Annotated in this window: 111 protein-coding genes and 1 tRNA gene (2 of these 112 cut by a window edge); 48 read left to right on the top strand and 64 right to left on the bottom strand. The window is 67.8% G+C overall.

Translation table 11 applies throughout. The features are described from left to right. Positions 1–822, top strand: the 3' portion of a protein-coding gene (locus EYE40_RS13165) for an MFS transporter (RefSeq protein WP_130982375.1). It extends 471 nt beyond the left edge of the window; the window shows 822 of its 1293 coding nt (coding positions 472–1293); its start codon lies off the left edge, out of view; the stop codon is at positions 820–822. Positions 823–964: 142 nt separating this feature from the next. On the opposite strand, the gene EYE40_RS13160 is transcribed toward EYE40_RS13165, so the two are convergent. The 10 genes from EYE40_RS13160 to EYE40_RS13115 all read right to left on the bottom strand — a co-directional run bounded on the left by EYE40_RS13160 (position 965) and on the right by EYE40_RS13115 (position 17647). Then, positions 965–1810, bottom strand: a complete 846-nt coding sequence (locus EYE40_RS13160; RefSeq protein WP_130982374.1) for a transglutaminase family protein — start codon at positions 1808–1810, stop codon at positions 965–967. Next, positions 1807–2736: an alpha-E domain-containing protein gene (locus EYE40_RS13155; protein WP_130982373.1), complete on the bottom strand. Its 930-nt coding sequence runs from the start codon at positions 2734–2736 to the stop codon at positions 1807–1809. Before EYE40_RS13155 ends, EYE40_RS13160 begins: the two co-directional genes overlap by 4 nt. Then, a complete protein-coding gene (locus tag EYE40_RS13150; protein ID WP_130982372.1) occupies positions 2730–4430 on the bottom strand; it encodes a circularly permuted type 2 ATP-grasp protein in 1701 nt (566 codons plus the stop codon). Before EYE40_RS13150 ends, EYE40_RS13155 begins: the two co-directional genes overlap by 7 nt. A 63-nt stretch (positions 4431–4493) precedes the next feature. Next, the gene (locus EYE40_RS13145) at positions 4494–5141 is read right to left on the bottom strand and encodes a hypothetical protein (RefSeq protein WP_130982371.1); all 648 of its coding nucleotides are present in this window, start codon (positions 5139–5141) and stop codon (positions 4494–4496) included. A gap of 49 nt (positions 5142–5190) precedes the next feature. Then, the gene (locus EYE40_RS13140; RefSeq protein WP_130982370.1) at positions 5191–11784 is read right to left on the bottom strand and encodes a family 78 glycoside hydrolase catalytic domain; all 6594 of its coding nucleotides are present in this window, start codon (positions 11782–11784) and stop codon (positions 5191–5193) included. A gap of 96 nt (positions 11785–11880) precedes the next feature. Continuing rightward, the gene (locus tag EYE40_RS13135; protein WP_130982369.1) at positions 11881–12873 is read right to left on the bottom strand and encodes a substrate-binding domain-containing protein; all 993 of its coding nucleotides are present in this window, start codon (positions 12871–12873) and stop codon (positions 11881–11883) included. Positions 12874–12940: 67 nt separating this feature from the next. Beyond that, positions 12941–14005 (bottom strand): ABC transporter permease, encoded by a 1065-nt coding sequence (locus EYE40_RS13130; RefSeq protein WP_130982368.1) that lies wholly within the window; start codon positions 14003–14005, stop codon positions 12941–12943. Then, positions 13992–14987: an ABC transporter permease gene (locus tag EYE40_RS13125; protein ID WP_130982367.1), complete on the bottom strand. Its 996-nt coding sequence runs from the start codon at positions 14985–14987 to the stop codon at positions 13992–13994. The genes EYE40_RS13130 and EYE40_RS13125 overlap by 14 nt, the downstream gene beginning before the upstream one ends. After that, complete coding sequence (locus tag EYE40_RS13120) at positions 14984–16504, bottom strand: sugar ABC transporter ATP-binding protein (RefSeq protein WP_130982366.1); 1521 nt, start codon at positions 16502–16504, stop codon at positions 14984–14986. The genes EYE40_RS13125 and EYE40_RS13120 overlap by 4 nt, the downstream gene beginning before the upstream one ends. Before the next feature lie 120 nt (positions 16505–16624). Further along, positions 16625–17647 carry a LacI family DNA-binding transcriptional regulator gene (locus EYE40_RS13115; protein WP_130982365.1) on the bottom strand — a complete coding sequence of 341 codons (1023 nt, stop codon included), beginning with the start codon at positions 17645–17647 and terminating at the stop codon, positions 16625–16627. Between the two features lie 165 nt (positions 17648–17812). Between EYE40_RS13115 and rhaI the strand changes: the two genes are divergently transcribed. The 6 genes from rhaI (at position 17813) to EYE40_RS13085 (ending at position 25834) form a co-directional block, all read left to right on the top strand. Then, complete coding sequence (rhaI, locus tag EYE40_RS13110; protein ID WP_130982364.1) at positions 17813–18979, top strand: L-rhamnose isomerase; 1167 nt, start codon at positions 17813–17815, stop codon at positions 18977–18979. After that, positions 18979–20409 (top strand): L-fucose/L-arabinose isomerase family protein, encoded by a 1431-nt coding sequence (locus EYE40_RS13105; protein WP_130982924.1) that lies wholly within the window; start codon positions 18979–18981, stop codon positions 20407–20409. Before rhaI ends, EYE40_RS13105 begins: the two co-directional genes overlap by 1 nt. 29 nt (positions 20410–20438) lie before the next feature. Continuing rightward, positions 20439–22469, top strand: coding sequence for a bifunctional aldolase/short-chain dehydrogenase (locus tag EYE40_RS13100; protein ID WP_130982363.1), 2031 nt, complete (start codon positions 20439–20441; stop codon positions 22467–22469). Beyond that, positions 22469–23866, top strand: coding sequence for a rhamnulokinase (locus EYE40_RS13095; RefSeq protein WP_130982362.1), 1398 nt, complete (start codon positions 22469–22471; stop codon positions 23864–23866). The genes EYE40_RS13100 and EYE40_RS13095 overlap by 1 nt, the downstream gene beginning before the upstream one ends. Before the next feature lie 75 nt (positions 23867–23941). After that, the gene (locus EYE40_RS13090) at positions 23942–24577 is read left to right on the top strand and encodes a GntR family transcriptional regulator (protein ID WP_130982361.1); all 636 of its coding nucleotides are present in this window, start codon (positions 23942–23944) and stop codon (positions 24575–24577) included. 18 nt (positions 24578–24595) lie between these two features. Further along, positions 24596–25834: an alpha-hydroxy acid oxidase gene (locus EYE40_RS13085; protein WP_130982360.1), complete on the top strand. Its 1239-nt coding sequence runs from the start codon at positions 24596–24598 to the stop codon at positions 25832–25834. Here EYE40_RS13085 and EYE40_RS13080 read toward each other — a convergent pair. From EYE40_RS13080 to EYE40_RS13070, 3 genes are read right to left on the bottom strand one after another with little or no spacing between them, the layout of a single operon-like run. Beyond that, on the bottom strand, positions 25831–26535 hold the full coding sequence (locus EYE40_RS13080; protein ID WP_130982359.1) for a head GIN domain-containing protein: 705 nt from the start codon (positions 26533–26535) through the stop codon (positions 25831–25833). The genes EYE40_RS13085 and EYE40_RS13080 overlap by 4 nt on opposite strands. A gap of 25 nt (positions 26536–26560) precedes the next feature. Then, positions 26561–27490: a M56 family metallopeptidase gene (locus tag EYE40_RS13075; RefSeq protein WP_130982358.1), complete on the bottom strand. Its 930-nt coding sequence runs from the start codon at positions 27488–27490 to the stop codon at positions 26561–26563. After that, positions 27487–27831, bottom strand: coding sequence for a BlaI/MecI/CopY family transcriptional regulator (locus EYE40_RS13070; RefSeq protein ID WP_130982357.1), 345 nt, complete (start codon positions 27829–27831; stop codon positions 27487–27489). The genes EYE40_RS13075 and EYE40_RS13070 overlap by 4 nt, the downstream gene beginning before the upstream one ends. A 171-nt stretch (positions 27832–28002) precedes the next feature. Here EYE40_RS13070 and EYE40_RS13065 point away from each other — a divergent pair, with 171 nt between their 5' ends. The 4 genes from EYE40_RS13065 to EYE40_RS13050 are packed head-to-tail and all read left to right on the top strand — an operon-like array spanning position 28003 to position 34374. Beyond that, the gene (locus tag EYE40_RS13065) at positions 28003–29553 is read left to right on the top strand and encodes a cytochrome ubiquinol oxidase subunit I (RefSeq protein ID WP_130982356.1); all 1551 of its coding nucleotides are present in this window, start codon (positions 28003–28005) and stop codon (positions 29551–29553) included. 11 nt (positions 29554–29564) lie between these two features. After that, the gene (cydB, locus tag EYE40_RS13060) at positions 29565–30602 is read left to right on the top strand and encodes a cytochrome d ubiquinol oxidase subunit II (protein WP_130982355.1); all 1038 of its coding nucleotides are present in this window, start codon (positions 29565–29567) and stop codon (positions 30600–30602) included. Then, positions 30599–33856, top strand: a complete 3258-nt coding sequence (gene cydC / locus EYE40_RS13055) for a thiol reductant ABC exporter subunit CydC (protein WP_130982354.1) — start codon at positions 30599–30601, stop codon at positions 33854–33856. The genes cydB and cydC overlap by 4 nt, the downstream gene beginning before the upstream one ends. A gap of 14 nt (positions 33857–33870) precedes the next feature. After that, complete coding sequence (locus EYE40_RS13050) at positions 33871–34374, top strand: hypothetical protein (protein ID WP_130982353.1); 504 nt, start codon at positions 33871–33873, stop codon at positions 34372–34374. A gap of 1 nt (position 34375) precedes the next feature. On the opposite strand, the gene EYE40_RS13045 is transcribed toward EYE40_RS13050, so the two are convergent. Continuing rightward, on the bottom strand, positions 34376–35464 hold the full coding sequence (locus tag EYE40_RS13045) for an acyl-CoA dehydrogenase family protein (RefSeq protein WP_130982352.1): 1089 nt from the start codon (positions 35462–35464) through the stop codon (positions 34376–34378). Positions 35465–35622: 158 nt separating this feature from the next. Here EYE40_RS13045 and EYE40_RS13040 point away from each other — a divergent pair, with 158 nt between their 5' ends. Then, positions 35623–38496, top strand: a complete 2874-nt coding sequence (locus EYE40_RS13040; protein WP_161972395.1) for an invasin domain 3-containing protein — start codon at positions 35623–35625, stop codon at positions 38494–38496. A 15-nt stretch (positions 38497–38511) separates the two neighbouring features. On the opposite strand, the gene EYE40_RS13035 is transcribed toward EYE40_RS13040, so the two are convergent. From EYE40_RS13035 to EYE40_RS13020, 4 genes are read right to left on the bottom strand one after another with little or no spacing between them, the layout of a single operon-like run. Continuing rightward, positions 38512–39675: a glycoside hydrolase family 1 protein gene (locus EYE40_RS13035; protein WP_130982350.1), complete on the bottom strand. Its 1164-nt coding sequence runs from the start codon at positions 39673–39675 to the stop codon at positions 38512–38514. A 9-nt stretch (positions 39676–39684) separates the two neighbouring features. Continuing rightward, on the bottom strand, positions 39685–40548 hold the full coding sequence (locus tag EYE40_RS13030; RefSeq protein ID WP_130982349.1) for a carbohydrate ABC transporter permease: 864 nt from the start codon (positions 40546–40548) through the stop codon (positions 39685–39687). 2 nt (positions 40549–40550) lie between these two features. Continuing rightward, a complete protein-coding gene (locus EYE40_RS13025) occupies positions 40551–41471 on the bottom strand; it encodes a carbohydrate ABC transporter permease (protein ID WP_420810056.1) in 921 nt (306 codons plus the stop codon). 2 nt (positions 41472–41473) lie between these two features. Then, positions 41474–42745 carry a sugar ABC transporter substrate-binding protein gene (locus EYE40_RS13020; RefSeq protein WP_130982348.1) on the bottom strand — a complete coding sequence of 424 codons (1272 nt, stop codon included), beginning with the start codon at positions 42743–42745 and terminating at the stop codon, positions 41474–41476. Between the two features lie 96 nt (positions 42746–42841). Here EYE40_RS13020 and EYE40_RS13015 point away from each other — a divergent pair, with 96 nt between their 5' ends. Continuing rightward, on the top strand, positions 42842–43450 hold the full coding sequence (locus EYE40_RS13015) for a TetR/AcrR family transcriptional regulator (protein WP_130982347.1): 609 nt from the start codon (positions 42842–42844) through the stop codon (positions 43448–43450). A 9-nt stretch (positions 43451–43459) separates the two neighbouring features. Further along, on the top strand, positions 43460–43852 hold the full coding sequence (locus tag EYE40_RS13010) for a PPOX class F420-dependent oxidoreductase (protein WP_130982346.1): 393 nt from the start codon (positions 43460–43462) through the stop codon (positions 43850–43852). On the opposite strand, the gene EYE40_RS13005 is transcribed toward EYE40_RS13010, so the two are convergent. Then, the gene (locus tag EYE40_RS13005) at positions 43849–45021 is read right to left on the bottom strand and encodes a kynureninase (RefSeq protein WP_240034814.1); all 1173 of its coding nucleotides are present in this window, start codon (positions 45019–45021) and stop codon (positions 43849–43851) included. The genes EYE40_RS13010 and EYE40_RS13005 overlap by 4 nt on opposite strands. Before the next feature lie 53 nt (positions 45022–45074). On the opposite strand from EYE40_RS13005, the gene EYE40_RS13000 reads away from it, so the two are divergent. Next, on the top strand, positions 45075–45932 hold the full coding sequence (locus EYE40_RS13000) for a TerC family protein (protein WP_130982344.1): 858 nt from the start codon (positions 45075–45077) through the stop codon (positions 45930–45932). A 58-nt stretch (positions 45933–45990) separates the two neighbouring features. Here the strand turns inward: EYE40_RS13000 and rocD are convergent, their stop codons facing one another. Together rocD and ddaH are read right to left on the bottom strand one after the other, a co-directional pair. Next, positions 45991–47205, bottom strand: a complete 1215-nt coding sequence (gene rocD, locus EYE40_RS12995) for an ornithine--oxo-acid transaminase (RefSeq protein ID WP_130982343.1) — start codon at positions 47203–47205, stop codon at positions 45991–45993. Beyond that, a complete protein-coding gene (gene ddaH, locus EYE40_RS12990) occupies positions 47202–48035 on the bottom strand; it encodes a dimethylargininase (RefSeq protein ID WP_130982342.1) in 834 nt (277 codons plus the stop codon). The genes rocD and ddaH overlap by 4 nt, the downstream gene beginning before the upstream one ends. Before the next feature lie 103 nt (positions 48036–48138). Here ddaH and EYE40_RS12985 point away from each other — a divergent pair, with 103 nt between their 5' ends. After that, complete coding sequence (locus EYE40_RS12985; protein ID WP_130982341.1) at positions 48139–48576, top strand: Lrp/AsnC family transcriptional regulator; 438 nt, start codon at positions 48139–48141, stop codon at positions 48574–48576. Positions 48577–48742: 166 nt separating this feature from the next. Here EYE40_RS12985 and aceB read toward each other — a convergent pair whose 3' ends face one another. Both aceB and aceA read right to left on the bottom strand, forming a co-directional pair. Next, the gene (gene aceB / locus EYE40_RS12980) at positions 48743–50362 is read right to left on the bottom strand and encodes a malate synthase A (RefSeq protein WP_130982340.1); all 1620 of its coding nucleotides are present in this window, start codon (positions 50360–50362) and stop codon (positions 48743–48745) included. Positions 50363–50383: 21 nt separating this feature from the next. Continuing rightward, on the bottom strand, positions 50384–51670 hold the full coding sequence (gene aceA / locus EYE40_RS12975; protein ID WP_130982339.1) for an isocitrate lyase: 1287 nt from the start codon (positions 51668–51670) through the stop codon (positions 50384–50386). A 125-nt stretch (positions 51671–51795) separates the two neighbouring features. Between aceA and EYE40_RS12970 the strand changes: the two genes are divergently transcribed. From EYE40_RS12970 to EYE40_RS12960, 3 genes are read left to right on the top strand one after another with little or no spacing between them, the layout of a single operon-like run. Next, on the top strand, positions 51796–53259 hold the full coding sequence (locus EYE40_RS12970) for a helix-turn-helix transcriptional regulator (protein ID WP_130982338.1): 1464 nt from the start codon (positions 51796–51798) through the stop codon (positions 53257–53259). Between the two features lie 55 nt (positions 53260–53314). Then, complete coding sequence (locus EYE40_RS12965) at positions 53315–54280, top strand: hypothetical protein (protein ID WP_130982337.1); 966 nt, start codon at positions 53315–53317, stop codon at positions 54278–54280. Further along, positions 54280–54633: a GntR family transcriptional regulator gene (locus EYE40_RS12960; RefSeq protein WP_130982336.1), complete on the top strand. Its 354-nt coding sequence runs from the start codon at positions 54280–54282 to the stop codon at positions 54631–54633. The genes EYE40_RS12965 and EYE40_RS12960 overlap by 1 nt, the downstream gene beginning before the upstream one ends. Before the next feature lie 110 nt (positions 54634–54743). Here EYE40_RS12960 and EYE40_RS12955 read toward each other — a convergent pair whose 3' ends face one another. Next, positions 54744–55565, bottom strand: coding sequence for an aldo/keto reductase (locus EYE40_RS12955; protein ID WP_130982335.1), 822 nt, complete (start codon positions 55563–55565; stop codon positions 54744–54746). 89 nt (positions 55566–55654) lie between these two features. Between EYE40_RS12955 and EYE40_RS12950 the strand changes: the two genes are divergently transcribed. The 3 genes from EYE40_RS12950 to EYE40_RS12940 are packed head-to-tail and all read left to right on the top strand — an operon-like array spanning position 55655 to position 57916. Continuing rightward, a complete protein-coding gene (locus tag EYE40_RS12950) occupies positions 55655–56488 on the top strand; it encodes an amino acid ABC transporter substrate-binding protein (protein WP_130982334.1) in 834 nt (277 codons plus the stop codon). Positions 56489–56493: 5 nt separating this feature from the next. Further along, entirely contained in the window at positions 56494–57159 is a 666-nt protein-coding gene (locus EYE40_RS12945) for an amino acid ABC transporter permease (protein ID WP_130982333.1), read from the top strand. Beyond that, the gene (locus EYE40_RS12940) at positions 57146–57916 is read left to right on the top strand and encodes an amino acid ABC transporter ATP-binding protein (protein WP_130982332.1); all 771 of its coding nucleotides are present in this window, start codon (positions 57146–57148) and stop codon (positions 57914–57916) included. The genes EYE40_RS12945 and EYE40_RS12940 overlap by 14 nt, the downstream gene beginning before the upstream one ends. Here the strand turns inward: EYE40_RS12940 and EYE40_RS12935 are convergent. After that, positions 57913–58080: a helix-hairpin-helix domain-containing protein gene (locus tag EYE40_RS12935; RefSeq protein ID WP_130982331.1), complete on the bottom strand. Its 168-nt coding sequence runs from the start codon at positions 58078–58080 to the stop codon at positions 57913–57915. The two genes, EYE40_RS12940 and EYE40_RS12935, sit on opposite strands and share 4 nt — an antisense overlap. A 272-nt stretch (positions 58081–58352) precedes the next feature. Further along, positions 58353–61829, bottom strand: a complete 3477-nt coding sequence (locus EYE40_RS12930) for a proline dehydrogenase family protein (RefSeq protein ID WP_130982330.1) — start codon at positions 61827–61829, stop codon at positions 58353–58355. Positions 61830–61952: 123 nt separating this feature from the next. Here EYE40_RS12930 and EYE40_RS12925 point away from each other — a divergent pair, with 123 nt between their 5' ends. From EYE40_RS12925 to EYE40_RS12905, 5 genes are read left to right on the top strand one after another with little or no spacing between them, the layout of a single operon-like run. Beyond that, entirely contained in the window at positions 61953–62828 is an 876-nt protein-coding gene (locus EYE40_RS12925; RefSeq protein ID WP_130982329.1) for a LysR family transcriptional regulator, read from the top strand. A 55-nt stretch (positions 62829–62883) separates the two neighbouring features. Further along, the gene (locus EYE40_RS12920) at positions 62884–63537 is read left to right on the top strand and encodes a TetR/AcrR family transcriptional regulator (protein WP_161972394.1); all 654 of its coding nucleotides are present in this window, start codon (positions 62884–62886) and stop codon (positions 63535–63537) included. 41 nt (positions 63538–63578) lie between these two features. Continuing rightward, complete coding sequence (locus EYE40_RS12915; protein ID WP_130982327.1) at positions 63579–64052, top strand: MarR family winged helix-turn-helix transcriptional regulator; 474 nt, start codon at positions 63579–63581, stop codon at positions 64050–64052. After that, positions 64049–65620, top strand: coding sequence for a phytoene desaturase family protein (locus EYE40_RS12910; protein WP_130982326.1), 1572 nt, complete (start codon positions 64049–64051; stop codon positions 65618–65620). Before EYE40_RS12915 ends, EYE40_RS12910 begins: the two co-directional genes overlap by 4 nt. A gap of 39 nt (positions 65621–65659) precedes the next feature. Next, positions 65660–67012, top strand: a complete 1353-nt coding sequence (locus tag EYE40_RS12905) for an FAD-binding oxidoreductase (RefSeq protein WP_130982325.1) — start codon at positions 65660–65662, stop codon at positions 67010–67012. Here the strand turns inward: EYE40_RS12905 and EYE40_RS12900 are convergent. Then, positions 67009–67551 carry an acyl-CoA thioesterase gene (locus EYE40_RS12900; RefSeq protein WP_130982324.1) on the bottom strand — a complete coding sequence of 181 codons (543 nt, stop codon included), beginning with the start codon at positions 67549–67551 and terminating at the stop codon, positions 67009–67011. The genes EYE40_RS12905 and EYE40_RS12900 overlap by 4 nt on opposite strands. Positions 67552–67651: 100 nt before the next feature. Between EYE40_RS12900 and EYE40_RS12895 the strand changes: the two genes are divergently transcribed. Continuing rightward, the gene (locus EYE40_RS12895) at positions 67652–68062 is read left to right on the top strand and encodes a hypothetical protein (protein WP_130982323.1); all 411 of its coding nucleotides are present in this window, start codon (positions 67652–67654) and stop codon (positions 68060–68062) included. Here EYE40_RS12895 and EYE40_RS12890 read toward each other — a convergent pair. Next, a complete protein-coding gene (locus EYE40_RS12890) occupies positions 68059–68994 on the bottom strand; it encodes a DNA-3-methyladenine glycosylase family protein (RefSeq protein ID WP_130982322.1) in 936 nt (311 codons plus the stop codon). The genes EYE40_RS12895 and EYE40_RS12890 overlap by 4 nt on opposite strands. A gap of 40 nt (positions 68995–69034) precedes the next feature. On the opposite strand from EYE40_RS12890, the gene EYE40_RS12885 reads away from it, so the two are divergent. The 3 genes from EYE40_RS12885 to EYE40_RS12875 are packed head-to-tail and all read left to right on the top strand — an operon-like array spanning position 69035 to position 71829. Continuing rightward, the gene (locus tag EYE40_RS12885; RefSeq protein WP_130982321.1) at positions 69035–69880 is read left to right on the top strand and encodes an endo alpha-1,4 polygalactosaminidase; all 846 of its coding nucleotides are present in this window, start codon (positions 69035–69037) and stop codon (positions 69878–69880) included. Next, the gene (gene trhO, locus EYE40_RS12880; protein ID WP_130982320.1) at positions 69880–70764 is read left to right on the top strand and encodes an oxygen-dependent tRNA uridine(34) hydroxylase TrhO; all 885 of its coding nucleotides are present in this window, start codon (positions 69880–69882) and stop codon (positions 70762–70764) included. Before EYE40_RS12885 ends, trhO begins: the two co-directional genes overlap by 1 nt. Positions 70765–70800: 36 nt before the next feature. Then, positions 70801–71829 (top strand): 6-phosphofructokinase, encoded by a 1029-nt coding sequence (locus EYE40_RS12875; RefSeq protein ID WP_130982319.1) that lies wholly within the window; start codon positions 70801–70803, stop codon positions 71827–71829. Positions 71830–71870: 41 nt separating this feature from the next. Here the strand turns inward: EYE40_RS12875 and EYE40_RS12870 are convergent, their stop codons facing one another. Next, positions 71871–73106, bottom strand: a complete 1236-nt coding sequence (locus EYE40_RS12870; protein ID WP_130982318.1) for an RNA polymerase sigma factor — start codon at positions 73104–73106, stop codon at positions 71871–71873. 61 nt (positions 73107–73167) lie between these two features. Next, positions 73168–73584, bottom strand: coding sequence for a YciI family protein (locus EYE40_RS12865; RefSeq protein WP_130982317.1), 417 nt, complete (start codon positions 73582–73584; stop codon positions 73168–73170). Between the two features lie 128 nt (positions 73585–73712). Here EYE40_RS12865 and EYE40_RS12860 point away from each other — a divergent pair, with 128 nt between their 5' ends. Continuing rightward, a complete protein-coding gene (locus EYE40_RS12860; protein ID WP_130982316.1) occupies positions 73713–74723 on the top strand; it encodes an MDR family oxidoreductase in 1011 nt (336 codons plus the stop codon). Between the two features lie 31 nt (positions 74724–74754). Beyond that, positions 74755–75144 carry a DUF1304 domain-containing protein gene (locus tag EYE40_RS12855; RefSeq protein WP_130982922.1) on the top strand — a complete coding sequence of 130 codons (390 nt, stop codon included), beginning with the start codon at positions 74755–74757 and terminating at the stop codon, positions 75142–75144. Here EYE40_RS12855 and EYE40_RS12850 read toward each other — a convergent pair whose 3' ends face one another. The 12 genes from EYE40_RS12850 to EYE40_RS12795 form a co-directional block, all read right to left on the bottom strand. After that, on the bottom strand, positions 75145–75921 hold the full coding sequence (locus EYE40_RS12850) for a uroporphyrinogen-III synthase (protein ID WP_130982315.1): 777 nt from the start codon (positions 75919–75921) through the stop codon (positions 75145–75147). It lies immediately after the preceding gene. Between the two features lie 129 nt (positions 75922–76050). After that, a complete protein-coding gene (hemL, locus tag EYE40_RS12845; protein ID WP_130982314.1) occupies positions 76051–77364 on the bottom strand; it encodes a glutamate-1-semialdehyde 2,1-aminomutase in 1314 nt (437 codons plus the stop codon). Then, positions 77361–78326, bottom strand: coding sequence for a porphobilinogen synthase (gene hemB / locus EYE40_RS12840; RefSeq protein ID WP_130982313.1), 966 nt, complete (start codon positions 78324–78326; stop codon positions 77361–77363). The genes hemL and hemB overlap by 4 nt, the downstream gene beginning before the upstream one ends. Next, on the bottom strand, positions 78326–79252 hold the full coding sequence (gene hemC / locus EYE40_RS12835) for a hydroxymethylbilane synthase (protein WP_130982312.1): 927 nt from the start codon (positions 79250–79252) through the stop codon (positions 78326–78328). The genes hemB and hemC overlap by 1 nt, the downstream gene beginning before the upstream one ends. After that, the gene (locus EYE40_RS12830; protein ID WP_130982311.1) at positions 79249–80385 is read right to left on the bottom strand and encodes a ferrochelatase; all 1137 of its coding nucleotides are present in this window, start codon (positions 80383–80385) and stop codon (positions 79249–79251) included. The genes hemC and EYE40_RS12830 overlap by 4 nt, the downstream gene beginning before the upstream one ends. Beyond that, the gene (hemQ, locus tag EYE40_RS12825) at positions 80382–81059 is read right to left on the bottom strand and encodes a hydrogen peroxide-dependent heme synthase (RefSeq protein ID WP_130982310.1); all 678 of its coding nucleotides are present in this window, start codon (positions 81057–81059) and stop codon (positions 80382–80384) included. Before hemQ ends, EYE40_RS12830 begins: the two co-directional genes overlap by 4 nt. 110 nt (positions 81060–81169) lie before the next feature. Beyond that, positions 81170–81340 (bottom strand): CsbD family protein, encoded by a 171-nt coding sequence (locus EYE40_RS12820; RefSeq protein ID WP_130982309.1) that lies wholly within the window; start codon positions 81338–81340, stop codon positions 81170–81172. A gap of 27 nt (positions 81341–81367) precedes the next feature. After that, a complete protein-coding gene (locus EYE40_RS12815; protein ID WP_130982308.1) occupies positions 81368–81907 on the bottom strand; it encodes a hypothetical protein in 540 nt (179 codons plus the stop codon). Next, positions 81904–82473: a hypothetical protein gene (locus EYE40_RS12810; protein ID WP_130982307.1), complete on the bottom strand. Its 570-nt coding sequence runs from the start codon at positions 82471–82473 to the stop codon at positions 81904–81906. The genes EYE40_RS12815 and EYE40_RS12810 overlap by 4 nt, the downstream gene beginning before the upstream one ends. After that, positions 82470–82802, bottom strand: coding sequence for a hypothetical protein (locus EYE40_RS12805; RefSeq protein WP_130982306.1), 333 nt, complete (start codon positions 82800–82802; stop codon positions 82470–82472). The genes EYE40_RS12810 and EYE40_RS12805 overlap by 4 nt, the downstream gene beginning before the upstream one ends. Continuing rightward, positions 82802–82990 (bottom strand): DUF2273 domain-containing protein, encoded by a 189-nt coding sequence (locus EYE40_RS12800; RefSeq protein ID WP_130982305.1) that lies wholly within the window; start codon positions 82988–82990, stop codon positions 82802–82804. The genes EYE40_RS12805 and EYE40_RS12800 overlap by 1 nt, the downstream gene beginning before the upstream one ends. Continuing rightward, positions 82987–83427 (bottom strand): Asp23/Gls24 family envelope stress response protein, encoded by a 441-nt coding sequence (locus tag EYE40_RS12795; RefSeq protein WP_130982304.1) that lies wholly within the window; start codon positions 83425–83427, stop codon positions 82987–82989. Before EYE40_RS12795 ends, EYE40_RS12800 begins: the two co-directional genes overlap by 4 nt. A 161-nt stretch (positions 83428–83588) precedes the next feature. On the opposite strand from EYE40_RS12795, the gene EYE40_RS12790 reads away from it, so the two are divergent. Genes EYE40_RS12790 through EYE40_RS12780 form a run of 3 tightly spaced genes read left to right on the top strand, consistent with a single transcriptional unit; the run spans position 83589 to position 84972 of the window. Further along, positions 83589–84134: an RNA polymerase sigma factor gene (locus EYE40_RS12790; protein WP_130982303.1), complete on the top strand. Its 546-nt coding sequence runs from the start codon at positions 83589–83591 to the stop codon at positions 84132–84134. Next, entirely contained in the window at positions 84131–84700 is a 570-nt protein-coding gene (locus EYE40_RS12785) for an Asp23/Gls24 family envelope stress response protein (RefSeq protein WP_130982302.1), read from the top strand. The genes EYE40_RS12790 and EYE40_RS12785 overlap by 4 nt, the downstream gene beginning before the upstream one ends. After that, positions 84697–84972, top strand: a complete 276-nt coding sequence (locus tag EYE40_RS12780) for a hypothetical protein (protein WP_130982301.1) — start codon at positions 84697–84699, stop codon at positions 84970–84972. Before EYE40_RS12785 ends, EYE40_RS12780 begins: the two co-directional genes overlap by 4 nt. An 11-nt stretch (positions 84973–84983) precedes the next feature. On the opposite strand, the gene EYE40_RS12775 is transcribed toward EYE40_RS12780, so the two are convergent. Both EYE40_RS12775 and hemE read right to left on the bottom strand, forming a co-directional pair. Continuing rightward, complete coding sequence (locus tag EYE40_RS12775) at positions 84984–86234, bottom strand: protoporphyrinogen/coproporphyrinogen oxidase (protein ID WP_130982300.1); 1251 nt, start codon at positions 86232–86234, stop codon at positions 84984–84986. Continuing rightward, positions 86231–87286 (bottom strand): uroporphyrinogen decarboxylase, encoded by a 1056-nt coding sequence (gene hemE, locus EYE40_RS12770; protein WP_130982299.1) that lies wholly within the window; start codon positions 87284–87286, stop codon positions 86231–86233. The genes EYE40_RS12775 and hemE overlap by 4 nt, the downstream gene beginning before the upstream one ends. 17 nt (positions 87287–87303) lie before the next feature. Here hemE and EYE40_RS12765 point away from each other — a divergent pair, with 17 nt between their 5' ends. Beyond that, positions 87304–88557, top strand: coding sequence for a glutamyl-tRNA reductase (locus EYE40_RS12765; RefSeq protein ID WP_130982298.1), 1254 nt, complete (start codon positions 87304–87306; stop codon positions 88555–88557). Here the strand turns inward: EYE40_RS12765 and EYE40_RS12760 are convergent. The 7 genes from EYE40_RS12760 to EYE40_RS12730 all read right to left on the bottom strand — a co-directional run bounded on the left by EYE40_RS12760 (position 88554) and on the right by EYE40_RS12730 (position 95078). Then, the gene (locus EYE40_RS12760) at positions 88554–89762 is read right to left on the bottom strand and encodes a GAF domain-containing protein (RefSeq protein WP_130982297.1); all 1209 of its coding nucleotides are present in this window, start codon (positions 89760–89762) and stop codon (positions 88554–88556) included. The two genes, EYE40_RS12765 and EYE40_RS12760, sit on opposite strands and share 4 nt — an antisense overlap. Before the next feature lie 57 nt (positions 89763–89819). Then, positions 89820–90044, bottom strand: coding sequence for a DUF3618 domain-containing protein (locus EYE40_RS12755; RefSeq protein ID WP_130982296.1), 225 nt, complete (start codon positions 90042–90044; stop codon positions 89820–89822). 2 nt (positions 90045–90046) lie between these two features. Then, entirely contained in the window at positions 90047–90451 is a 405-nt protein-coding gene (locus EYE40_RS12750) for a phage holin family protein (RefSeq protein ID WP_240034812.1), read from the bottom strand. A 6-nt stretch (positions 90452–90457) separates the two neighbouring features. Further along, positions 90458–90757, bottom strand: coding sequence for a YtxH domain-containing protein (locus tag EYE40_RS12745; protein WP_130982294.1), 300 nt, complete (start codon positions 90755–90757; stop codon positions 90458–90460). 308 nt (positions 90758–91065) lie between these two features. After that, the gene (locus tag EYE40_RS12740) at positions 91066–91974 is read right to left on the bottom strand and encodes a serine hydrolase (protein WP_130982293.1); all 909 of its coding nucleotides are present in this window, start codon (positions 91972–91974) and stop codon (positions 91066–91068) included. 33 nt (positions 91975–92007) lie between these two features. Next, positions 92008–93969, bottom strand: a complete 1962-nt coding sequence (locus tag EYE40_RS12735) for a M13 family metallopeptidase (protein ID WP_130982292.1) — start codon at positions 93967–93969, stop codon at positions 92008–92010. Between the two features lie 44 nt (positions 93970–94013). Beyond that, positions 94014–95078, bottom strand: coding sequence for a LacI family DNA-binding transcriptional regulator (locus tag EYE40_RS12730; protein WP_130982291.1), 1065 nt, complete (start codon positions 95076–95078; stop codon positions 94014–94016). A 71-nt stretch (positions 95079–95149) separates the two neighbouring features. On the opposite strand from EYE40_RS12730, the gene EYE40_RS12725 reads away from it, so the two are divergent. Both EYE40_RS12725 and nucS read left to right on the top strand, forming a co-directional pair. Beyond that, complete coding sequence (locus EYE40_RS12725) at positions 95150–96391, top strand: MFS transporter (RefSeq protein WP_130982290.1); 1242 nt, start codon at positions 95150–95152, stop codon at positions 96389–96391. A gap of 9 nt (positions 96392–96400) precedes the next feature. Further along, complete coding sequence (gene nucS / locus EYE40_RS12720) at positions 96401–97096, top strand: endonuclease NucS (protein ID WP_130982289.1); 696 nt, start codon at positions 96401–96403, stop codon at positions 97094–97096. Here nucS and EYE40_RS12715 read toward each other — a convergent pair whose 3' ends face one another. Beyond that, entirely contained in the window at positions 97097–97462 is a 366-nt protein-coding gene (locus tag EYE40_RS12715; protein ID WP_130982288.1) for a DoxX family protein, read from the bottom strand. It lies immediately after the preceding gene. Positions 97463–97565: 103 nt separating this feature from the next. Here EYE40_RS12715 and EYE40_RS12710 point away from each other — a divergent pair, with 103 nt between their 5' ends. From EYE40_RS12710 to EYE40_RS12700, 3 genes are read left to right on the top strand one after another with little or no spacing between them, the layout of a single operon-like run. Further along, positions 97566–97949: a winged helix-turn-helix transcriptional regulator gene (locus EYE40_RS12710; RefSeq protein WP_130982287.1), complete on the top strand. Its 384-nt coding sequence runs from the start codon at positions 97566–97568 to the stop codon at positions 97947–97949. 28 nt (positions 97950–97977) lie between these two features. Next, complete coding sequence (locus EYE40_RS12705) at positions 97978–98634, top strand: HAD hydrolase-like protein (protein WP_130982286.1); 657 nt, start codon at positions 97978–97980, stop codon at positions 98632–98634. Positions 98635–98651: 17 nt separating this feature from the next. Beyond that, the gene (locus tag EYE40_RS12700; protein WP_130982285.1) at positions 98652–99341 is read left to right on the top strand and encodes a phospholipase D-like domain-containing protein; all 690 of its coding nucleotides are present in this window, start codon (positions 98652–98654) and stop codon (positions 99339–99341) included. Between the two features lies 1 nt (position 99342). On the opposite strand, the gene EYE40_RS12695 is transcribed toward EYE40_RS12700, so the two are convergent. After that, positions 99343–99543, bottom strand: a complete 201-nt coding sequence (locus EYE40_RS12695) for a hypothetical protein (RefSeq protein WP_130982284.1) — start codon at positions 99541–99543, stop codon at positions 99343–99345. Positions 99544–99588: 45 nt separating this feature from the next. Here EYE40_RS12695 and EYE40_RS12690 point away from each other — a divergent pair, with 45 nt between their 5' ends. Then, entirely contained in the window at positions 99589–100023 is a 435-nt protein-coding gene (locus EYE40_RS12690) for a MarR family winged helix-turn-helix transcriptional regulator (RefSeq protein ID WP_130982283.1), read from the top strand. 32 nt (positions 100024–100055) lie between these two features. Next, positions 100056–100934 (top strand): bile acid:sodium symporter family protein, encoded by an 879-nt coding sequence (locus tag EYE40_RS12685; RefSeq protein ID WP_130982282.1) that lies wholly within the window; start codon positions 100056–100058, stop codon positions 100932–100934. Positions 100935–100965: 31 nt separating this feature from the next. Here EYE40_RS12685 and EYE40_RS12680 read toward each other — a convergent pair whose 3' ends face one another. Genes EYE40_RS12680 through EYE40_RS12650 form a run of 7 tightly spaced genes read right to left on the bottom strand, consistent with a single transcriptional unit; the run spans position 100966 to position 106208 of the window. After that, complete coding sequence (locus tag EYE40_RS12680) at positions 100966–102030, bottom strand: NAD(P)/FAD-dependent oxidoreductase (protein WP_130982281.1); 1065 nt, start codon at positions 102028–102030, stop codon at positions 100966–100968. Continuing rightward, on the bottom strand, positions 102027–102551 hold the full coding sequence (locus EYE40_RS12675) for an isoprenylcysteine carboxyl methyltransferase family protein (protein ID WP_130982280.1): 525 nt from the start codon (positions 102549–102551) through the stop codon (positions 102027–102029). Before EYE40_RS12675 ends, EYE40_RS12680 begins: the two co-directional genes overlap by 4 nt. After that, entirely contained in the window at positions 102548–103603 is a 1056-nt protein-coding gene (locus EYE40_RS12670) for a type III polyketide synthase (protein WP_130982279.1), read from the bottom strand. Before EYE40_RS12670 ends, EYE40_RS12675 begins: the two co-directional genes overlap by 4 nt. A gap of 53 nt (positions 103604–103656) precedes the next feature. Next, entirely contained in the window at positions 103657–104448 is a 792-nt protein-coding gene (locus EYE40_RS12665; RefSeq protein ID WP_130982278.1) for a chitosanase, read from the bottom strand. A gap of 29 nt (positions 104449–104477) precedes the next feature. Next, positions 104478–105119, bottom strand: coding sequence for a histidine phosphatase family protein (locus EYE40_RS12660; protein ID WP_130982277.1), 642 nt, complete (start codon positions 105117–105119; stop codon positions 104478–104480). 55 nt (positions 105120–105174) lie between these two features. Further along, a complete protein-coding gene (locus EYE40_RS12655; RefSeq protein ID WP_130982276.1) occupies positions 105175–105582 on the bottom strand; it encodes a nitroreductase/quinone reductase family protein in 408 nt (135 codons plus the stop codon). Next, the gene (locus tag EYE40_RS12650) at positions 105579–106208 is read right to left on the bottom strand and encodes a TetR/AcrR family transcriptional regulator (RefSeq protein WP_130982275.1); all 630 of its coding nucleotides are present in this window, start codon (positions 106206–106208) and stop codon (positions 105579–105581) included. Before EYE40_RS12650 ends, EYE40_RS12655 begins: the two co-directional genes overlap by 4 nt. A gap of 102 nt (positions 106209–106310) precedes the next feature. Here EYE40_RS12650 and EYE40_RS12645 point away from each other — a divergent pair, with 102 nt between their 5' ends. Together EYE40_RS12645 and EYE40_RS12640 are read left to right on the top strand one after the other, a co-directional pair. Next, positions 106311–107114, top strand: a complete 804-nt coding sequence (locus tag EYE40_RS12645; RefSeq protein WP_130982274.1) for a sugar phosphate isomerase/epimerase family protein — start codon at positions 106311–106313, stop codon at positions 107112–107114. Further along, positions 107114–108250, top strand: coding sequence for a Gfo/Idh/MocA family protein (locus EYE40_RS12640; RefSeq protein ID WP_130982273.1), 1137 nt, complete (start codon positions 107114–107116; stop codon positions 108248–108250). The genes EYE40_RS12645 and EYE40_RS12640 overlap by 1 nt, the downstream gene beginning before the upstream one ends. Before the next feature lie 7 nt (positions 108251–108257). Here EYE40_RS12640 and EYE40_RS12635 read toward each other — a convergent pair whose 3' ends face one another. From EYE40_RS12635 to EYE40_RS12620, 4 genes are all read right to left on the bottom strand, one after another. Continuing rightward, positions 108258–108980, bottom strand: a complete 723-nt coding sequence (locus tag EYE40_RS12635; protein ID WP_240034811.1) for a polyprenol monophosphomannose synthase — start codon at positions 108978–108980, stop codon at positions 108258–108260. Positions 108981–109017: 37 nt separating this feature from the next. After that, positions 109018–110202 (bottom strand): mannosyltransferase family protein, encoded by a 1185-nt coding sequence (locus EYE40_RS12630; protein WP_130982272.1) that lies wholly within the window; start codon positions 110200–110202, stop codon positions 109018–109020. A gap of 29 nt (positions 110203–110231) precedes the next feature. Then, entirely contained in the window at positions 110232–110759 is a 528-nt protein-coding gene (locus EYE40_RS12625; RefSeq protein ID WP_130982271.1) for a hypothetical protein, read from the bottom strand. 98 nt (positions 110760–110857) lie between these two features. Then, a tRNA-Leu gene (locus EYE40_RS12620) sits at positions 110858–110941 on the bottom strand. 294 nt (positions 110942–111235) lie between these two features. Between EYE40_RS12620 and EYE40_RS12615 the strand changes: the two genes are divergently transcribed. Together EYE40_RS12615 and EYE40_RS12610 are read left to right on the top strand one after the other, a co-directional pair. After that, a complete protein-coding gene (locus EYE40_RS12615; RefSeq protein WP_130982270.1) occupies positions 111236–111946 on the top strand; it encodes an FhaA domain-containing protein in 711 nt (236 codons plus the stop codon). Next, positions 111943–112177, top strand: partial view of an FHA domain-containing protein FhaB/FipA gene (locus EYE40_RS12610; RefSeq protein WP_130982269.1) — the start only. Its footprint extends 275 nt past the window's final position; 235 of the gene's 510 nt are visible here — the first part of the coding sequence; it begins with the start codon at positions 111943–111945; its stop codon lies beyond the right edge, outside the window. Before EYE40_RS12615 ends, EYE40_RS12610 begins: the two co-directional genes overlap by 4 nt.

Genomic DNA, 112177 nt, shown 5'->3' with positions numbered 1-112177 from the left:
GCAGCGGGCATCCTCACCGTCGTCGTCGGCGCGGGCTGGGTGTTCATCATCAATGCCCTCACCTTCGTGGCGACCCTCGTCGCCATGATGCTGCTGCGTCGGGATGAACTGCGCACGGCCCCGCGGGCTCCGCGCGGCCCCGGCCAACTGCGCGCCGGCATCAGCTACGTCAAGCGCCGGGCGGACCTGCTCGTGGTGTTCGCCATCGTGTTCCTGGTGGGAACCTTCGGGCTCAACTTCCCGATCTTCGCCGCGACCATGGCGAAGGTCGAGTTCAACCACGGTGCCGGGGAGTTCGGGCTGCTCTCCTCGATGATCGCCATCGGCTCTGTCACCGGCGCACTGCTCGCCGCGCGGAGGGAGCGGCCGCGCCTGCGCATCGTCTTCGTCTCGGCCGGAGCGTTCGGGCTGTCGTGCTTCGTGGCCGCCGCGATGCCGACCTACGAGAGTTTCGCAATCGCCCTCGTGCTCGTCGGCTTCACGTCGATCACGCTGCTCACCACGGCGAACGGTACGGTGCAGACCACCACCAAACCGATCATGCGCGGTCGGGTGATGGCGCTATACCTCGCGATCTTCCTCGGCGGCACACCCATCGGGGCGCCGGTGATCGGCTGGGTTGCGAACGAGTTCGGGCCGAGGTTCGCGATAGTCGTGGGCGGGACATCCGGGATCATCGCCGGCCTGATCGGCCTGGTCTGGATGATCGTCAGCCACAAACTGCGCCTTCGCCGCCGCGGCTACCGCCTGCGGCTCGTGCACGATCGCAGCACGCGGGAACTGGATCTGGCCACGGACGAGTCGATCGCGCGACGGGCCTAGCTACTTTTCGTCGTAACTCGTTACGCGGGTCGTTTCCCCGCTTCCCTGAATCGATCCAGTTTCGGGAAATCGACCTTGGATGCCGGGCGAAGGTCGATTATCCGCAACTCGAGGGTGGGACATCCCGAACCGACCGCGCGACCTAGCTCTCGCGGGTGATCTCCACCTTGACGAAGAGCTCGGAGCCGTACGGGCCGGCGTAGACGCCACGAAGGGGCGGCACGTCGTTGTAGTCGCGACCGCGGCCGACCGTGACGTGACGGTCGCCGATGTCGATCAGGTTCGTCGGGTCGAAGCCGCGCCACTCGCCGCAGAACCACTCCACCCAGGCGTGCGATTCGCCGGCTATCGTCTCGCCGATCTCGGCGGACGGCTTCGGGTGCAGGTAGCCGGACACATAGCGGGCCGGGATTCCGACCGAGCGCAGGGCGCCGAGTGCGATGTGCGTGATGTCCTGGCAGACGCCCTTGCGCACCGCCCAGGCCTCCTTCGCGGTGGAGGTCACGGCGGTGACGCCGTGCATGTACTCCATCGCATCGCCGATCGCCGTGCAGATCTCGAGAGCGGCCTCGCACGGGGAGCCGGCACGTCCGGCGATCTCGGCGGCGATCGCCAGAACGTCATCCGGCGGCGCGGTGCGGCGGGTCTGCGCGGTCTGCTCAATGTAGGAGGTGGCGCTCTCTGAGGCGCGGGTCAGATCGTCCCACGACAGCTTGAGCTCAGCGTGCGCCTGTGGACGCACCTCCACGAGGCTCGTGGCGGTGAGCGACAGGTCATGGTGCGGCGTGAGGATCTCGAAGGACGCGACCCGGGAACCCCAGTAGTCGACGTAGGTGTGCTGGCTGGAGATCGGCAGGATCTCGAGGTTCGAGAACAGCACGAGCTGGCCGTCTGCCGAGACGGGGAGCATTCGGGCCTCGTTGTAGGACGCCGTGACGTCCCCGCCGTAGTGGAAGCCGGTCATGTGGCGGATGCGAAGGCGGTTCATGAGCTCTCTCCCACCCAGCTCGGCGCGGCGTTCGTCGGGAAGTAGCGCTGGCGGATGGCCTCTGATGCGGCGCTCGTGGCGAGCTGCACATTGTCCATGTGGTGCGGCAGGTCGTCGAGGATGTCGGCGATCGGACGGTACTCGAGCTCGGAGCGGATCTGCCCGAGCAGGCGCTGGGCCTGGTCGGAGACTCCGACCCGGTCGGCGCGGGGCTCGATCTCACGCATGCAGGCCTCGGCGCGGGACACCGAGAACAGGATGCTGCGCGGGAACAGGCGGTCGAGCAGCAGGAACTCGGCGGCGTTGCGCGCGCTCGGCACACCGCGGTAGGTGCGCAGGTAGGACTCGTATGCGCCGCAGCTGCGCAGGATCGTCGTCCACGATGGGCCGGACGCCTCGGTGAGCGAGCGCGTGGCGAGTAGGCGCGCGGTCATGTCGGCGCGCTCGATCGAGCGGCCGAGAGTGAAGAACTGCCAGGCCTCGTCGCGGCTCGTCGCCGACTCGATGATGCCGACGGCGAGGGCCGAGCGCTCGCGCACCCAGCCGAAGAACTCGTGCACCTTGTCGCTCGACACCTTGCGCGGCATACGCGCGCGGGTCGTGTTGAGGCACTCCCACAGCTCGGTGGACACGATCTCGCGAGCGCGGCGTGCGTTCTCGCGGGCTGCTCCGAGCGAATAGGCGATGGATGCGGGTTCGGACCGGTCGACGGCGAGGATGCTCAGCACGTCCTGGCGGGTGAGCACCTGATCTTCGGGGGCTTCCGAGCCCATCACGCTCAGCAGGGACCGGCAGGCGAGGTCTTCCTCGATCCACGGGTCCTCGAGCAGCAGCTGCAGGTGGACGTCGAGGATGCGGGCCGTGCCGTCGGAACGCTCGATGTAGCGGCCGATCCAGAACAGTGATTCGGCGATGCGGCTCAGCATGATGGCTCCTCACACGCGACCTCGGTCGCAGGCTCCCTCGGAGCTGGGGTCGCGCAATCGCTGGCGCGATTGCCCCTAGCTCCACCGCTTTGCTGCTGCTGCTCCTGCTGGCCGTTGCCCTTGGGCCGATCCTCGGGTCCGTGGTCCTGCAGGTGCTCGGCAGAGATGATCGGGATCGACTGGGTGTTCGACGCCTGGTCGGCGACGAGGCCCTGGATCGAGTGGCGCGACACCTGCAGCGGGTCGAGTCCGACCACCCAGGTATCCTTCGAGCCGCCACCCTGCGAGGAGTTCACGACGAGTTCGCCCTCGGGCAGCGCGACGCGCGTCAGCCCACCGGGGAGCACCCAGATGTCCTTGCCGTCGTTCACGGCGAAGGGGCGGAGGTCGGCGTGCCTCGGCCGCATCCCGTCGTCGACCAGCGTGGGGATCGTCGAAAGCTGCACAACGGGCTGGGCGATCCAGCCGCGCGGATCCTTGATGAGCGTCTTGCGGAGCTTCTCGAGCTCGTCCTTCGACGCGGCGGGTCCCACAACGAGGCCCTTGCCCCCGGAGCCGTCGACCGGCTTGACCACGAGCTCGTCGAGGCGGTCGAGCACCTCCTCGAGGGCGCCCGGATCTTCGAGGCGCCAGGTGTCGACGTTCTTGAGGATCGGGTCCTCACCGAGGTAGTACTTCGTGAGTTCGGGCAGGTAGGTGTACACGAGCTTGTCATCGGCGACGCCGTTGCCGACCGCGTTGGCGATGGTGACGTTGCCGAGGCGCGCCGCGAGCATCAGGCCCGGGCTGCCGAGCATCGAGTCGGCGCGGAACTGCAGCGGGTCTAGGAACTCGTCATCCACTCGGCGATAGATCACGTCGACGCGGGTCGGTCCGCTGGTGGTGCGCATGAACACCCGACCGCCGGAGCAGAACAGGTCGCGGCCCTCTACGAGCTCGACGCCCATCAACCGCGCGAGCAGCGTGTGCTCGAAATAGGCCGAGTTGTAGACGCCGGGCGTGAGCACCACGACATTCGGGTCATCCACGCCATCGGGGGCGGACGCGCGCAGCGCCTGCAGGAGCTTGTGCGGGTAGTCGCCGACCGGGCGCACGCGCATCGAGACGAACAGCTCGGGCAGCGTCTGCGCCATGACCCGACGATTCGAGATGACGTAGGACACGCCGGACGGGACGCGCACGTTGTCCTCGAGCACGCGCCATCCACCTTGCTCATCGCGGATGAGGTCGATGCCGCTGACCTGGATGCGCACGCCGTTCGCGGGTTCGATGCCCGCGGCCTCGCGGTGGAAGTGGCTGGACGACGTGATCAGCTTGGCCGGAATGACGCCATCCCGAACCGCCTCCTGCTTGCCGTAGATGTCGGCGAGGAAAGCCTCGAGAGCACGCACGCGCTGCTTGATGCCGGCCTCGACCTCGAGCCACTCGGCCTGGGCGATGACCCGCGGCACGGCGTCGAGTGGGAAGGGACGCTCCTCGCCGGCGAAGTCGAAGGTGACACCCTGGGCGAGGTAGGAGGAGGCGAGGGCGTCGGTGCGACCACGCAACTCGTCCTGGGTCATCTGGGCGAGCGCCGCGTGGATCTCCTTGTACGGAGCTCGCGCGGTGCCCGGCTTGGAGAACATCTCATCGAACGCGGACGTGCCACTCGAGCGTGTAGCAGTCGCTCCGTAGCCGTCGAACAGGTCTCCCATTCGCCCAGCCTAGACGGCTGATGTTGCGGCGTTGTTTCGGGAGCGGAAGGCGGCGTGGCCGGCTCAGTGCTTGTCGGGCCCGGACACCGCGCGACCGAGCCACGCGACGCCCACGAACACGAGAATCCCGATGAACATCAGCACCAGCTGCGTGATGCCGGACTCGATACCGCCTAGCATCATGTTCCATTGTGCGAGCGGGATGACGCCGGCCACCACCACGAACAACAGGGCGAGCGGGTTGCGCTCCCGCACGATGAGCCAGCCGACGGTCACCGCAACCACGAGCATAAACGTCACGTTGCCCACGGTGAGCGAGATCGGGATGCCCGCCGAACCGAATGGGCTGCCCTTCAACCGGGTCACGGCCAGCACGAACGCGAGGATCACGAAGCCGACCGTGAGCCCGATCGCGAGAAGGCGTCGGACCGCGCTCGTCGGAGCGAAACTGAATCCGAGAACGATCAGACCCAGGGCGATGAGGACCTGCACGATCATAAAAGCGACGACGCCGGCGGGAATCATCATGCCGATGAACACGGAATAGATCTGGCCGGAGAACGCGAGGAACGTGAGGTACGCGCCGACTCCGACGGTGACGCGGGCGAGCTGCGCACGCACGCGCTTTTCCGGACTGGCGGGGCGCGCCGGCTGCACGGCGTATGGCTGCGGTGCCGGCACGGCCTCGGGCGCGATCTGATTATTGGTCATGACTCGACCCTACGCGGGGAGGGCACCCGGTCGGGCGCCCTCCCCGCGATCAGCGTCGTCGAGCGATGAACAGCGCCGCTCCACCACCGCCGAGCAGCAGCAGGAGACCGGCGACGATCCACGCGATCAGCCCAGGGTCGAAGCCGCTGTCGGCGTCGGGCGCGGCGACCACGGGGTCGCTCGGCTCGGGCGCGTCGGTCGTCGGCTCCGGTGCGGGTGTCGGCTCGGCCGTGGGCTCCGCCGTCGGTTCGGTGACCTCCTCGTCGTCGGTGTCGTCCGCCGACGATCCGCCGCCGCCGCCGGTCCCCGGGTTCGCCGAGGGCGCCTTGGGGGGCTTCGGCGGCTTCGGGTTCGTCGGGTGGGTGGGCGTCGTCGGCGGGTTCGGCACGGCGATGATCTTTGCTTCGACCGTGCGCTCCGCCTCGACGTTGCCCGCGACATCCACCGAGCGGTAGTCGATGCTGTACTGGCCGATCGCGGAGAGCGTGAGGCTCGCCCCGGTCGTCCAGGCACCCCCATCCACACGGTACTGGGTGCGCTTCAGGCCCGAGGTCGCGTCCGTTGCCGCGAAGGCGATCGATCCGGCGCCCTTCGCGATACCGGCCGTGAAGGTCGATCCCAGCGTGGCGGTCGTGACCGGTGCAACCGTGTCGATGCGCACGGTCAGCTCGGCGTTCGCCGAACGGTTGCCTGCGGCATCCACCGCGCTGTACACGATGCCCTGCACGCCTTCACCACTCAGCGCCAGCGGAGCCGTGTAGTCGGTGACTGCCGCTCCGTCGATCGAGTACCGGATGCCCGGCGCCCCGCTGCGGTCGTCCCGGCTGAGCAGCTCGACGGAGACCCCGTCCTCGCGGTACCAGCCGGTCGCTCGGTCGGGCGAGGCGGGATCGAGCACCGCAGAGACCTGCGGCGCGACGGAGTCCGCGGACACCGGAAGCGTCCACACGTCCGCGATCGATGGATCGTAGAAGCTGTGGTCGGTCTGCGTCTCGAACTTCAGGTGCACCGTGCCGTCGGTCGCGTAGCGGGCCGGCACCAGCACGTCGAAGGTCTCGGTGCCCGCTCCCGTGGTGTGCGGGAATTGCCGCAGGTGCACCTCTTGGCCGTCGACGTAGATCTTGTAACGCTTGGTCTGCGAACGGTCGTAGGTCTCGATCGAGCGGATGACGAACGGCTCGCCCGCCTCCACCGTCATGTCGAACTCGAACGAGGAGTAGTCGACCAGGTGACCGGCGTAGCGGCGGGTGAGCCCCGCCTCCGAGTTGCGGTTGCCGAGGCCACCGGAGGCGGCGATGTTGTGCGCGGTCTCCGAGGTCGGCTCGCCGAGGTCGGCGTGGTCGTAGCTCGTGCCGAGCGGTGCGAGGGCGACGGCCAGCGGCACACTGCCGGTGGCGTGCACCACGCTGCCGCTGCGGAAGTCGAACTCGATCGGCGCCGCCAGGGACGCGGTCGACGAGGAGAGCGGAACGAACACGGGCACCTTCAGGGTCACCGTACCGCCGGCCGGAACCAGGGTTACCGGCGTCGCGAGCGGCGTCGTCCAGCCCGCGGGAACGGTCGTGACGAGCGAGCCCGTCGTCGACTGCGCGCCCGAGTTCGCGAGCGTCACGGTGAGCGTCGCCGCGTCGCCCGGCTGCACGGTGGTGGGGGCGATGGTCGCCGAGCTGACGGTGAGCGCGGAGTCCACCGTGGTCGCGACCGGCACGTCCACGAGGATGCGAACGCCGTCGAAGCCGTAGGCGAGGTGCGCCGTCGTAGGCGTGGCGCCCGGCAGCGCGTCGGCCGGCGAGGTCAGTCGCACATCGGCCGAGGCCGTCGCTCCCGCCTCGAGGGCCGTCGCGATGCTGCGCTCACCCGAGGGCGTGACGGTCCAGTCGTCGGTCGGCGGCGTGACCTCGAGCAAAACGGCGCCGAGCACCGCGGTGCCGCCGTTCTGCAGTCGCACCGTGGCGGTGGTCGACTCCCCCGGCTTGACGCCGGCCGGCGCGAGCGAGGCGTCAGCGGTGACACCGAGCAGCGAGCTCACGACCGTATAGACGAGCGTTCGAATCGCATCCGCGCCTTCGGCGAGCGCGTCCTTCGACGCCGTCGAGGTGTCGAGTGCGGTGATGTTCTCATCCAGGCCGTCGAGGCTGGTCACGAGCTTGGCGACGTCGCGCGCGGCGCCCACCCGCTCGCCATCGCCCAGCTTCGCGATGGCCTCGAAGACGAGGGCGCGCTGCGCATCCAGAGCAGTGACAAGCCGGTTGCGCTGCGCGTTCGTGAGCTCGCCGTTACCGACGAGGTCGACGATGGTCGCTTCGAGGTCGTCGATTCTTTCGAGGATGACCCCGAGCTCACCGACACTCGTGTTGACGGAGAAGGCGTAGGCACCGGAGCCCACGACCACCACGACATCCGCGCCGTCGATGGTCGCCGAGCGGACTCCGGGCGCATCGGCGAGTGGTGTGCCGCCCTCGGTGACCGCGTAGATGCTGCTCGCGGGCACACGAACCGTGGCGACCGAACCTACCGGCACGTTCACGTCGAGGCTGAGCCCCGTCGCGGTGGTGCGCCAGTCGGAGCTGACCGGGCCGAACGGCGTCTGCGTGGTTGCCTTCGCCCAGCTCAGCGCCTGGCCGGTGATCTTCGGGGCGATGGAGATGTCGCGGTAGCCGCTGGTCTCCGACGCCCGGATACCGGCGACGTCGTGATAGAACCAGTCGTCGACCGTGCCGAGGAAGTAGTGACCGAGGGAGCGGGCCTCCGTCGACCAGTGCTCCCACATCGAGGTCGCGCCATTGTTGATCTGGTAGCCCCAGCTCGGGTAGGCGGTCTGCACGGCGAGCTCGTAGGCGACGTCCTCGTGGCCGTAGCGCGTGAGCACGGGCAGCAGGTACTTCGTGCCGAGCACACCGGTGTTGAGGGTTGTGCCCTTGGCGCGCACGTCGACGACGATGCTGTCGGCGACGCGCTGCGCCATGGCCGCGTCGGGCGCCAGGTCGAAGGCGAGGGCGAGCACGTTGTGCGTCTGGCGGTAGCCGCGGTCGCCGGACCCCTTGTAGTAGCCGCCGGCCTCGTCGAGGAAGCGCGCGTTGAACGCGTCCTTGACCACTGCCGCACGGGCGCCGAACTGCGTGGCATCTGCGGTGCGACCGGTGAGGGTCGCCGTCTTCTGCATCGTCACGAGCATCTCGTAGAGGTACGCCGTGGCCGAGACCTTGGTGTCTTCGGGAGCGTTGCTGCCCGCGGGGCTCGCCTCGGGGCTCACCCAGTCGCCGAGGCGCGAGTCGGCGATACCGCCGGGCGACCGGCCGTACTCGAGGTCGACGTAGGCCTTCATCCCGGCGTACTGCTCCTCGATCACGCGCTTGTCGCCGCCGTACTGGTACAGCCACCACGGGATCATCACGTAGGCCGAGTGCCAGACCGGGGCCACACCCCAGTCGCCCCACTGCGCGGAGCTCGGAGCGATCACCATGGGTGCGCCCGCGGCGTTGCGCGACTCGTGCAGGTCGCGCATCCACTTGGCGAACAGTTCGTGGGTATCGATGTTCATCATGAACATCTCGGCACCGACCGCCGCGTCACCCGTCCAACCGTTCTTCTCGAACATGGGGGTGTCGGTCGGGATGCCGTGGATGTTGTTGTACAGGGTGTCGACGACGGCCCGGTGGGTCTTGTTCATGATGTCGTCGGAGCTCTCGAACGAGCCCGTCTCTGCGGCGTCCGTGTGCAGCACGAGCGCGGTGAAGGCGCTGAGCGGGGGCGTTGCTCCCCCCGGCCAGCCGGTCACCTGGATGTACTGGAATCCCTTGTAGGAGAACTTCGCCTGCCAGGTCTCGGGCGCACCCGTGCCGGCCAGCACGAAGCGGTCGGTCTGGAATCCGGAGCCGAAGCCGCCGTTGTTGTCGAAGTTGACGAGACCGGTGGTGCGCAGCTTCTCGCCGTACTGGAAGCGGATCTGATCGCCCGCGTCTCCCTCCGCGGTGATGCGCACATTGCCCGCGAGCATGCGCGGGAACTTGACCACGAAGGTGCCGGGAGTGGGCTCGGTCATCGACTGCGCCGCGATCTCCTCGGTCACCCGGATCGGCTGCTGGCGCTGGTTCACCAGTTCGCCCCTCGGCCCGCGAACCTCGCTCGCGTCATCCCAGCTCGCGTCGTTGAAGCCGACGGTGTCGAAGCCGTTCTGCTCGAAGCTCGCGTCGTAGAGCTCACCGCCGTAGAGATCGTCGAACCTCGTCGGTCCGTCATGGATCGACCACGAGTCATCCGTGATCACATTCTCGACCCGGCCATCGGAGTACTCGATGCGCAGGACGGCGCGCACCACGGGCTCGTCGTGCCAGGTTGGCTTCTCCCAGTTCCAGACATTGCTGCCGGTCATGCCGTAGAAGCCGCGGCCGAGCTCGACGCCGATCGCGTTCGCGCCCTGGTCGACCTGGTCGGTGAGGTCGGCCGTGGCGTACTGAACAGTGTCGTCGTAGTCGGTGAATCCGGGGGCGAGGATGTCGTCGCCGATCGCTGCGCCGTTCACACGGAAGTCGGCGTAGCCGCCAGCCGCATAGAACAGGGTTGCGTTGCGCACGGCGCCGGTCACCGCGAACTGCTTGCGCAGCAGCGGAGCCGGGTTGACGTCGGCCGAGGGCGGGCGAACGCCGGTGCCCCACGGGCCGGAGCCGAACGCTGCCTGCACGACGCTCACACCCCAGGCCGAGTCATCGAAACCGGTGGCCTCGAAGCCGTTCGGGATGACCTTCGAGCCCTTCCAGTCGGCACCGGTGCGCACGATCTGGGAGCTGCCGTCCGAGTAGCTCACGCGGATGGCGGCGACGAGTCCGGCCGCGGAGCCCGGGCCGTTCGTGGTGCGCACGGCGAACACGTTGCGGGACGCCGCGAGGTCGGTCGTGAAGCGCTTCGAGGACTGCCACTCGTTGACGGCGCCCTCCGTGAAGCCGACCAGGCGGCCGTTCACCGAGAGACGGAACGAGTCGTCGGCGGTGATGATGATCTCCGCCTTCGTCGCGGTCTTGCCGGGCGGGGTGTCGATGGTTTTGCGGAAGGCGCGATCCTCGCCGGGCGGCGGGTTGCTGTCGGGGGTCCAGATCCAGCTGGAACCGGTGAGGCTGAGCTCGGCCTGCGTTGCGGAAAGCGAGGGAACGGCGACCCGGTCGCCGTAGACGAGACCGCGGTAGAGCCCCATGTCGCGGGCGTTCGTCCACCCGGTGGTGTCGAAGCCGACGGTGGTCCAGCCAGCGGGAGCGGTGGCGAGCGAACCGAGCTTCGAGAGGAAGCCGGTGTCGGTCATCGCCTCTGTCGAGGTGCCGTCTGTGTAGCCGATGCGCACGCGGGCCAGCACTCCGCCGTAGGGCGCGTTGCCCGGTGTGGTGAGGGCGATCGCGAGAACGTTGTCGCCGCCGCGCGCCGCGACGTTCACGACGTCTGCGGTCTGCCACTCGTCATTCGTGCCGAGGTTCTGGGCAACGAGCTCGCCGTTCCAGTAGGTGTCGACGACCTGGTCGCCCGAGACAGCGAGCTGCGCCCACGCGACCTGCTTCGTCGTCGAGACCGGAATGACCTTGCGGAACAGCGTGGACGGCACGGGGTTCGTGCTGCCCGCGCCCGCCAGGATCCATGACGCGGTGTCGAGATTCAGCCCGGTGTCGGGGGTCGCGACGGCCGGAACGACGACCTGCGCACCCCACGGGCCCGCGCCGTAGACGGCACGCGCGGCAGCCGCGACCCAGCCGCTCTGCGCAAAACTCGAGAGGTGCCATCCCGAGGTCGCGGTCTGGGAAGACGACCAGGTCGCGTCGGTCGACACGGTCTGGGTGCTGCCGTCGGTGAACAGGATCGTCAGCTTGCCGACGACGGCGCCATAGGTCTTGGCCGAGTTGTTGAGGCGCACAGCGAACTGGTTCGCGCCGGGCTGCACCTGCACGGCGGTGCGGGCGGCGAGCTTCCACGCGTCGGCGGTCGCGGGGCGCGAGGAGACCTGTGTGCCGTTGAGGAAGGCGGCGAAACCCGAATCGGCGGCCATGACAAGCTCGGCCGACTCGACGGTCTTGCCCGCGGTCAGGGTGAACGCCTTGCGGAAGTAGCCGGGCGGCGTGTTCGATCCGGTGTAGGGCGGGTGGATCCAGCTCGCGCCGGTGAGGTTGGCGCTCACCGCGGCGGTCTCCTGCACGCGGTCGTTGCCGATCCAGGCGCTGTTCTGCCAGTCGGCCGCGTCGTACAGCCCGGTGCGGAATTCGGATGTCGCGGTCGCGGCTCCAGCGCTGGTGACGACGTCCACCCGCCACGAGTAGCGGGTCGCGGGGTCGAGGGCCGGGCCCGTGTACTCGACATTCGCAGAGGCGTCGGATGCGACCACACCGCTGTCCCACCCGCCGGTCGCGTCGGCGTTCTCGGACACCCGCAGTCGGTACGACTCCTGCGAGATGTCGCGGGTCGTGGAGCTCGTGATCCACGAGAAGCGCGGCTTCTCGACGTCGATGCCGACCGGCTCGACCTTCTTCTCGACGGCGAGGCCGGAGAGGGTGACGACGTCTGCCGCTACGGCGGGCAGGGCGGTCGTGACGGCACCGGTCAGCGCGAGAATCATCGCCAGCGCGAGCGCGGGGAGGCGCGAGGTCTTCATCGGGGGTCCAATCGTCATTGATCAGGGGTGGAGCGTGACCGCTATGAAACGTTACAAAACAGGGGTAAAACCTCGGGGACCGGCGTGAGCCGATCCCCGAGGCAGGTGTCCTAGTTACTTGAGGAAGTCAGCAACGTTCGCCTTGGTGATCAGCGTGACGGGCTGGTAGACCTCGCGCTCGTCGGCGTTACCGAACTCGATGTCCTCCTTGTCGAGCAGCTTCTTGGCGAGCTCGACGGTCAGCGTTCCCATTCCCTTGGGGTCCTGGGCAACGGTTGCCGAGAGGCCGTCAGCGTCGATGGCCGTGAGGGCCTCGCCGTCGCCGTTGTAACCGACCGTGACGATGTCCTTCGTCGGGTTCTTGCCCGCGTCGGTGATCGCGTTCGCAGCTGCGACGGCCATCGGGTCGTTGCACGCGAAGACGCCGGCGATGTCGGGGTCCTTCGCGAGAGCGTCCTTCATGATCGTGTAGGCCTCTTCTGCCTTGGAGTTACCGGAGAGCTCGGTGACGACCTCGTAGCCGAGCGACTCGATCTGCTCGACGAAGCCGATGTTGCGCTGTGCGGCGTAGACGGCGGACGGCTCGCAGGTGATCGAGACGACCTTCTTCGAGGCGAGGCCGAGTTCCTTGACCTGAGCGTCGATGAAGTCGGCGGCCTGGACGCCACCATCCTTGTTGTCCGAGACGACGATGGCGTCGTACGGGGTGCCGCCACCACCGATGTCATCGACGATGACCGGAACGCCGAGCTCCTGCGCCTTGGCGATGATCGGGCCGAGTGCGTCGGGCTTGAAGGGGCTGATGATCAGCACGTCGACGCCCTGGTCGAGGAGAGCCTGGGCTCCGGTGACCATTTCGTTCTCGTCGCTCTTCTCGTCGTGGAGAACGTAGTCCCAGCCGTTGGCCTCGACCGCTGCCTTGGTGCCGGCTTCCATCTCCTGGAAGAACTCGTACTGCATGTCGTAGACCGAGAAGCCGACGGTGATGTCGGTCTTGGTCTCGCCGTCGCCGCCAGCGGGGGCGTCGCCGGTGCTACAACCGGTGAGTGCGAGTGCTGCTGTCGCGGTGATGGCTCCCGCCATCAGCCACATCTTGGTGTGCTTCATTGCAACTGCCTTTCGTTGGTACTGCGTGGGGTGCGAGGGAAGAACGGGTGATGGCCAGCCACGGGGGTCAGCCTGCGGTCGCCATCCTCTTGTTTCGGAAGCTCAGTGCCTTCCGAAGTGCTGACGAGCCGGGGAACTTCGTGCGCAGGCCGTCGATGGCGAGCGCAACGATGAGTACACAGCCCAAAATGATTCGCTGGTACGACGCTCCGACGCCCATGCTCACGAGCAGGTCGTTGAGCACCGAGACGAGCAGCACGGCCGAGAAGGTGCCGACGAGGGAGCCCTTTCCGCCCTGCAGGCTTGCGCCGCCGAGAACCGCCGCCGTGATGACGCGCAGCTCGAAGCCGTCCTGGGCCGATCCATCGGCTGTCCAGACGCGAGTGATGTAGGTGAGCGTCGCAATTCCGACCGAGAGGCCGAGAATGACGAACACGAACAGGCGGATCTTCGCGGCCGAGATGCCGCTGAACTTCGCCGCGAGCGGCGATGAGCCGAAGGCGATGACCTTGCGGCCGGTGCCGGTGCGGCGCAGCACCACGTAGCCGACGCCGAACACGATCACCATGATGATGAAGGTGAGCGGGATACCGGCCACGTTGAGGCTGCCGATCTGGGCGAACGGCGACTTGACCTCGGAGTAGGGAAGCACGGCCGGCCCGTTCTGGGTGAGCACGTACGCGATGCCGCGGAAGACGAAGAGCATGCCGAGCGTCGCGACGAAGGGCGGCACGCGCAGCGCCGTGACGAGCGCGCCGTTGACGAGACCGCAGGCGATGCCGGTTCCGATCGCAGCGGCGAGGGCGAGCGGGGTTCCGCCGACGCCGTAGGCGAAGAGGGTCACCACGCTCACCAGGGCGAGCTGGCCACCGACCGAGAGGTCGAAGGTGCCGTTCATGATGGCAAAGGTCATGGCGCAGGCCACGATGCCGAGGTAGGCGCTCTCGCGCAGGATCGACTGCACGTTGCCGATCGAGAGAAAGTCCGGCTCGAGGATGACGGCCACGATCACGAGCACTACGAGAACCGAGGCAATGCCCCAGCTGTCCCAGAACGCTCCGAAATTGAAGCCCTTCTTCTGCGCCGGCGGCTGAATCGAGGCGGCGAGCATCGCGGTGTCAGTGTTTGTCATCGAGTGCCTCCACGGGGACTTTGCGACGGATGGCCTGGATGGCGAGTGCGCCGACCAGCAGGATGCCGATGCTGATGCGCTGGTAGGCGGGCGGCACGTTGAGCAGGTTGAGACCGTTGCTGATGGTCTCGATGAGCAGCGCGCCGAGCACTGTTCCGACGACCGAGGCGCGACCGCCGAGCAGGCTGGTTCCGCCGATCACGACGATCGTGATGGCGTCGAGCTCGAAGCCGACACCGAGCTGGCCGGAGCCCTTCTGCAGCTGCGCCGAGATCATGATTCCCCAGAGCGCGCCGGCGATGCCGATGATCACGTAGACGAGGATGCGGATGCGGTCGACCGGGAGTCCGGAGAGGCGAGCGGCATCCCGGTTGCTGCCGATGGCTGCGACCCAGCGACCGAAGCGGGTTCGGTAGGTCAGCCACAGCATGAAGATGAGGGCGACGATCGCGAGCAGGATCGGGAACGGGATGCCGAGGGGGCGGCCCGAGGCGAAGTACTTGAGGATCGGGTCGCTGACGATGACGTCGCGGCCGTTGGTGAACGCCTGGGCGACACCGCGCACGATGACGAGCGTTGCGAGGGTGGCGATGAACGGCGTCACGCCCAGCTTGGTGATGATGAGGCCGTTGAGCAATCCGACGATCGCACCGACGAGCAGGGCGAGGATCAGTCCGACGCCGGTTCCCATGCCGCTCGCGATGGCGGTACAGGCGACGGCACCGGTGAGGGCGACGGTCGATCCGATCGACAGGTCGAACTCTCCCATGGTGATACACAGCGTCATAGCGAGGCCCGGGATGACGAGAACACTCGCCGCGAACAGCACGTTCTCGAGGTTGGTCGGGCTGAGGAAGCCGGGCGCACCGATAGCGAGTCCGATCACCACGAGCGCCAGCGGGATCGCGAGCGGCAGGCCGCGCAGCGCTTCCTGGACGAAGGAGATCGACGTTTTCTTCTTCGTCGGGGCAAGGGCGGTCATGCGGTGACTCCGATCCGGCGATCGGTGGTCGCGCAGGCAATGACATTTTCTTCCGTGCGGTCCTCGCCGGAGAGGCGACCGACGACCGCTCCCTGCGAGAGCACAACGATTCTGTCGCTCATGCCGAGGAGTTCGGGCAGGTCGCTCGATACCATCAGCACGGCGACTCCCGACGCGGTCAGTTCGTTGACGAGCTGGTGGATCTCCGCCTTGGCGCCGATGTCGACGCCGCGAGTCGGCTCGTTGAGCACGAGTAGCTTTCCGCCGGGGGCGAGCGCGCGACCGAGCAGTACCTTCTGCTGGTTGCCGCCCGAGAGCTGGCTGATCAGCTGGTTGGAGCTGCTCGCCTTGATGCGCAGGCGGTCCCGGTAGCCGTTGTAGGCGTCCTGTTCCCTGGAGTGCGAGAGCAGCCCACCCCATCCTCGAATCTTCTCCAGGATGGTCGCGGTCAGGTTGTGGGCGACGGAGAGGTGCGGGAAAATGCCCGACGTCTTGCGGTCGTCGTGCAGGAATCCGACGCCGCGGGCGATGGCCTGCGCGGGTGTGGTCGGGGCGAACGGCTCGCCATCGAGGGTCATGGTGCCGCCGCGGATCGCGAGAGCACCGAAGATGGCCTGGGTGAGCTCGGTCTGGCCGGCTCCCGCGACGCCGCCGATGCCGAGCACTTCGCCGGCCCGCACGTCGAGGCTGACGCCGCGCAGGCTGCGGCCGGAGGTGAGGCCGTCGACGGTGAGCACGACCTCGCCGAACGAGCTCTTGTCGCGGTCGAAGACCGACTTGACGTCGCGGCCGACCATGAGCTTCACGAGCTGGTCCTGGTCGGTGTCGGCGATGTCGAGGGTGGCGACGTGTGTTCCGTCGCGCAGCACTGTGGCGCGGTCGGCCACGGCGAAGACTTCTTCGAGGTGGTGGCTCACGTAGATGACCGAGCGGCCCTCGTCACGCAGGCGCTTGACGATGTCGAGCAGGCGCTCCACCTCGCTCTGCGAGAGGGCTGCAGTCGGTTCGTCCATCACGATGACGCGACCGTCGACCGAGAGGGCCTTGGCGATCTCGACGAGCTGCTGCTCGGAGACGCTCAGGTCGCCGAGGCGGGTGTCGGGGTCGACGTCGAAGTCGAGGAGCTTGAAGACGCGGTTGCATTCCTCGCGCATCTGCTTGTACTGGATGCCGCGGCTGAACCGTCCGTGCGGTTCACGCCCGGCGAAGACGTTCTCCGCGACGGTCAGGTCGGGGAAGAGCGTGAATTCCTGGTAGATCACGGCGATGCCGGCGGCGATCGCGTCGTGCGGCTTGGAGGGAGAGTACGGCTTACCGGCGAGCGTGATCGAACCGGAAGTGGGCTGGTAGACGCCGCCGAGCACCTTGAGGAGCGTGGATTTTCCCGCACCGTTCTCGCCGACGAGTGCGTGCACTTCACCGGGACGAACATCGAAGCCGACCGAGTCGAGAGCCTTGACGCCGGGGAATTCCACCGTGAGTGCGGTGACCTCGAGGAGAGCGGCGTGATCGGTCATTGCCTGATCTCCATTTCAGCGTCGTTGCGTGAATCGTTTCATTGGGTGGTGCAAGTCAGATACTAAACGCATCCCGATCGATTCGTCAACGTGAGTGTGCACCGGCGCGTCCCCAGCAGATCACAGTGCCGTAACGGGGCCGGTCGTTGTGGCTCGGATGACCAGCTCAGGCTGGAAGACGACATCCCGCCCCTTCTCGATGGTGCCGTCGATCTCGCCGATCACCAGCTCGACGGCGGTGCGGCCGATCAGCTCGCTCGGCTGGCGCACCGAGGTGATCGGCACAACGGCCGAGCCCGCGAAGTCGATGTCGTCGTAGCCGACGATCGCGATCTCCTCCGGGATGGCGAGGCCGTTGCCCATCACGAACGACTGCACGAGACCGAGTGCCACGAGGTCGTTGGCCGCGAAGATCGCGTCCGGACGATCCGCGGGAGCACGGCCGACGATGCCGTCCCCGGCCGCGCGGCCCTCGAGGATGGTCAACGATTCGGTTTCGAGGACCTCGAGCGTTGCATCCGGAACCGCGGCCACAGCGAGCCGCGCACCCTCGAGACGGTCGATGAACTGGTGCAGGGTCGACGGTCCGCCGACGAAGGCGATACGGCGGCGGCCCATGGAGAGCAGGTGCTCGACGGCGAGCTGGCCGCCGGCGACGTCGTCGACCGAGACGGAGGAGAAGCCCGAGCCCGGGATGCGGTGGTCCACCAGCACGGCCGCGATGCCGCGCGCCTTGAGGCGGGAGAGTCGCTCGCCCACGTCGCCGACCGGAGAGATGAGCACACCGCGCACGCGCTGCTCCTCGAACAGGTCGAGGTAGAAGCCCTCTCGCCGGGCGTCCTGGTCGCTGTTGCCGAGCAGGATGACGCTTCCGTTGTCGTCTGCAGCCTGCTGGGCGCCTCGCGCCAGGTCGCTGAAGAAGGGGTTGCTGATGTCGAGCACCACGAGGCCCATGGCGCGGCTGCTGCCGGCGCGCAACTGACGGGCGGCGTCGTTGCGCACGAAGCCGAGCTCGGCGATCGCGTTCTGGACGCGCTCGACGGTTTCGGAGGAGACCCGCTCGGGCCGGTTGAGAACGTTGGAGACCGTGCCCACGGAAACCCTCGCTCGCGCCGCAACGTCGCGGACACTGATCGATGCCATCGGTATTCCTCTCGAGCGTGGGGCGCATGCCTCTCGCGGAATCATAGCCTCAGGCCTTCGCGCACCGATTTTGGGTTGCGGTATTGCGCCCGCCGCCCCCCTGTGACATATGATGTGAAACGATTCACAGCCGCTGTTCAATGCGGCAGAACTTGGATGGATTCAATGACGATTACGTTCGCGGATATTTCCGCCCAGCTGGCGACCCAGGCCATCGAGCTCCCGTCGTGGGCTTTCGGCAACTCGGGCACCCGATTCAAGGTGTTCTCGACCCCCGGAACCCCGCGCACCCCGCAGGAGAAGATCGCCGACGCGGCCAAGGTGCACGAGCTCACCGGCCTCGCTCCCTCTGTCGCGCTGCACATCCCGTGGGACAAGGTCGACGACTACGCCGCCCTTCGCGCCTTCGCGCAGGACCACGGCGTCGACCTCGGAACCATCAACAGCAACACGTTCCAGGATGACGATTACAAGTTCGGCTCGCTCACGCACACCGACGACGTCATTCGCCAGAAGGCCATCGATCACCACTTCGAATGCATCGGCGTCATGGACGCCACAGGCAGCCGCGACCTCAAGATCTGGCTCGCCGACGGCACCAACTACCCGGGGCAGGGCGACATCCGCGGCCGCCAGGACCGCATGGCCGACTCGCTCGAGAAGATCTACGCCCGCATCGGCGAGAACCAGCGTCTGGTGCTCGAATACAAGTTCTTCGAGCCCGCTTTTTATCACATGGATGTCCCGGACTGGGGTACCTCCTACGCGCAGGTCACCGCCCTCGGCGACAAGGCTCTCGTCTGCCTCGACACCGGTCACCACGCACCGGGAACGAACATCGAGTTCATCGTGATGCAGCTGCTGCGCCTCGGCAAGCTCGGAAGCTTCGACTTCAACTCGCGCTTCTACGCCGACGACGACCTCATCGTCGGTGCGGCCGACCCGTTCCAGCTCTTCCGCATCATCTACGAGGTCGTGCGCGGCGGCGGTCTGAACAACCCGGACGTCGCTTTTATGCTCGACCAGTGCCACAACGTCGAGGACAAGATCCCCGGACAGATCCGGTCCGTTCTCAACGTGCAGGAGATGACGGCGCGCGCGCTGCTCGTCGACGGCGGCGCCTTGAAGACGGCACAGGACGCGGGCGACGTGCTCGGCGCCAACGCCGTGCTGATGGACGCGTTCTACACCGACGTCCGCCCCGACCTCGCCGCCTGGCGTGAGTCGCGGGGATTGCCCGCCGACCCGATGAAGGCGTACGCCGCATCCGGTCACCTGGCGAAGATCGCCGCCGAACGTGTCGGCGGACAGCAGGCAAGCTGGGGCGCGTGATGACCGACATCGCCACACTCCTTCCCCCCAAGCAGCGCCGCAAGACGCGCATCGGCCTGGTCGCCGGCGGTCTCGGCACCTACTGGCCGCAGTTCCCGGGTCTGCTCCCCCAGCTGCAGGAATCGGCGAAATACGTCTCCGACCGTTTTGAGGGCATGGACGCCGAGGTCACCGACGTCGGCTTCATCTCCGACGCGCAGGAAGCCGCCGTCGCCGCCGAGAAACTGCGTCTCGCCGACTGCGACCTGATCGTCATGTTCCTCACGACGTACCTCACGTCGTCGATGGTGCTGCCGATCGCCCAGCGCTCCAACACCCCCGTGCTCATCATCGACCTCCAGCCCACGGAGAAGATGGACCACGCGAACTTCGACACAGGCCTCTGGCTCGCCTACTGCGGCCAGTGCCCCGTGCCCGAAGTCGGCAACGTGTTCCGTCGTGCCGGCATCCCGTTCCGCTCGGTCTCCGGCTACCTCCGCCAGGACTCCGCGTGGCGACGCATCGAGCAGTGGATCAACGCTGCCCACGTGCGCTCCGCCCTCCGCCACGCCCGCCACGGCCTGATGGGTCACGTCTACCCGGGCATGCTCGACGTGTCCACCGACCTCACGCTGCTGCCGACGACGTTCGGATCACACGTCGAGGTGCTCGAGTTCGACGACCTCCGCCAGCGGGTCGAGAAGGTCACCGAGGCGGAGACCGCCGCGCGCATGGATCTCGCCCGCCAGGTGTTCACCCTCGACGACACCGTCAAGGACGAGGACTTCGCGTGGGGCGCAACGGTGAGCGTTGCGCTCGACCGCCTGGTCGAGGACTTCGACCTCGACTCCCTCGCCTACTACCACCGCGGCCTCGATGGCGAGCAGCACGAGCGCCTCGGCGCCGGCATGATCCTCGGCGCCTCCCTTCTTACGGCGCGCGGCATCCCGGTCACCGGCGAGTACGAACTGCGCACGACCGTGGCGCAGCTCGTCACGAGCGTCATCGGCGCCGGCGGATCGTTCACCGAGATCCAGGCCCTCAACTTCGACGACAACGTGGTTGAGATGGGCCATGACGGCCCCGCTCACCTCGCGGTCTCCTCGAGCGAGCCACTCCTGCGCGGCCTCGGGGTCTACCACGGCAAGCGCGGCTGGGGCGTGAGCGTCGAGTTCGACGTGCAGCCCGGTCCGGTCACGCTTCTGGGCCTGGGCCAGGACCGCGACGGCGCACTCGCGTTCGTGGCCTCGGAGGGAACCGTTGTTCCCGGTCCCCTGCTCGCGATCGGAAATACGACATCCCGCGTCGACTTCGCGCGCGACCCGGGCGAGTGGGTCGACGAGTGGAGCGCGACCGGCATCGGCCACCACTGGTCCCTCTCGGTCGGCCACCGCGCCGCCGACTACAGGGCAGCAGCAAACCTCCTCGGCATCGACTTCCGCCAGGTCTGACCCTTCTTCCCCCACGACGAAAGACACTCATGAGCACCGCAGCCGACCTCATCGCCCGCTCCAACCGCCTGGGCTCAGACCCGCGCAACACGAATTTCGCAGGTGGCAACACCTCGGCCAAGGGTACGGAGATTGATCCCGTTACCGGCGAGCCGGTCGAGCTTTTGTGGGTGAAGGGGTCAGGTGGTGACCTCGGAACCCTCAAGGAGTCCGGCCTAGCCGTGCTCCGGCTCGACCGGCTCCGCTCACTCGTGAACGTCTACCCCGGCCTCGACCGCGAAGACGAAATGGTGGCCGCGTTCGACTACACGCTGCACGGCAAGGGCGGTGCAGCCCCCTCGATCGACACGGCCATGCACGGACTCGTCGATGCCGCCCACGTCGACCACCTGCACCCCGATTCCGGCATCGCCTTCGCGACCGCCGCAGACGGTGAAGCGCTGACCGCGACGGCGTTCGGCGGCCGCGTCGCCTGGGTCGACTGGCGTCGTCCCGGCTTTCAGCTGGGGCTCGACATCGCCGCGATCAAGGCGGCCAACCCCGACGCGATCGGCGTGATCCTCGGTGGCCACGGCATCACCGCGTGGGGCGAGACCTCGCAGGAGGCGGAGACCAACTCCCTCTGGATCATCGAGACCGCAGAGAAGTTCATCGCCGCCGAGGGTCGCGAGAGCCCCTTCGGAACCGTCCTCGACGGTTACACCGCCCTGCCCGAGGCCGAGCGCCTCGCGAAGGCTGCGGCCCTCGCCCCGAGCATCCGCGGACTCGTCTCGACCGACCGCGCCCAGGTCGGCCACTTCACCGACGTGCCCGTCGTCACCGACTTCCTCGCCTCGAGCGAGCACCCACGTCTCGGCGGCCTCGGCACCAGCTGCCCCGACCACTTCCTGCGCACCAAGGTCAAGCCGCTGGTGCTCGACCTGCCGGCGACCGCAACCGTGGAGGAGAGCCTCGCTCGTCTCACCGAGCTGCACGAGCAGTACCGCCTCGACTACGCGGCCTACTACGACGCCCACAAGGTCGAGGGTTCGCCGGAGATGCGCGGCGCCGACCCGGCCATCGTGCTCATCCCGGGCGTTGGCATGTTCAGTTACGGCGCCAACAAGCAGACGGCTCGCGTCGCCGGCGAGTTCTACATCAACGCCATCAACGTGATGCGCGGAGCCGAGGCCATCTCCACCTACAGCCCCATCAGCGATGCCGAGAAGTTCGCCATCGAGTACTGGTCGCTCGAAGAGGCGAAGCTGCAGAGGATGCCCGCACCCAAGCCCCTCGCGGGACGCATCGCCCTCGTCACGGGTGCAGCCTCGGGTATCGGCAAGGCCATCGCCACCCGCCTCGCCGCGGAGGGCGCGTGCGTCGTCATCGCCGACCTCGACCTCGCCAAGGCCCAGGAGGCCGCGGCCGAGATCGGTGGTACGGACGTCGCCATCGGCGTGCAGGCGAACGTGACTTCAGAGGATGACGTTCAGGCCTCGGTTGACGCCGCCGTTCTCGCTTTCGGCGGGCTCGACCTCGTGGTCAACAACGCCGGCCTCTCGCTCTCGAAGAGCCTGCTCGACACCACCGTGGCCGACTGGGACCTGCAGCACAACGTGATGGCGAAGGGCTCGTTCCTCGTCTCACGCGCCGCCGCGAAGGTGCTCATCGACCAGAAGCTCGGCGGCGACATCATCTACATCTCCTCCAAGAACTCGGTGTTCGCCGGCCCGAACAACATCGCCTACTCGGCGACGAAGGCCGACCAGGCCCACCAGGTGCGCCTGCTGGCCGCCGAGCTCGGCGAGTACGGGGTCAAGGTCAACGGCATCAACCCCGACGGCGTCGTCCGCGGCTCGGGCATCTTCGCCGGTGGCTGGGGTGCCAAGCGCGCCGCCGTCTACGGCGTCGACGAGCAGGACCTCGGCAAGTACTACGCGCAGCGCACGCTGCTCAAGCGCGAGGTGCTGCCCGAGAACGTCGCGAACGCCGTGTTCGTGCTCTGCACGAGCGACCTCAGCCACACCACCGGCCTGCACATCCCCGTCGACGCGGGTGTTGCCGCAGCCTTCCTCAGGTAATGGTTAAAGCTGTAGCCGCGGTCGACCTCGGCGCGACCAGCGGCCGGGTCATGCTCGGCTACGTCGGCCACAACGAGCTGCGACTGGTTCCGGTGAGCCGTTTTCCGAACGGGCCGGTGGAGACACCCGACGGCCTGCATTGGAACATCACCGGCCTCTACGAGCACGCCCTCGCGGGGCTGACCACGGCCGCCGCGCAGGAACCCGAGCTGGTGAGCGTCGGGGTGGATTCCTGGGCCGTCGATTACGCGCTGCTGAACGCGGGCCGCGCGCTGGGCGAGCCGTTCCACTACCGCGACGCGCGCACGGCGACCGGGGTTGCTGCGGTTCACGAGCGGGTCGCGGCATCCGAACTCTATGCATCGACCGGGCTGCAGCACCTTCCCTTCAATACGGTGTTCCAACTCGCGGAGGACGCGCAGGCGGGACGCCTGGCCGCAGCCGACTCGTTCCTGCTCGTTCCCGACCTGCTCGGCTTCTGGCTCACCGGCACCGCGGTCGCCGAGCGCAGCAACGCGTCGACGACCGGCCTCTTCAATGCGACGACCGGCGAGTGGGATGACGACCTCATCCGCAGGGTCGGGCTGCCGCGCTCGATTTTCCCCACATTGATCGACGCGGGTGCACGCCTCGGCGGCCTTCGCCCCGAGCTGGCAGCGCGCGTCGGCACCCCGAATCTGCAGGTCACCACGGTCGGTTCCCACGACACGGCCTCGGCGATCGTCGCGATCCCCGCTGCCGACACCGACTTCGCCTACATCTCGTGCGGCACCTGGTCGCTCGTGGGGGTCGAGCTCGAGAAGCCCATCCTGAGCGAAGCGAGTCGCGCTGCGAACTTCACCAATGAGGGCGGCGTCGACGGACGGGTGCGCTACCTGCGCAACGTGATGGGCCTCTGGCTGCTGAGCGAGACGGTTCGGCTGTGGAACGGAGACCTCACTCAACTGCTCGAGCAGGCCGCGGCCTATGACGGACCGGTCGCCATCTTCGATCCCGATGACGAGCGGTTCCTGCCGCCGGGCGACATGCCCGCGCGCATCGCCGCCTGGTGCGAGGAGAACGGTATCGCCGCGCCCGGGTCGCGCCCCGCGCTCGTGCGCAGCATCCTCGAGAGCCTTGCCGCCGCTTACGCCCGCACCATCGACACCGCTCGCGCACTCAGTGGTGCCACGGTGAACACTGTGCACCTCGTCGGCGGCGGGTCGCAGAACGCGCTCCTCTGCCAGCTCACCGCCGACGCCACCGGCATCCCCGTGGTGGCCGGGCCGGTCGAGGCGACGGCCATCGGCAACGTGCTTGTCCAGGCGCGCGCCGCGGGCATCGTCAGCGGCGACCTCGAAACGCTCCGCGCCCTGGTCGCGCGCTCGGTGCCTCGGACGGTCTACCTGCCGCGCTAATGCCTTCTCGCGGATTGTTTGGCAATCTGCTAGATTGTCAAACAATCCGTAGCCGATGACGACAGGAGTGGAACCGTGGCGACCAGCACTCCCGTTCTGCCCGAGACCATCTACGACGACCTGCGGTCCAGCATCATCGCGCAGCAGCAGGCGCCGGGATCGCTCGTCACGGAGTCATCCGTCGCCTCGAGATTCGGGGTCTCCCGCCAGACCGCGAAGGTCGCGATCGAGCGCCTCGTCGCCGAAGGCGTGCTCCGTCGTGAGGCTCATCGCGCCGCGCGGGTTCCGCTGCTCACGGTCGACGACATCGTCGACCTCTTCGACAACCGCGCGCTGGTCGAGTCGGCGGCGGTCTCCCGACTCGCGAGTTCCGGCATCCTGCCCTCCGGAGCCATTGCCGCCCACCGTGCACTGCTCGACGCGGCCGCCTCGGGTGAACGGTTCGCCGACCACGACGTCGCCTTCCACCGCGCGCTGGTGCTCGGCGCCCCGAGCCCTCGCCTCGCCCGCCTGCACGAACTGCTGCTCGGCGAGATCGAACTCTGCATCGGACAGGTGCAGGCAGCACAGCTTCTCACTGCGACCGAGGTCGGTGCCCAGCACCAGGGAATCCTCGACGCGGTGCTCGCGGGCGACTCCCCGCTGGCCTCCCGACTCATCGAAGAGCACATCGCGGGTAGCCGCGACCGGCTCGTCGCCTCATCCCTCTAGCCCCGACGAAAGCAGATCATGGTCAAGCGCCAGTTTCCCAACCCCGTAGAGCTCGCGAAGCTCATGCGCTTCAAAGCGCCCGACCTGAACGGCAAGCGCCGTCGCCTCGCGGCCGCTCACACCATCTACGACCTGCGCGCGATCGCCCAGCGCCGCACCCCCAAGGCCGCCTTCGACTACACCGAGGGTGCGGCCGAGGGCGAGATCTCGCTCGCCCGCGCCCGCCAGGCGTTCGAGGATGTCGAGTTCCATCCGTCGATCCTGCGCGACGTGTCGTCCGTCGACACCACCACGCAGATTCTCGGCGGCACGTCGGCCATGCCGTTCGGCATCGCCCCCACCGGCTTCACCCGCCTGATGCAGACGGAGGGTGAGATCGCGGGGGCCGGCGCTGCTGCCGCGGCGGGCATCCCGTTCACCCTGTCGACCCTCGGCACCACCTCGATCGAGGCGGTCAAGGCCGAGAACCCGAACGGTCGCAACTGGTTCCAGCTCTACGTGATGCGCCAGCGCGAGATCTCCTACGGGCTCGTCGAGCGCGCGGCGGCCGCCGGCTTTGACACCCTGATGTTCACGGTCGACACCCCCGTGGCGGGCGCGCGCCTGCGCGACAAGCGCAACGGCTTCTCGATCCCGCCACAGCTGACCGCCGGCACGATCATCAACGCGATCCCCCGCCCGTGGTGGTGGTACGACTTCCTCACCACTCCCCCGCTCGAGTTCGCGTCCCTCTCCTCCACCGGCGGCACCGTCGGCGAACTGCTCGACTCCGCGATGGACCCGTCGATCAACTTCGACGACCTCAAGATCATCCGCGACATGTGGCCCGGCAAGCTCGTCATCAAGGGCGTGCAAAACGTCGAGGATTCGCGCAAGCTCGCCGACATCGGCGTGGACGGCATCCTGCTGTCCAACCACGGCGGACGCCAGCTCGACCGCGCGCCCATCCCGTTCCACCTGCTGCCCGCCGTCGTGCGTGAGGTCGGCAAGGACACCGAGGTCATGGTCGACACCGGCATCATGAACGGCGCGGATGTCGTCGCCTCCCTCGCGCTCGGCGCCAAGTTCGCGCTGATCGGGCGCGCCTACCTCTATGGGCTGATGGCAGGTGGACGTGAGGGCGTCGACCGCACCATCCAGATCCTGTCCGACCAGGTCGTGCGCACGATGAAGCTGCTCGAGGTGAACTCGGTCGAGGAGCTCGAGCCCCGCCACGTCACCCAGCTCGAGCGCCTGGTGGCCCGCCCCCGCGCCTAGTACTCGGTGATCTCGCCCGAACCGTTGATGTTCTGCTCGAGCGTCGCTCCACCCGTGTAGCGCACCTCGCCGCTGCCGTTGATGGTGACGTCGAGCGAGTCGGACGCGGAGAGCTCGACCTCTCCCGAACCGGAGATCGTGACATCCGCCACCTCGGTCGTCAGGTCATCGCCGAGGTACTCGCCCGAACCACTGATGGTGAGTGAGAAAGAGGATGCCTCGCCCTCGAGTTCCACATCACCCGAGCCCGCGATCTCGATGTCGACCTCGCGGGCATCGAGGTTCGTGCCGCTGATGCTGCCGGAGCCGTCGATGTCGAGGTCGACCTCCTCGGCACCGGCAAAGTCGATCTCGGCATCTCCGGATCCCTTGATCTCGAGGGTGTCGAGGCTGGTCACGGTGAGGGCGTAGCTGACATTGCCGGTCACGAATCCGATACCCGGCATGATTCCGAGGTCGAGGGTGCCGCCAGAGACGTCCGAGGAGAGGCGGCCGATCATGTTCTCGCCCGCCGTGATCTCGAGCGACGGGGTCGATCCGACACTGACGACGAGGCTGCCGCCGCTGGAAAGCTCCACGGCCGTGACATCACCGATCTCGCGGCTCTCGGTGACCTGCTTGCCGGGCGGTGTCAGAATGGCGCATCCCGACAGCGCGGTGAGGGTGACGAGCGTGACGAGAAGTGCGGCGAACCGTTTCATGCCCCCGAGTGTAGCCAGTGACCCACTAGCCGACGAGGGCGGCGAGAGCCGGCGCGAGCAGGAGCACGGTCGGCACCGCGATGAGCGCGGCGGATGCTCCGACGATGAGCGCCTCGACCGCGGTGGGAAGAGGTTTCGCGGTGGCGATGCGCAGCACCCGAGAGCGCACGTCGTGCGGGGAGAACCCCTCGGCCGGGTTGCCGGGAGCCGTGGCATCCCCAGCACCACTGCCGACGAGGGCGATCGCGCGCGCCAGCACCGGGTCGGCGACGGTGCGGCGAGCGCGGTCATCCGCCAGCATCTCGATGAGCAGGCCGACCTCGCGCTGCGCCCGATAGGCGATCGGGAACCACGGCAGCGACGTGTGCCAGGCCCGGAAGACGACGAGCACCACATCGTGCCGCTGGGCGACGTGCGCCTTCTCGTGTTCGATGACGGCGCGCAGCTCATCCTCTTCGAGCAGATCGACGAGCCCCGCAGAGAAAACGGTCACCGAGCCGAGCGCGCCGGGCAGGCAGTACGCGACCGGCGCGGGTGTATCGAGCAGGCGGGAGTTCGGGTCGTCGGCCATCGGCGAGCTGAGCAGCTGCACCAGCGAGGCGTGCCGGCGCCGCTGCAGTTCGGAGCGCGTGACCGTCACGACCAGGTTGAGCACAAGGTGCGTAGCGAGCAGCAGTGCGGCGCCGAGGGCGATGAGATGCCAGGTGCCGGCGCTGGGCTCGAAGCCGCCGAGCAGGTTGATCGTCGCGCTCACGAGGTCCGCACCGAACGGCGCGAGTCCGAAGGTCAGCAGGGCGCCGATCATCGAGAGGCCACCCGCGAGCGCGATGGCCTGCCAGAGAATCAGGGCGACGGCCGGTGATCGGGATGCCCAGCGCGCCCGCCCCAGCAGAATCGGCACCGGCCACGCCAGAAGCAGCGCCAACGCCGCGAGGGCCAGCGATGCGGCGGTCACGCGCCGAGGAGTTTGCGCAGGGTCGCGGCCTCGTCTGCGCTGACCGATCCGACGAACCGCTCGAGCACGGCTGTGCGGTCGGAGGCGGTTCCTAGTACCTCGTGCATGAGGTCGGCCATATGGTCCTCGCGCGAGCCGGCCGCCGTGTAGCGGTGCGGGCGGCTCTCTCGCTCGCGGGCGACGAAGCCCTTCTTCTCGAGACGGGACAGCACGGTGAGGATGGTGGTCGATGCGAGCTTGCGGTCGGCGAGCGCGTCCTGCAGGTCGTACGCCGAGAGGGCACCGTCGCTGGCCCAGAGCAGGTCCATCACGGTTCTCTCGAGTTCGCCCAGCGTCAACATGGGTTCAATTCTACACGCGGTAGAAAATAGTTCTACACTGGTGTAGAAATAGTTCTACAAGCCGTAGAAAAAGTGTTCGGGACCTTTGGCCCTGTCCACCGCTCGCTTGCACAGGCACTGTCGAGTGGGGTCCAGCGAGTGGGCGCCGCGGCACAGCGAAAGAGGAAGCGCATGGAGCTCGACCCACTACTCATCGCGAGATGGCAGTTCGGAATCACCACCGTGTACCACTTCTGGATGGTGCCGCTCACGCTCGGCCTCGGCCCGATCGTCGCGCTGTTCCAGACCATGTGGGTGCGCACGGGCAAAGAGCGCTACCTCCGCATGACCAAGTTCTGGGGCAAGTTGTACCTCATCAACTTCATCATGGGCGTGGCCACCGGGCTTGTGCAGGAATTCCAGTTCGGGATGGCGTGGAGCGAGTACTCCCGCTTCGTCGGCGACGTCTTCGGCGCCCCTCTCGCAATGGAGGGTCTCCTCGCGTTCTTCTTCGAATCGGTGTTCCTCGGCCTCTGGATCTTCGGCTGGGACAAGCTGCCAAAGAAGATCCACCTCGCCACACTCTGGATAGCCGTGATGGGCTCCGTCTTCTCCGCTTTCTTCATCATCGTGGCCAACTCGTGGATGCAGCACCCGGTCGGCGTCGAGCTGGTCGACGGCCGCCCCGTGATGGTCGACGTGTGGGCCGTGCTCACCAACAACACCGCGCTCACCGCCTACGCCCACACGATCTTCGGCGCCCTCGGCGTCGGCGGAGCATTCGTGCTCGGCATCGCCTGGTACCAGCTCTGGCAGCGCCGCAAGGACGGCATCGACACGGTGGACGCCACCGGCCGCGTCATCGTGGGCGAGAACCCGAGTATCCCGAGCCGCGACCGCGAAGACCACGCGGTCTGGATCCGCTCGCTGCGCATCGGCGCCGTCGTCGCGGTGCTCGCCTTCGGCGGCGTCGCCCTCACCGGCGACCTGCAGGCCAAGCTCATGTTCGACCAGCAGCCGATGAAGATGGCCGCGGCCGAAGCCGCCTGCCACGACGGATCAGCATTCTCACTCTTCGCCATCGGGGACCTCGGCGCGCGCGACTGCTCACAGGTGGTCAACGTGATCGAGGTGCCGGGCCTCCTCTCGTTCCTCGCACACGGCGACTTCGACACCGAGATCAAGGGTGTCAACACGCTTGTGCCCGAGTACCAGGAGAAGTACGGCACGGTGGACGCGAACGGCAACGAGATCAACTACGTGCCGATCATGGCCGTCACCTACTGGGGCTTCCGCCTGATGATCACGTTCGGCGCCATGGCCGCCTTCGCCGCGGTCGTCGCCCTCTGGCTCACCCGCAAGGGGACCGTACCCGCGTCGAAGTGGATCATGCGCCTCGCGATCGTCGGAATACTCGCGCCGTTCGCCGCCAACTCGGCCGGCTGGATCTTCACCGAGATGGGTCGCCAGCCGTTCGTGGTCGCGCCCAACCCGAATCCGAGCGGTGTGGATGGCGTGTTCATGTTCACCGCGTCGGCCGTGTCCCCCGGGGTCACCGCCGGGGAGCTGCTCTTCTCGCTGATCTCGCTCGGACTCGTCTACGGCGCGCTGATGGTCGTCGAGATCCGCCTGCTCGTGACGTACGTGCGGGGTGGGACCGCGTCGGCGCTGCCGCCGGCCGATCACTCCGATAAGCCCGACGACACCGACAAGCCCGACGACGTTCTCGCCTTCGCGTACTAAGGACACTGATCATGGATACCCTTCCCACCATCTGGTTCGTCGCCATCGCCGTGCTCTGGATCGGCTACCTGCTGCTCGAGGGCTTCGACCTCGGCGTCGGCATGCACATGATCTTCAGCACAAAGAACAACGTGCAGCGCCGGGTCATGCTCAACTCCATCGGACCGGTCTGGGACGGCAACGAGGTCTGGCTGATCACCGCCGGCGCCGCCACCTTCGCGGCCTTCCCGTTCTGGTACGCCTCGCTGTTCTCGACCCTCTACATCCCGCTCACGCTCGTGCTGCTCGGCCTCATCTTCCGCGCCGTCGCGATCGAGTACCGCGGCAAGGGCGCGACGGCACGCTGGCGTCGGGCCTGGGATCTGGCCCTCGGCCTCGGCTCTCTCGTCTCCGCATTCGGCATCGGTGCGGCGCTCGCGCTCACCACGACCGGACTGCCAATAAACGAGAACGGTGACCGGGTCGGCGGACCCTTCGCCTGGCTGAACGGCTACGCGATCCTCGGCGGTCTCGCCGTCGTGGGCTTCTGCCTCGTGCACGCCGCGGCCTTCCTCGGCCTCAAGACGGAGGGCTCGGTGCGCGAGAACGCGCGCCGCTTCCTCGTTCGCTGGTCGCCGATCGCGCTGCTGCCGATCGTCGGCTGGGTGCTCGCGGTGCAGTTCATCAACGGCAAGACCTGGACCTGGGCGCTCATCCTCGTCGCGGTCGTCGCCGTGGTCTGGGCCTGGTTCAGTGCCCGCGCCGGCCGCGAGGGTCGCGCCTTCACCGGCATCGCCGTGTTCCTGCTGTTCGGCGCCTCGTCCATCTTCGCCTCGGCGTTCCCGAACGTGCTGCCATCGACACTGTCGCCCGAATTCAACCTCACCGTCTCGAACGCGTCGAGCGGCGACTACACGCTCGGCGTGATGACCGTCGTCGCGGCATTCGGCCTCCCCCTCGTCTTCCTCTACCAGGGCTGGACCTACTGGGTGTTCCGCAAGCGCGTGAGCGAGACCCACATCCCCGACGCCCACGTGGTGCGCGCGGCAGTGCTGACCCGGGAATCATGAAGCGACTGGATGCCTCGCCGCTGACCCTCGGAGTGCTCGGCCTTTTCTCCGCCCTCAGGGCTCTCGGTCTCGTGGCCGTCGCCGAAGCGGTGGCTACGGGTGTCGTCGGGGTGATCGCGGGCGAGGACGTCGGCGGCGCCATCCGTCTCGCGATCCTCGGAGGCGCTCTCCGCGCGGCCGCATCCTGGGCGTCGCAGGTCTATGCGACGCGGGCGGCACTCGCCGCGAAGAGCGCGCTGCGCCTGCAGCTCACCGACCGGGCGCTCGCCGGCCCATCGGGCAGCGTCGGCTCACTCACCGCGATCGGCACCGTCGGTCTCGACGAGCTGGACAACTACTACCGCACGGTGCTGCCGTCGATCATGTCGGCGGCGGTCGTGCCCCTGCTCGTCGGGGTGCGGATCCTCAGCGCGGACTGGGTCAGCGCGATCATCGTTGTGCTGACCGTGCCGCTCGTGCCGGTCTTTCTCGCACTCGTGGGCATGCACACGCGGGACCGGGCGGACGCGGCATCCAGCACACTCAGTCGCCTCAGCGACCACCTCGTCGAGCTGGCCCGCGGACTGCCGGTGCTCGTGGGCCTCGGCCGGGTCGCCGACCAGACCGCAGCGCTCGAGCGCATCTCGACCGAGCACCGCAGAACGACGATGAGCACCCTGAAGAGCGCGTTCCTCTCTTCCCTGGTGCTCGAACTCATCTCGACCATCTCGGTCGCCATCGTCGCGGTCGCCGTGGGTGTGCGGCTCGTGCACGGCGACATGCCGCTCGCGCTCGGACTCGTCGCGCTCGTGCTCGCACCGGAGTGCTTCGCGCCGTTCCGCGACCTGGGTGCCGCGTTCCATTCCTCGCAGGATGGCCTCGCGGCCCAGCGTCGGGCACGTGCCATGATCGACGCACCGCTTCTGGTGTCACCGGTTCGCGACGGTGATTTCCTGCGCGTCGACGGCCTGACGGTGCGCTACCCCGACCGCGGCGACTCGGCCGTGACGAACGTCAGCTTCGAGGTGCGCGCTGGCGGCGTGACCTCACTCGAGGGGGCGAGCGGCAGCGGCAAGACGACGGTGCTGCGGGTGCTCGCCGGGGAACTCACCTCCTTCGACGGCCGCGTCGTCGGCATCGACCCCTCGCTCGTGGCATGGGTTCCGCAACACCCGCACACCGTCGGCGAGACGGTGCGTGCCGAACTCGCGCTCTACGGTTCGGAGGTCGACCGGGTGCTCGCCCAGCTCGGCCTCAGTCACCTCGCGGACGTCGACCCTGCCCGCCTCAGCCCCGGCGAGCTGCGTCGTGTCGCGGTGGCCCGGGGCCTTCTGCGAGTGGATGAGGGCGCGCGCCTGCTCCTTCTCGACGAGCCCACCGCGCACCTCGACGCCGCGAGCGCCGCGCTCGTGGAGAACGCGCTGCGCATGTTGCGCGGTCGCGTGACGATGGTCATCGCCTCGCATGAAGCGGCGGTCGCGGGGCTCGCTGACACGCGCGTGCTGCTGGGCTCGACGACCCTGCGCGCATCCGATCCCATCGAGTCAGTTCCGATGATCGAGCTTGCGCCGTGGAGCTATGACGATCGCGCCAGCGATCGCGCGACCCCAGCGCCGACTGAGCCTGCGAAGGAGGGTGTGATCGCCCTCCTCGCCTACCTCCGCCCGACCGGCTGGCGTTTCACTGCCTCCATCCTCCTCGGTGCCGCCGCCGCGCTGTTCGCGATCTCCCTTACCGCGGTCTCCGGCTGGCTCATCGTGCGGGCGAGCGAGCAGCCGCCGATCATGTACCTGCTGGTCGCGATCGTCGGTGTGCGCTTCTTCGGCCTCGGCCGTTCGGTGCTGCGCTACGCGGAGCGCCTGCTCACCCACGACGCCGTGCTCGGATCCCTCACCGACCTGCGCATGCGCCTGTGGACGGGGCTCGCCGCCCGCGGCGTCGCCTCGCGCGGCCTCGCCCGCGGCGGTGTCGCCCTCGACTACCTCGTCGCCTCTGCCGATCGCGTGCGGGATCTGGTGCCCCGTGTATTGCTGCCTATCGCGGTCGGCGTGCTGTGCGCGATCGCCGTCGTGATCGCCGTGCTCGCGCTGCACGCTCCGGCCCTTCCGGTGCTGCTCGTGCTGCTCGCCGTCTGCCTCGTGGTCTCCCCCGCGATCGCGCTCCTCGCCGACCGGTCCGCCGCGCGCGGGCAGGCGCTGATCCGCTCTTCCGTCGTCCGCAGGTTCGCCGCCACCCTGGCCGCGGCCGGGGAGCTGCGCGCCAACGGCGTCTCGGCGCGCGCCCGCGACGCCCTCGCCTCGCTCGATTCGGCTGCGGCCGTGCAGGCCCGACGCACCTCCGGCGCTCTCGGCCTCGGCGGCGCACTCACGCTGCTGGCCTGCTGTGCCGCGACCGGTGCGATGCTCGCCGTCACCTCGGGGGTCGCAATCCAGCCCGGGATCGTCGCGGTGCTCGCGCTACTGCCGATCGCTCTCGCCGAGCCCATGCTCGCCCTCATAGATGCCGTGCAGCAGGCGCCCGCCCTCCGCTCGGCACTGCGCCGGGTCGCGGCTGTGACGGAGCTTCCGGCACCGGTGTCGACCGGCACCGCCCCCGTCGACCGCATCACCCGCCTCGAGCTGAGCGACCTGAGCGCCGGGTGGGATGGGGCGGAGCCCGCCTTCCGCACCCTGCACGCCGAGGCCACTCCCGGCGACTGGGTCATCGTTGACGGGCCTTCTGGGTCGGGTAAATCGACACTGCTGGCGACTGTTCTCGGGTACCTGGCCCCGGCATCCGGTTCGCTTCTGATCAATGGTGAGGATGCGCGCGGGCTCGACCCGCTCGCCCTGCGCGCGCGCATGGCCTGGTGCCCCCAGGAGGGTCACCTGTTCGACTCGACCATCCGGGCCAACCTGCTGCTGGCGCGGGCCCGCTCTGATCGGCCGTCGGATGCCACGCTGCTCGAGTCCCTCGACCGTGTCGGGCTCGGGCCGCTCATCGCCAGCCTCCCGCTGGGTCTGGACACCCGCATCGGGGCGGAGGGTACGTCCCTGTCGGGCGGCCAGCGACAGCGGCTCGCGGTGGCGCGCACGCTGCTCACCCGCGCGGATGTTGTGCTGCTCGACGAACCGACCGCTCACCTGGATGCGGGTGCCGCCGCCGCGCTTATGTCCGACCTGCGTTCCGCCCTCGCCGGCCGCATCGTGGTCATGGTCACGCACCACGCGGCTGACACGCTCGACTCCGACGTGCGCGTGCACCTGGGCCGGCAGACCTCGCTTCGCTCACGATAGGGGAGAATGCGTCTGTGACTACTCGTCGACTTGCGCTACTCCTGATCGCTCCGCTCGTTCTCGCAGCGCTTGCGGGATGTTCGCCCACTGCTCCCACGGAACCCGAGCCTCCGAAGTTCACGTCGTCACTCGTCGAGGTGCGGGACGCGTCGATGGGCGTCGTCGACAAGTTGATCGCGGAGTTCCCCGAGTCGGCCGTGATTGCCGAACCCGAACCGAATGTCACCGATTGCGCCGGAGAAGACGCAGGTGTCGGTCGCTGGATCATGGCGACGACGTTCTCGTCGACGGACGTCGCGAGCACCGTCGCGGAGGTTCAGCAAGAGTACGGTGACGCCGTAACGTCCACCGGCACGGCGAACACGCCTGCCGAGTACGCCGACGGCACAACGTGGCCCGTGACGGGCTCGCACACCCTCATCGAGGATGAGACCGGGTCCTATCTCTTGATGTATCCGACAGGAGCCGAGGGCTCAGTGTTGCTTCGCGTTGTCACCGCGTGCGGAGTGCTGCGCTGATCTAGAGAGAACCGAGGAGGTTGCCCGCAACCGTCGCGTGGATCGACTCGGTGTCGCTCGGGTGGTAGATGCCGGCGAGCACGTCGCGCTGGAGACGCGCGAGTTCCGACGTGGAACGGTATCCCGAACCACCGGCCACCCGCATCGCCTGGTCGACGACGTGCCGGGCGGTCTCCGTGGCGCGGTGCTTGACGCCGACCAGCAGGCGGAACCAGTCCGCGCCGTGATCAACCACCTCGTCGACATCGGCGGCGAGCGACTCGAGCTGCGGCGCGAGGGCGTCGAGGGCGAGTGCGGCATCCGCGATGCGCCAGCGGATGTCCGGATCCTGCGAGTAGGCGAGTCCGGTCTTCATCGACTTCCGTGAACCCACCGCGGACACCGCCAGCTCGAGCGCCCGATCTGCAATGCCCGCATAGACGGAACCAATGGAGAGCAGGAAGCTCGAGAAGATGCCGAACACAAAGGGGTCGGCGTTCGGACCCACCGGAAGCACGCGCGAGACCCGCGCCGCCGGGACGAACGCGCCATCCAGAACCGTCGTATGGCTCTGGGTAGCGCGCATGCCGAGGGTGTCCCAGTCGTTGAGAGTCGTGACCCCTGGCGAGGACCGGTCGATGAAGCCGTGCACGAGCGAGTCCTCGAAGCGGCCGAAGATGCCGAGGCGTGTCCAGGCCGGCGCGAGCGAGGTGAAGATCTTGGTGCCGCTGAACGACCACCCGCCATCGACCGGGGTCGCCGTGGTGAGCGAGTCCCAGAGCACGAGGTCGTTGCCCGGTTCGCTGTTGCCGAAGGCGAACAGTTCGCCGGCCGCGGCATCCCGCAGCACCCACTCGAGCGACGTGTCGCCGCGCTCGACGAGGGCGCGGGCGACTCCGGTCCAGACGAGGTGCATGTTGATGCCGAGGGCCGTCGCCGGAGCGTGCGCGGCAAGTAGCCGCTGGTCACGCACCACTTCGAGCAGCGGTCGGGGAGCGAGGTAGCCGGCGGCACGCAGTTCGGACAGGTCTTCGGCGAAGAAGGCGTTCTCCGCGTCGTAGCCGGCGGCACGCGAGCGGATGCGGTCGAGGAGTTCCGGGGAGAGGATCACCGCTCAAGGCTACGCGCGGCGGCCCGCAAATGACCTGTCGCCCCCAGAACGGGTCAAACCGTCACGAAAAAGACAACCGACGGATAGTGTCGAAACGACTTCGCTCCCCCGTGAACCCATCCGCGGGAATGTTCGCTCTACCCGATCGAAAGAATTTCATGCGCCCCGCCGCCGCTCTGCTCCGCCTGTCCATCGCGACGATCCTCGTCGCCGCATCCGTCGCCATCGCGACGCCGGCCGCCGCCGTCCAGGACGCGAACCGTGTCGACTACACGCTCAACGTCACCAACCTCACCGCGTCGGTGACCGGATATTTCGGGGCGGCAAACAGCGCGGTGGTCATCCCACCCACCGTGACCTTCGGCACGAACACGTACACCGTCACGTCCATCGGCGCCAATGCATTCAGCACTAAGTTCATCGCCTCGGTGAGCATCCCCTCGACGGTCACTTCGATCGGCGCGGGCGCGTTCCAGACCAACTACATAACGTCTCTTGTCATTCCGGACTCGGTGACGAGCCTCGGCGTGAACGCCTTCCGGAGCAACCGCCTCACCTCGTTGACCATCGGCACCGCAATCACGGGGATCCCGGAGGGCGCGTTCTCCAACAACCAGCTGCCCTCGTTCGCGGTTCCCGCAAACGTCACCTCCATCGGAATCAATGCGTTTGCCAGCAACCGCATCACGAGCCTCGACATCCCCAACCGCGTCACGAGCCTCGGAACGTACGCGTTCTCCAACAATCTGCTGACGTCGCTGACCATCGGCACCGGTATAACCGCGATTCCGGATTACGCCTTTCGTACGAACAGTCTCACGAGCTTCACCATCCCGCCGCACATCACGTCAATCGGGTACTCCGCATTCGACAGCAACCAGCTCACGTCCATGGTGATCCCCGACACCGTGACCTTCATCGCCGACTATGCCTTCGACCGCAACGCGATCCAGTCCCTGACGATCGGGCGCGGAGTCTCCACCTTCGGTCTCGCGGCGTTCGACCACAATGTGATCACTTCGCTCAGCCTGCCCGACACTCTCGTCTCGATCCCCGGCTATGCCTTCCGCTTCAGCCCGATGACGAGCGTGACGATTCCCAGTTCGGTGACGTCGGTCGGGACCTCCGCCTTCAATTCCTCACGACTGGCCTCTGTGACCATCCCGGCAGGCGTCACCAGCATCGGTGCCAACGCGTTCGACACCAACGGCACGTTCCTGAGCAACGTGAGGTTCCTCGGTCCCGCACCCACCACGTTCTCCGACGGAACACTCAGCACCTCATCGCTGGGCCGCAATCCCGCCATCATCGTCGACTACGACCCGGCCTTCGCGGCGACCTTCCCGATCTCGGGCGGTAAGTGGCGCGGGTACACGGTGCGCGCCGCCGTCCCCGTTACCGCGGGCGGTTCGATAACCGCCACGACCACGGGCACGGTCGTCGCCGACGGCGTGCAGCAGAACACGATCACCGCGACTGTGCGCAACGACCTCGGCAACCCTGCGGTCGGCGCGACCGTGACAATCGCGACGGGCCGGGATGTCACACTCTCATCCGTAACCTGCGTGACGGGCACGGACGGCTCGTGTTCCGTCACCGCCACCAGCACGACCGTCGGGACCTTCGGTGTGACGGGCAGGATCACCGCGGGCTCGATCGGCGCCACCGCCGTCACCTTCGCTCCCCGCCCCGCCACGGCCGCCGACTCGACGATCGCCTCCGACGTGACCACGATCGTCGCCGACGGTGACGAGACCGCGACAGTCACCATCACCGCGCGCAACAACCTGGGGGATCCGACGGGCACATCCGCGGGTATCGTCACCGCGAGTTCGACGCTCGGCACCCTGAGCGCCGTGACCGATAACGGCGACGGCACCTACACCGCGACCCTGACCTCGGCTGCCCCCGGCACCGCGACGGTGAGCTTCACCATCGCCGGCACGACGGGTGCTAACACCGTGGCGATCACGGTCACCCCACGCGTCGCCGTTCCGACGTTGTCGACCATCACCTCCGACGTGACGAGCATCGTCGCCGACACCGTGGCGACCGCGACGATCACGATCACGACGCGAGACCGCGACGGCACGCCGCTGACGTCATCCGCCGGTACCGTCACTGCGACGTCAACCCTCGGAGCCCTGAGCGCCGTCACCGACAACAACGATGGCACCTACACGGCCACCCTCACCGCCGCTGCGCCCGGAACCGCCACGGTCGGCTTCGCAATCGCCGGCGCTGCCAGCCCGAACACCGTCGCTGTCACCGTCACGGCACGCCCCGCTACCGCGGTCGACTCGACGATCTCGTCCGACTCCACGTCGATCGTCGCCGATGGCACCGACTCCGCGATCATCACGATCACGGCCCGCGACGCAACCGGCGCGGCGGTCACCACGTCCGCGGGAACCGTGACCGCGAACTCCAGCTTCGGCACCCTGAGCGCCGTGACCGACAACGGCGACGGCACTTACACTGCGACCCTCACGGCGACATCGGTGGGCCGCGCGACGGTGAGCTTCGCGCTCGCCGGCGCAGCAGGCACGAGCACGGTCACCGTGGCCGTCATCCCGCGCCCAGCGGATGCCACGACCTCGACCATCACGTCGGACTCGGCTGAGATCGTGGCCGACGGGGTCGATGCCGCAACGATCACGATCGTCGCCCGCGACTCGACCGGAGCGCCGCTGACGGCGAGCGCCGGCCCCGTCACGATCACCTCGACCTTTGCCACGGGCCGCTCGGCACTGCTCGCCGCGACCTTCACCCCGGTGATCGACAACGGCGACGGAACCTACAGCGCCCGCTTCAGGAGCACCACGGCAGGGACCGCGACGATCACCTTCACGATCCTCGGCACTACCGCGACCAACACCACAACGGTCACCGCCGTGGCTCCGACCGCGGTTGCAGTGCCCGGAGGCGACCTGGTCACCACCGGCACCGACCCGTTCGTGCCGCTGAGCGTCAGCGCCCTGCTGCTCGCGCTCGGCGCGGCGCTGCTGATCGGCCGCCGCAAGACCGCCTAACGCATCTCGACTCGGCTAGTTGCCGAGCCCGTTCCGACGCGCGACCTCGCCGAGCCAGCCCAGTGATGGCTTGGGATGACGCTCGAACGTCTCACGGTCCCACCCGATCAGGCCGAACGTCGGCGCGTAGCTGCCCCACTCGTAGTTGTCGAGCAGGCTCCAGTGCAGGTAGCCGCGCACGTCGATGCCGTCGGCCATAGCCCGCGAGACGCCCTCGAGCGCGCCGCGGGTGTAGTCGATGCGTCGAGCGTCATCCGCCGTCGCCATGCCGTTCTCGGTAACGTAGATCGGGGTGCCGTTGCGCTCCCACGATCGACGGATCCCGTCTTCGAGTGCTTTCGGGTAGTACTCCCACCCGGTAAGGGTCGTCTCGACGTCCGGAGCGAGAGGCACCGGCCCGTCGGCACCGATCCGGGTGCGTGTGTAGGCCTGGATGCCGACCCAGTCGTCGCCCGACGAGGCGTCGAGGAACACATCTTCTCGCGACCGACCGAAGTCCTCCGCCGCCTGCTCGAAGCCGGGCTCGCCCTGGAAGTCCTGCGTCGCGATCGACCAGCCGGCTTTCTTGCCCGCGCTGCGCAGGATCGCGACCGAGAACTGGTGTGCCGAGATGAGGTGTTCGGTAATGGTCGGGTCACCGGGCGGCAGGCCCGTTCCGCTGAATGAGTTGTTCGAGTCGGCCATGATCGTCGCGACCATATTCGGCTCGTTGATCGTGCAGACGAGCTCGACGTCGGTGAGGATCGGCAGCACGGTCTGCGTGAAGCGCGCGAACGCGTCGACCGAGAGCGGGTTGCCCCAGCCGATCTCCTGCGCGAACCAGAGAGGGTTGGTGAAGTGGTGCAGGGTGACCATCGGCGTGAGCCCGAGATCCCGCGCGGTGTCGATCATCCGCCGGTAGTGGTCGAGCTGCGCGCGAGACACGAAGCCGCGCTCGGGTTCGATGCGCGCCCATTCGAGGCTGAAGCGGTAACTCGTGAGGCCGGCATCCCGCAACAGCCGCATGTCATCGGGATACCGGTGATAGCTGTCGGCCGCGTCGCCGCTCGGCTCGCTGACCCGCGCCGAGTTCTCGAGGCGCCCGTGCTCGCGAGCCCACCAGTCGCTCGTGGTGTTGTTGCCCTCGACCTGGTGCGCCGCGGTGGACGCCCCCCAGAGAAAGCCGTGAGGAAAGGACATGGTCACTCCTTACTTGATGCCCGTCAGGGCGATGCCCTGCACGAAGTAACGCTGCAGCACTATGAAGACGAGCAGAACCGGGATGACGACCACGACCGCACCGGCCATCATGAGCCCGTACTGCGCCGCGTTCTGGCCGACCGAATACAGCGCGAGCGCGACGGGCAGCGTGTACTTCGCCTCGCTGGTAGCCACCACGAGCGGCCAGAGGAAGTTGTTCCAGCTACCGAGGAAGGTGAGAATCGTCAGCGTCGCGACGGCCGGACCGCACAGCGGCATGATCACCCGGAGGAAGATGCGCCACTCGCTCGCCCCGTCGATGCGCGCCGCCTCGATGATGTCGTCGGGCAGGCTCATGATGAACTGACGCATGAGGAACACCCCGAGTGGGGTGATCAGGAACGGCAGAATCAGGCCGGGGTACGAATTCACGAGACCGAGGTTGCTGGTCAGCACGAACAGCGGCACGAATGTCACCACGCCGGGAACCATCAAGGTGCCGAGCACGAGAGTGAACAGCAGTTTCTTGCCCGCGAACTGCAGCTTGGCGAGGGCGTAGCCGACCATCGACGAGAAGACGATGTTGCCGAGGGTCACGAAGACGGCCACGATCACGCTGTTGGTGAAATAGGTCGCGAAGTCGAGCCGACCGAACAGCTGCGTGTAGTTCTCGAGCGTCGGCGCCTCGGGCAGGAATCCGAGCGGGTTGCTGCGGATCTCCGCCGTGGTCTTGAACGAACCCAGAATCATCCAGATGAACGGGAAGATCATGGCGATCATGCCGAGGCCGAGCACAACGTAGAGCCACCACTTGGAGCGCGGTCGGTTGGCGCGACGGGGCTGCGCCAGCACCGGGGTTGCCACTGCGGTCATGATCAGTCCTCCTTCTTCAGCAGCCGGAACTGGATCAGCGACAGCAGTACGATCGCGAGGAACAGCACGTAGCTGGCCGCCGAGGCGTACGAGTAGTTGCCGAACCCGAACTGGTTGAAGGTGTACATCGCGCTCGAGAGCGTCGCGTCCAGCGGCCCACCACGCGTCATCACGAACGGTTCTTCGAAGAACTGCAGGAATCCGATACCCGTGATGACCGCGGCGAACAGGAGCGTGGGACGCATTGCCGGCAGGGTGACGTTGAAGAAGCGTTGGACGACGTTCGCGCCATCCACCATCGCCGCTTCGTGGTGCTCCTTCGGCACACCCTGCAGGCCGGCCAGGAAGATCACCATGAGCGTGCCGATGTTGCGCCAGACGGCCATGAGGATGAGCGAGGGCAGTGCCCAGGTCGTGTCTTCGAGCCAGTTCGGGCCGCTGATACCGAATACCCCGAGAAAGCCGTTGAGTAGGCCGTCGGGCTGCAGAATGAACTTCCACACGATCGCGATCGCGACAATGCTCGTCACGACCGGGGCGTAGTAACCGACCCGGAACACCGTACGGAACTTGTTGATTCCGGTGTTGAGCGCGAGAGCCACAAGCATGGCCAGCACGATCGTGACCGGCACGCCGACGATCACGAAGACGCCGGTGTTGAGCAGCGAATGCACGAAGCGCTCGTCCTGGAATAGCCGCACGTAGTTGTCGAGGCCGACCAGGTTCACGTTGAACGGGGTGCGGAGGTCGCGCGTGGTGAGGTCGGTGAAGCTCATCGCGAGCGAGGCTACGATCGGGCCCGCCATGAAGACGAGGAAGAGCACCATAAACGGCGCCGCGAAGCCCCACGCTATGCGGGTCTGCTTGCGGGAGGCCCGCGAGGGCGGCGGCCTGCGCGCCGCCCTCGTCGTCACTGCCGTCACGGTTACTGGCCCGTGCCGATGGACTCGGCCTGCTGCTGGATCGAGGCGAGCGCGTCATCAACGGAGGTTTCGCCGCGGGTGACCTTCTCGAGCTCCTGGTCGATCACGGCGGAGACCTGCGCCCACGTGGCGATCGCCGGCGGTGCCTTGGAGTCGGTGAGCTGGTCGGCGAAGACGCTAAGGTACGGGTCCTCGCTGAAGGTGGCATCGTCGTATGCGGCCTCGGTGCTCGGCAGGTCGGTGGAGATTCCGTACCACTCGATCTGCGTCTCGGGCTCGCTTAGCCACCGCACGAACTTCCACGCGGCGTCGCGGTTCTCGCTGTCGTTGAAGACCGCGAGGTTTCCACCACCAGTGAACGAGGTGCGGCTCTTGTCGCCGGGAACCTCGGCGACCGCGAACTTGTCGGCGAAATCGGGGCCGCCCTGTTCGAGCAGCAGGCCCACGTGGAACGGCCCGCTGAAGAATGATCCGACCGAACCGTCGATGAACTTCTGCTCGATCTCGCCGCCCTCGAGGCGCACCGGCTCGGCGACGCCGTCATCGAAGAAGCTCTTGTAGAACTCGAAGGCTTCCTTCCACTCGGGGGTGTCGAAGGTGAACTCCGTGCCGTCTTCGCTGAGGATGTCCCCACCCGCCTGCCACGCGAGCGGCGCGACATACTGCCACGAGTCGAACCCTCCCGGCGGCAGCGAGACGCCGGAGGTGGCACCCTCGTCCTTGAGTGCCTTCGCGAAGGCGGTGTACTCGTCCCAGGTTTCGGGAGCCTCGACTCCGGCTGCCTCGGCCATGTCGGTGCGGTAGTAGAGCACGCGGGTATCGACGTACCACGGGACTCCGTAGGCGACGTCATCCACAACCGCCGTGCCCCACGAGCCCTCGAAGAAGTCGCCCTCGTCGACCAGGCCTTCGGGGGTGGGCTCGAGCGCGCCGGTCGCGGCGAACTCGCCGACCCAGGTGGTGCCGAGCATCGAGATGTCGGGTGTTTCGCCGCCGGCGATCGAGGTGGCGATGCGATCGTGCGCGGACTCCCACGGCACGGCGGTCACGGTGACCGAGGCGTCGGGGTTGGCGTCTTCGAACTGGGTCGCGAGCTCCTTGAGCACTTCGCCCTCGTTGCCCATCGCCCAGATGGTGATGTCGCCGGTAGCCGGTTCGCTGTCGATCGCGCCCTTGCTGGCGTCCGGTCCGGCGGGTCCGTCGGTGCGGCCACAGCCGGTGAGCAGAAGTGCTGACGCTGCCGTCACGGCGAGCGCAGTTGTCCATCGGTTCATTCTGACCTCCATTGGTCTCGGTGTCGCAAACTGTGCGTGTCCCCCGAATAGGTGTCACCCTAGCCCGAAAAACCTTCTAGGCGATAGGTTTTAATCATGACTACTCAGCCAACGCCCAGCCCGCGCGGCAGCTACCCCAAGGGCCAGGCACGACGGCAGCAGATCGTTGAAGCGGCACTCGCAGTGTTCGCCCGGAGCGGTTTTCACAGCGGATCCCTGCGCGAGATCGCCAAACGCGTCGAGCTGACACCGGCCGGGTTGATGCACCACTTCGCCACCAAGGAGGAGCTCTTCACCGAGGTGCTCCGCCAGCGGGACGAGCGTGTTCGCGCGGCCGCCGGCGAGGTCTCGGAGACCACCCTTCTCGAGCAGACGCGCAACGTCGTCGCCTACAACCAGTCGACCCGCGGACTCACTTCGCTGTACACGATCGTCTCTGCGGAGGCCACGGACACGGAGCACCCCGCGCACCAGTACTTCATCGACCGGTATGCCGAAAGCCGCGAACTGGCCGAGGCGACGCTTCGGGATGCCCTCGCGCACGGTCGCGTTCGCGCCGACCTCGACGTGCCGCTCGCCGCTCGACTGATCCCGGCGGTAATGGATGGGTTGCAGCAGCAGTGGCTGCTGGACGACAGTTTCGACATGGTGGCCGCGTTCGACGAGTTCCTGAGAGGGTACTTCCGGCCTCCCGCGACGGCATAGAGTTCGAGCATGACCACCCTTCTCGACCTCGCCGATGAGCGCTTCGTCTCCCTCACCACCTTCCGCAAGTCCGGCGAGGGCGTGTCAACGCCGGTCTGGATCGCGCGCGACGGCGACGATCTCTACGTGACGACCCCCGCCGGCAGCGGCAAGGTCAAACGCCTGCGCAACGGCACCCGGGTGGAGCTGCGCCCGTGCAGTCGCATGGGCAAGGTCGAGGATGACGCTCCTGTCGTCACCGCCGCCGGGCACATCGACGAGTCGGACGCCACCGAGGACCGCGTGAACGAGATCATGCTCGAGAAGTACGGCATGGAGTACCGCATCATGATGGGCATCGAGAAGATCGGCAGCAAGAAGTCTGCGGGCCGGGTGATTCTGCGCATCTCGACCAGGGCCTAGTTCCGCAGCAGCTCCGCGATCGTGCGCACGCCGATCTCGACCTCTTCGAACGAGGTGGAGAGCGGCGACAGCCCCAGCCGAATCCCGGTCGGCCGACGGAAGTCGGGGATCACCCCTCGCTCCCAGAGCAGCGGCACAATCGCCTCGAATCGCGGGTGGTCGAGCGTCAGGTGAGCGCCACGACGGAGCGGGTCGCGGGGGCTTGCGAGGGTGGCGTCCGGAAGCAGCTCGTCGGCCAGTTCGATCGCGTACGAAGTCAGGGCGATCGACTTGGCCCGCACCGCCTCCAGACCGGCCTCGTCGATGAGGGCGATCATGTCCTGCATCGCGAGCATGCCGACGATCGGCGGGGTGCCGCTGAGCACCCTTTGGATGCCCACGGCCGGCTCATACCCCTGCCCCATCTCGAACGGGTTCGCGCTGCCGAGCCAGCCCTGGATCGGCTGCCGGAACTCGCCGATGAGTGAAGCCCGCACGTACGCGAAGGCCGGGCTGCCGGGGCCGCCGTTCAGGTACTTGTAGGTGCAGCCGACGGCGAGGTCGACGCCCCACTCGTCGAGCAGTGTCGGGATGACGCCCGCGGAGTGACAGAGATCCCACACGGCGAGCGCCCCGGCCTCGTGCACCGCGGCCGTGATGCCGGCCACGTCCGCGAGGAATCCCGAGCGGTAGGCCACATGGCTGAGCACGACCACCGCGGTGTCCGGCCCGAGCGGGATGCGGTTGACCGTGACGTCGCCCGGCTCGATCCAGCGCACGGTGAGCCCGCGTTCGGCGGCGATGCCCTCGAGCACGTAGCGGTCGGTCGGAAAGTTGTCGCGGTCGATGACGAGCTCGGTGCGTCCGGGGCGCAGCTCGATCGCGGCTCGAACGAGCTTGTAGAGCAGCACCGTCGTAGAGTCGCCGATGGTCGTTTGGCCCGGCGCGGCACCAAGGGCGACGCGGCCGAGTTCATCGCCGATCGCCTGCCCCTGCTCGAGCCAGCCCTCACTCCAGCCTCGTATCAAGCGGTAACCCCACTGGGAGGTTACGAAGTCGGCGAGTCGTGGACCGGTCGACGCGAGCGGCCGGCCGAGCGAGTTGCCATCGAGGTAGGCCGTGACATCCGGAGCCTGCACAAAGCGGGCGCGGAAGGGGGCGAGAGGGTCGGCTGCGTCGCGGGCGTTCACCCTGCCCACGCTACACAGCCCTTTTGCAGACACAACCCCGATAACCTGCCCACGTGGACTTAACTCTCGAGCTCAGCCCTGACCTGATCGTCGCCTTCCTCACGCTCTTCGTGCTGGAGATCGTGCTGGGTGTCGACAACGTGATCTTCATCTCGATTCTCGCCTCGAAGCTGCCGCTCGAGCAGCAGGCGAAGGCCCGCAACCTCGGGCTCTCCCTGGCCATGATCATCCGCATCGGGTTGCTCTTCTTCGCGTCCTGGATCATCTCCCTGACCAACGACCTCTTCGCGCTGTTCGGGATGGGGTTCTCCGGCCGCGACCTCATCCTGATCGCGGGTGGACTCTTCCTCGTCTACAAGGCGGTGCACGAGATCCACGAGAAGCTCGAGGGAGCCGAGACGCACGGCAAAGAGGGCGGCAAGGCCGTGACCTTCGGCGCGATCATCGCGCAGATCCTTCTGCTCGACATCGTGTTCTCGTTCGACTCGGTGATCACGGCGGTCGGCATGGTCGACAGCCTGCTCGTCATCATCATCGCCGTAGTGCTCTCTTTCGGCGTGATGCTGTTCTCCTCCAAGTACATCTTCGGCTTCGTGAACAAGCACCCCACGGTGAAGATGCTCGCCCTCGCCTTCCTGGTACTGATCGGTGTGACTCTCATCGCCGATGGCTTCGAGGTGCACATCGACAAGGCGCTCATCTACGTGCCGATCGCCTTCGCGATCATCGTCGAAGCGCTCAACCTCACCTACAAGGCCCGCCAGGAGAAGCGCAAGGGCACACACGTGGAGCCGGTCAAGCTGCGCAATGCCTATACGAAGGATGACGACACCGACGCCGTCAACGCCTCGACCACCGGTGGCACCACGTCGGTCGGGCTCTCGCGCAAGCCGGTCTCGCCCGGCAAGTAGACGCACGGAAGCGCGGCCACGCCATCTCACGCGGCCGCGCTCCCCGCCGGGGGACGGCTTAGGGGGCCAGCTCCATCAGCACTGCCTCGAGCTGCTCTACCGCGAAGTCGAGGTCCTCGGCGCTGGCGACGATGGGCGGCGCGAATCGGATGGTCGAGCCATGGGTGTCCTTGACGAGAACGCCGCGCTCCATCAGTCGCTCGCAGACCTCGCGGCCGGTGGCCAGCGCGGGGTCGATGTCGACTCCGGCCCAGAGGCCGGCGCCGCGAACGGCGAGGACACCGCGACCGATCAGCGTGGAGAGCGACGCTTGCAGGCGGTCACCCAGGCTGCGGGCGCGCTCCTGCATCTCGCCGGTCTCGAGCAGCTCGACGACCGCACGGCCCACAGCGGCGGCCAGGGGATTGCCGCCGAAGGTGGAGCCGTGCTCGCCGGGCCGAAGCACGCCGAGGATGTCCGCGTTGCCGACGACGGCGCTCACCGGCACGATGCCGCCGCCGAGCGCCTTGCCGAGCAGGTACAGGTCGGGCACGACGTCCGCGTTGTCGCATTGGAAGGTCGCGCCGGTGCGGCCGAGACCGGACTGGATCTCGTCCGCGATAAACAGCACGTTGTGCTGGCGGGTGATCTCGCGCACGGCCTGCAGGTACGCGGGCGGGGGTACGACGATCCCGGCCTCACCCTGGATCGGCTCGACCAGCACGGCCACGGTGGTCTCGTCGATGGCCGCGGCGAGCGCCGAGACATCCCCATAGGGCACCGAAACGAAGCCCGGGGTGAAGGGACCGAAGTCGGCTCTGGCCTGCTCGTCGTTAGAGAAGCTGATGATGGTCGTGGTGCGGCCGTGGAAGTTGCCGTCCATCACGATGATGGTCGCCTCGTTCGCGGGAACACCCTTCACGCGGTAGCCCCAGGCGCGGGCGATCTTGATCGCCGACTCGACGGCCTCGGCACCCGTGTTCATGGGCAGCACCATGTCCTTCTTCGCGAGCCGCGCGAGCGCCTCGACGAACGGGCCGAGCTGGTCATTGTGGAAGGCGCGGCTGGTGAGCGTGATGCGATCCAGCTGGTCCTTCGCCGCCTTAATGAGTGCCGGATGCCCGTGGCCGAAGTTCACCGCGGAGTATGCGGCGAGGCAATCCAGGTACCGACGCCCCTCGACGTCGGTCACCCACGCGCCCTCGCCCTTCTCGACGACGACCTCGAGCGGGTGGTAGTTGTGCGCGGCGTGATCATGCTCCTGCTTCAGGAAACCCGTGGCGGTCGAGGTCATGACCTCAGCTCCAGCGTGCAGCACTTCACCCCGCCGCCGCCGAGCAGCAGCTCGGACAGGTCGACACCGATGGGGTTGTAGCCGCGCTCGCGCAGCTGGCGCTCGAAGTCCTTGGCGCGGGAGGCGATCACGATGTTGTAGCCGTCGCTGTAGGAGTTGAGGCCGAGCACTGCCGCGTCCTCCTCGGTGGCGAGGATCGCGTCGGGGAAGAGCTCGCGCAGCTTCACGAGGGATGCCTCATCGAAGGCACTCTCGAGGTACGCGATGTTCGTGTCATCCAGAACCGCGATGGCAGTGTCGAGGTGGTAGAAGCTCGGGTTGACGAGGTTCAGTGTGACGACCTCGCGACCATAGATGCCGGCGATCTCCTCGTGGCTGTTCGACGCGCTGCGGAAACCGGTGCCGGCCAGGATGCGGCCGCCGACGAGCAGGAAGTCGCCCTCGCCCTCGTTGATGTTCTGCGGGTCGCGCACGTCGAAGCCGTTCTCGCGGAACCAGTCCATGTAGGCGGGGCCCTCGGGCTGGCGCTGCTCGTGGGTGAAGCTAGCACCGTACGCGATGTTGTCGATGACGAAGCCACCGTTGGCGGCATAGACCATGTCGGGCAGGCCATCGATGGGGTCGATCAGCTTCACGTCGAAACCGAGGTCGAGGTAGGTCTGGTAGAGGGTCTCCCACTGGCGAACGGCGAGAGCGGTGTCGGTCGGCAGGGCAGGGTCCATCCACGGGTTGATTCGGTAGACGACGGTGAAGAATTCGGGGCGGCACATCAGAACAGTGCGCTTGGTCGCGGTGCGCACGGGCACGGCGGAAGATTCGGTGATGGTCATCAGACCAGTGTTTCACGCACCATATGGCAATGTGTCGGCGTACAGCGCACCGAATCTGCGTCTGACCCTACCCTCGCGCAAGAAACAACCATAGGGTGGTTGGATGGACAGCCTCGACTACGGCATCATCGACCGACTTCGCCAGAACGCCCGCGCCGGCTACGGCGACATCGGGGAGGTCATCGGCCTCTCCGCCTCCGCCGTGAAGCGTCGCGTCGACCGGCTCGTCGCCGATGGCGTGATCCGCGGGTTCACGATCCAGGTCGACCCCGCCGTCGACGGACTCGCGACCGAAGCCTACGTCGAACTCTTCTGCCGGGGCACCGTTGCACCGGACGAGCTGCGCCGCATCCTCTCCGGCATTCCCGACGTGGTCGACGCGGGAACGGTCACCGGATCGGCCGACGCCATCGTGCACATGCGGTCGCGGGATATCCCGTCGCTCGAGATCGCGCTCGAGCGCGTACGGGTGGCTCCCAACGTGGACCACACGCGTAGCGCGATCGTGCTGTCGCGGCTCATCCACCGCACGCACGACTAGCGGCTCCCCGGGTAGCCCGAATTGCGGCAAGTGGGGAGTTGACGCATCCCAAACTCCCCAATCGCCGCAATTCCACGACCCTCCCGCCCCCGCACCTCCCCCAACCAGCAAAAAGTGCTCCAACCGGCCGCCGTTGGAGCACTTTTCGCCGGTTCGCGCGGAGGGTTTAGGCGGCGATCTCTTCGCGCTCCTCGACCAGGTACCGCGAGTAGGCGGTGATGGTGAGGAAGGTCGGGAAGTCCTCCTCGAGCGTCACCGCGCGGAACACCTCGGCGGCGTCGTCGAAACGGTTGCCCGGCTCGTGCGGCAGCTCTCGCAGCACCTCCGACACGAGCGTCGTGACCGAGTCGTGTGTGACCGCCGTGCCCGACGTCGTGCGCACCCCTTGGTGGATCCACTGCCAGAGCTGGCTGCGCGAGATCTCCGCCGTGGCTGCGTCCTCCATGAGGTTGTCGATCGCTGCGGCGCCCACACCGCGCAACCAGCTCTCGATGTAGCGCAGGGCGATCGAGACGTTCGCGCGAACTCCGGCGTCGGTGACGGCGCCGTCGATGCGCAGATCGAGCAGGTCCGCGGCGGTCACAGAGACGTCATCCCGCAGCCGGTCGACCTGGTTCGGACGGTCCCCCAACACCGCGTCGAACTCGGCCCGGGCCGTATCGATCAGGTCGGGGTGCGCCACCCACGTGCCGTCGAAGCCGTCGGTCGCCTCGCGCCGCTTGTCGGCGGTCACCTGCGCGAGGGCGCGGGCTGTGACATCCGCGTCCCGTCGATTCGGGATAAATGCACTCATGCCCCCGATCGCGTGCGCGCCCCGCTTGTGGCAGGTGGCGACGAGCAGCTCGGTGTACGCGCGCATAAACGGCACGGTCATGGTTATGGCCGATCGGTCCGGAAGTGTGAAACTCGCGCCACGACCCCGGAAGTTCTTGATGATCGAGAAGATGTAGTCCCAGCGGCCGGCGTTCAGGCCGGAGCAGTGCTCGCGCAGCTCGAACAGGATCTCCTCCATCTCGACCGCCGCCGAGATCGTCTCGATGAGCACCGTCGCGCGGATCGTGCCCGGCTCGAGACCGAGGGCGTTCTCGGAAAAGGTGAAGATGTCGTTCCACAGCCGGGCCTCGAGGTGGGTTTCAAGCTTCGGCAAGTAGAAGTACGGGCCGCTGCCGCGGGCGATCAGCTCAGCAGCGTTGTGGAAGAAGTAGAGCCCGAAGTCGACGAGGGATGCGCTCGCCGGCGCACGCAGCCCGGCCTGGTCGGTGTAGCGCAGGTGCTTCTCGACGAGGTGCCAACCGCGGGGGCGCATCACGATCGTCGGTGTCTGCTCGCCCAGCTCGTAGCGCTTGCCTTCCGCGCTGGTGAAGTCGATCTGACGGCGGATCGCGTCGAACAGGTTCACCTGCCCGCCGATCACGTTGCCCCAGGTCGGGCTGGTCGAGTCCTCCTGGTCGGCGAGCCAGATCTTCGCACCCGAGTTGAGGGCGTTGATCGTCATCTTGCGATCGGTCGGTCCGGTGATCTCGACGCGCCGATCCTCGAGGCCCGGGCCCGGCCCTGCGACGCGCCAGGTCGGCTCCTCGCGGATCGCACTCGTCTCGGACAAGAAGCGCAGGTCCCGTCCATTGTCGATGTTGCGGCGCTGCTGCATTCGGTCTGCGAGACGATCGTGACGACGGCCCGCGAACTGGTCGTGCAGCCGCGTGACGAAGCGCAGGGCATCCGGGGTCAGAATCTCGTCGAATCGGTCGCCGTACTCGGCGAGGATCTCAATGCGTGTGGTGCTCATGATCGTGCTCCTTAGGAAGATTTAGTGAAACTGCTGGGACTCGGTGCTGCCGACGAGGGCCAGGGTCTGGCTCCCGGGGTTGAGCGCCGTGGCTATGCGGTCGAAGTAGCCGGTGCCGACCTCGCGCTGGTGGCGCGTGGCCGTGTAGCCGTCGAGTTCGGATGCGAACTCGGCTTCCTGCAGGTCGACGTACGCGCTCATATGGCGCTGCGAGTAGTCGCGAGCGAGCGTGTACATCGAGTGGTTGAGGGCGTGGAATCCCGCGAGGGTGATGAACTGGAACGCGTATCCCATTGCCGCGAGCTCCCGCTGGAACGTCGCGATCTGCGCGTCGTCGAGGTGGCTGCGCCAGTTGAACGACGGCGAGCAGTTATAGGCGAGCTTCTTGCCCGGGAACTCCTTGTGGATGCTCTCCGCAAAGGTGCGCGCGAGCTCCAGGTTGGGCTTGTCACTCTCCACCCAGAGCAGGTCGGCGTAGGGCGCGTAGGCGTGGCCGCGCGCGAGCACCGTATCGATGCCGGGGCGAGTTCGGAAGAAGCCTTCCTCCGTGCGCTCTCCCGTGAGGAAGGGCTTATCCCGATCATCGATGTCGCTCGTGACGAGGTCGGCCGCGAGCGAGTCGGTGCGTCCGATGATGATGGTCGGCACACCCGCGACGTCCGCAGCCAGACGGGCAGCATTCAGAGTCCGGATGTGCTGGCTCGTCGGAACAAGCACCTTGCCACCCATGTGGCCACACTTCTTCTCGCTGGCGAGCTGGTCCTCCCAGTGCACGCCCGCAGCTCCCGCCTCGATCATCGAGTGCATCAGTTCGTAGGCGTTGAGGGGTCCGCCGAAGCCGGCCTCTGCGTCGGCGACGATCGGGGCAAGCCACTCGGTAGTCGTGGCCCCCTCAGCGTGTTCGATCTGCCCCGCTCTGAGCAGCGCGTTGTTGATGCGGCGCACAACCGCCGGCACCGAGTTGGCCGGGTACAGGCTCTGGTCGGGGTAGGTCTGGCCCGACAGGTTCGCGTCGGCCGCGACCTGCCATCCGGAGAGATAGATCGCCTTGAGGCCGGCGCGCACCTGCTGCACGGCCTGGTTGCCGGTGAGGGCGCCGAGCGCCGGCACCCATTCTTCGGAATGAATGAGTTCCCAGAGGCGCTCCGACCCGCGGCCGGCCAGCGTGCGCTCCTCCCGCACCGGGCCACGCAGGGCGATGACATCCTCGGCCGAGAAGTCGCGGGTGACGCCGTTCCAGCGGGCGTCGGTCTTCCACTCGGTCTCGAGCTGGGCTGCGGTCTGGGTCTGGTCGCCGGGGCGGTTCATGGTGTCTCCTTCGATCGGTTGCCTTCGACTATTCGCCCGATTCACTTCTTCCCGACGGCATTTGTGAGCAGAAATATCCCGAATCTTCTATTTCGCTTAAGAACGCGCCGTGTCACGCTGGTTGCATGACCGACAGGGACGTCGCATACACCGACGATGAAGAGATGATCGATTCACTGACCATCGGGCGCCGCGTGCGGCAGCTCCGCACCGAGCGCGGCATGACCCTCGACGACCTCGGGGCGGCGATCGGCCGCGCGGCATCCCAGGTGAGCGTGATCGAGAACGGTAAGCGGGAAGCCAAACTCAGTGAGCTGCAGGGCCTCGCCCGTGCTCTGGATGTGCCCCTCGACCGCCTGCTCTCGACCGAGGCACCGACGGGTCGAGCTGCCCTCGAGATCTCCCTCGAGCGCGCGCAGCGCGGACCGCTCTACGCCTCGCTCGGCCTTCCTCCCCTACCGGTGCGCAAGACACTGAGTGACGAGGCCATCGGGACCATCCTGGGGCTCCACGCCGAGCTGGAGCGGCTGCACCGCGAGCGCGCAGCGACCCCCGAGGAGGCCCGCCGCGCGAACACCGAACTGCGGCGCACCATGCGGCGACAGGACAACTACTTCGCCGAACTGGAGGCGACCGCCGCGGAGCTGCTCGGGGCCGTCGGTCACGCAGGCGGTCCACTCTCACAGCGAGTGGCATCCGACCTGGCCTCGCACCTCGGCTTCACCCTGCACTACGTCGCCGACCTGCCGAGCTCGACCCGGTCGGTCACCGACCTCAAGAACGGACGCATCTACCTACCCGCGACGGGCACGGGCCACGACCCGCGTTCGGCGCTGCTGCAGGCGCTCGCGAGCTTCGCGCTCGGGGAGAAGGAGCCGCGCGACTACGCGGACTTCCTGCGGCAACGGGTGGAGACGAATTATCTTTCGGCTGCGATGCTCATCCCGGAGAAAGGGGCAGTCGACTTTCTCACCGCCGCGAAGGGGCGCAAGCAGCTGTCGGTCGAAGACCTGCGCGACGCGTTCGCCGTGTCGTACGAGACCGCCGCGCATCGCTTCACCAATCTCGCGACGCAGCACCTCGGGATTCCGGTGCACTTTCTCAAGGTGCACGAGAGCGGCACGATCTCGAAGGCATACGAGAACGATGGGGCGGCGTTCCCGACCGATGTGCTCGGCGCGGTCGAGGGGCAGCTCGTCTGCCGCAAATGGAGCGCCCGGCAGGTGTTCGACGTGGCGGACAGGTTCAGCCCGTACCACCAGTACACCGACAAGCCGAAGGGCACCTACTGGTGCACCTCGAGCATCCAGGCGACGGCGCAGGGTGCGTTCTCGGTGAGCGTCGGCACGCCGTTCGCACACGTGAAGTGGTTCCGCGGACGGGACACCGCGAACCGCCAGGTCTCGACCTGCCCTGATCCCGAGTGCTGCCGCACGGCACCCGTTGATCTGGCGACCAAGTGGGAGAGCCAGTCCTGGCCGAGCGCGCGCCTTCAGTCCTCACTGCTGGCCGCGATGCCGACGGGCGTGTTCCCCGGTGTCGACTCGACCGAGGTGTACGAGTTCCTCGAGGCGCACTCCCCCCGTTGACTCCTCGGGTTTGTATTGCTACATTTGGTACAAACACCGAACAGAGGAGAAAATCGTGACTCCGTTCCTGTGGTTCATCGCTGGGTTCCTCATCCTCTCGACCGTTGTGCTCTTCATCCTCACCTTCGTGCCCGCCTACCGCGCGGCAAGCGTGCGCATGCAGGCCCGTACCGTCGGGCTCGCCCTGCCATCGGGTGACTCGTCGATCCTCGAATCCAACTTCGCCGGCCGCTCGCGCGCCTCATCGTTCGGCGCGCTGCTCGGCACGGTGCTCGCCGTGCTCGGCCTCGTCTCCGGCGTCATCCCGACCCAGGACCCGCCCGCACTGGGCGGGGTGGCCGAGACCTGGCTGATCATCGGCGGCTTCTACGTGGGTATGGGTGTCGGCGCCGCGATCCGCGCCCTCACGGTACGTATTCCCTCTCCCCCCGGCGAGCGCTACGCCCGCCCCGGCGCCGTCGACGTGCGCGACTATCTCGCACCCATCGACCGCATCGGCAGCCGAGTTGCTGTCGCGGCCGGGTTGCTCGTTATGGCTATCGCTGGCATCGCGGCGTTCAGTGCATTCGGGATGACGCCCGCCAACCCGGCGTTCAGCATCGGCGGTCTCGTCGTGATCCTCGGTGTGGTGTCGCTCGTGGTCTCGGAGATCGCCACCCGTCGCATCCTCGACCGGTCCCAGCCCGCTGCATCCCCCGAGGCCCTGGCCTGGGATGACGCCATCCGCGCCATCACGGTGCGCGAAATCGTGACTGCCCCGATGAGCCTCGGGGTATGGGGTTCACTCGCCATCGGCATCAGCCTCACCGACAGTTTCAGCGTGGGCAACCAGTGGCCCGCCGGGCTCATCGTGGTGAACGTCCTGGTACTCATCATCGCCGCGGGCATTCTCGGTGCCGCCACCTACAGCATCGCCAGCCGGCCGCAGCAGCACTATCTGCGTCGCCTGTGGCCGGATGTTGCGGCCGCGGGTACCACGCCGGTCGCGAGCACAACGGCGAGCGCCGGAAACTCGCGCTGATGCTCACCATCAGCCCCGGGTCATCCATCGCGCCCTTTGAACAGTTGCGCACGCAACTCATCGAGCAGGTGCGGGACGGCAGCCTCGCCGCCGGCACCCGGCTGCCGACCGTTCGCCGGCTCGCCGAGGACCTGGGCATCGCACCCAACACGGTCGCTCGCGCCTACCGCGAGCTCGAGGCCGACGGCTTCATCGAGACCCGCGGACGCAACGGATCGTTCGTGAGCGCGCAGGGCGACCCCGCCGAGCAGCAGGGTCAGGTCGCCGCCCGCGCCTTCGCCGACCGCATCAAGCAGCTGGGCCTGTCGGCCGACGACGCGCTGGCCTGGGTGACGGCGGCGCTGCGCGCTTAGTGCCGAATGCTGGTTGAGTAGCGCGCGACGAAGGAGCACGCGTATCGAAACCGGTAGCGCACAACTCGATTTCGATACGGCCGCGGGCGGCCTACTCAATCAGCCAAAAGCTAGTGCCCCGACCTGTCGGAGTCGACCCCGGCATCGGGACCCTGCGAGAGGGACGCGATTGCCGCGAGGTCGTCATCCGACAGTTCGAAATCGAAGACGGCCAGGTTGCTGGCGAGGCGACCGGCATCCCGAGACTTGGGAATCGCCACAAGCCCCTGTTGCACGTGCCAGCGCAGAACGACCTGGCCGGTGGTGCGGCCGTGTGCTGCGGCGATCTTCTCGATCAGGGGCGACCCGAGCACGTCGGCGCCGTCACCACCGAGAGGGCTCCACGACTCGGTCACGATGCCGAGCCGCTTGTGCTCGGCCTGCGCGACAAGGCGCGGGATGAACGGGTTCAGTTGGATCTGATTGACCCCGGGCGTGACCCCCGTCTCCGCGATGACGCGGGCGAGATGCGCGGGCGTGAAGTTCGAGACCCCGACACTGCGCACGAGGCCGCGCTCCTGCAGGCCGATGAAGGTGCGGAAGGTCGAGACGTATTCCTCGCGGGCCGGCAGCGGCCAGTGAATGAGCAGGAGATCCACGTACTCGAGGCCGAGTCGCTCGAGCGAGCCCTCGAGCCCGGCGATGGCGCGACCGTCGCCCTGAAACTCGCCATCGAGCTTGGTGGTGACGAAGAGGGCGCTGCGGTCGAGGCCGCTGCGCCGGATGCCCTCGCCGACGCCCGACTCATTGCCGTACTTGGCCGCGGTGTCGATGTGGCGGTAGCCGAGACTGACGGCCGTCTCAACGACCGAGGCGACCTCCGTATCGTCGAGCGGCCAGGTTCCGAGACCGATCTGGGGAATGGTATGTCCGTCGTTCAGCGTTAGCTCCATGCCTCCATCCTGCAACAAAGCGTCATTCCCGGGCTCCTCCGAGGGCGTGCGACGTAATGTCGTCAGGTATCCACAGCAAAGGAAAAACCATGAAGTCTTCACGCCTCGCACTCATCGGCCTCGTCGCCGCCACCGCACTCGCACTCTCCGGCTGCGCCCCGGCCGAGCCCGACCTGACCACGGGCGGCGGGGATACCGCGGCCGGCGACGACACAAGCCTCGCCGACATCGAGGCAGCGGGCGAGATCGTCGTCGGCACCGAGGGCACCTACCGCCCCTTCACCTTCCACGAGGGTGGCGCGGGCGACCTGACCGGTTACGACGTCGAGATCATCGAGGCCGTCGCCGACAAGCTCGGTGTCGAGGTGAAGTTCGAGGAGACCCAGTGGGACGCGATCTTCGCCGGCCTCGACGCCGACCGCTTCGACCTCATCGCCAACCAGGTCTCGATCAACGACGAGCGCGAAGCCAAGTACGACTTCTCCGACCCGTACACCGTGAGCCCGGGCGTCGTCATCGTCGCGAAGGACAACTCGGACATCAGCTCGCTCGCCGACCTCAAGGGCAAGACCACCGCCCAGTCGCTGTCGAGCAACTGGTACACGCTCGCCGAGGAGAACGGAGCGACGGTCGAGACCGTCGAGGGCTGGGCCCAGTCGATCGCGCTGCTCGAACAGGGCCGAATCGACGCAACGCTCAATGACAAGCTCACCTACCTCGACTACGTGGCCGTCAAGCCCGACTCCGCGGACCTCGTGAAGATCGCCGCAGAGACGGATGACGTCTCGCGCAACGCCTTCGTTGTCGCGAAGGGCTCAACGACTCTCGTCGACGCCATCAACGAGGCCCTCGACGAGCTGCGGGCTGACGGTACTCTCGCCGAGATCTCGGAGAAGTACTTCGGCGCAGACGTGTCACAGTAGTACTCGTGCAATCGACCTGGGACCTGCTGGTCAGTTCGCTCTGGCCGCTGGTCTCGGGCGCTCTCGTCGGGACGATCCCCCTCGCGCTCGCCAGCTTCGCTCTCGGACTGGTGATCGCGTTGGGGATCGCCCTGGCGCGCCTCTCGCGCAATCGGGTGCTCTCCGGAGCGGCTCGCGTCTACATCTCCCTTGTGCGCGGTACTCCCCTGCTTGTGCAGTTGTTCGTGATCTTCTACGGCCTGCCCTCGATCGGCATCAAGATCGACCCGTGGCCGAGCGCCATCATCGCGTTCGCGATCAACGTGGGCGGATATGCCGCGGAAGTGATCCGCGCCGCGATCCTGAGTGTGCCCAAGGGCCAGTGGGAGGCGGGCCACACGATCGGCATGTCCCGCGCGCAGACCCTGCGCCGGATCATCCTGCCGCAGGCCGCTCGTGTGTCTGTGCCGCCGCTCTCGAACACCTTCATCTCCCTCGTGAAGGACACCTCGCTCGCCTCGCTGATCCTCGTCACCGAGCTGTTCAAGCAAGCGCAGAAGATCGCCGCGTTCTCGAGCGAGTTCCTGCTGCTGTACGCCGAAGCCGCAGTCATCTACTGGGTCATCTGCCTCGCCCTGTCGAGCGGCCAGAACGTGCTGGAGAAGAGACTGGATCGCTATGTCGCTCACTGATTCCCCCGTGCTCGCCCTCACCGGCCTGACGAAGTCGTTTGGTGACAATCACGTGCTTCGCGGCATCGACTTCTCCGTGAGCCGCGGCGAGGTCATCGCGTTGATCGGTCCCTCCGGCTCGGGCAAAACGACCGTGCTGCGCTGCCTCAACGGCCTCGAGGTTCCGGACGGTGGCACCGCCGTCTTCGCCTCAGGCCTCACCCTCGATTTCGCTGCGAATCCGTCGAAGCGTGACCTGCTCGCCCTGCGCGACAGCTCGTCGATGGTGTTCCAGCACTTCAACCTGTTTCCGCACAAGACGGTTCTCGAGAACGTCATCGAGGGTCCGGTGCAGGTTCAGAAGCGTTCTGTGGTGGATGCCACGGCCGACGCCGAACGCCTGCTCGAGCGTGTGGGGCTCGCCGACAAGCGCGACTCGTACCCGTTCGAACTGTCGGGCGGCCAGCAGCAGCGCGTGGGAATCGTGCGCGCGCTCGCCCTCAAGCCCGACCTGCTGCTGTTCGACGAGCCGACCTCTGCGCTCGATCCCGAGCTCGTCGGTGAGGTGTTGGGAGTGATCCGCGAGCTGGCGAACGATGGCTGGACCATGGTCATCGTCACCCACGAGCTCGCCTTCGCGCGCCAGGTCGCCTCGGAGGTCGTGTTCATGGATGGCGGTGTCGTCGTCGAGCGCGGCGCCCCCGAGCAGATCCTCGTGACCCCCCGCGAGGAGCGCACGAAGCAGTTCCTGCGGCGTATCCTCAACCCGCTCGACTAGCGCCCGAGTGCCGCCGCAATAGCCTTCAACGCGTTCGGGCCGATGCCATGGAGCTGTGCAAGTTCGTCAGGGTCATATTCGCGGAGATCCTTGAGCGTCTCGATTCCGGCAGCGGCGAGCGCGCGCATGGCCGGAGCTCCGAGCTTGGGCAGGTCATTCGCCATGCCGCAACGCTACGCCGATGGGCGCGGCACGTCGACAGGTTCGGCGTGGCTGCTCTCCATCGCCGTCACGGGTTTGGCAACCGCGAAATCGGTATCCCAATTCCTCTTTAGGTAAGGAAGAGTTGGGATACGGAATTCGCACAGGCAGAGTGTCGACGGGACGCTGGTTGAGTAGGCCGCCCGCTGCCGTATCGAAACCGCGCAAGTCGGATTTCGATACAGGCGCCAGAGCGCCTTACTCAATCAGCGAAGACAGGAATCAGCGAAAGAGATCAGACCTTGAGCGCCATCATGGCCGGATCGGGGTTGCCGAAACGGTGCGCGGTGATCGTGACGGCCTGCTCGTGCACGAAGGCCAGCAGCTCGACCCGACCGGCGGTCGTGACCGGGCCGGAGTAGATCGCGACGTCGCAGCTCCCCTTGAGTGCGGCGGCGAGCGCGGCAGCGTCCCCACCGATGAGCCGCACGCGATGAGCCGTGACACCACCGGTTGCGGCACGGGTGAGGAATGCGGCATCCGATTCGACAATCGACTCGAGCACCTCGACCGGCGGAACCGCTCCGCCGAACTGCGCCACGAGCGTCGCCGGCAGCGGAACTGCGCTCGACACCGTGACAGCGGAGCCGGCACGGGCCGCCGCCGCGAGCAGGCGCACGAGTGCACCGAGCGGCGCGCCCTCGGCCAACCGCAGGGCGACCGGAACAGCGCGGTAACGGAACACGTTGCGCTCCACCTCGAGATTCGACACGTCGCGGGCGGCACCGAACTCGGCCGTCCACGCGCGCTCGTCGCTCTCCGCACCCTGGCGGGCGAAATCGAAGTCTTCAAACGGGATCCCGCTCTGCGCATGCTTCAGCACCGAGGCGACCGGACGGGACAGCCCATCGAGGCGCAGGTCCTCGCCGTACTCCGCGGCACGCGGCTCCCAGCTGCCCAGCGTCATCAGGTAGTTCGGCCCGCCGGCCTTCGCGCCCGGCCCAACGGTCGAACGCTTCCAGCCACCGAACGGCTGGCGCTGCACGATCGCACCCGTGATTCCGCGGTTCACATAGAGGTTGCCCGCGTCGACGTTCTCGAGCCACTGGCTGACCTCGTCCGCATCGAGCGAGTGGATGCCCGCAGTCAGGCCGTACGCACTGGCGTTCTGCAGCTCGAGCGCCTCGGTGAGGTTATCCGCGGTCATGATGCCGAGTACGGGACCGAAGAACTCAGTCAGATGGAAGTCACTGTGCGGTGCAACGCCCTCGCGCACGCCCGGCGACCAGAGTGCTCCGGTGTCGTCGAGCTGGCGCGGCTTGACCAGCCACGACTCGCCCTCCTCGAGGGTGGTGAGTGCGCGCAGCAGCTTGCCGTGCGCGGGTTCGATGATTGGACCCATCTGGGAGAGCGGGTCCTGCGGCAGCCCGACTCGGAGTGTGCCGACCGAATCGATCAGCTGGCGACGGAAGCGCTCCGACTTCGCGACCGAGCCGACGAGGATCACGAGCGACGCGGCCGAGCACTTCTGGCCGGCGTGACCGAAAGCACTGCGCACCACGTCGGCGGCGGCCAGGTCGAGGTCGGCCGAGGGGGTGACGATGATCGCGTTCTTGCCGCTCGTCTCGGCGAGCAGCGGCAGGTCGGGGCGGAAGGAGCGGAACAGCTCCGCCGTCTCCCAGCCTCCGGTGAGGATGACGCGGTCGACGGCCGGGTGCGACACCAGCTCGCGCCCGAGCTCGCGCTCCTCGAGGTCGACAAGGGTGAGCAGGTCGCGCGGAACACCGGCCTCCCACAGGGCCTCGACCATAACCGCGCCGCTGCGCTTGGCGAGACCGGCGGGCTTGATGATCACGCCGGAGCCCGAGGCGAGCGCTGCAAGCACCGACCCCGCGGGGATGGCGACCGGGAAGTTCCACGGCGGCGTCACAACCACCAGGCGGGACGGCACGAAGCGCGCCCCCGCGATCGAATCCAGCTCGAGCGAGCGGGCCGCGTAGTAGCGGGCGAAGTCGACCGCCTCACTGACCTCCACGTCACCCTCGGCGATGGTCTTGCCGGTCTCCGAAGCCATGACCTCGATGAGGCGGCCGCGGAACGCTGCGAGCACGTCGCCCGCGTCGTGCAGGATCTGCGCGCGCTCCGCGCTCGGAAGCGCAGCCCAGCGGTCGGCCGCGGCGAGTGTGGAGGCGATCCGGGCTTCGAGCGTCGCTTCATCCGAGACGCGGGCTGCGGCGATCGAGCCGGCACCGAGAGTGGATGAGACACTGCGCTCGAGCACGCGGCGGCCCCAGGCCCGGTTCACGGCGATGGCCGGGTCGGTGTCGGGTTCATTGTGGAATCCGGAGACCGCCGAAGGGGAGGACGGCTCGGCTCGGCTCTGCACGCGGTTGGAGGCGGGGACAGTGGCATCCAAAGCCTGCAGCGAGGCGAGGAAGCGATCGCGTTCACGGGCGAACACGTGCTCGCTGGTCGCCAGCTCGAAGACGCCCGACATGAAGTTCTCGGGGCTCGCGTTCTCCTCGAGGCGACGGATCAGGTAGCTGATCGCGGAGTCGAACTCACGCGGGTGCACGACCGGCGTGTACAGAAGAAGCCCGCCGACGTCGCGCTTGACCGCCTCAGCCTGGCCGGTCGCCATGCCCTGCAGCATCTCGAACTCGACCCGATTCTCGACGTGGCGCGCCTTCGCGAGCAGCCAGGCGAACGCCGCGTCGAACAGGTTGTGGCCGGCGATGCCGATGCGCACGGCGTCGGTGCGCTCGGGCGTGAACGCCCAGTCGAGCACACGCTTGTAGTTGGTGTCGGTGTCCTGCTTGGTGCCATAGGTCGCGAGCGGCCAGTCGTGCATGGTCGCGTCGACGTGCTCCATCGCGAGGTTGGCTCCCTTCACCACGCGCACCTTGATACCCGCACCGCCGGCCGCGCGACGAGCCGTCGCCCAGGTGGTGAGGTCCTGCAGGGCGCCGAGCGCATCCGGCAGGTACGCCTGCAGCACGATGCCCCCCTCGAGCTTCATGAGCTGTGGTTTCTCGAGCAGTTTCTTGAAGACGGTGACGGTGAGGTCGAGGTCGCGGAACTCCTCCATGTCGAGGTTGATGAACTTCGCCGAGGGCGAGGTGGCCGCGAGCTCATAGAGCGGGGTCAGGCGCTCGACAACGCGCTCGACGGTCTCGTCGAAGGCCCACATCGAAAGCTGGCTGACCACCGACGAGACCTTGATCGACACGTAGTCGACGTCATCCCGAGCCAGCAGGTCACGGGTGCCGGCCAGGCGGCGGTCGGCCTCGTCGTCGCCGAGTACCGCCTCGCCGAGCAGGTTCAGATTCAGGCGGATGCCCCTGGCTCGCAGCCCCGACAGCGTCTTGTCCAGCCGCTCCGGCGTCGCGTCGATCACCAGGTGGCCGACCATGCGACGCAGCACCCAGCGGGCGATCGGCACGATGGGCCACGGGAACAGCACGGCGAACCCGCCGCCGAGCACGATCGCGAAGCGCAGGTACCAGGGCAGGAACGCGGGCACGATGCGGCTCAGGCGCTCGAGGTTGCGGGCGGCGACCCGCAGGTCGTCGGGGCGCACGACCCGGTCGACGAAGCCGATGGTGAACTCGAGGCCGCGGGGATCCTTGAGCACTCCCGCGAGACGCTCGGCGCTCGGGTCGGCCTTGGCGCCTGCGCTCTCCTCGAGCCAGCGGCGGACCGTGGCAACCGTCTCGTCGGCGAGGTCGCCCGAGGAGAGGGTGGAGCTGAACTGTTCGGGGGACATGCTCATGAGGATAAGCCTCCAGCTGGAGAGGAACGCGGGTCGAATCCCAGTGTCCTCCTCGCAACCCTGTAGCAAAAGCGATGCTTTACGCACAATACTGTTAAGTGCAACCGAACGAAGGGATGCCCCGTGCTCGACATCCGCCGACTGCGCCTGCTACGCGAACTCGCCATGCGCGGCACGATCACGGCCGTCGCCGAGGCGCTGTCGTACAGTCCCTCCTCGGTGTCTCAGCAGCTCGCGCTGCTCGAAGCGGAAGCGGGTGTGCCGCTGCTGGTCAAATCAGGCCGCCGGGTGCAGCTCACCCCCCAGGCCGAGGTGCTGATCGGTCACACCACACAGCTGCTCGAGAAGCTGGAACTGATGGAGGCGGAACTGGAGTCCTCGCTCACCGAGGTGACCGGCACCGTGCGCCTCGCGGTGTTCCAGTCGGCAGCCCTCGGCATCATCCCGCAGTCACTGACGCTGCTCGCCGCGGAGTACCCGGCGCTGCGCGTCGAGATCGTGCAGCGCGAGCCGGAGAGTGCGCTGTTCGAGGTATGGGCGCGTGAGTTCGACCTCGTCATCGCCGAGCAGTACCCCGGCCACGCCGCCCCGCACCAGCCCGACCTCGACCGGGTGGCGCTGTGCGAGGACGAGCTGCGGCTGGGCGGCGCGGCTTCCCTGCTCGAGGCCTCGACAAAGGCGTGGGTGATGGAACCGCGCGGTACGGCGAGTCGCCATTGGGCCGAGCAGCGCTGCCGCCAGGCCGGCTTTGAGCCCGACGTGCGGTTCGAGACCGCCGACCTGCAGGCGCACATCCGACTCGTGGAATCGGGCAACGCCGTCGCCCTGCTGCCCGACCTGGTCTGGGGTGGACGCCCGCCGAGCGTCGGCCTGCACCGGCTCGACGGGGCTCCGACGCGCACCGTCTTCACCTCGGTGCGCCAGGCCAGCCGTTCGCGACCGAGCATTTTAGCCGTCCGCGAGATTCTCGCCAGATCGGTCGGTTTTTTGATCGGTTAGTCGGGGCCAAGCGCAACAGCGGGTAGTGTCAGGGGGTTCCTAAGGAGTACCCATCGTGAGCGAGACAACCGGCGCCCTTCTGCGCAGGCAGCCCAGACAGGACCGCAGCGAGCAGAGGCTCGAGCTGATCCTCGATTCCCTTGCCGCCCTCATCGACGAGGTCGGCTACGCAAACCTGTCGATCGCGATGATCGCCAAGCGGGCCGAAATGTCGGGACCGGGCATCTACCGCTACTTCGACGACCTCAACTCGATCGCCGCCGCCCTCGCCAAGCGCAACCTCGAACGCTTCCTCGAGAACGCCGCCGCGCGACTTGCGGAGGAGACCGAGTGGGAACGCGGCATCCGTCGTGCGATCGACGTGTACAGCGACATGTACCGTACGGAGCCCGGCTTCCGCTGGCTGCGCCTCGGCGACATGATCGCCACCAACCTCATCAACCCCGAGCAGAGCAACCACGAGGTCGCCGCCCGTGTTGCCGGAAACCTGTTCGTCGAGCGCTACGAGGTCGGCTACCGCGACGACCTGTTCGCGCACATCGAGGTCGTCATCGAGCTCATCGACAGCCTCTCCGCTCGTGCCTTTGTGACGAATCCCGACGGCGAGAGGTTCTTCCTCGACGAGATCCCGCGCATTGTGGTCGGCTACCTCGACGAGTACCTCACGCGTTCGCTGGCAGACTCCGTCGAGGTCCGACACCTCGACTGAACACCCGGCGGGGCGACCCGCCGCCGCCCTAGGATGAACTCGTGCCCGAAGCCGTAGTCAGCGCGACAGAGTGGGACGCCTGGCGTTCATTCATCACCATGCGCAATAACCTCGACCGGGCGCTCGAGAAGCGGCTCCAGCAGGAGTCCGGCATCTCCAGCCCCGACTACGAGATTCTCATCACACTGTTCGGCACACCCGAGCGGCAGTTGCGGGCACGCGAGTTCGCGTCATCCCTCGGCTGGGAGAAAAGCCGCCTCTCGCACCAGGTGACCCGCATGGAGAAGCGCGGCCTCGTCGAGCGGCGCGATTGCGACACCGACGGGCGCGGCACCTGGATCGCCCTCACCGCCGACGGCAGCCGGGCGGTGCTCGGCGCGATGCGCGACCACTCGACGGCGATCCGGCAATACTTCTTCGACGTGCTCACGCCCGACGAACTCGAGGTCATGGAACGCGCCTCGCAGCGTGTGATCGCCACCATCGACCCGCCCGAATGCGACGACGAGCCATGACCGAGCGCTTCGACGTGGTCATCGTCGGCGGCGGGCACAACGGCCTGACCGCCGCCGCCTACCTCGCCCAGGCTGGCAAGTCGGTCCTGCTGCTCGAGCGGCTCGCCTACGTCGGCGGTGCGGCCGTCTCAGCCCAGGCATTCGAGGGTCTGGATGCCCGGCTCTCCCGCTACTCCTACCTCGTCTCGCTGCTCCCGAAGCGCATCATCACCGACCTCGGGCTGCGCGTTCAGCTCTCGCGCCGCCGCTACTCCTCGTACACTCCGGATCCGGGCAGCGACCTCGGGCTGCTCGTCGACAACGGTTCCCCCTCATCAACCCGGGAGTCGTTCGACGCGCTCGGCGCCTCGGCCGACGCCGAAGCGTGGGAATCGTTCTACGAATCCACGGGCAACCTGGCGCGCACGCTGTTCCCGACAGTCACCGAACCGCTGCTGACGCGCAGCGAGGCGCGTCGCGCGGTGAACGACGCGAGCGCATGGGACGCGTTCATCGAGCGGCCGGTGGGCGAGGTCATCCAGAACACGTTCGCCAACGACGTCGTGCGGGGGGTCGTGCTGACCGACGCGCTCATCGGCACGTTCGCCCCCAACGTCGACGAGACTCTCGCCGGCAATAGGTGCTTCCTGTACCACGTGATCGGCGGCGGAACCGGCGACTGGGATGTTCCGGTCGGCGGCATGGGCGCCGTCTCGGGCGAGCTGTACAACGCGGCGCGGGCGGCGGGTGCGGTCATTCGCACCTCGGCCGAGGTTACGGCGATCGACCCGGACGGGCTGGTCACATACGTTTCCGCGGACTCTTCTTGTGAGGTAGCCGGCGACTTCGTGCTCGCGAACGTGGCGCCGTGGGTGCTGGCTTCGTTGATGTCGGTGGTCGAGCCTGCCGAGACCTCCGAAAAGCCCGAAGGTGCCCAGGTCAAGGTCAACCTCCTCCTCTCGCGACTGCCCCGGCTGCGCGACTCGAGCGTCGACCCGGCTGCGGCCTTTGGCGGCACTTTCCACATCAACGAGACCTGGTCCCAGCTGTCTTCGGCGTACGACGCGGCGTCGGGTGGCGGCGTGCCCGATCCCCTGCCGTGCGAGATCTACTGCCACTCGCTCACCGATCCGACCATCCTCTCCCCCGAGCTGCGGGCAAGCGGCGCGCAGACGCTCACCGTGTTCGGACTGCACGCCCCGCATCGGCTCATCGACCCCGATGAGAACGACGCGCGCCGGGACGAACTCGAGGGCGCCGTGCTGGCATCCCTGAACTCCGTGCTTGCCGAGCCGATCGAGCCACTGCTGCTTCGGGATGCGTCCGGCAATCCCACGATCGAGACCAAAACGACTCTCGACCTCGAGGCTGCACTGCACCTGCCCGGCGGCAACATCTTCCACGGCCCACTCGCCTGGCCGTTCGCAGAGGATGACGCTCCCCTCGCAACCCCGGCGCAGCGCTGGGGTGTCGCGACGGTGCACTCTCGCATCCTGCTCTGCGGAGCGGGCGCCCAGCGCGGCGGAGGCGTCAGCGGAATCGGTGGCCACAACGCGGCGATGGCCGTGCTCGAGGCCTCCGGCGCCTGACCGCTGGACGGTGTCGGCAGGCGGGTCTACCATCGGCGCATGACTGACTTTGCCCCCCTCATCGCCTCAGTGTCCGGCCCCGTACTCACCCCCGCCGACGGCGGCTATGCCGAGGAGCTCAGCGGCTTCCACCTCGGGCTCGTGCACTCCCCCGAGGCCGTCATCGGCGCCGTGAACGCGTCCGACGTGGTCGCCGCGGTCGGATTCGCCCGCGATCGCGGACTCCCGGTGCGGGTGATCGCGACCGGTCACGGCGCGGAGGATCCGATCACCGACGGCATCGTCATCACCACCCGTCGGCTTGATGCTGTGAGCGTGGATGCAGAGTCGCGTCTCGCGGTCGTCGGGGGCGGCGCCCGCTGGGCTGCGGTCGTGTCCGCCGCCGCCGAGCACGGACTCGCCGTGGTCCCCGGATCCTCCACCAACGTCGGCGTCGTCGGCTACCTGATGGGCGGCGGCCTCGGCCCGATCGCGCGCAGCCACGGGTTCTCCTCGGACCGGGTGCGGGGCTTCAGCGTGGTAACCGGCAGCGGCGAACTCGTCGAGGCATCGGCCACGGAGAACCCCGACCTGTTCTGGGCACTCCGCGGCGGCAAGGGCGGCCTCGGCGTGGTGACGGAGGTACGCGTCGAACTCGTGCCCCTCGAGCTCTACGCCGGCAGCCTGCTGTTCGCGACCGACCAGATCGAGCCCGCACTGCGCGCCTGGGTCGACTACGCCGCGATCGCTCCCGATGACGTGACCACCAGCGTCGCGATCATGCGCTTCCCGCCGATCGCCGAGATCCCCGAGATGCTGCGCGGCAAAACGCTGCTGTCCCTGCGCTTTGCCTTCCCTGGCACTGAACAGGATGGCACGGCCCACGCCGCACCCCTCCGCAACGCCGCACCGGCTCTCGTCGACACCATCGCTCCCCTCGCGCCCGCGGACATGGCCACCATCCACGGGGATCCGACCGACCCGGCTCCCTCGTGGACGTCGGGCGGAATGCTCTCCGCGGTGGACCAGGACTTCGCTTCCGCCCTGCTCGCGCAGGCCGGGGCGAGCGCGGAGCTGCCGTTCGTCGCGGTGGAGGTGCGGCACGTGGGCGGCGCGACGCGCGCCGATGTGCCGGAGGGTTCGGCGGTGGGCGGCCGGGCATCCTCATTCACCTTCGGGCTGGTCGGCATTCTTGCGTTCCCGGGCGCTCTCGAGGCGATGACCGGGGCCGCTGCCGGGCTGCGAGAGGCACTCGCGCCGTGGATCTCGGACGAGTCGACCATCAACTTCATGAGCGGGCCGCGCGACGCCGAGCAGTTCGCGAGCGCCTGGCCGGCCGAGACGTTCGCCCGACTGAAGGCGGTGCGGGCGCAGTATGACCCTGACGGGATCTTCCCCTTCGGGCTTAACTAGGACCAGTCGTTGGGGGCGGGAGCCTTCGTCGCGGGGAGCGCGACGTGGGCACCCCACTCGTCCATCCACTCGGGAGGGGTGAAGTCGGTCACGTCGATGCCGATCGCGTCGGAGAGCTCGGCGATCGAGACGACGCCGCCGCTGCGCTTGAGGAATCGTCCGCGGATGAAGCCCTTGGCAAAAATCTCACCGTCGACCACAAAACGCTGCTCGATGTACACGGCCTTGGCGTCGTAGCCGACAATGCGGCTCTCGAGGTCGAACAGTTGCCAGGGCTGCAGCGACTTGCGGAAGGTGATCGTCTCGCTCGCGACCACCGGGTAGTAGCCGAGCTTCTGGAACGTGGCCCAGACCCCCGACCGCACGAGCAGGTCGAAGCGGCCGAGGTCCATGATCGACAGGTACACGCCGTTGTTCATATGGCCGAGGATGTCGAGGTCGGTCGGCCAGACCCGCAGCCGCACCCGGCCCACATCGTGGATGTCGACGCGGGGACCGCGACGACCGCGGAGCATGTGGAGGATGGTCCGGAAGATCATGTGCACCGCGTCAGGCTAGCCCGAAAGTCCCCCCACCGGCTGACCCGTCGCAATCCCAGCGGCCGATTCGGGATTACGCTCGCGCTGCTGAACTGGGGGCATGAAGAAAACCACCGCCGCTGCATCCCTCGTTCTGCTCTCCGCTTTCGCCCTCACCGGCTGTACCGCCATCGATAACGCCATCCATCAGGTCACCGAGGAGTCGTTCTACGACTACGCCGAGGCAAAGGACGGCTGGCCGGGCGAGTTCCCGGACTGGCTGCCCGATGATGCCACAGACATTCACGTGCGTACCACCAACGACGGCAAGGTCGCGATGCTCGCGGCCGACACGAAGGGCACCCCCATCGGCGACTGCGAGGACACCGAGCGACACCAGCTCGCCGTCTGGGAGACCGACTGGACGCCGGTCGACATCATGCCCGACCGCGTGATCGCGTGCGGTGACTGGGAGACGACACCGACCGGCGATGGCATCTTCGCCTGGTACACGGAGCAGCCCAAGGATTAGTGTCGCCGGTGGTCCTGGATCGTCATCCGCGGACCGAATGTCGGCTTGCGGAAACCGCTGGCCTCGATCAGTCGCATCACCCGCTGGCGTTGGCCGGACCACGGTTCGAGCAGTTCGAGCATCCCGTCGTCGTCCACCGGTTTGCCGATGAGCGCCCAGCCGACCACGGCCGGAAGGTGGTAGTCGCCGACGCTCGGCGAGTCGGCGTCGCCGTGCGAGCGCTGGGTCGTTTCGGCCGCCGTCCAGACGCCGATGCCGACCACCGAGCGTAGTTTCGCGGCCGCTGCGGCACCGTCCCTGCCGTGTTCGAGCGTTCTCTCGAGCGATGCTGCGACGGATGTCACGCGCATGATGGTCGCGGACCGCTGCGGTCCCACCCCCGCCCGGTGCCACTCCCACGAAGGAACGAGCTTCCAGACGTCGGCACTCGGAAACACCCGCATGCCCTCAGGGGCAGGGCCGGGTGCCGGGTCGCCGTAATTCGTTACGAGTTGCCGCCACGCACGTCTGGCCTCAACACCGGTGACCTTCTGCTCGAGCACCGCGACGAGCATCATCTCGAACACCTGTCGCGTGCGCAGCAGCCGCAGCCCCTGGTTGCGGCGCAGGGAGTCGGCGAGGAACTCGTTGCCCGACACGTCGAGGCCGCTCCAGTCGTCACCCTCGCCGAGCAGTTGCGGCACGCCCTCGATCGCCCACTCGGCGCCCTCGCCCCAGGCGGTGGCCTCGACGCCCTCGCTCGTGGCGGTCAGGTGGAGCGTTGCGGGACCGTGCGGGGTGCGGAGGGTGCGCCAGAATCCTGAGCCCTCGCGACGGAAGGTGGGGTCGAGGTGGCCCCTCACAAGAGGTCGGAGCGTTTGGCCCAGACTCACGGGCGTGGCCGGGGAGTAGACGGTGCGGAGGGGTGGGGCATCCTCTCGCACGATCGTCATGCAAAAAGCCTACGTCGACCCGCCGACCTAGACTTGTGAGGTGAAGACCCGACTCGTTGCGACAGCGCTCATCGCCGTGCTGGCGCTTGCCGGGTGTACCAGCGAACCGGTCGACGAGGTGCCCGAGGGCGAAACAGAGGGTTGGGCCAGCTGGTCGGTGACGGGCAACGGCCCCACTTTCGACTACCAGCTCGGCGGCGGCTACGAGCCTGCTCCCAGCGTCGAGCTCGTGGTGCGCGACCGCACCGATGAGCCCGCCAAGGGCGTCGACACCGTCTGCTACGTGAACGGCTTCCAGTCGCAGCCGGGCGAGGCCGAGTTCTGGCAGAACGAGCATCCCGAGCTGATCCTGCGCGATCAGAGCGGTAACCCGGTCGTCGACGAGAACTGGCCCGACGAATTCCTGCTCGATGCCTCGACAGTCACGAAGCGTGCGGCCCTGGTCGTCATCATCGGCGAGTGGATAGACGGCTGCGCCGCCGACGGCTTCGTCGGCGTCGAGTTCGACAACCTCGACTCGTTCACGCGCTCGGGCGACCGGATCACCGACACCGACAACTTCGCTCTCGCCACGGCGCTCGTGGGCCGCGCCCACGAGGCCGGCCTCGAGGCCGGGCAGAAGAACGCGGCAGAATACGCGGAGATCGGCAAGGAGACCATCGGGTTCGATTTCGCCATCACCGAGGAGTGCTACCGCTGGGACGAATGCGACGCGTACACGGATGTCTATCTCGAACGCGTCTACGACATCGAGTACTTCGACGACCTGGCCCGCACCGTCAAGGACACCTGCATGGACGGGTTCGAACTCCCCGAGCACATGATCTTCCGCGACCGTGACCTCGTCACCCCCGACGACCCCGCGTACCAGCTGGAGAGCTGCTGATGGCCGTCCCCAAGATCCTGCTCTTCTACGCCTTCACACCGCTCGCCGACCCCGAGGCGATCCGCCTGTGGCAGCGCGACCTGTGCGAGTCGCTGGGGCTGCGGGGGCGCATCCTGCTCTCCAAGGACGGCATCAACGGCACGGTCGGCGGCGAACTGAAGGACGTCAAGCGCTACATCCGCAAGACCCGCGAGTACGCCCCCTTCCATGACATCGACTTCAAGTGGAGCGAAGGGCAGGCCTCCGCTGACGGCAAGCACAGTGACTTCCCGCGCCTGTCGGTGAAGGTGCGCGACGAGATCGTGAGCTTCGGCGCACCCGGCGAGCTGCAGGTCGACGAGAACGGTGTGGTCGGCGGCGGCACGAAGCTGAGTCCAGAGCAGCTGCACGAGCTGGTCGAGGCGAAGCAGGTCACGTTCTTCGACGGACGTAATCCCATCGAAGCGGCGATCGGACACTTCGACGGCGCGATCGTGCCCGACGTCGACACGACCCGCGACTTCGTCGCCGAACTCGACAGCGGCAAGTACGACCACCTCAAGAACGAGCCGGTCGTCACCTACTGCACCGGCGGCATCCGCTGCGAGGTGCTCTCGAGCCTGATGGTCAACCGCGGCTTCACCGAGGTCTACCAACTCGACGGCGGCATCGTGAAGTACGGCGAGACATACGGCGACGCCGGACTCTGGCAGGGCTCGCTCTACGTGTTCGACAACCGCATGCACGTCGATTTCACGGACGACGCGGCGCTCGTCGGCCGCTGCACCGAGTGCGGCGTGCCGACCGCCCACGTCGCGAACTGCCGGGATCTCAGCTGCCGCGAGCAGTTCGTCGTGTGCGAGGAGCACTCCGCGGGCGTCTCGTGCGCCGCGCACGCCGCCTGAACCGGCGCACATCCGCCGATGCACCATGATTGACTCATGAAGATCGGCATCCTGACGAGTGGCGGCGACGCCCCGGGCCTGAACGCGGTCATCCGCGGCATCGTGTACAGCGGCATCGCAACCGGAAAGTGCGACGACTTCGTCGGCTTCCGCAACGGCTGGAAGGGTGTCGTCGACGGCGACATCGTTCCCCTCGGCCGGCACGAGATCAAGGGCATCCACAAGCTCGGCGGAACGATCCTCGGCACCTCCCGCACCAACCCCTTCGAGGGCAAGGGCGGGGTCGACCGTATCAACGAGGTCATGGCCGAGCACGGCATCGACGCGATCGTGGCGATCGGCGGCGAGGGAACCCTGGCCGCGGCCAAGCGCCTCACCGACGCCGGCATCAACATCATCGGTGTGCCGAAGACCGTCGACAACGACCTCTCCGCCACGGACTACACCTTCGGCTTCGACACCGCCGTCGGCATCGCGACCGAGGCCATGGACCGCCTCCGCACCACCGGCGACGCCCACGACCGCTGCATGATCGCCGAGGTCATGGGTCGTCACGTCGGCTGGATCGCGCTGCACTCGGGCATGGCGGCCGGTGCGCACGCGATCCTCATCCCGGAGCAGAAGACCAGCATCGACCAGATCATGGAGTGGGTGACCTCCGCACACGACCGCGGGCGCGCGCCCCTCGTGGTCGTCGCCGAGGGTTTCGCCCTCGACACCATGACCGACGTGCACAGCGAGCGAGGCCTCGACGCCTTCGGTCGCCCGCGCCTCGGCGGCATCGGCGAGCTCCTCGCCCCACTCATCGAGGAGCGCACCGGCATCGAGACCCGTGCGACGACCCTCGGCCACATCCAGCGCGGTGGAACTCCGTCGGCCTTCGACCGAGTACTTGCCACGAGGCTCGGGATGGCGGCACTCGAGCTCGCCATCGAGCAGAAGTGGGGCTACATGGTTGCACTGCGCGGCACCGACATCGTGAACGTGTCCTTTGCCGACGCGCTCGGTACGCTCAAAACGGTGCCGCAGGAGCGTTACGACGAGGCGAAGATCCTCTTCGGGTAACGCGTATGGCCGGGATTTCGATACGGCGCTGAGGCGCCTACTCAATCAGCGAGGGTATTCGCCGCACGGCCGAGCAGCAGCTCGCGCTCCCGCTCGTTGCGGGTGAGGGACGCCGCGCGCTCGAACTCGAGCCGTGCCTCCGGCCCGCGCCCGAGCTTGGCGAGCAGGTCCCCGCGCACGGCCGGGAGCAGGTGATAGCCGGCCAGCGCACCGACGCCGGCGAGGCGGTCGACAGCGGTGAGTCCGGCATCCGGACCACTCGCCATCGAGACGGCGACCGCGCGGTTCAGCTCCACAATCGGTGACGGGGCGATCGCCGAGAGCGCGTCGTACAACGCCACGATGAGCGCCCAGTCGGTGTCGGCGCTGTGCGGGGCGGTTGCGTGGCAGGCGGCGAGCGCGGCCTGCAGCACATACGGTCCGCGGGCACGCCCGAGCGAATCGGCCCGGGCCAGAGCGGCGACACCGCGGGTGATCTGCAGCCGGTTCCAGCGGCTGCGGTCCTGGTCCTGCAGCAGGATCGCCGAGCCGTCGGGCGCCGTGCGGGCGCCGAGACGCGAGGACTGGAACTCCATCAGCGCGACCAGCCCGTGCACCTCGGGCTCGGCCGGCAGGAGTTCGGCGAGCGTGCGTCCGAGCCGGAGGGCTTCGCGGCACAGCCCGGGTCGCATCCAGCCGTCACCGGATGTCGCGGCATACCCCTCGTTGAAGATCAGGTACAGAACCTCGAGCACCGCCCCCAACCGCTCCTTCAGCTCGGACCGGTCGGGCACCTCGAACGGAACCTTCGCCGCCGAGAGCGTGCGCTTTGCGCGACTGATGCGCTGGCCGATCGTCGGCGAGGGCACGAGGAACGCGCGCGCGATCTCCTCGGTGGTGAGCCCGCCGAGAAGGCGAAGCGTCAGTGCGACCCGGGAGGAGGGCTGCAGCACGGGATGACACGAGACGAAGATGAGTCGCAGCAGGTCGTCGCGGATGACGTCATCCGGATCATCGTCCGTCGTTTCCTCGAGCGAGTGGGCGAGGGTCTGGTACCGCTCGCGCAGCGCGGTCTGCCGCCGCCAGCCGTCGATGGCCCGGCGCTTCGCGACCGCGGTCAGCCAGGCGCCGGCGTTGCGCGGCACCCCCGTCTCGGGCCACTGCTCGAGGGCGGCGATCAACGCATCCTGGGCAAGGTCCTCGGCCAGGCCCACGTCGCCGGTGAGGCGCGCGAGCGTCGCGATCACTCGCGACGACTCGATTCGCCACACTGCCTCGACGGCTGCATTCGTGGTCACGTCGAGTCCTCCTTCGCAGGCTCAGTCGGCGCTGGGGTCGCGCAATCGCTGGCGCGATTGCCTATCGCTCCACCGCGCCCTCGTGCTCCTCGCGCCACTTCACTTCCTGCTGCACGTACTCGTTGTCCTGGTTGAAGTCCTCGACCTCGAACACCCGACGCACCTCGACGGTGCCATCGGTGAGCGGGATGGCCTTCGCCCAGACGAGCGCCTCGTCCTTCGACGCGACGTCGAGAATCCAGAAGCCGGCCACCAGCTCCTTCGATTCGGTGAACGGTCCGTCGGTCACGGAGCGGTCCTCGCCCTCGAAGCTGACCCAGCTGCCGGTCTCGACCGGGTGCAGGCCTTCGCCGGCGAGCAGAACGCCTGCCTCGATGAGCTTCTCGTTGTAGCGGCCCATGTTGTTCAGTTCTTCGTCGGTGGGCGTGCGGGCTTCCTGGTTGGCGGGGTCTGCCTTCAGCATCAGCATGAACTTCATCGTGATCTCCTTGCGTTTCCGGAAGCGACTCTCGCCCCATACTCATACGTCGAACGGCAACCGCGAATTTCGACCGAGCTCGCGAATTCACCTGCGCCAATTCTGCCGGGTCGCCTAGCCTTGACACCATGTTCCGCGCACTGCGAGTGTCCCAGGCCGCCGATTCACCCAAACCGAAGGTGCGCGTCGACCTCGTCGATAATTTCGAGGATGACGCCCTGGGCGGCGAAGACGCCGGCGACGTCCTCGTCGACGTCGAGTACTCCAGCATCAACTTCAAGGACGGGCTCGCACTCACCGGCAGGCCCGGCGTCATCAAGGCGCCGAACCTCATTCCGGGTATCGACCTGGTGGGCACGGTGACGCAGCCCTCCGGCACCTGGGCGGTGGGCGACAGTGTCATCCTCAACGGGTTCGGCATCGGCGAGACGCACCATGGCGGACTCGGCGAGCGAGCGCGAGTGAAGTCGGAGTGGCTCGTGCGCCGGCCCGAGTCCATCAGCCCGGCGCGAGCGGCCGCGATCGGCACGGCCGGGTTCACCGCGATGCTCAGCGTGCTCGCCCTCGAGCGGCACGGTTTGACACCGGATGCAGACAAGCCCGTTCTCGTGACGGGTGCCAGCGGAGGCGTCGGCTCGATCGCGATCGCCCTGCTCGCCGGGCTCGGCCACACCGTGACGGCCTCGACCGGCCGCGCCGCCGAGCACGATTACCTGCGGGGCCTCGGCGCCACAGCCATCATCGAGCGCGCCGAGCTCGGCGAAGAGCCCGGCAAGCCGATGCAGTCCCAGCGGTGGGGTGCCGTGATCGACTCGGTCGGAAGCACGACGCTCGCGAACGCGCTTGCGCAGGTGCACTACGGCGGGGTCGTCGCGGCCTGTGGTCTCGCCCAGGGGCCGGATCTGCGGACCACGGTGATGCCCTTCATCCTGCGCTCGGTCACCCTGGCCGGCATCAACTCGGTGCAGGCGCCCCTCGCCCTGCGTGAAGACGCATGGGCGAGACTCGCCACCGACCTCGACCTCGACCTGCTCGACTCCCTCACCGAGACGGCCTCGCTCGGAGAGGCGACAACCGTCGCCGAGCGCATCATGTCCGGCGGAGTGCGCGGACGGACGGTCATCGACGTAACGCGCTGAAACGGGGTCGTGCCACACTGATGGCATGAACCTGGTTGTCATCGGTCTGATCCTCGTGGGCCTCGCCGCCCTCGTGCACGTCTTCATCTTCTACCTTGAGTCGATCGCCTGGTCGCAGCCGGCCACGTGGAAGCGCTTCGGCCTGAGATCGCAGGCCGACGCCGACGTGGTGAAACCGATGGCGCTCAACCAGGGCTTCTACAACCTGTTCCTCGCTATCGGAATCACGGTCGGCATCATCATCTTCGCGGGTGGCAATGCTGACGTCGGTCGCGCGCTCGCGCTGTTCGGTGCACTGAGCATGGTGGCCGCGGCCCTCGTGCTGGTCATCTCCAACCCGAAGCTCGCGAGAGCCGCCGCGTTGCAGGGGGCGCTGCCACTGATCGGCTCGGTCCTGCTCCTGGTGAGCTTCGCGGGCTAGCTACTCGGTAGCGGCGACGCCGTGCGCGGCATGCTCGACGAGCGCCTCGACGAGCGCCTCCGACGAGCGAGTCTCCGCGATGAGGTGCACGGTGAGTCCGGCGTCACGGGCGTCGAACGCCGTGCGCGGGCCGATGCAGGCGACGATCGTCGAGTCGGGAAGCGGCGCGAGCTGGGCAGCGAGTGATCGGGCAACACTGCCTGAGGTCACGAGCACGGCGTTGATGCGACCGGACGTGACATCCGTTGCGACATGGTCTGCGACCGGCACGGTGACCGTGCGATAGGCGGCAACGTACTCGACCTGGAAGCCGCGCTCGGCGAGGCCCGCGACGATGGTCGGCTCGGCGAGGTCGGAGTGCGGGATCAATACGGAGCCGGTGACGTCGGCCTCGGGCCATTCCTTCACCAGTCCGCGCGCGGAGTTGTCGCGCTCCGGCACGAAGTCGACGTGGTATCCGGCCAGCTGCAGGGCTGCCGCGGTCGTCTCACCGACGGCCGCGATCTTCGTGTCGTTCGGGATGCTCGTGCCCGAGCTCACCAGTACGTCGACGGTCGTCGCGCTCGTGATGACGAGCCAGTCGAAGCTGCCACTCTCGAGGCGGCGCAGGGAGTCTGCGAGGGCCTCGGGATCAGCGGCGCTCGCGAAGTTGATGAGCGGGGCGATGACCGGAATCGCACCGTAGCCGCGAAGGGTCGCTGAGACGGCGTCGCCCCATTTGCCCCCGCGGGGCACCAGGACGCGCCATCCCGAGAGGGGCTTCGCGGTCGAGCTCATGACCCCTATCCTGCCCCGCGACAGCGTGGCGCGCGAATCGGCTGTGTGGTTGCTCCGCGTGAGGGGGACAAAATGAAGTCGCCCAGCAGGATGTCCTCACAAATGCGGACAATCCGGGGGGCATCCTGCTCAGATGTTGGTCGCAGACGCCGCCGCCTTCGCCGCAGCCGGCAGTGCGTCGAGGATACGGCCCAACGGAGCCTCGTCGAGCGCGGCAGAGACGAACCATGCCTCGAAGACCGACGGTGGCAGGCTCACACCCGCGTCGAGCATCGCGTGGAAGAACGGCGGGTAGCGCCAGGCCTGCTGCGCCTTGACGTCGGCATAGCCGTGGGGCACGTCCGGGCTGAAGACGAAGGAGAACAGGTTGCCCGCGCGCTGCACCACGTGCTCGACACCCTCTGCCACGAACGCCGCGGACACGGCGGCGGCGAGCGTATCGGCGGTCGCGTTGAGCTTCGCGTAGACCTCGGGGGTCACGGCGCCGAGGGTGGCGAGACCCGCCGCGACGGCGACGGGGTTGCCGCTCAGTGTGCCGGCCTGGTAGACCGGGCCGAGCGGGGCGAGCAGTTCCATGACCGCGGCCGAGCCGCCGATAGCGGCGAGCGGCAGGCCCCCGCCGACGACCTTGCCGAAGGTGATGAGGTCGGGCAGCCACGGCGTCTGTGTGTCGAGACCCCACCAACCGGCCGAGCCGACGCGGAAGCCGGTGAGCACCTCGTCGGAGATGACGAGCGATCCGTTGTCGTGGGCGATGGCCGTGACGGCTGCGTTGAACCCGGGCAGCGGCGGCACCACCCCCATGTTGGCCGCGGCCGCCTCGAAGATGATGCCGGCGATGTCGTCGCCGCGCTGTGCGAAGACCGTGCGCACCGCATCGAGGTCGTTGTACGGGATGACGAGCGTCTGCGCAGCCGTCTCCGCGGTGACTCCCGCGGAGCCCGGCAGGCCGAGCGTGGCGAGGCCGGAACCCGCCTCGGCGAGCAGCCCATCGGAGTGACCGTGGTAGTGCCCGGCGAACTTCACGAGCAGGCGGCGACCGGTCGCACCGCGGGCGAGACGGATCGCGGTCATCGTCGCCTCGGTACCGGTCGACACGAGGCGAACGCGCTCGATCGGGCTGCGGCCGTCGACGGTCACGCGCTCGCGGATCAGCTCGGCGAGCTGGGTCTCCCCCGGCGTGGAGGCGCCGAAGCCGAGTCCCTTCGCTGCCGCGGCCTGCACCGCTGCGATGACCTGCGGGTGTGCGTGACCGAGAATCGCCGGTCCCCAGGAGTTCACAAGGTCCACGTACTCACGACCCTCGACGTCGCGTACGTAGGCGCCTTTCGCCTCGACGAAGAAGCGCGGGGTGCCGCCGACGGAGCCGAAGGCGCGAACGGGAGAGTTGACGCCGCCCGGGATGGAGAGCCGGGCGCGGTCGAACTGCTCGGCGTTGCTCATCGGAGCTGCCCTGCCAGTTCGGTCGCCCAGTAGGTGAGCACGACGTCCGCACCGGCGCGCTTGATGGCAAGAACCGATTCGTGGATGGCGCGGTCGCGGTCGATCCAGCCGTTCGCCGCCGCCGCCTCGACCATGGCGTACTCACCCGACACCTGGTACGCCCAGACCGGAACCGTGCTCACGGCCGCGGTCTCGGCGAGCACGTCGAGATAGCTGCCCGCGGGCTTGACCATCACCACGTCGGCGCCCTGCTCGATGTCGAGCAGCACCTCGCGAATGCCCTCGCGACCATTGGCGGCGTCGAGCTGGTAGCTGCGGCGGTCGCCCTTCAGTGTCGACTGCACCGCCTCGCGGAAGGGGCCGTAGAACGCGGAAGCGTACTTGGCGGAGTAGGCGAGGATCGCGGTGTCTTCGAAGCCCGAGCTCTCGAGCACCTCGCGCACGGCGGCGACCTGGCCGTCCATCATGCCGCTCAGGCCGAGCAGCTGCGACCCGGACTCGGCCTGGGCGAGAGCCATGTCGCGGTAGCGTTCGAGGGTCGCGTCGTTGTCGACGACCCCGTGGGCGTCGAGCACTCCGCAGTGGCCGTGGTCGGTGAACTCATCCAGACACAGGTCGGTCTGAACGACGAGAGCATCGCCCGCCTCTTCGACCGCGATGCGGGTGGCGACGTTGAGGATGCCGTCGGGGTCGGTCGCGCCGGACCCGATCGCGTCCTTCTCGAGCGGGACACCGAAGAGCATGATGCCGCCGATGCCGGCTTCGGCCGCCTCCGCGATCGCGCGAGTGAAGCTATCGACGGAGTGCTGCACCACGCCCGGCATCGAGGAGATGGGGCGCGGCTCGGTCGCGCCCTCGGCCACGAACATCGGCAGCACGAGGTCGGCGGGGTGCAGGCGCGTCTCGGCGACGAGGCGACGCATTGCCGGGGTGGTGCGCAGGCGGCGCGGGCGGTGGTCCATCAGGCGCCCAACGGCGCGATGTCGGCCGCACCGAGCGCGATCAGCTCCGCGGAGACCCGGCCCGCGACATCCGCTGCGGGGTTCGGCGAGTCCGAGAGATACAGGGCGTGGGATGACGTGATCTTTGCCGTTCCGTCCGGCGCATACACCCGCGCATCGAGGAAGAGCAGGCCGTCCTCCATGAACGCGTGGGCGGCGATGGGCGCAGCGCACCCGGCCTCCAGTTGGGCGAGCACCGCGCGCTCTGCCTCCACGAGGATGCGGCTCGGCTTGTGGTCGAGCGCGGAGACCAGCTTCTCCTCGCCCGAGCGCACCTCGAGTGCGAGGGCACCCTGGCCGGGGGCGGTCGGCCAGCCGTTCAGGGAGAGATACTCGGTGACGGCTTCTGCGCGACCGAGTCGTTCGAGTCCGGCGGCGGCAAGCACAACGGCATCCAAATCTCCGCCCACGATGCGACCGAGGCGGGTGTCCACGTTGCCGCGGATGTCCACGATCTCGAGGTGACTGCGGCGGGACAGCAGCTGCGCCGCGCGGCGCGGGGAACCCGTTCCGACCCGGGCGTTCTCGGGGAGCGTGTCAAGGGTGAGACCGTCGCGCGCGCAGAGCGCATCCCGGGCATCGGCACGCTTGGGAATGGCGCCGATCGACAGGCCGGGCGTCGGCGCGGTCGGAAGGTCCTTGAGGGAGTGCACAACGACGTCGCACTCGTTCGCGAGCAGGGCATCCCGCAGCGCACTCGCGAAGACACCGGTGCCACCGAGGGTCGCAAGTGACTCGGTCGAGCGGTCGCCGTGTGTGGTGATGGTGATGATCTCGACCTCGGCACCGCGTGCGGTGAGCTGGTCGGCGATCTTCTGGGTCTGGGCGAGCGCGAGGGCGGATCCGCGCGTGCCGATGCGCACTACTGTGCCTGTCGAGGGGCTCACGGCAGCACCCCGGCGAGCGCCGGCTTGAAGCCGAGGCGCACGTTCTCGCAGCACCCCGGACGGCACACGTCGAACCAGGGGCCGAGCTCGGTGAGCGCCGGGCGCTCCTCGGTCGGGGTGCCGTTGATGCGTTCCATCACGAGGTCGATGAGGCCGGTCACGTACTTGGCGTGAACGCCGGGTGTGGGCACACGCACCGCGAAGGTTCCAAGCTCCTCGGAGGTCTCGAGGGCCTCGGTGTCGAGGTCCCACTTCACCTCCATGTGGTCGGAGACGAAGCCGAGCGGCACGATGACGAACGCCTCGGTTCCGGATGCCGCCAGTTCGCGCATCGCGTCGTTGATGTCAGGCTCGAGCCACGGCATGCTGGGCGGGCCGGAGCGGCTCTGGTAGACGAGGGAGTGCGGCACGTCGGCGGCCTCTGAAGCCAGCATCACGACCTCCGCGACCGCGAGGTGCTGGGCCTGGTACGCGTTGCCCTGCGGTCCGCTCTTCTCCGCGTCAGCGGTGGGGATCGAGTGGGTGGCGAAGAGCACGTGGGTCTTCTCGGGGGCGATGCCACGAGCCGCGACATCCCGAAGCCCCTGGGTGACGCCCTCGATGAAGGGCTCGACGAACCCGGGGTGGTCGAAGAACTGACGCACCTTGTCGATCGAGATCTGGCCCTCGAGGCCGGTCTCGGCGAGTGCGATCGCGTAGTCCTCGCGGTACTGGCGGCAGCTCGAGTACGACGAGTAGGCCGAGGTGCCGATCGCGATGAGCTTCGTGAAGCCCCGCTCGTTCGCCTCGGTCAGCGCGTCGCGCAGGTAGGGGTCCCAGTTGCGGTTGCCCCACAGCAAGGGCAGGTCGATGCCGCGGCGGGCGAGCTCGGCCTCGAGTGCCGCCTTGAGTTCGCGGTTCTGGTCGTTGATGGGCGAGATGCCGCCGAAGGCGCGGTAGTGGTGGGCGACCTCCTCGAGGCGCTCCTCGGGGATACCCCGGCCGCGGGTGACATTGCGCAGGAACGGGATGACGTCATCCTGCCCCTCCGGTCCCCCAAAGCTCGCGAGCAGGATCGCGTCGTAGGCGACCGGCTCGGTGACATGTTCGGCACCCGACGCGGCCTCGGCCGATGCAGCTCCGACAACGGTCATGACAGTACCTCGGCGATCTCGTCGACGGTGATGCGTCGACCGGTATAGAAGGGGACCTCTTCGCGTACGTGCAGGCGGGCGTCCGTCTGGCGAAGGTGGCGCATGAGGTCGACCAGGTCGACCAGTTCGGGAGCCTCGAGGGCGAGGATCCACTCGTAGTCGCCGAGCGCAAAGCTCGCGACCGTGTTGGCGAGCACCTGGCGGTACTCGCTGCCCTTGCGACCGTGGTCGCCGAGCATGGCGCGGCGCTCCTCGTCGGGCAGCAGGTACCACTCGTAGCTGCGCACGAAGGGGTAGACGGTGAGCCACTGCTCGGGCTCCTTGCCGCGCATGAATGCGGGCAGGTGGTTGCTCGTGAATTCGGCATCGCGGTGCACGCCCATCGCGTTCCACTGCTGCACGAGGCCACGCAGCAGCTCGTTGCGACGCAGCTCGCGGAGAGCCCACTGCAGCTTCTGCGGATCCGGTCCGTGCAGCCAGATCATGAGGTCGGCGTCGGCGCGAATCGACGACACGTCGTAGAAGCCGCGGATGGTCACGCCGGCCGCCTCGACGGAGTCGATGGCGAGGCTGAGTCGGCCGATCGCCTGGCCGTGTCCCTCGGTGCGGCGCAGCACCGACCAGAGGGTGTAACCGAGTTCGGGGGTTTCGTCGCCGGTAGGGCTGGAAGTCATGCCTCTATCCTCCCCCCGTTACGAGCCGGACGCTAATCAGTCGAGCGCTGGCTGTGAGACGCCCAGCGGCCACGTCGTTCGGGCGACGTGGCCGCTTTGCGGGGTTCTCGTTACTTGAAGGCGTCCTTGACGTTCTCGCCGGCCTTCTTCACGTTGGCCTTGGCCTGGTCGGCCTTGCCCTCGGCGACGAGCTTGTCGTTGTCGGTCGCGTTACCGACCGCTTCCTTGCCCTTGCCGATGAGTTCTTCGGCGGCATTCTTGATCTTGTCTCCAGCGCTCATGGCGAGCTCCTTCTCTGTTCGGCGTGCTCAGTGCACGCGTTGTTCGCGCGCGAGGTTCGCGCGCACACCCGATGCCACATGGAGTAGCACGGGAATCTCTGTCGCGAGTAGGACGTCGAGCGCTGCGACGGCACGTCCGACGCTGTCGACGACGAGCCGCAGGTCTGCCGATCGGCGGGTAGTGACAACGAGCTCGAGCACGGTCTCACCGCGCACGCGGAAGGCGCGAGCCGAGACATCCACGATGTCGGGAACACGCTCGAGGTCGGCGGCCACGAGGTCTGCGGCGACGCGGGCCTCAATCGACCCGGCGCCTTCGTCGTCCGGTGCGGTGGCAAGGGTGCGTGTCGCACCTCCGCCGCGCGTGACGATCCAGCAGATCGACAGCACGATGACGAGCAGGCCGATGGATGCAACGACCCACAGCCCCGTCGCGTCGAGTTCGCCGAGCTCGGGTATCGCGATCACCGGATACGCGCGATTGGCGATGAAGGCCGCCGCCGCAAGGAATACCAGGCCGACGAGCGCCAGCAGCAGGCGGTTGAGTCCACGGTTGCTGCGCGTCATGAGCCGACCACCCCTCTGTTGGACACGGCGACCTCGACGGCGAGCGCGGGGCGCGGGCTGAGCGAGACGACCACGGCGTCGGCGGCACGCTCGAGGGCGGGCCGGTCGAGCAGCGAGCCGCTGGTCGGCGTGATCGTCACGCGACCCGAGCGTTTACCGACGACCGCCGTCACGCGGCTCGCGGGCAGGCGCGACTCGCGCACCGTCGCCTTGACGAACGCACCGGCGAGCACGGAGTCGTCGACGAGCACGGCCATTCGCTCATCGGGGATCTCGTGGCGCGACCGGCGACCGGGGGCGATGGCCAGCACGACCAGGACCAGGCCGAGCACGGCGAGGGCAACGGCCGCGCCGATGGCGAGAGCTCCGGGCGACTCGATCGCGGAGACGAGGTCGTTGATCGAGACCAGAAGCGCAGGTGCACCCAGCGCGGCCAGCACCGCCTCGGTCGCGACATACGCGGCGCCCAGGGCGACCAGCATGAGAGCGACGATGACGGCGGCGGACCGCGAACGGTGCGTCGACCGGCGGATGAGGCGGCGGTAGAGCTTCGAGCTGTCGGTCATCGAACTCTCCTCTCTTCGAGCATGCGGGCACGGGTTATGGTGAGCGCCACCGTGCCGACGGTGGCGCCGGCGATGCGGGTGACGTCATCCCGAATCTGGGAACGGGCGTCGACGATGCGCTCGGGCAGCGCGCGACCCGGGTTTGTCGAACGCAGCGGCGGGATGCCGATCGGCGCCGCAACCGCCACGGCCAGCAGGCCGGAGTCGTCGGTGAGCCGTACGTTCACCTCGCTCGCGGCCACGCCGAGGCGAGACGCGGCGATCGCCGTGACGGTGCGCTCGAGCGCACGGGCGCTGATCGAGACGCGGCCGTCGAAGTGCTCTGTCATCAGGCGCTCCGGCGTCCCCGAGCGGCGTCGACGACGGCGCGCACGTCGAGGCGTCCGCTGACGATCGCGCCGACGACCGCACCGATGGTGCCGAACACCATAACGAGCAGGAAGCCCCAGAATCCGAAGACGAGGGCGGTGATTGCGAGCACAACGCCCGCGGCCGCACCGATCAGTGTCGGGTTCATACGACGCGCGTCTCGGTGGGCTCGGTGTCGTCGTCACCGGGGATGTGCACGTCGGTGACCGTGACATTGATCTCGGCGACCTGCATGCCGACGAGGTCGGTGATTGCCGCGGCGACGGCCGCGCGCACCTGGTCGGCGACCTGCTGGAGAGGAAGCGGGTACTCGACGACGATCGTGACGTCGGCCGCGACCTGGGTCTCGCCGACCTCGACCTTGACGCCCTGGCTGAGGTCGGTCGAGCCGATAGCGTCACGGATGGCTCCGACGACGCGGGCCGCTCCGCCACCGAGAGCGAACACTCCGGGCACCTCGCGTGCCGCGATGCCGGCGATCTTGGCGATTACGGGATCGACGATCACCGTGGTTCCGCTGGCGACTGTCACGTTGCCGAGGTCGGTCACGGTGACGGGTGTGGTTGAAGCCTTCTGGACTGCCATGAGGTGCCTGTTCTTTCTGTGAGGTGTGGCGTTCTGTGTGCTGCGGCGGGGAACCCTGCCGTATCGTGGCCCGTGGTGGACTACACAACTCAGACGAGTGCCGGGCGGCAAATGTCACGGTCGTGCGCCGAATTAACACCTGAGAGTTATCTGGGTGCGAGATGACGGATCTCTCCCTCGCCTCCGACGCCCTGCTCGCCGAGCGCTCCGCGGATGGCGACACCGTGGCCTTCGGCATCCTGGTGCGTCGGCACGGTCCATACCTGCGCGCGTTCGCGACCCGGCTGGTCGGCTCGAACGTCGACGCGGACGACGCCGTGCAGGATGCGCTCATCGTTGCCTGGGACCAGCTCGACGGCCTGGCCGACCCGTCCAAAGTGCGCTCCTGGTTGACAAGCATCGTCTCGCGCAAGGCCATCGACCGGGTTCGTGCCCGCAAGCCCTCCAGCGAATTGGACGAGGCCCGGCTCGAACTCGCCGAACGCGGTCCTGAGCACCGGGCGATCGCGTCCTCCCAGCTCGACGCCCTGTCGAGCGTGCTCGCGGCGATGCCGGAAAGCCAGCGGCAATGCTGGATCCTCAAGGAGGTGGGTGGCTACTCCTACGAGGAGATCGCCGAACGCCTCGACACTACGGTGGCACAGGTGCGCGGACGACTCGCTCGCGCTCGTGCCACGGTGATGACGGAAATGGAGGTGTGGCGATGACCGACGACGGAATCGGCGGCTCCGGGTACACACTCGAGCAGCTCAGCGAGTACCTCGACAGTGGCCGCACCCCGGCCATCGAGGCGATCGACGACAATGCGGAGTGCCAGGCGGTGCTCACCTCCCTCGAACGCTACGGCTCCCTCTCCCGCGAACTCGTCTCGCGCGACGCCGCCGAGGCACCCGCCCTCGACGAGTCCTGGTTCAGCGGCCTCTTCGCGTCGATCACGCGCGAGGTGAAGGCGGGTCGGGACATCCCGCTCGCCTCGACCGATCCGCTCACCCGGCTGACGATCACCGAGGGTGCGATCCGTGGGCTGGTGCGCTCGGCCGGTGACTCCGTCGACGGAGTGCTCGTCGGCCGCTGCTCGCTCGAGGGCGAGACCGACGTCACGGTCGCGGTCTCGATCAGCGTGCTGCTCGGCACCCCCGTGCGCGCTGCCGCCGAGTCCGTGCGGCAGGCCGTCTACACCGCGCTGCTCAAGCACACCGAGTTGTCGATCGCCGCGGTCGACGTGACGGTGGAAGACGTGCACGTCATCGCGACCGAAGGAGGAGAGTCATGAGCGACCTCGATGCGCTGCTGCTTGCTCTGCCGGGAGTCGTCTCCCTCTACGCCACCGAGCCTGCCGTCGCGCGATCCGCGAGGGAGCTGGTGAGCGGTACCCGTGCCCTGGTCGAGGTGAGCCCCGAGCGCATCGTCGCGAACGTCGCGGTCGATGCCTCCGCCCAGGCACCGGTCACCGCCGCCGCGATCGCCGACGCGATCCGCGCGACCCTGCCCTACGGCGCGACCACCGAGATCGTGGTGCGCATCAGCCGGGTGAGCCTCGACTAGACGGTGCTGGACTAGACCTCGGGCAGCTCTTCGACCGGCACCTCTCCGGGCACCGGCGGTTCGAGCAGCTCGCGCGCTGTGCGCTCGGCGTGGGCGACGACGTTCGCAAGACCCGTGCCCGAGGCCACCTCGCCGACCTGCGTCACTCCCTCCACCTGCGCCGGGGCCGCCCTCGGACGGTCCCAGTGCACCCGCGCGAAATCGAGCACGGCCGAGGGGGGCAGTTCGATGCCGAGGAGGGCTGCGGCATCCTCTCTCGCGATATCGGCGAGGTTCTCGGGAGCCTCGGCATAGGAGAGCCGCAGCACATGCTTGCCCTCCGCGCGATCGGCGAGCCACCGCCACTTTGCCGTCGCATGCGTGAGTGCGCGGGACCGGATGCCCGGCACCCCGTTCGCGACGAGAACTCCCGAGCCACGCGGCGCGACATCCAGCCCCGGTGCATCGACCACGAGTGTCGCGAGTTCGACGGGTGTGCTGCTCCCGTGTGCGGGCGGAAAGGCGAGCACAACCCGCGCATCGCCGTGACCGGTCGCCTCGCCGCGCACTCCGAGTCTTACGTCGACGCCGAGGCGCTCGAGGTCGGCCGTGAGTTCGTCGACCAGCCGATGCACCCCACCGCGGATTCCGGCGACGGCCGCGCCCGCGGGGGCGGATGCACGCAGCTCGCGCACGGCGGCAGCGAGCGATCCGCTTCGGCGCAGGGCGGAGCGCAGGCCGGGGGCGACCCGGTCGAGCGGCAGGTCGTCGGGGTGCTGCGAGTGCACACCGTGGGTCACGGGTGCCACGAGTTCGTCGAGCATGCGCTGCCCCATCCTGCGCCGCACCAGTTCACCGAGGGTCGCGGACCCCGCCGCGACGGTACCGGGCAGCAGGGTCTCGAGGTAAGCGCGAAGGGCGGCACCGAACCCGACGACGTCGATCACGTCGGCCGCGAGCGGCACCCCGGGAATGCCGAGCAGGCTGGTCGCCGGCAGGGCGACGGCGCCGCGGACTCGCTGCAGCCAGGCGCCGGCCGGGTTCGGGATGACGATCTCGTCGCCGAGCCCCAGTTCGGTCGCGAGCTCCGCGACGGTGTCTCCGCGCACCGCGAAGCTCTCGGCTCCCGCGTCGAGCACAAGGCCGCCGACGACGTGGTGGGTCACCGTGCCGCCGAGTCGATCGGAGGCCTCGAGCAGCGCGACCGTCGCACCACCCAGCGCGAGCCGACGAGCCGTCACCAGCCCGGCGACGCCGCCACCGACGACCACGAACGAGGTCACAAGGAGTGCACCAGTTCGACGATGCGGGTCAGCACGGCCGGGTCGGTCTCGGGCGGAACGCCGTGTCCGAGGTTGAGCACGTGGGCGGGCGCCTTGCCGCCGCGGTCGACGACGTCGCGCACGTGGGCTTCGAGGGTCTTCCACGGTGCGGCGAGCAGGGCGGGGTTGAGGTTGCCCTGAAGTGGCACGGTTCCGCCGAGTCTGCGGTTCGCCTCGTCGAGCGGGATGCGCCAGTCGATGCCCATAACGTCCGCTCCGATGCCGTACATGGCCTGCAGCATCTCGTTGCTGCCGACCCCGAAATGCACCTTCGGCGCGTCGAGGCCACGCAGGTGCGACAGGGCGCGCTTCGAGTGCGGGGCGACACGCTTGACGTACTCGACCTCGCTCAGCGAGCCGACCCAGGAGTCGAAGAGCTGCGCGGCCGAAGCGCCGGCCTCGATCTGCGCGCGCAGGAACTCGCCCGTGACGTCGGCGCACCAGTTGAGCAGGTTCGCCCAGCTCTGCGGGTCGGCGTACATCATGGTGCGCGCGCGGAGCTGATCCTTCGACGGTCCGCCCTCGACGAGGTAGGAGGCAAGGGTGAAGGGGGCGCCGGCGAATCCGATCAGGGGTGTCTCCCCCAGCTGCGCGACCGTTGCGGCGACGCCGTCGATCACGGGCTGGAGGGCGCCGGGTTCGAGGGGACGGAGCGCCGCCACATCCGAAGCCGTGCGAATCGGGTTGGCGATGACCGGGCCGCGTCCCGGCACGATCTCCACGTCGATACCTGCGAGTTTGATGGGGATCACGATGTCGCTGAAGAAGATCGCGGCGTCGACGCCGTGGCGACGAACGGGCTGCAGCGTGATCTCGCTCGCGAGTTCGGGGGTTAGGCAGGCGTCGAGCATGCTGTTTCCGACCCGTAGTTCCCGGTATTCCGGCAGGGAGCGTCCGGCCTGGCGCATAAACCAGACAGGCGGAGTCGACTGCTTCTCGCCGCGGTAGGCGGAGATGAGGGACGAGTCGGAGGTACGCCCGTCGACGAGGGGATGATTCGGAGACAGGGGCATGCGCTTAACATTAGATTGTGCTGCTGTGCCTGACTGCTAACCATCGGAACGCGAGCTTCGACGTTCTCGAGAAGCTCTCCATCGCCGCACCCGCAGCGACCCGCGCACTCGTCGAGGGCAGCGACTTCGTCACGGGCGCCGTGGTGCTCGCCACCTGCAATCGTTTCGAGGCCTACCTCGACATCGACGAGCCGCTCACCGGAGCCACGGCCGTCGCCGTTCGCTCCACGATCGAGGCCATGAGCGCGGGCAGTGGCGTCGACCACGACGACCTGCGCGCCAGTGTCACCATCCTGACCGGGGATGACGTTGCCGAGCACCTGTTCGCCGTCACGAGCGGGCTCGAGTCGGTCGTCGTCGGTGAGGACGAGATCTCTGGGCAGGTTCGCCGCGCCCTCGACGCCGCGCGCGCCGACGGCACCACCTCCTCCACCCTCGAGCAGCTGTTCCAGCGCGCCGCCCAGACCTCGCGCGACGTGAAGCGTCGCACCGAGCTCGGCGGCGCCGGTCGCTCACTCGTGCGCCTTGGCCTCGAACTGGCCTCGAGCCGGGTCACCGACTGGTCGGCCGCGCGTGTGCTGCTCGTCGGCACCGGCCAGTACGCCGCAACGACCCTCGCTGCCCTCCGCGACCGCGGCGCCACGAACGTGCGCGTCTTCTCGCCCTCCGGCCGTGCCGAGAAGTTCGCCCTCAAATACGGCATCGTCGCCGAGACGGCGCTACCCGCCGCGATCGCGGTGTCGGATGTCGTCATCACCTGCACGTCGACCCTCGCCATCCTGCCTGCCGACGTCGCGAACGCCGAGCGCAGGCTCGTCATCGACCTGGGGCTGCCGCGCAACGTGGATCCCGCGGTCGCCACCATGCCGGGTGTTGAACTGCTCGACCTCGAGATCATCTCGCGCCACGCCCCCATCGAGGCACTCACCGCGACCGCGGACGCCCGCGCCCTCGTCGCTACGTCCGCCGCGGCCTTCGCCACGGCACCTTCGGTGGAACCGGCGATCGTCGCCCTCCGCTCGCACGTATTCGACCTGCTCGACGCAGAGATCGAGCGAGCTCGGGCCCGCGCCGGGGACTCGAGCGAAACGGAGGCTGCGCTGCGGCATCTCGCCGGGGTCATCCTGCACGGGCCATCCGTTCGCGCGCGCGAACTCGCCTCGAGCGGTGAGGCCGCCCGCTTCATCGACGCCCTCGACGCGCTGTACGGCGTGAGCGTGCCGACCGTGACCTCGCTGCCGAAGCCGGAGCGCGGCGAGCAGACCGCCTAGTCCTTCGTCGGGTGCCAGAGCTCGGCCTGTACCAGCATGGCGAGCTCGCGCAGCAGTACTTCGTCGACGCCGCCCGTGCGCGGCTCCGGATCGAACACGCACAGTGCTCCGATGCGCTCCCCGGTCGGCGACTCGACCGGGAAGCCCGCGTAGAAGCGGATGCTCGAGTCGATCACCATGGGAAAGTCCCTGAACCGCGCGTCGAGGCTGAGGTCACCCACCACCACGGCGCCGACCGCCTTGATGGTGGTGTCGCACACGGACTCGGCCCGCAGGAACTCGGGCACCTCGGTGCCGACGCCTGACTTGATCCAGTGCCGGTGGTGGTCGGTGACGGTGAAGGCGGCGGCCTGGGTGCCGAACGCGCGGCGAGCGAGCGCGACGATGCGGTCGAAACGTTCCTCCGGGTCGGTGTCGACGATGCCGAGGGCATCGACGGCCAACTGTCGCTCCTCCTCGTGCTCCTTGTGGGCGCCGGGCGGCTCCACGAGGTGGTTGCGCGGGTCGCCGAGCGAGGTGGCGATGGTCGGCACGAGCAGCTCCGCCCATGCGCGGTACTCCTCGGGGCTGCGGTAGCGATTGGGGGTCGGGATGGAGATCGGCTCGAATGGCACCACCGTCGTGCGATCGAGGCCCTGCACGATGGAGGCGGTGATGCGGTTGAGCGCGCGAGCGTGACGTTCTGCGAGACGTCCGGGCAGGGCGTCGAACACGCGGAGGGCGCGGATCGGCGGGATCTCAACCACGAACACCTGCGTGCTCTTGGAAGAGGCGCTCTCCGCGTAACGCAGGAGCGCACCCATTGCGCGGCGCCAGCCTCGCGGGGACGAGACCGCGATCGCGTCATTCACACCGATGATGAGGATCACCGCGTCGTAGCGCCAGAGCTTGCTTCCCCCGAGCTGGCGGAGAGCGCTCACCGCGGTCATGTCGGGGTCGACCAGGACGTCGACGACGGCGCCGCGCCCGGTCACCTGGGACAGCGATCGCGCGAGGGCCCCGGGGAGGGAGAGCTCATGGCTCAGCACACCCCAGCCGGCGGCTGGCCCGCTGCCGACGAGAAGGAGCCGGTCGCTGTCGACGCCGGGTGCATGCACCTGCGGTCTGTCGCGCGGTCGTGGGACGCTGTCGAGTTCGTCTTCAACGCCCGCGACCCACACCCGCATGAACGGACGGATGAGCGCCATCACGATCTCGCGCAGCAAGACGCCCCCAGCCTGTTGGTCGAACCGTACCGCTATCCCCGCAGTACGTCGGCCGGATCAGTCGTCGCTGAGCAGTGCCCAGGCGACGATTCCCACAACCGAGATCGCCACGGCGGTAGCGCCGATGATCCACGGTACGGGGTTCTCGTCGTAGGAGGCCTTCGCCTTGTCGGTGAGCCGCCCAACCTGGCGAGGAACGTTGATGCGCTCCTCGATCTGGTCGAGGGTGTCTTCGAGCGCCGCGCGCTGGGTTGCAATACGTGTCTGAATGGCGTCGGTCATGGTCAGTCTCGCTTTCCGGTGCCCTTGAGGGCATCCACGTCTTTTTTGACACTCTCGATGGTGTCGGTCGGAGTCGGGGGCGTGCCCTTCTTGAGCATCTGAACGCCGACGAGGGCGAGGATGCCCGCGATCAGCAGCAGTGCGACGCCCACGATGAGTGCCGCGAGCCACGCCGGGAGTGCTGTCGCAATGCCGAGGACGGCCGCAGCGATGAGCACGCCGAGGGCGAAGAAGGCGAAGACGCCGGCCACGGCAAACGCGCCGATTCCGATGCCCGCGAGCTTGAGCTTGCCGACGATCTCCGCCTTGAGCTGCTCGATCTCACTCTTGACGAGGTCGACGATGAAGCCGGGCAGGTCGGCGATGAGCTTGAGCAGCGACCGCCGGGGTGTTTCGTTCCCGCTCACGATTGCCTACTCCGTGGTCGAGGACTTCGAGGCCGTCGACGTCTTCCGGGGCGTAGTGGTCTTCGGCTTGTTGGCGCCGCTCACCTGTCCGACAACCTTCTTGGCGCCGTCGGCCAGGAATTCCGCAACCTCGGGAGCCTTGTCCTTGACGAAGTCCTCGGCTTGGTGCACCGGGCGCTGCACGCGCGGGTCATTCCACAACTTGTTGGCGTTGCGCTTGATCTCTTCGTACCGTTCGCGTCCGGCTCGGGCTCCGAGCACGTAGCCGACGGCCACGCCGACCACCAAAAGGATCTTGCCTTTCATGGTGTTCTCCTTCAATTCGAGTGTGCGTTGATCAATGCGAAAAACGTCGTTCTTCCAGCATGGAATGTCTAGAGCGTATCGCTGGCTACTGTGAGTGGTCTCCGAGCAAACGCCCAGACTCATCGGGCCGTGCGGTATGGCGGTGATTGTCCATCCCCCCGTAATGGGTATGAACAGCCTTCGCGATGTACCGCGACAATGAACCAGCCGATTTATCCCACACCCGAAGGGATCAGCCGGTGGGGCGAGCGGGCGACCGCTCGGCCGGAGTCCGGACCGGCCGTCGTGAGACGGCCGGTCGGTCGGACTCAGTGCACGTATTCCAGCAGCTCTTCGCCCACGGCCCGCATCGCGGTGAGGGCGCGCAGTCGCGTCTCGAGGTTGTCGTCGGCGAACTGGATCGACACGGCATAGGAGACTGCCGCACGCTGGCCGCGCAGGGCGCCCGCCTCGGCGCGCACGCCTGTGTCTGTGCCGGTTTTATTGACCAGCAGCGTCTGGTGGTCGGGCAGGCGATGCGAGAGCGGATCGAGCCCGAATGCCGCGGCGACCATCGAGAGGTCGCAGTTGAGCGAGAGCCAGCTCATCACCCGTTGGCTGGTGATCGAGTCCACGACCTCGCCGCGGGCAAGAGCGCCGAACAGCCAGGAGAGCTCGGCGGTGGAGCCGACCGAGAGCTGTGGGGCGTCATCCGGACCCCGGGTGTCGCGAACCACGTCGAGAAGTGCGGTGCGGGTGAGGCCGAGGGACTCCGTGCGGGCCCGTACGGCGTCGAGGCCGATGCGCCCGAGCAGCAGGTTGGTGGCGAGGTTGTCGCTCGTCGCCCCGACGAGGGTCGCCAGGTCGGCAACGGGAAGCGCGGGCGCCTGCATGTGCTGCCAGACGCCGCTGTCGCCCACCGAGTCGCGCGGCGTTTTGTCGAGGATGCCGTAGCCGGAGAAATCCCGGCCCGTCAGCCGGGCCGACACCTCGATGAGAAGCAGCACCTTGCCGATGCTCGCCGTCGGCAGCACAATGCGATCATCGATCGACACGAGGGTCTGCCCCGATTGCAGGTCGAGAACGTTCGCGGAGACCTGCGCCCCCTCGTAGGCGAGACGCCCGAGGGCGGCGAAGCTCCCGGCGAACTGGGGCGTGCGGGTGGGGCTGACATGCCGCCCGGCGCGCAGGCCGCGCACTCGCGTCGAGCGCTCTCGGGCTTTCTCTAACTCAACCACTCGGGACCTCTGGGGTGTGGTGCAGACGACGAGTTACCAGATGGTGACTCGCTCGCTCGGGTCCAGCCAGAGGGCATCAGAGGCCGTGACTCCGAACGTGGTGTAGAAGTCGTCAATGTTACGCACGATCTGGTTGCAGCGGAACTCATTCGGCGAATGTGGATCGATAGAGATGAGACGGATAACCTCCTCGTCCCTGCCCTTCTGCTGCCAGGCCTGGGCCCAGGAGAGGAAGAACCGCTGGGCTCCGGTGAGACCGTCGACCACGGGGGGTTCCACACCGTCGAGGGAGATGAGGTATGCCTTCCACGCAATGGCCAGTCCACCGAGGTCGCCGATGTTCTCGCCGACCGTGAGCGCACCGTTGACGAAGTGATCCGGCACCTGCGCGGGGGCGAGGGCGTTGTACTGCGCGATGAGCGATCCGGTCAGCTTCTCGAAGGCCGCCTTGTCGTCTGCGGTCCACCAGTCGACGAGGCGGCCGTCGCCGTCGTACTTGGCGCCCTGGTCGTCGAAGCCGTGGCCGATCTCGTGGCCGATGACCGCCCCGATGGCACCGTAGTTGGCGGCGGCATCCCGTGTCTCATCGAAGAAGGGATACTGCAGGATCGCGGCGGGGAACACGATCTCGTTGAAGCCGGGGTTGTAGTACGCGTTGATCGTCTGCGGCGTCATGAACCACTCGTCGCGGTCGAGCGGCTTGCCGATCTTGCCGAGCTCGCGCTGGAACTCGAACTCATTCACGGCGCGCACGTTGCCGAGCAGGTCGGCGGCATCGATCTCGAGCGAGCTGTAGTCGCGCCACTTCACCGGGTAGCCGATCTTGGGGGTGAACTTCTCGAGTTTGTCGATCGCGCGGGCGCGGGTCTCCTCGCCCATCCAGGCGAGGTTCGTGATGCTCTGGCGGTAGGCCTCGACGAGGTTGGCGACGAGCACGTCCATGGCTGTCTTCGCGGCCTCGGGGAAGTGACGGGCGACATAGGTGCGGCCTACCGCCTCGCCGAGCGAGCCCTCGACGAGGCTCACGCCACGCTTCCACCGGGCGCGCAGTTCGGGCGTTCCGGTGAGGGTTTTGCCGTAGAAGTCGAAGTTGGTGTTCACGAAGTCACTCGAGAGGTAGGCAGCGTTCGAGCGGATGACCTGCCAGCGCGCCCAATCCCGCCACGCTTCGAGGCGATCAGCGCTGAACAGCGTGCTCAGGCCCTCGACGAAGCTGGGCTGTCGAACGACGACCTCCGCGAAGGAATTCGCCGGCACATCCATCGCCGTCAACCACGATTCGAGCAGCGGCGACTTCGCCACAACGTCTGACCAGTCGACGAGGTTATAGGTCGCCTCGCTGTCGCGGGTGGCGACGTTGTCCCAGTGGAAGTCGGCGATCTCGGTCTCGAGATCGAAGACACGCTTCGCACGCTCGGCTGGATCGCTCAGCCCGGCGAGGCCGAACATCTTCTCGAGGAACACGAGGTAGGCGGTACGGATGTCGGCGAACTTCTCGTCGGTGTAGTACGACTCATCGGGGAGGCCCAGGCCGCCCTGCTCGAGGAAGACGAGGTAGCGCTCGGGGTTGCCCGGGTCGTTGTCGACGAAGGCCTGCAGGAACCCGCTCGTGCCACCACGCTCCAGCGCGCCGATGACTGGCAGCAGCGCCTCGATCGAGTCGACCGGGCCGATCTGCTCGAACAGCGGGGTCAGCGGCTGGGCGCCGCGGGCCTCGACGGCTGCCTCATCCATAAAGCTCGCATAGACGTCGCCGAGCTTGCGCTCTTCGGTGCCGGGCTCGGCATCCTGCGCCTCGACGATGATGTCGCGCACGGCCTTCTCGGCTTCTTCCGCCAGCACGTGGAACGACCCGTAGCGCGCCTTGTCGCTCGGGATCTCGCTGCGGTTGATCCACTTGCCGTTGACGTGGCGGAAGAGATCGTCCTGGGGGCGAACGCTCTCGTCGAGTTCGGCGAGGTCGATTCCGGAGGGGAGGGGGGTTTCGGCGGTCATGGCACCAGCGTAATCGGCTGGGCTGCGCGGCGGCCGCGTGCTGATCAGCGCGGCACGGGGCCGGTCGTCGCCCCGCGGTGGAACTCGCTCGTGAACTGCACGGGCGCGACCATGTCCCCGTCGAGCAGCGCGAGCACGCCCCGACCCGCCGCGCGCCCCTTCTCGAGGGAAGGCTGAACCATGGTGGTGAGGTCGTGTGGTGCGATGCCGTCGAGCCTGATGCCGTCGAAGCCGACTACGCTCAGGTCCTCCGGCACGCGCAGGCCGAGACTCAGCGCGGCACGGATCACGCCCACAGCGAGTAGGTCGCTCTGCGCGATGATCGCGGTGGGGCGAGCCGGGGCACCCCTTAACAAAGCGAGTCCCGCCGTGAAGCCTTCGTCGATCGTGCTTCCGGATGCAACGGCTCCCGTCGCCGCCGGATACACCTCGCGCACTCCCGCGATCCGCTCCGACGCCGTGAACCCCTCCGAGCGCGCCTCGCGTTCGGCGCTCAGCGGGCCGCGCTCGTGGGTCGGCTCGAGCGGAAGCGCGACGATGGCGACCTCGGTGTGGCCGAGCTCCTCAAGGTGGCGCGCGAGCAGGTGGGACCCCTCGCGATTGTCGAGGTCGATGGCGAGTACGCCGTCCATACGCTCCGCCTCGACGGCCACGATCGGCACGCCACGCTGGCGGAAGACGTTCACCGCGTCGAGCAGGCGCGTGCTGCAGCCGATCAGGATGACCGCGTCGACGGGTGCGTTGTGGATGCTCGACGGTCCCTCCGCGCTGCCGGTCAGCAGCAGGAGTCCGGCGTGGTGCGGGCCGAGCTCCTCGGCGATGCCGTCGAGCATGGTGATGTTCATCGGGTCGCTGAAGGCGTCTGCGAGACGGTCCTCCATAACAACACCGACGATGCCGGATCGTCCGCGGCGCAGCGACTGCGCGCGCGGGTCGGGGCCGGCGTAGTCGAGCTGCTCGGCGGCCGCGAAGACCTTGGCACGGGTGGCGGCCGACACGGGGCCGGCACCGCTGAAGGCGAGGGATGCGGTCGACGCAGAGACCCCGGCGAGCGCTGCCACCGCCGCGAGGTTGGGGCGCTGCGGGGTCGCGCTTGCCGTGTCATCCATGATTTTGGTAGCTTAGTCGAACCGATTCGATCGAATCGATTCGAGAACCGTTCGAACAGGCGACACCCACCATGACGACACCCGTAACCACCTACCCCGGCGGCCTCACGCGCAGCCAGGTCGTGTCGTGGCGCAACGCCATGTTCGTGATCTTCGGCGTCTGCGGAATCGGCATGGCCAGCTGGGTCGCCCGCGTTCCCGCCGTCCGTGACGCACTCGGCGCGAGCACGTTCGAGATGGGCATCCTCATCTTCGGCATCGCCCTCGGCTCGATCATCGGGCTGCTCGCTTCGAGCCACCTCATCGCCCGCTTCGGAGCACGCAGCACGATGGCGCTGTGCTTCACGATCGGCCCGGCCGGATTCGTCATCGCGGCACTCGGGGTGACGGTCGTCCCATCCTCGGTCATCGTCTTCGTCGGACTCGCCATCTTCGGCGCGGGGCTCAGCGTCTGCGATGTCTCCATGAATGTCTCGGGCGCGGCCAACGAGCGCGCGCTCCGCCGTTCGATCATGCCGATCTACCACGCCTTCTTCAGCTTCGGCACGATGATCGGTGCCGGTCTGGGTGCCGTTGCGGAACTCCTCGGGGTGCCGATCTGGCTGCACATCCTCGTCATCTCCATCGGCATGTTCGTGCTCGCCCAGATCTCGCTGCGCTACCTGCAGTCGGAGCACATCGTCGAAGACGACGCCGAAGTGGTTGCGGATGACGATCACTCCAAGAGCTGGCGCGGACGCCTCAGCATCTGGCGCGACCCCCGCACCATCCTCATCGGTCTCATCGTGCTGGGTATGGCGTTCGCCGAAGGATCGGCCAACGACTGGCTCGCCCTGGCCATGGTCGACGGTCACCACGTCGCCAACGAGACGGGTGCGCTTATGTTCGGCATCTTCGTCACGGCCATGACCGTCGGTCGCCTGTGCGGCGTGCTGCTGCTCGACAAGTTCGGCCGCGTGCCGGTGCTGCGCGCGTCCGCACTTCTCGCCATCCTCGGCCTCAGCACGGTCATCTTCGTGCCCGACGCCACGATCGCGATCATCGGCATCATCGCCTGGGGCCTCGGCTCCGCCCTCGGGTTCCCGGTGGGCATGTCCGCCGCGGCCGACGACCCGAAGACAGCCGCGGCCCGGGTGAGCGCCGTCGCGACTATCGGCTACTGCGCGTTCCTCGTCGGCCCGCCTGTGATCGGGATCCTCGGCGAGCACGTCGGAATCCTCATGGCCCTGCTGGTCGTGCTCGTGCTGGTCATCGTCGCCGGCTTCGCGTCGGGTGCGGCTCGCGAGCCCGCGAAGGCCGCCGGGCGCCAGTAGTCTCGACGGGTGCGTTTAGTTATAGCCCTCTGCTCCGTCGACTACGCCGGGCGTCTCAGCGCGCACCTGCCGCTCGCCACCCGCCTGCTGCTCGTCAAGGCCGACGGAAGTGTGCTCGTGCACTCCGACTCGCTGAGCTACAAGCCGCTCAACTGGATGAGCCCGCCCTGCACCCTCACGGTGCTGGAGCCCGAGCCCGAGCAGGCCGCCCTCGGCGTGATCGAGTTGTGGAAGGTGTCTGCGGCCAAGACCGCCGACCTGCTGGTCGTGTCCATCCACGAGATCCTGCACGACAGCTCGCACAACCTCGGCGTCGATCCCGGCCTGCAGAAGGACGGCGTCGAAGCCCACCTGCAGAAGCTCCTCGCCGACCAGATCCAGGTGCTCGGCGACGGCTATCGACTCGTGCGTCGCGAGTACATGACGGCGATCGGGCCGGTCGACATTCTCGCCACCGATGAGGCGGGCAAGTCGGTTGCGATCGAGATTAAGCGCCGTGGCGACATCGACGGCGTCGAGCAGCTCACCCGCTACCTCGAGCTGATGAACCGCGACCCGCTGCTCGCGCCGGTCGCCGGAGTCTTCGCCGCGCAGGAGATCAAACCGCAAGCCCGCACTCTCGCGCAGGACCGGGGTATCCGCTGCGTCATCCTCGACTATGACGAACTGCGCGGTCTGGATGACCCGCACTCGCGCCTCTTCTGACTAGACCCAGAAGAGCCGCCCGATCATCACGAACAGTGGCAGGATGACCATCGCGACATTGATGGGCAGGCTGCCGAGGGACTTCTCGGCGATGTGAATGCCGATCGCCACGATCTGCACAAGGGCGAGGCAGCCGGCCGCGATGATTGTGAGGGCCGGAGCGCCGATACCTGTGAGCTGGGGCAGCACAATGCCGACAGCGCCGAGCAGTTCGAGGATTCCGACGACGCGAACGAGCGGGACACCCATGCGCTTCGCCCATGGTGCCTTCTCGACGAAGTCCACGGTCTTGAAGGTCTTCATCCCGCCCGCCATCAGGTAGAAGGCGGCGACGATCGATGCGACGATCCAGAGGGCGATTTCCATGATGACTCCGTTACAGTTACTTTGCGTGCGTAACGCACGAGAAGTATTTATAGTCGAGACCGCTCACGCACTTCCATGCCGGTCACGCACACGGGAGTAAGAAATGATCGAACCGGACATCGAGCAGCTCTGCCGTCGCGACTCCGAGACCGCCGGTCATGTGCGCGACATCCTCGATCGCGTCGGCGACAAGTGGAGCATGCTCGTGATCAGCCTGCTCGAGCACGGGCCGCGGCGGTACGGGAGCCTGGCGAGCGACATCCCGGGTATATCGCAGCGCATGCTCACGGTCACTCTGCAGCGACTCGAACGCGACGGGCTGGTCACGCGCACCAGCTTCCCCGAGATCCCGCCGCGGGTCGAGTACGCGCTGTCCTCGCTCGGCGAGACTCTGAAAGAGCCGATCGGTGCGCTCGCCCGGTGGGCCTACCAATACAAGGACGAGTTCGCCGCGAGTCGCGACCGGTACGACGAGGCACGTGCCTGACACGTCGCGCCCGTAAACTGGGCCGCCTATGAGCACCCCATACAGCTGCATCCTGTTCGACCTCGACGGCACCATCGTGGACTCGGCGCCCGGGATCACCGCGACCCTCGCCTACACGTTCGAGCAGCTGGGTCTGCCGATCCCGACCCCGTCCGAGCTGCTCGCCTACGTGGGCCCGCCCATCCTCGACTCCTTCCGCGATCTCGCGGGCTTCACCCCCGAGCAGTCGCAGGAGGCGCTCGCCATCTACCGCCCGCAGTACCTTGAGGCCGGCGTGCACGACGCCACCATATACACCGGGCTGCCCGACCTGCTTCGCGCGATCCACGCGTCGCCCGTCCCGCTCTCGCTCGCGACGTCGAAGCCCGAGCTGCCGGCCACGTTGATCCTCGAGCACTTCTCCATCGCGAGCTGCTTCGACGTGATCACGGGCGCGTCCGCCGACGAGGTGCGCAGCGCAAAGGCCGACGTCGTCGCCGAGGCGATCGTGCGCTTGAAGGCCACAGGCGCAGACACGTCGAACCCCGTCATGGTGGGCGACCGCTCGCATGACGTGCACGGAGCGGCGGCCAACGGCATCCCGACCATCTTCGTGGAGTGGGGCTACGGGTCCCCGGCCGAGCAGGCGGGCACCGTGGCCTCGGTGAAGACGGCCGCCGAACTTCAGGGTCTTCTGCTGGGCTGAGCGCCTATCGTTCAGTCATGCGCTCCGAGTTCCTGTCCGGCCCCTTTCACGAGGGCACCTCCGTGCGGTCACGGCTGCAGCGCCACCTCTCCGACGAGACCTTCAGCGCGGCCGTCTTCAGCGTCGCGTGGGTCAAGCGCAGCGGGCTGCGGCTCATCGAGCACGAGGTGCGCGCCTTCACCGCTCGCGCGCGACTCGACGTGTTGGTCGGGATCGACGCGCGTGGCGCATCGACCGAGGGACTGCGGGCGATCCTCGAACTCGGGATGACGGCACGCGTCATCCACTCCCCCACCGGTGGCATCTACCACCCCAAGGTCTACCTGTTCCGGGGTTCCGACCGGGCCAACGTGATCATCGGCTCGAGCAATCTCACGTCGGGTGGCCTGCTCAACAACTACGAGACGGCCGCGGACATCAGCCTCGACCTGACGCTGCCGGACGACGCGGCCTTCCTCGCGGAGATCGACGACTACCTGGCCCGGGCGACCGGCGACGCGACGACCGTGGACCTCACGATGCCGCTGATCGACGACCTGCACACCGCTGGCCTCGTGCCGAACGAGAAGGAAGTGCGGCAGGGGTTCGTCGCGTACCTGCGCGGGCTCCGCCGCAAGCCGGTCGCGCTGCCCTTCGGCTCGAGCACGCAGCGGCTGCACTCCCGGGGCGACACGGCGGGCGATCCCGACCAGCGTCCACTGGCCTGACTCAGGGGCAATACATCCGCGTGGCCGTGTGATCGGTGCTGCGGGTGAACTCGTGCTCCGACATCGGCTTGCCGCAGAGCGGGCAGGCCTTGGCCTGGGTGGGCGGAAGCGGGTCTTCGTTGTACGGTCCGAGTGGCGGCGGCCCGATGTACGGACGCAGGGCGCCGTTCAGTCGATCCCACCACGGTGCCTTGGCTGCCACTGTCTTCGCTTTCGTTAGTGTACTAAGCATTAGTATACTCAGGGCATGACGGACGTCGACCCCCTCGCCCTCGACCGCCAGGTCTGCTTCGCCCTCGCCGCGGCATCCCGGTCGGTCATCGCCGTGTACCGGCCAGTGCTCGAACCGCTCGGGCTGACCCACCCGCAATACCTCGTGATGCTCGCGCTCTGGGAGCGCAGCCCGCGCACGGGCCGCGATATCGCCGACGCCCTGCTGCTCGAACCCGCGACGCTGACCCCGCTTCTCAAGCGGCTCGAGAGTGCCGGGCTCATCACGCGCGACCGCAGCTCCGCCGACGAACGCGCCCTCGCCGTGACGCTCACCGCGGCCGGTCGCGCCCTGCGCACGAAGGCCGAACTCGTTCCCGGCCAGATCGTGTCGCGCCTGGGTGTGGACGTCGCCGAACTCGAGTCGGTGCGCGACTCCCTCACCCGACTCATCCAGGCGGCCACCCGCTAGCCAAGAACGCCACACTCGGCCACACTGTGGGCATGGGATCAGTGTTGACCACCATCGTTCTGCCCGTCGCCCTCGGCATCATCATGCTGGGGCTCGGCCTGAGCCTCACCCTCAGCGACTTCGCGCGCGTCGGCCGGCATCCGCGGGCGGTGGTCATCGCCCTGGTCGTTCAGCTGCTGCTCCTGCCGGCGATCTGCTTCGCGCTCGTCGTGGCGTTCCAGCTTCCGCCGCTGCTCGCGGTCGGCATGATCCTGCTCGCCGCCTCGCCCGGCGGCACCACCGCGAACCTCTACAGCCACCTGTTCGGCGGCGACATCGCCCTCAACATCAGCCTCACCGCGATCAACTCGATCATTGCCGTCGTCACCCTGCCGCTTCTCACCAATCTCGCCTTCGCCGTGTTCCAGGCGGAGGACAGGAGCCTGGGCATCCAGTTCTCAAAGGCCGTCGAGGTGTTTGCGATCGTGCTGCTGCCGGTCGCGCTCGGCATGCTCGTGCGTTGGTGGAAACCGGCCTTCGCCGCGCGAATGGACAAGCCCGTGCGCATCACGTCGATCGTGATCCTTGCGGTGGTCATCGTGGGCGCGGTCGTGTCGAATCGGGATGTGCTGCTCGCCAACTTCGCCCAGCTCGCCCTGATCACCGTGCTGTTCTGCGCGATCAGCCTGACGATCGGCTATGTGGTGCCGCGGCTCCTGCGGATCGAGAGAGCACAGGCCATCGCGAGCTCGTTCGAGATCGGCATCCACAATGCGACGCTCGCGATCGTCATCGCGCAGACGGTGATCGGCAGTGTCGAGATGTCGCTGCCCGCGGCCGTCTACGGCGTACTGATGTTCTTCATCGCGGGCGCGTTCGGGTTCGTGATCTCGCGGATCGGTCGTCGCCAAACTGCAGAAAGTGCCCCATAACCGGGCGGTTGGAGCACTTTTCGAGGGTTGGTCAGCGGGCGAGGCGCTCCACCACGGAGCCGTACACGCGCGGCAGGCGCTGGGCGAGCGGCACGATCGCCGAGCGCAGCGGCCCGTTGGCGACCGACACGAGGCCGTTGGTAAGGGCACGGAAGTCGCGCGTCACCCGGCGCCAGTCCGAGTCGTAGCCGCGCGGCGTGCCCGCGGTCACGTTCGCGACGGCGACGCGAGCCTGCTCGAATCCGAGTCGAAGGCCTTCTCCCGTGATCGCGTCCACGTAACCCGAAGCATCACCCACGAGCAGCACGCGTCCCTCGCTCGGCTTGCGCGCGCGAGTGTGGAACGGGCCTGCCCCGCGCAACGCGCTGGCCGGGGCCGCGCCGAGCAGGCGGATTGCGAGCTCGGGCACCTTGGCGATCTCCGCGAGGAAATCGGTGCCGGGAGGACCGAGCAGCGCGATGCCGGTCACGGTCGGCGACACCGGCGTGACGTACGCCTCGACGCTCGGCGTCCAGTGAACCTCAATGAGCTCGCTCCACGGCGCCACCGCGAAGTGCTGCCGGAATCCGAATCGACGCCGTGCTCTCGAGGTGCGGTTGATGGCCGTGTTGAGCCCGATCTCCCGACGGACCACCGAGTGCAGGCCGTCGCAGCCGAGAACCCAGTCGGCGCGCAGCACATCGGGCGTGATTCCGGATGGCGCGGCGAGCGTCACACTGACCCCCGAGTCATCCTGCTCGATCCGGTGTGCTCGCCCGGGCATGGTGACCACTCCGAGTTCGGCGGCGCGCTCCGCGAGGGCGGTCTGCAGCGTCGTCCGACGAACGCCGAGGCCGTCGCCGTTCTCGAACAGGTGGTCGACGTGACGACTCGCGCTGCGATAGCTGACTCCCCGCAGCGGCATGCCCTCCGGGTGCACGCCGAGGCGCTCGAGCAGGGGAAGGGCGCCGGGCATCAGCCCCTCGCCGCAGGCCTTGTCGATGCCACCCGGCTCCAGGTAGCGCGGCTCGACGACCGTGACCGAGAAGCCGGCGAGACGCGCCTCAATCGCCGCCGCGAGCCCGATGGGTCCACCCCCGATGACGAGAACGCTCATGGCGTCAACTGCTTCAGTGCTCGATCCTCGGTGGGGATGCGGAAGCCGAGCAGCAGCACGGCGTTGAGAATCGTGAAGGCGAGAGCCGTGATCCAGGCCGAGTGCACGAGTGGGAGGGCGATCCCCTCGATGACCACGATCAGGTAGTTAGGGTGGGGCAGCCAGGTGAAGCGGTAGGGACCGCGACGCTCGACCCGACCGGCGCCAGGAACGATGATGACGCGGGTGTTCCACTGCTCGCCGAGCGCCCGGATCACCCAGTAGCGCCCGGCCTGGCAGAGCAGCGCGATAACGAGCATGGTCCAGCCGAGGCCGGTGATGAACGGGCGATCGAGCAGGAACACCTCGGCGAGGCAGGCCACGAGAAAGCCGGTGTGCAGTGCGACCATCCACGGGAAGTGTCCCTGCCCGTACTCGATCCCGCCGCGGGAGAAGGCGAGCGCCGCGTTGCGCTTTGAGATCACCAGCTCGTAGAGTCGCTCGGCGCCGGTGGCGAGGATCAGCAGGAGGAACCAGATCATGTCGGCCACTCCAGCAGCACGAACTCGGCCGAGACACCCGGGCCGAGGGCGAACAGCAGTCCGGTCGGCCCCGCGTTGCCCGCAGCGATCGTGTCGGCGAGCACGTGCAGCACTGCGGCGGACGACAGGTTGCCGACCCGCTCGAGCGAGGCCCAGCTGAGGGCGAGTTCCCCGGGCGGCAGGCCGAGCGACGACGCGAATGCTTCGAGCACCTTGGGACCACCTGGGTGGGCGACCCAGGTGTCGACGGCGTCGATGGTGAGTGCGTTCGCTGAGAGGAAGGCTGCGACATCCTCGGGAAAATGCTTCTCGATCACATCGGCCACGCCCGGCGAGAGCACGATCTCGAACCCGGTCTCGCCGACCAGGAAGCCGATGACGTCGGTTGAATCGGGGTAGGTCGCGCTGCGGGTGTCGACGACGCGCGGGCCGGCAGCCTTGGGGTGATCTTCGCCGACCATGATCACGGCCGCGGCGCCGTCTCCGAACAGGCCGGTCGCCACGAAGTTTGCCATCGACTCGTCCCCACGCTGCAGGGTGAGCGAGCAGAGTTCGACGCTCAGCAGCACGGCCACACCGGTCGGGTGGCCGAGCAGGTAGTCATGCAGGCGGGAGATGCCCGCGGCCCCCGCCATGCAGCCGAGGCCGTACGAGGGCAGGCGCTTGACGTCCGACCGCAGGCCGAGGCGCTGCACCAGGAGCGCGTCGATGCTCGGCGCGGAGAGACCGGTCACCGACGTGAAGATGACGAAGTCGACATCGGATGCCACGAGCCCCGCATCAGCGAGCCCTCTCGTCAGCGCGCGCGAGCAGAGATCGGTCGCCACCTCGATGAAGATGTCGTTGGTCTGCCGGAAGGTGCCCAGGTCGCGGTAACGCTCGAGCGGAAGGGCGGTGTGCCGGGTTCCAATGCCGGAGTTCGCGTGCGTGCGCTCCATCACGGCGCGGTGCGAGGTGCCGTTGGTGAGCAGCGGCACGAGCTCCGCGGTGATCTCGTGCTGGGGGTACGAGTACGCCGGCAACTCCGGGGCGACGGCGACGATCCTGCTCATTGGCTGAACCTATCACCGCGCCCCGGGTCGCTCATGAGACGTACAGGTTGGCGCTACTCGGCCGGGATCAGGAACGCGTCGCCGTACACGTGCCAGGCGAGCGGAAGGTGCAGGTCGAGGTTGCCGTCGTCGAGGAACACGCGCTGCGCGGTCGAGACCCGTGTGGTGTCCTCGTGCGCCTCCTCCTTGCGCATCTCCTCTTCGCGAGCATCGAGGAAGGCATTCAGGTAGGTCACTTCATCCGAGGTTTCGGCGTCGCCGAGAGCGACGTCCCGAATCGACTCCATGCCTTCGAAGCCGTGCATGACCGCGGCGTCGTAGTAGGCGAACTGGCCGAGGATTCCGAGGCCGTCCTGCTTGGCGAGGGCGACCGAGGGGTCGAAGTAGACCCGATCGCGCTCGGCGTTCTGCGCCGCCTGGAACGCTTCGTCAGAAGCCGCAGCCTCCCACGCCTCGGGGAACCCGTCGAGACCCTCGTGCGAGTCCGTTCCGTTCACCGCTTCGAGCGCGGGCAGGAAGGTGGCGAGCGGGTTGCCGGGCACCTCATCGGTGTAGGCCCGCACGAGTTCGAGCATGTCGCCCGTGCCCGAGCAGAAGCCGATGATGCCGGCGGTGTAGCCGCGGCCGTCGCCGATGTCCTCGATGTAGGAGTACTGCGCCTTCCAGTCGAGCGACGAGTTCTCGGCACTGGACACGAGCTGCATCGCGATGTCCTTCTTTGCGGGGTCGCTCAGGTCCACGTCGGCCGCCGAGCTGGCCGGTTGCATCGGTGGATCCTGCTCGACGACGGATGCACAGCCCGCCAGGGCGAGCGTTGCCGCCAGGACCGTGGCCAGGATTCGCATCTGATCACACTAATCCCGGCCGGGAGCCGCTAGTCCGTCGGCCCGTCTGCAGCAAGATCGGTGACGGCCGGGCCTCCCACCGGGAGGCCGAGCCAGCTCTCCACGATCCAGCCCTCGGTGGGTGACCCGTTCAGCACCACAACGCCGGTGTTGCTGAGGATGTGGTCGCGCACGAACGGACCATCGATGTTGCTTGCCGCGCGGGCTGCCCAGTAGCGGATCATCGCGCCATGGCTCACGATCAGCAGGGTCTGGTGGTGGGCGAACTCGGCGACGACGGCGTCGAAGCGGTCGAAGGCCTCGTGGCCGTTCTCGGCACCGGGCATCCGTGCCTCGAGGTCGCCGGTCGCCCAGCTGGCGAACGCGGTCAGGTACGCCATCACCGACTTCCGGTCGCTCTTCATCTCAAGCGTGCCGGCCTCGACCTCGCGGATCCCGGCCCGCACGATCGGCTCGATTCCGGTCGCGGCCGCGAGCGGTGCGGCGGTCTGCTGCGTGCGCACGAGGGTCGAGACCACGATCGCGTCGAGCCTCTCGCGCGCGAGTACCGCGGGGAGCGCCGCAGCCTGCTCCCGCCCGAGCTCGGTCAGTTCAGCGCCGGGCGTCGCAGTGTCGAGCGCTCCCGCCACATTGGACGTGGTCTGGCCGTGCCGCACAAGAATCAGTCGCATGCTGCCAGCCTAGTTTTTCCGTCTCGACGGTCCCTGAGCCTGTCGAAGAGTCGGCCTACCGGGGGTCGAGCCGGACCACCGGGATCACCCGGTCCCCCGCGCGCACCTCGTACTCGCGGAATCCTGGCGATCGGTCGGTGAAGAGCCGCCAGGCCGCATCGCGATCGGCCCCGACGAGGTCGGTGGCGTGCACCTCGCGCGTTGCGGTACCGGTCTCGATCGAGACATCCGGAGTCTTCAGAAGGTTGAAATACCAGGCGGGATGCCGCAGCGCACCCGCAGCCGACGCCGCGATCAACCAGCCGCCGCCCTGCTCGATCGCCATCAGCGGATTGATGCGCGGCTCACCGCTGACCGCGCCGACCGAGTGCACGAGCACGAGGCTGTCGCCGAAACCGGCAGTAGTCACTACACCGTCATTGGCGCGGAACTCTTCGATAATGCGGTCGTTGAATCCGGTCACTTCTTCTCCTGGGCGGGGGCGAGGATGACGTCGAGCAGCTCGAGACTGCCGGCGATGTCGACTTTCGGATCGAGCAGCCACTGCACCTGCAAGCCGTCGGAGGCGGCGATCACGAGGGCGGCGAGAGCCTCCGGATCGAGGTCGGTGCGCACGGTTCCCGCAGCCTGTCCGATCTGGATGCGGCTCACGAGCTTGGCGCGCAATCGCTCGAAGCGCCCGGAGAAGTACTCGCGCGAGTACTCCTTGCCCTCTTCGATCGAGCCGGCGAGCATGCTCGAGTAGAGCGACACCATGCCGGGGATGCCCACGTTGCGGTGCGCGGCATTCGTCATGATGCCGACGATCTCTGTCGGGTCACGCTCGGCGTCAGTGGCGTTGAACCGGGTCTCGTTCGCCTTGAGCACCTCGATGAGCAGCTCCTCGCGGGAGGGGAAGTAGTGCAGCAGGGCTGCGTGCGAGACGCCGATCGCCTCGGCGATGGCTCGCAGCGAGGTTCCCTCGAGGCCCTTGGCGGCGAAGACCTCGATCGCGCGGGTGAGGATCTCCTGGCGCCGGGCGACGCCCTTCGGGTAGCTGCCGGCGCGGGCCGCGGCGGCGTCGCCGGGCTGAACGGGGGCCGCTGTCATGCCGCAATGCTAGCCGTCTCGCGCCCGCTCGAAAAATAAACCTCCACGTGGAGGTATTTCTGGTATTTTATTTGTCGTCCGCCGATGATGAAGGAAGATCCCATGACGACACCCACCATTTCCGTGCAGTTGTGGACGGTGAAGGACAAGCTCGCCGAAGACCTCGACGGCACCCTCGCCCGCATCGCCGAGCTCGGCTTCACGACCGTCGAGGCATTCGACTTCGTGGCCCGCGCCGACGAGTTCGCCGCCGCCTTCGCGCGCCACGGCCTGAGCGCGCGCAGCGGCCACACCTCGCTCGCCTCCGACGCGCTCAACCCGTTCGACCCAACGGCTCCCGCGCCGCCCGACCTCGACGCCGTGTTCGCTGCCGCCGCGAAGCTCGGCATGACCACTGTCATCGACCCCTTCGTGGCGCCCGACCGCTGGACCACCGTCGAGGCGATCACCGACACGGCGAATCGCCTCAACGAGGCGGCCGTCGCCGCTGCCGCTCACGGCATCACCGTCGGGTACCACAACCACAACCAGGAGTTCCAGAACACGATCGACGGCCGATTCGCCTTCGAGGTGTTCGTCGAACTGCTCGACCCCGCCGTCGTCATCGAACTCGACCTGTACTGGGCCGCTGCGGGCGGGGCGGATGTCCCGGCTCTCGTCGCCGCACTCGGTGAGCGCCTCGTCGCGGTTCATGTAAAGGACGGCACGCTCGACCCGGCGCCCGGCCTCGAGACCAAACCGACCGACCAGGTCCCGGCTGGCACCGGCGTTGTTCCGCTCGCCGCCTCGCTCGACGCGGCGCAGCACCTCGAGCTCGCCATCGTCGAGTTCGACGCCTACTCGGGAGACATCTTCGAGGGCGTCGCCACCAGCTACGCATTCCTCAGCGAAAGGGGACTCTCCTAATGGCACAGTTCACCCCCCAGGGTTCCGGCACGGTCGGCATCGGCGTCATCGGCGTCGGCAACATCTCCGACACCTACCTCGAGAACCTGGCGAGCTTTCCCGACCTCGAGGTGCTCATCGTCGGCGACCTCGACCTCGACCGCGCTGCCTCGCAGGCCGCGAAGCACGGCATCGCGCTGTCCGGTTCGGCCGACGATGTGCTTGCGCACGCCGGCGTTGAGATCGTGGTCAACCTGACCATCCCCGCCGTACACGCGGAGGTGTCATCCCGAATCATCGCGGCAGGCAAGCACGTCTGGAGCGAGAAGCCGATCGGAACGGATCTCGCCAGTGCGCGCGCCCTGCTCGATGCGGCGGATGCAGCGGGCCTGCGTGTCGGCGTCGCTCCCGACACCGTGCTCGGCCCGGGCATCCAGACGGCGAAGCGCGCGATCGAGGCGGGCCTCATCGGGCGCCCGCTGTTCGCGCAGACGCAGATGCAGTGGCAGGGGCCGGAGCTGTTCCACCCGAACCCGGCGTTCCTGTTCGCGCACGGAGCCGGCCCGCTCTTCGACATGGGGCCGTACTACTTCACCTCGCTCGTGCAGCTGCTCGGTCCGGTCGCGACGGTCGCCGCGCTCGGGATGAAGGCCACCGAGGAGCGCACGATCCTCGTCGGTGACAATGCCGGCGCATCGTTCCCGGTCGAGGTGCCGTCCACGATCACCGTGCTCGCGCAGTTCGAGAAGGGCGCCCAGGCGCAGTCGATGCTGAGCTTCGACTCGCCGCTGTACCGCACCGGCGTTGTAGAGATCTCGGGCACCGAGGGCACCATCGTGCTGCCGGATCCCAACATGTTCAGCGGTCGCATCGCCGTTGTGCGTGCGTTGACTGCGCACGGCGATGAGCCGGTCTGGGAGGAGATCCCCGAGGAGGGCATCGTCGTCGGACGTGGCCTCGGCGCCCTCGACCTGGCCCGTGCGATCCGCACCGGACGCCCGCACCTCGCCACCGGCGAACTCGGCTACCACGTGCTCGACACCATGGTCTCGGCGCAGCACTCGGCCGCAACCGGTGCGTTTGTGAACGTGGAGAGCACGGTCGGTGAGATCGGCTCGATGCCGGTCGATTTCGACCCGTTCGCGCGTACGGTCTAGTCGGGGCTCAGCTCAGCTTCCGGGGCGAGAAACCGGCCTTCGTTACCCAGGTCATCGCTTCCAGCACGATCGCGGTAGACATCTTGGAAGCGCCGGCACGCCGCTCGACGAAGGTGATCGGCACTTCGGTGACGCGCATCCCGCGCTTGCTGAGCCTGGCCGCCATCTCGATCTGGAAGACGTAACCGGCACCCTGCACCCGGTCGAGGTCGATCGATTCGAGCGCGCGGCGGGTGAAGGCCCGGTAGCCGGAGGTCAGGTCGCGCAGTCTCGAGCGCAGCATCAGCCGGGCGTATCCCGTGCCGGCTCGCGAGATGAGTCGTCGGTGCAGGGGCCAGTCGTGCACGCTGCCGCCGGGCATCCAGCGTGTGCCGATCGCGGCGTCCGCGCCGGCGTCGAGGGCGGCGAGCAGAAGCGGCAGCTCGCTGGCCTGGTGGGAGCCGTCGGCGTCCATCTCGACGATGCGCCCGAAGTCGCGCTCGAGCGCCCAGGTGAACCCGGCGACGTAGGCGCGGCCCAGGCCGTCCTTGGCGAGGCGGTGCAGCACGTGCACCTGCTCGTCGCCCGCGGCGAGGCGATCGGCGAGCGCACCGGTTCCGTCGGGACTGTTGTCGTCGACGACGAGCACGTGCGCGTCGGACACGGCAGCGCGAACAGCGGCGACGACGGGGCCGAGACTGTCGATCTCGTTGTAGGTCGGAATCACAATGATTGTTGATGGGGATGCCACGGCGAAGCTTTCTGCGGAAGGTGCGAGTGAGACGAGACTACGGGTAGGTCAGGAACCAGAGCATGACGACGCCGACCGGTTGGAGCGCGGCGCCCGTGCCGAGCAGGACCCAGCGGCGCACGGGCGAGTTCCACAGTGTCTGGTTGCCGAGCAGCGGCGTGAGCGGCAGCAGCAGGCGGAACGTGCTCTGCTGCGGCAGGAAGACGGCGAGCAGGTACAGGCCATAGCTGGCGGAGAAGGCGACAACATCGAGTCCCAGTGCACGAGTCGACCGGCGGGTAAGCGCTACGACGAAGCCGGCACTGATCAGGAGAACGAGGATGACGCCCCCGATCCCGAGCCACCGCCACGAGATCGCGAACCACGGGGTGAGCGGCACGAAGTGCTGGCGCCCGACCAGGCCCACCCACCAGGCGAGCTCCGTCTCGAGGTAGGCATTCTCGTGACCGGTGACCGCGGTGGCGATCAGCATCCAGGAGAGTCCGGCGGCGGCGATGAGCAGCCCGCCCACCACGATGACGATGCGATCACGCCACGGGAACGGGTCCTTCGAGAACCAGCGCACAATGAAGTGCACGGCGAGCGCAAGCGCGACGGCGAGGATCCCCGGACGCACGAACGCCGCGACGAGGGCGAGGCCGGTCAGCAGAACGTATCGCCGCTGCACGAGTGCGAGCAGGCTCGCGAAGGTGAGCAGCAGGAACAGGCTCTCCGCGTAACCGACCTGCAGCAGGAAGCCCAGAGGACCGAAGCAGAACAGCGCGGTCGTGCACAGCGCAGCGACCGGGTTCGAGACACTCGCGACGAGGCGGTGCAGCACGAGCGCGGCTCCCGCGCCCGCGAGGGTTGCCACGATCACCGCGGCGACGTCGAAGTGCATCCCGGTCAGGGCGAGCAGCTTCGCGAGAAACGGGAACACCGGCATAAACGCCCAGACGTTGGGCACCGCGAAACCGTCGGCATCGACGGGCAGCTCGCTCGGATACCCGTGCTCGGCGATCCGACGGTAGTAGGTGCCGTCCCAGCTGGTCGAGAAGTTGAAGAACGACTGGTCGGGGCGGGAACTCGGCAGGTCCCAGTCGTGCGCCTGGGCCATCCCGAACATGCTGCCGAGAAGTGTGGTGCTGTACACGCGGGATGCGGCGTAGACCAGCAGCAGGGCGGCCCAGCCGGGCAGCGATCGAACCCTTGCCGCCAGCGAGCGGGGTGCGGTGGCGGTCATGGTGTCCCCCAGAGTAGCCCTCGGCCCGCTCAGGGCTTCGGCGCGACCGGTCCCGCGTCTGCAGCGCTGCCGTCCGCGACCCGCTGCGACTCGAGGTACCGGCGGAGGTCGGTCCAGAACGCGATGACCTCCTCCCCGGGGCGCACGTCGAGCAATTCTGCGAAGCGCGCGCCGCTCGGGTGGTTCTCCGCGACATCGAGCACGTCGAATACCGACTCGAGGGCCACGTCGAACGAATCGGGTGTCACGTCGACCCAGATGTCGTAGGTCTCCCAGTTCTCATCGCCGGGGTCGACAATCACTCCCGGCAGCGTTCCGAGAAAGCCGCGGATGAGGTCCTTGTCATCCTCGATCTGGGCCGGATCGGCATCCCAGTAGAAGCTGAGCATGTCGAGATCGGTGCGCGCACGAACGCGGACCGTGGCATCCGTGATCGACACCTCGACCTGCTCGAAGGCGGAATGATCCATGTCGAAGTCACCATTGGACTGGCTCCAGCGCAGTGAAGACCCTTCGCGGAGACCGGCGAGGAGAGGGTGCTTAGCGAGATCTGTCATACGGCAATCGTGGTGCATGGCGAAGCGGTGGATGACGCAGCTGTCTCTGGCAACAAAAAAGGCCGGCATCCAGAGATATCTGTCTGCCGGCCGTTCTGTGCGCGAGGGGGGACTTGAACCCCCACGTCGTTACCAACACACGGACCTGAACCGTGCGCGTCTACCAATTCCGCCACTCGCGCCTAACATTGCCGCACGAGGCGCCAACCGAACGAGATTACCACAGGGCGACTGGGGTCTGAGCCCACCAGTCGGCGTCGCAGCCGGGTGAGTCGGGCTTATTGCGGCAATTGGGGCATCCCGGGCCGGATTCTCCCCACATGCCGCATCACGACAGCGCCGCAGGCCCGAGGCGCGGGGTCATCCGCCCGGCGAGCGCCGCGTCATCCGCTCGGTGTAAATCAGCGGATCTCCGGCTGGTACACAAGAGCAGCCGGTAGCATCGTGTAAACCCGTCAGCCAACCAGGGGAGAGTCGTGGGGCTTCTGGACAGCTTCGAAAGAGGCCTTGAGCGAGCCGTCAACGGCGCATTCGCCAAGACGTTCAAAAGCGGTCTGCAGCCGATCGAGATCACGAGCGCCCTGCGCCGCGAACTCGACACGAAGGCAGCCGTGGTCTCCCGCGACCGCATTCTGGTGCCCAACCAGTTCACCGTGCGCCTCGCCCGTGGCGATTTCGAGCGGATGACCGGACTCGGCGCCCCCCTCACCGACGAGTTGACCGCGCTCGTGCAACAGCACGCTGCGGCGCAGGGGTACTCCTTTGCGGGCGGCATTTCCATCCGGTTCGAGCAGAAGCCCGGATTGAGCGAGGGCATGATCGAGGTCGCCTCGGTCGGCGCGCAGGGCAGTATCGCGTGGACGCCCATCGTGGACATCGCCGGCAAGCGCTACCCGATCACCCGCTCGCACACGGTCATCGGCCGCGGCAGCGACGCCGACATCACCGTCGACGACTCGAGCATCTCGCGCAAGCACGTCGAGATCCTCTGGGACGGCAAGCGCGCGCAGGTCAACGATCTCGGGTCGACCAACGGTTCGCTACTCAACGGCGAGAAGGTCTCGAAGGCCCCGCTGTCTCCCGATTCCGTCATCGACATCGGTCGCACGCGTATTGTGTTCCGCGTGCTCGCCCAATCTTCCGATGACCGTCTCGCCGGCTCCCGAACCGACGAGGCGGGCCGATGAGTGAACTGACCCTCTTCATCCTGCGCTTCGGCTTCCTCGGGCTGCTCTGGTTCTTCGTCTTCGCGGTCGTCTACGCGCTGCGCAGCGACCTGTTCGGCCAGCGGGTGCGTAAGCAGCCCGAACCGGCGGCAGCAGCCCCCGTCTATTCGGCACCGCCGGTCACCGTCGCGCCCTCCCCCGCGGCTCCCAGCCGGTCGACCAACTCGAGCTCGCTCGGTGCGACCCGTCTCG

Source organism: Glaciihabitans arcticus, from assembly GCF_004310685.1.
In the GTDB taxonomy this organism is placed as follows: domain Bacteria; phylum Actinomycetota; class Actinomycetes; order Actinomycetales; family Microbacteriaceae; genus Conyzicola; species Conyzicola arctica.
This window is presented reverse-complemented; position numbering and strand designations above follow the sequence as displayed.

Bases quoted from the DNA above. Each gene is read 5' to 3' on its own strand.
- EYE40_RS13160 (WP_130982374.1), bottom strand. From the start codon at position 1,810: ATGAACCGCCTTCGCATCCGCCACATGACCGGCTTCCACTACGGCGGG.
- EYE40_RS13155 (WP_130982373.1), bottom strand. From the start codon at position 2,736: ATGCTGAGCCGCATCGCCGAATCACTGTTCTGGATCGGCCGCTACATC.
- EYE40_RS13150 (WP_130982372.1), bottom strand. From the start codon at position 4,430: ATGGGAGACCTGTTCGACGGCTACGGAGCGACTGCTACACGCTCGAGT.
- EYE40_RS13145 (WP_130982371.1), bottom strand. From the start codon at position 5,141: ATGACCAATAATCAGATCGCGCCCGAGGCCGTGCCGGCACCGCAGCCA.
- EYE40_RS13140 (WP_130982370.1), bottom strand. From the start codon at position 11,784: ATGACGATTGGACCCCCGATGAAGACCTCGCGCCTCCCCGCGCTCGCG.
- EYE40_RS13135 (WP_130982369.1), bottom strand. From the start codon at position 12,873: ATGAAGCACACCAAGATGTGGCTGATGGCGGGAGCCATCACCGCGACA.
- EYE40_RS13130 (WP_130982368.1), bottom strand. From the start codon at position 14,005: ATGACAAACACTGACACCGCGATGCTCGCCGCCTCGATTCAGCCGCCG.
- EYE40_RS13125 (WP_130982367.1), bottom strand. From the start codon at position 14,987: ATGACCGCCCTTGCCCCGACGAAGAAGAAAACGTCGATCTCCTTCGTC.
- EYE40_RS13120 (WP_130982366.1), bottom strand. From the start codon at position 16,504: ATGACCGATCACGCCGCTCTCCTCGAGGTCACCGCACTCACGGTGGAA.
- EYE40_RS13115 (WP_130982365.1), bottom strand. From the start codon at position 17,647: ATGGCATCGATCAGTGTCCGCGACGTTGCGGCGCGAGCGAGGGTTTCC.
- rhaI (WP_130982364.1), top strand. From the start codon at position 17,813: ATGACGATTACGTTCGCGGATATTTCCGCCCAGCTGGCGACCCAGGCC.
- EYE40_RS13105 (WP_130982924.1), top strand. From the start codon at position 18,979: ATGACCGACATCGCCACACTCCTTCCCCCCAAGCAGCGCCGCAAGACG.
- EYE40_RS13100 (WP_130982363.1), top strand. From the start codon at position 20,439: ATGAGCACCGCAGCCGACCTCATCGCCCGCTCCAACCGCCTGGGCTCA.
- EYE40_RS13095 (WP_130982362.1), top strand. From the start codon at position 22,469: ATGGTTAAAGCTGTAGCCGCGGTCGACCTCGGCGCGACCAGCGGCCGG.
- EYE40_RS13085 (WP_130982360.1), top strand. From the start codon at position 24,596: ATGGTCAAGCGCCAGTTTCCCAACCCCGTAGAGCTCGCGAAGCTCATG.
- EYE40_RS13080 (WP_130982359.1), bottom strand. From the start codon at position 26,535: ATGAAACGGTTCGCCGCACTTCTCGTCACGCTCGTCACCCTCACCGCG.
- EYE40_RS13070 (WP_130982357.1), bottom strand. From the start codon at position 27,831: ATGTTGACGCTGGGCGAACTCGAGAGAACCGTGATGGACCTGCTCTGG.
- EYE40_RS13065 (WP_130982356.1), top strand. From the start codon at position 28,003: ATGGAGCTCGACCCACTACTCATCGCGAGATGGCAGTTCGGAATCACC.
- cydB (WP_130982355.1), top strand. From the start codon at position 29,565: ATGGATACCCTTCCCACCATCTGGTTCGTCGCCATCGCCGTGCTCTGG.
- cydC (WP_130982354.1), top strand. From the start codon at position 30,599: ATGAAGCGACTGGATGCCTCGCCGCTGACCCTCGGAGTGCTCGGCCTT.
- EYE40_RS13040 (WP_161972395.1), top strand. From the start codon at position 35,623: ATGCGCCCCGCCGCCGCTCTGCTCCGCCTGTCCATCGCGACGATCCTC.
- EYE40_RS13035 (WP_130982350.1), bottom strand. From the start codon at position 39,675: ATGTCCTTTCCTCACGGCTTTCTCTGGGGGGCGTCCACCGCGGCGCAC.
- EYE40_RS13030 (WP_130982349.1), bottom strand. From the start codon at position 40,548: ATGACCGCAGTGGCAACCCCGGTGCTGGCGCAGCCCCGTCGCGCCAAC.
- EYE40_RS13020 (WP_130982348.1), bottom strand. From the start codon at position 42,745: ATGAACCGATGGACAACTGCGCTCGCCGTGACGGCAGCGTCAGCACTT.
- EYE40_RS13015 (WP_130982347.1), top strand. From the start codon at position 42,842: ATGACTACTCAGCCAACGCCCAGCCCGCGCGGCAGCTACCCCAAGGGC.
- EYE40_RS13010 (WP_130982346.1), top strand. From the start codon at position 43,460: ATGACCACCCTTCTCGACCTCGCCGATGAGCGCTTCGTCTCCCTCACC.
- rocD (WP_130982343.1), bottom strand. From the start codon at position 47,205: ATGACCTCGACCGCCACGGGTTTCCTGAAGCAGGAGCATGATCACGCC.
- ddaH (WP_130982342.1), bottom strand. From the start codon at position 48,035: ATGACCATCACCGAATCTTCCGCCGTGCCCGTGCGCACCGCGACCAAG.
- EYE40_RS12985 (WP_130982341.1), top strand. From the start codon at position 48,139: ATGGACAGCCTCGACTACGGCATCATCGACCGACTTCGCCAGAACGCC.
- aceB (WP_130982340.1), bottom strand. From the start codon at position 50,362: ATGAGCACCACACGCATTGAGATCCTCGCCGAGTACGGCGACCGATTC.
- aceA (WP_130982339.1), bottom strand. From the start codon at position 51,670: ATGAACCGCCCCGGCGACCAGACCCAGACCGCAGCCCAGCTCGAGACC.
- EYE40_RS12970 (WP_130982338.1), top strand. From the start codon at position 51,796: ATGACCGACAGGGACGTCGCATACACCGACGATGAAGAGATGATCGAT.
- EYE40_RS12960 (WP_130982336.1), top strand. From the start codon at position 54,280: ATGCTCACCATCAGCCCCGGGTCATCCATCGCGCCCTTTGAACAGTTG.
- EYE40_RS12955 (WP_130982335.1), bottom strand. From the start codon at position 55,565: ATGGAGCTAACGCTGAACGACGGACATACCATTCCCCAGATCGGTCTC.
- EYE40_RS12950 (WP_130982334.1), top strand. From the start codon at position 55,655: ATGAAGTCTTCACGCCTCGCACTCATCGGCCTCGTCGCCGCCACCGCA.
- EYE40_RS12940 (WP_130982332.1), top strand. From the start codon at position 57,146: ATGTCGCTCACTGATTCCCCCGTGCTCGCCCTCACCGGCCTGACGAAG.
- EYE40_RS12935 (WP_130982331.1), bottom strand. From the start codon at position 58,080: ATGGCGAATGACCTGCCCAAGCTCGGAGCTCCGGCCATGCGCGCGCTC.
- EYE40_RS12930 (WP_130982330.1), bottom strand. From the start codon at position 61,829: ATGAGCATGTCCCCCGAACAGTTCAGCTCCACCCTCTCCTCGGGCGAC.
- EYE40_RS12910 (WP_130982326.1), top strand. From the start codon at position 64,049: ATGACCGAGCGCTTCGACGTGGTCATCGTCGGCGGCGGGCACAACGGC.
- EYE40_RS12905 (WP_130982325.1), top strand. From the start codon at position 65,660: ATGACTGACTTTGCCCCCCTCATCGCCTCAGTGTCCGGCCCCGTACTC.
- EYE40_RS12900 (WP_130982324.1), bottom strand. From the start codon at position 67,551: ATGATCTTCCGGACCATCCTCCACATGCTCCGCGGTCGTCGCGGTCCC.
- EYE40_RS12895 (WP_130982323.1), top strand. From the start codon at position 67,652: ATGAAGAAAACCACCGCCGCTGCATCCCTCGTTCTGCTCTCCGCTTTC.
- EYE40_RS12890 (WP_130982322.1), bottom strand. From the start codon at position 68,994: ATGACGATCGTGCGAGAGGATGCCCCACCCCTCCGCACCGTCTACTCC.
- trhO (WP_130982320.1), top strand. From the start codon at position 69,880: ATGGCCGTCCCCAAGATCCTGCTCTTCTACGCCTTCACACCGCTCGCC.
- EYE40_RS12875 (WP_130982319.1), top strand. From the start codon at position 70,801: ATGAAGATCGGCATCCTGACGAGTGGCGGCGACGCCCCGGGCCTGAAC.
- EYE40_RS12865 (WP_130982317.1), bottom strand. From the start codon at position 73,584: ATGAAGTTCATGCTGATGCTGAAGGCAGACCCCGCCAACCAGGAAGCC.
- EYE40_RS12860 (WP_130982316.1), top strand. From the start codon at position 73,713: ATGTTCCGCGCACTGCGAGTGTCCCAGGCCGCCGATTCACCCAAACCG.
- EYE40_RS12850 (WP_130982315.1), bottom strand. From the start codon at position 75,921: ATGAGCTCGACCGCGAAGCCCCTCTCGGGATGGCGCGTCCTGGTGCCC.
- hemL (WP_130982314.1), bottom strand. From the start codon at position 77,364: ATGAGCAACGCCGAGCAGTTCGACCGCGCCCGGCTCTCCATCCCGGGC.
- hemB (WP_130982313.1), bottom strand. From the start codon at position 78,326: ATGGACCACCGCCCGCGCCGCCTGCGCACCACCCCGGCAATGCGTCGC.
- EYE40_RS12830 (WP_130982311.1), bottom strand. From the start codon at position 80,385: ATGACCGTTGTCGGAGCTGCATCGGCCGAGGCCGCGTCGGGTGCCGAA.
- hemQ (WP_130982310.1), bottom strand. From the start codon at position 81,059: ATGACTTCCAGCCCTACCGGCGACGAAACCCCCGAACTCGGTTACACC.
- EYE40_RS12820 (WP_130982309.1), bottom strand. From the start codon at position 81,340: ATGAGCGCTGGAGACAAGATCAAGAATGCCGCCGAAGAACTCATCGGC.
- EYE40_RS12815 (WP_130982308.1), bottom strand. From the start codon at position 81,907: ATGACGCGCAGCAACCGTGGACTCAACCGCCTGCTGCTGGCGCTCGTC.
- EYE40_RS12810 (WP_130982307.1), bottom strand. From the start codon at position 82,473: ATGACCGACAGCTCGAAGCTCTACCGCCGCCTCATCCGCCGGTCGACG.
- EYE40_RS12805 (WP_130982306.1), bottom strand. From the start codon at position 82,802: ATGACAGAGCACTTCGACGGCCGCGTCTCGATCAGCGCCCGTGCGCTC.
- EYE40_RS12800 (WP_130982305.1), bottom strand. From the start codon at position 82,990: ATGAACCCGACACTGATCGGTGCGGCCGCGGGCGTTGTGCTCGCAATC.
- EYE40_RS12795 (WP_130982304.1), bottom strand. From the start codon at position 83,427: ATGGCAGTCCAGAAGGCTTCAACCACACCCGTCACCGTGACCGACCTC.
- EYE40_RS12790 (WP_130982303.1), top strand. From the start codon at position 83,589: ATGACGGATCTCTCCCTCGCCTCCGACGCCCTGCTCGCCGAGCGCTCC.
- EYE40_RS12785 (WP_130982302.1), top strand. From the start codon at position 84,131: ATGACCGACGACGGAATCGGCGGCTCCGGGTACACACTCGAGCAGCTC.
- EYE40_RS12780 (WP_130982301.1), top strand. From the start codon at position 84,697: ATGAGCGACCTCGATGCGCTGCTGCTTGCTCTGCCGGGAGTCGTCTCC.
- hemE (WP_130982299.1), bottom strand. From the start codon at position 87,286: ATGCCCCTGTCTCCGAATCATCCCCTCGTCGACGGGCGTACCTCCGAC.
- EYE40_RS12755 (WP_130982296.1), bottom strand. From the start codon at position 90,044: ATGACCGACGCCATTCAGACACGTATTGCAACCCAGCGCGCGGCGCTC.
- EYE40_RS12745 (WP_130982294.1), bottom strand. From the start codon at position 90,757: ATGAAAGGCAAGATCCTTTTGGTGGTCGGCGTGGCCGTCGGCTACGTG.
- EYE40_RS12735 (WP_130982292.1), bottom strand. From the start codon at position 93,969: ATGACCGCCGAAACCCCCCTCCCCTCCGGAATCGACCTCGCCGAACTC.
- EYE40_RS12730 (WP_130982291.1), bottom strand. From the start codon at position 95,078: ATGGATGACACGGCAAGCGCGACCCCGCAGCGCCCCAACCTCGCGGCG.
- EYE40_RS12725 (WP_130982290.1), top strand. From the start codon at position 95,150: ATGACGACACCCGTAACCACCTACCCCGGCGGCCTCACGCGCAGCCAG.
- EYE40_RS12715 (WP_130982288.1), bottom strand. From the start codon at position 97,462: ATGGAAATCGCCCTCTGGATCGTCGCATCGATCGTCGCCGCCTTCTAC.
- EYE40_RS12710 (WP_130982287.1), top strand. From the start codon at position 97,566: ATGATCGAACCGGACATCGAGCAGCTCTGCCGTCGCGACTCCGAGACC.
- EYE40_RS12705 (WP_130982286.1), top strand. From the start codon at position 97,978: ATGAGCACCCCATACAGCTGCATCCTGTTCGACCTCGACGGCACCATC.
- EYE40_RS12700 (WP_130982285.1), top strand. From the start codon at position 98,652: ATGCGCTCCGAGTTCCTGTCCGGCCCCTTTCACGAGGGCACCTCCGTG.
- EYE40_RS12690 (WP_130982283.1), top strand. From the start codon at position 99,589: ATGACGGACGTCGACCCCCTCGCCCTCGACCGCCAGGTCTGCTTCGCC.
- EYE40_RS12685 (WP_130982282.1), top strand. From the start codon at position 100,056: ATGGGATCAGTGTTGACCACCATCGTTCTGCCCGTCGCCCTCGGCATC.
- EYE40_RS12680 (WP_130982281.1), bottom strand. From the start codon at position 102,030: ATGAGCGTTCTCGTCATCGGGGGTGGACCCATCGGGCTCGCGGCGGCG.
- EYE40_RS12675 (WP_130982280.1), bottom strand. From the start codon at position 102,551: ATGATCTGGTTCCTCCTGCTGATCCTCGCCACCGGCGCCGAGCGACTC.
- EYE40_RS12670 (WP_130982279.1), bottom strand. From the start codon at position 103,603: ATGAGCAGGATCGTCGCCGTCGCCCCGGAGTTGCCGGCGTACTCGTAC.
- EYE40_RS12665 (WP_130982278.1), bottom strand. From the start codon at position 104,448: ATGCGAATCCTGGCCACGGTCCTGGCGGCAACGCTCGCCCTGGCGGGC.
- EYE40_RS12660 (WP_130982277.1), bottom strand. From the start codon at position 105,119: ATGCGACTGATTCTTGTGCGGCACGGCCAGACCACGTCCAATGTGGCG.
- EYE40_RS12650 (WP_130982275.1), bottom strand. From the start codon at position 106,208: ATGACAGCGGCCCCCGTTCAGCCCGGCGACGCCGCCGCGGCCCGCGCC.
- EYE40_RS12645 (WP_130982274.1), top strand. From the start codon at position 106,311: ATGACGACACCCACCATTTCCGTGCAGTTGTGGACGGTGAAGGACAAG.
- EYE40_RS12640 (WP_130982273.1), top strand. From the start codon at position 107,114: ATGGCACAGTTCACCCCCCAGGGTTCCGGCACGGTCGGCATCGGCGTC.
- EYE40_RS12630 (WP_130982272.1), bottom strand. From the start codon at position 110,202: ATGACCGCCACCGCACCCCGCTCGCTGGCGGCAAGGGTTCGATCGCTG.
- EYE40_RS12625 (WP_130982271.1), bottom strand. From the start codon at position 110,759: ATGACAGATCTCGCTAAGCACCCTCTCCTCGCCGGTCTCCGCGAAGGG.